The organism is Vibrio sp. T11.5, assembly GCF_027587155.1.
GTDB lineage: Bacteria > Pseudomonadota > Gammaproteobacteria > Enterobacterales > Vibrionaceae > Vibrio > Vibrio neptunius.
Genome location: NZ_JAPPTP010000010.1, coordinates 57672 through 159861 on the forward strand (window position 1 = coordinate 57672; position 102190 = coordinate 159861).

The window sequence follows — 102190 nt, forward strand, 5'->3', positions numbered from 1 at the left end:
AACCTTGAACAGCGTCAGGTGTTTGTATGTGGTCCTGATGGTTTTATGCAGAAAGCCAAAAACCTTCTGTTGAAAAAAGGGCTGCCAGAAGAGTATTACCATCAAGAAGCGTTTAGTGTTTCACGAACCACTACACAACCTTTTAAACAGGTTCAGATTAGTGTTAACGGTCAGCCTTTTGTCGGCAATAACCAGCAGCCTTTACTGGAACAGGCGGAGGATGCAGGTATTCCAATTGCACATAGCTGTCGTGCTGGTTTGTGTGGTGCATGTAGAGTGACGATTGAATCGGGAAAAGTCCACCAACCGGATGTGCCCGGATTGCAAGATCACGAAATAAATATGGGCGTTGCTCTTGCTTGCTGCTGTATTCCTGAAACAGATATTGATGTGGTGAGTTAACTTTTGAAGCTTATTGGTAAAAAGCCCCGAACCAATGGTCCGAGGCTTTTTTTAGTGTGAATACTTTGTTTAATTTATATTTAGGGTGTATTCATCAGTCTGAGCCAACTGACGTGTCGTAACTCAGTGAAATAATGATATTAAAAACAATAGGATGACGTAACTGTACGATCGGACAGGTTTTGTATTAAATTTGATAAGAAATAGTATATTAAAGCAAAAAATATACTAATAACTAATCAAACTAACTTTGATTATTTGTTACTAAAGTGGGATTGGCTACTTTCCCTTACTGGTACGGTTTAATATGCCCACCAAGCAAAGCTCGCGTTACCGCTTGGCAGCGATTGGTCGCACCGAGCTTTTTGCAAGCGTTGCTGAGGTGGAACTTTACGGTTCTCTCAGTACAGTTAACAATCCCCGCTATTTCTAATGCACTTTTTCCATCGGCTGCCCAAGTCAGACACTCTATTTCCCGATTGGTGAGTATCGTCTTGGTGCTTTCGGCTTGAGAAGCTTTAGCTAGATGACATAGATTCTGAACAATTAGAGGAACAATCAATTGAGTGAACAGCAACACATCAGTGTTGGTCGGGTAGCTTATGACGTCGGAAGTAGCGAAGCTGAGCATGCCGACTTCGCCATTCAATCCGTGAATGGGAATGCTGATACCTTGTTCTATTTTGTTGACATGTGATAACGAGTAGAATTCTTCACAATGAGTATCAATTTGCTTAGCAGATTGCCAAACGCTGGGCATAGAATTTGAAGCACCAAATTTACTGATTACGTCAACATACATTAGCCCTAGACTGAAGGCGTCTTCTCGACATGGATTGGGAAAGTTGTCTACGACAATAAATCGACCATTTTTGATATGCGGTTCAAAGGACACACCCAGCACAAAGTACTCACTGTTAACAATCGTGTTCAACCGCGCCAGCAACTCTTGCATTGAGTCAATAGAATCAATGGTTTGATAGTCATCGATCAGACGTAGAATTTCTTTCATTTATTGCCAATAACGTCGCTTTTTTCTACTTATAACAAATTACATTCTGGTTATGTAATGTTTTTATTACGTTCGAAGTGAGAGTGTGGCATTTTTGAACATTAAAGCAGCGAAAATATAATAAAAGGCGCATTTAGCGCCTTGTATCATTTTACAACCTGAAGGACGGTGTCATTATCTTTTGCGTATGACTCGATTTCTTTCGGGGGTCTTCTATCTGTGATGATGAGATCTACGTCGGCGATAGTGCCAAGCTTGACCATGGCATTGCGACCAAATTTACTATTGTCCACACCGAGAAGAACTGAACGACTGTTCTCAATTATTGCTCTTTTGACGCGAACCTCATGATAGTCGAAGTCGAGTAATGAGCCGTCATAGTCAATGCCTGAAATGCCGAGAATACCAAAATCAAGGCGGAACTGAGAAATAAAGTCTAGTGTTGCTTCACCAGTTACCCCCCCGTCTTTGCCGCGGACTTCACCACCAGCAAGAATGACTTTAAAGTCAGGTTTAGACATTAGAATTGTTGCGACGTTGATGTTGTTGGTTACGATACGCAGATTCTGGTGTTTTCCGAGCAGGGCTCGTGCAACCGCTTCTGGGGTGGTCCCAATATCAATAAACAAAGTTGCACCGTCAGGAATATGTTTCACTAGCTCTAAAGCAATTTGGCCTTTTTCCTTTTGATAGGAAATTTGTCGAGTTTGATAAGACGAGTTTTCTGAGCTGGATGCAATGGTGGCTCCGCCATGATTTCTGCGAATCTTGTTTTCATCAGCGAGCTCATTGAGATCACGTCGGATGGTCTGTGGACTTACGTCAAAGCGTTCGACTAATTCATCTGTACTAACAAAACCCTGAGTTTGCACCAGCTCGATGATTTCCTGGTGCCGCTTAATGGCTTTCACTAACAATGTCCTTGTCTGTTGGAATAGAGTAATTCTACGGTTTGCAGACGGCAAAGCAATAATTTGTGAGCGAAACTGTCTGATTTACGTTCGTTTTAAGAAAATGTTCACATCAACGAACATATACTGGCGCGTCTGGCGCGTGGTTTTGAACCCTATTTTCAGTAATGTACTGAGTTTTATCGACTCGAAGCGACAAATGGAAAGCCTCGATCTATTTCATCAGCTTGCGGCAACGTAACTTTGGTTCAGGATAGGCCTTTACAAAACCGTTCAGTATTATATTGATATTGGTTGATATCAGCCTCTAGTCCCTTGAGACCAGTAGACTACATTTGTTTAGCATTTTTTAAGCTCTGCTCTCGTTTTATTTGTGAAAGTATGACACCTGAAATCACCATAATTCCGCCCATAACATGATAGCTCGCAATATTTTCTTCCAGTAAAGTTGCTGCAAGTGTCACTGTAACCACAGGGAGTAAGTTCATAAACATTGCACTTGAATCTGCTCCTATAGCATTAATTGCTTTAACCCACATCCAAGGAGCAAGAATAGATGCTGCGATAGACGCATAAGCAATCAGAGGAATGGAATCCGAAGTGGGGGCTAAATGCTCGCTCGACAGCCAAAGTGGCACAAGCATAAGTACAGCAAATACCCCTTGTATGTAGATGAGAACCCAGTTAGACAATGGCATTCTCCAGCGCTTTATTAGAACGCAATAGGAGGCGTAGCAAATGGCGGCTACCACCATCAGGGCGTCGCCCTCAGTGACACTTTGGTGGAGGAAGAAAACCATATCTCCTTGTCCTAGCATGAAAGAGAGACCAGCAAGAGAGATAATGCCACCGATAATACTGAGCGGAGAGATACTTTTGCCAAGCAGCGGTAGGCTCATAAATACGCTAAAGAGTGGGACCAGTGAGGTGATTAATGCCATGTTGGAAGCTGTGGTGGTTACGCCCGCGTAGTACCCCAGAGATTGATTTAATACCATGCCAAGTAAAGCGAGGAAGGCAAGTTTGTTCAAGTGAGGCTTGATTACAGTCCACTGTTTGATGACTTGAGGTAAGCAGAAAGGGGTGAGTACCAACATGGCAAAAAACCAGCGAAAGAAGCTCATCGCACTGGGTTCAATTACTGAAGCGGCCATTTTATTGATGATGGCATTGCCTCCCCAGATAAAGACAGTAAAAATTGGAAGTAAGTAGACCATGTGATCTCAATCTCAAAGTGAACAGTGGTAGTGAGTTTGACAGGTCTGTATGATTGTAGATATCTCTTAAAAGACATCGAGCGCGACAGGAAGACAATGTTGAGAAAACCAGTCAGACACCTTCACCCTTCCTTATCAATTGATAAGGCACCATCAGATGTGTTTATGAATTTTGAAGCGTTCCTGTCGAACACGGAAACGAGAATGCATAGTCATCCGTGGGGCCAAGTTCAGCTCATTAGTGGTGGTATTTTGGAAATGGAGGCGGAAGGTACTCGATTTCTTGCGCCGCCGCATCTCGCTATCTGGGTGCCAGCTGGGGTTATGCACACCAGCTACAATCGTAAACCGCTATCATATTGTTCGTTGAACGTTGAACAAGATCTGACCACGAACTTTCCCGACTGTACCAGTTTGATCAAAATTACACCTATCGTTTCCTCAATCATCGATGATTTTCGTCAGAGAGGGATTAACGTTGCACAGACAGAGCCAGATAGACGCTTAGTACAGGTTTTGTTAGATCAATTGGCGACTCGAGATACTCAGCATCACTTTCTGCCATCTTCGGACAATAAGTACCTAGCAAGAATATTGGCGGAAGTAGAAGAAAACCCGATCGATAACACCAGTCTGTCTGAGTGGGCCGAGAAAGTGCATACCACCGAACGTACTCTGGCGAGACATTGTCAGTCTGAGCTAGGGATGAGTTTTACCGAGTGGAGGCTGAGAGTACGCTATTTATACTCAATGGACTTGCTGAGAAAGGGGCATTCAGTCAAAGAAGTCGCTTTGACGTTAGGCTACAATCAAGCCAGTCCATTTATCGCAATGTTTAAGAAATACTCCGGGCACACCCCGGAGCAGTACAAAAGTAAGTTGTTATAGCGTTTTGATGACGAAATCCAAACCGCCTACGATCGCTGCAACCTGAGCATCGTTGCACTCTTCATCGGTTACTTTAGGACTATCAGGGTAGACTTCGGTCGTGGTGCCGTAAGTGCAGTTGGTTACACCACCACACAGGCCAAGCTTCACCATCGGGTAGTTGATGACGCCATGCTGTACCACGGCCGAGCCGATGATTTCGCCTTTTTCATCTGCGGGAGCAATGTGAGTGACTTTTCTAACTGACTCAATCACCGCGGCCTGAAACTCAGGTTGAGGGTTTTCCGTATCACCCACGGTGTAGAAGCCATCAGGAATCATACCTTCGATATATTCAATGCCATCACGGGCAGCCAGAGCCGGCCTGAATTCGGTTTCATCTGTGTCTGTCGTTTCATGCAAATCAATGTGAACCGATACCTCTTGCCCTATTGATGCCACAAGCGCTCTTAGGTTGGCGGATTCTTCTGCAGGGCTGTTGTCATAGAAAGAGCGGTTTGGGTCAATCGCTAATGGGTTCCAGCGATTGATGGTCTCGTAACCCCATGGGCTGACACATGGAGCGACGATGATATTGAAGTGTTCAGCGTATTTTTCCATCTGAGTGTCAGCAAATTTGAGTGCACCATGAACGCCGCTGGTCTCGTAGCCATGAACGCCTCCTGTGATCAGAACAACGGGTTTTGCGCTGTTCCAATTACTGCTTTTAATGCAAAAAAGTGGGTAGCGGTGTGGATCGTAGGATAGCGCACCATATTGTTCGATATCGAACCTTGCTTGTAGGGCTAAAATCTTTGGAACCACCTCTTGATGGTATTCACGTTTGATGGTGGTTTGTTCACGCCAAGCCAGTCGCTCTGCGTCTTGCCACTTTTGACCGGGTGTTCCAATAGGGTAAGAACAGTGCATCACTTTGCCTATGTTTGTTATGGAATGTGGGCCACAGCATAAAACGCCCATTTTGGGGAAGCAATCAATATAAGTTGAACCAATATCCAGCCGATTGTTATTGACCCATTACTGACGAGAATTCTGTTTAAGTTCTTTTGAGGTGGTGTTACATTTGGTTACATGTCGTATTTCAAAGAGAAAACAAATGGCGGGTGCGAGTCTATTAACCCTGTTAGATGACATCGCTACGGTGTTGGATGATGTCGCTTTGATGTCCAAAGTAGCAGCAAAGAAAACCGCTGGTGTGCTGGGCGACGATTTAGCGCTTAATGCGCAGCAGGTATCCGGTGTGGCGGCGGAACGTGAAATCCCTATCGTATGGAGTGTTGCTAAAGGCTCTTTTCGCAACAAGTTGATTTTGGTGCCTGCGGCATTATTAATGAGTTCGCTCGCTCCGTGGTTGATCATGCCTTTGTTGTTGCTCGGTGGATTGTTCTTATGTTTTGAAGGTGCTGAAAAGCTAGTGGAGAAGTTGTTTCACTCAGGTGAAGAAACGGAAGCTGAAGAGGAGGAACCAACAGGCTCCATCGAGGATTATGAGAAGAGGAAAGTGGCTGGTGCAATTCGCACCGACTTTATCTTATCCGCTGAAATCATTGTGATTGCGCTCGGTACCGTTCAAGGTCACTCAATGTTGACGCAAATTATCGTTGTTAGCCTGATTGCGGTGTTAATGACAATCGGTGTTTATGGTCTAGTGGCTGCCATCGTTAAGTTGGATGATCTCGGTTTTTACCTCAATCGTATTTCAAAAGGTCAGGGCATCAGGGCCTCAATTGGCAAAGGTTTAATCGTGTTTGCACCAAAGTTAATGAAGTTTCTTGCGGTCGTAGGTACAGCGGCCATGTTTTTAGTCGGTGGTGGTATCGTGGTACACAATGTTCCAGCTATTCACCACTGGATTGAGCCGATTTTACTAAATCTACCCAACCTAACATTGGCGAAAGCCTTGTTTCCATCGATACTAAACGGTCTAATTGGCGTTGTCGCTGGCGTGCTGATTGTGCTGGCTTGGGGGGTTATTGGTAAGATTCGCCAACACAGCTAGTTTTTAGTCTATATCGCTCTGTTGATGAGTAATTTCTCTTAGCGCTTCAACCAAAATATCACTACTCTGAGCGCCAGAAATCAGGTGCTTGCGGTCAATAATGATAGCAGGCACCGCATTGATCCCAGCTTCTAGCCACTGTTGTTCCGTGGAGGCGACCGTCTCTTCCCAACTGCTGTCTTCCAGAACGGCCTGACAGGTTTCTCGATCGAGTCCAAATGACTGCGCTATATCGAGTAAAACCTTCTCGTCACTGACATCTTTACCATCGGTAAAATAGGCGTGGAACATGGCTATTTCGAGATCCAGCTGCAAATCCTGCGATTGTGACCACAATAGAAGCTGGTGGGCTTTACGTGTGTTGTAGATGCGCATCTCATCGGTGAAATTAAATTCAAAACCGAGTTCTTCACCTAGCGAGGCAATAGTTTGACGAGCCGATATACTTGCTTCTAGTGACGTGCCGTATTTGTCCGCTAAGTGTTCACGCAGGTTCTGGCCTTCTGGCTTCATTGCCGGGTTTAATTCGAATGGGTGCCAATGTATTTCAGCCTCAATACTGTCTGATAGCGTCATCAAAGCTTGCTCCAGTCGTTTGTATCCTATGATACACCACGGGCAAACGAGATCTGACACTATGTCTATGCGGACACTCTTCATGATTGACGCCTTTTTCTTGCTTCATATTTCATTATAGCGAGTGAAGATAATGAAATTTATAAATAGTTCAAATTCTACGCCTTAGAACTACTACACCCATTCCGCTTGTTAGGGGGGAAGAAAAAAAGTCTTAGGTTATTATAATTGTTTCAACTCTTCATCTGTGGATGAGCAGATGATCATGAAAATTGAATTTAAGGAACATGACATGACCGCTTTTAAGACAGCCAACGTCATTCTTCATGCCTTCGACTGGCCGTATGCATTAGTGGCTCAACGCGCTGATGAGATCGTTGCGGCGGGTTATAAATCTGTGCTGGTTTCCCCCCCAATGAAGTCTCTAAAACTAGCACAAGGTACAAAGTGGTGGCAGCGTTATCAGCCACAAGATTATCGCGTAATTGATAACCAGTTAGGCAACACACAAGACTTTACAAACATGGTCGACGTCCTGAATCAGCGCTCTATCTATGTGTATGCGGATATGGTGTTTAACCACATGGCGAACGAATCTCATCAACGATTAGATCTACAATATCCGGCGAAAGAGGTTATGGAGTCCTACCAAAGCGATTCTGACTACTACGAAGAGATAAAACTATTCGGCGATCTGAGCAAACCTTTATTTATTGAAGATGATTTTGTTGAAGCGTTCGGTATTGAAGATTGGCAAGACAAGTGGCAGGTGCAAAATGGTCGCATTACCGGTGGCCCAACGGATCCGGGATTGCCAACTCTGCGAGTGCATCAACGTGTCGTTGAACAACAACAACATTATCTTAAGGCGCTAAAAGAACTGGGTGTCAAAGGGTTTCGAATCGATGCGGCCAAGCACATGACACTAGATCATTTGCAGCAGGTTTGGAGTGAAGATATCTGTGAAGGTATTCATATCTTTGGCGAAATTATTACAGACGGTGGAGCTACAAAGCCCGAGTATGACATTTTTCTCGAGCCGTTTTTGGCTCAAACACGTTTGGGTGCGTATGATTTTCCTCTATTCCAGACTATGTTTGATGCATTTGAAGCTAAAGGAAGTCTCAAGAGCTTGGTTAACCCTTATTGTTTTGGCCAAGCACTGTCTGAGAATCGAGCGATTACTTTTGCGATTACACATGACATACCTAACAACGATGTGTTTGCTAATTTAGTGATGTCAGACAAAACAGAATGGCTGGCATACAGCTACATCTTGGGCAGAGATGGTGGTGTCCCGTTGGTTTATACCGATCTTGATACCAGTGGTTTGAAAGGAGTTGATGGTAAACCACGCTGGGTAGACGCTTGGAATGATGAGCGAATGACTGCCCGAATTCGTTTTTATAACTTGATGCATGGTAAAACGATGCGGTTGATCGAGGCATCTGATGATCTTTTAGTGTTCTCACGAGGGGAGCAAGGCATAGTGGTGATTAATAAATCGAAACGTTCGCAGAAAGTACAAATAGCAGTAAGTGGTGAATGGTTAGATTTGCTTTCCTGTGAGAAACATCAAGCTCAGAAGGGGACGCTAAACCTCAAAGTACCCGGAGAAGAAAGTTTGATGCTGGTGGCGGAATAAAAAAGCCCTCCCAATTGGGAGGGCGAGAGCATTTACACTTTAAACTTGTTGAGAATGGCATCCTGTTCGCGAATGTTTTCTGTTTGCGCCTGCATGGCAATATTGGCGTTCTCAGCGGCGTCTGCAACCTGAACAGATAGGTCTTTGATTTTGACGGTATTGCTGTTTATTTCTTCGGCCACTAAGCTCTGTTCTTCCGCCGCAGAAGCAATTTGAATGTTCATGTCACTGATGGCTTGGATCGCATCGCGAATGCTATTTAAGGCTGCGTTAGCCTCTTCAGCACGCAGCACCGCATTGCTGGCGGTCTCTTTACTCATGTTCATTGCCCCAGCCACTGCAGTTGCTCCTGATTGCAACTGTTCGATCATATTGCGAATTTCAGTGGTGGACTCTTGCGTTCTTTGAGCTAACGTTCGAACTTCATCTGCCACAACCGCAAACCCTCGTCCCGACTCACCAGCACGCGCTGCTTCTATCGCCGCGTTGAGTGCGAGTAGGTTAGTTTGATCTGCAATATCATTGATAACTTTCAGAATGGTTTCAATGTTCCCAGTTGCGGACTCAAGCGTTTTTACTTCTTCAACGGCTTCGTCAATACGCTGTGATAATTCCGTAATTGCGCCCGTTGTATCTCCTACAACACGTGTGCCCACTTCGGTTGCTTCATCAGCATCTTTTGCTGCCGATGCTGCTCCCTGCGCATTGTTAGCAACGTCGCCTGACGTTGTCGCCATTTCGTGCATAGCGGTCGCAAGTTGTTCCAGCTCCCTTAGCTGATCTTGCATAGCAGCAGCTGACTCTTGTAACCCCATCGAGGTCATCTCAGAGCCGCGTAGAATTTCTTCTCCAATAGCCTTGGACTGAATAATTTGTTGCTGGAGGCGACCTGTAAATGAGTTGAACCCTGCCGCCAGTGATGAAAATTCTTGATCAGTATTGGTATCGAGACGCTGAGTGAGGTCACCCTCACCAGAAGCCACATCCTGAATCGCACTATTCAGTGCGCCGAGTGGTCTCATCAGAGCAGTCATCAAGACGAGCAGAATAACGACGCTAATGATCAAGGCCACGACAGTGTAGATAATTGAGCTGTTGCGCAAGTCCGCCAATGATTGATAGGCCACTTCTTCGTCGAGAACAACGCCGATGTACCAATCTTCTCCTGGGACTTTAGAGAAGTCGAGGGTGTAATCTTTACCCTCGATAGAGACTTGTTGTGGATCTTCCTGAATACCAGCGTTACCCAAGAAGTCCTTCATTGGTTTGCCGTTAAGTTCGGTCTGAGGGTGCGCAATGGTGGTCCCATCGCCGGCGACAATGAACACGTATCCGGCATTGAAAAGCTGTACTTTGTTCACGACATCGGCAAGACCTGCAAGGCTAACGTCGTAGAATATCGCGCCAATGAACTTCCCGCTGTCGTTCACCGGAGTGGCAATCGACACGAGAATCTCCCCGGTTGCCGAGTCCGCATAAGGAGCCGTAATAATGAGCTTACCGGCATTTTTCGCATCGATGTACCAAGGGCGAGCTCGTGGGTCCCAAGTAGGGCCAGGATTCCAAGAAGGATCGTTATTAATGTTTGAACCATCTTTTTCGAAGCCCAGTCCGGCTAATAGGAAGGTTTCTTTAACTATTGGGCGAGTAATGACGGTTTCCATGGCGTCCAAAGCAAGGTTGGACTCCAACATACTGGTGGCATAGCTAGCAATGGCTTTTCGCCCATTAATCTCTGCAGCCGTTGTGTCTCTGACGCCATCGACGATTTCTGCGACACTAGAGGTGACCTGAGATTTAATTTTTGTTTGGACCGTGTAATATTGCTGTAGTGTAAGTAAAGTGACTGTGGCCAATAAAAGGAGAGAGGATGCCGCCACAATTTTATGGCTGAATTTCATATTCGCCTTCCTATTTCATCTACAAATACAGAGGATATTTATAGATTTATAGTTACGAAATCGATAATCAGCCAGTAACTGAGTGAAGTTTTCGGCTATTTACCTAGAATTGCATGCTCGATTTGTGAGTACATCGCTTCATTGTTGTCGAACAGGTCGGCAATGATCTGCTCTCGCCTCTTACCAGACTTTATTCGCTTATAGGCTTCACGAACCGTCAAAACGAGTTGTTGCTCTGCCAATAGTTTGCTGTCGGTATTCGGTGACCACTGGCTAATTAATTGGGTTAGCTTGCTCTCTTTTAACTGCGGCTTTAAGCCTGACAGCTCTGCCTGCAATACAGTCAGAATGTCTCTTTGGGCGTCATGAGTTTCCTCCATCACCTTCAGCCTATTTAACAAAGCGTTAGTCAGCTCATTAAGAGCAACGAACCCACCTTGCTTTGGCAGGGGCGTTGTGACGCGACAAGAGACTTCCACTTGCTGAACTTGAGTTTGAGGGAAAAAGGTCAATGCGCACAATACATCAAACGGAATCCAAACTGTCTGACCTGCTTCAATCGCATACTCAGACTTTCCAAGTTTCATTAGTGCTAAACCTTGTTCCACCTTGAGTAACATGTGTTTGATACTCTTTTTACGTGGAGTCATGGTTAGATACTGAAATTCACTCTTGTTATGCGAGATTGAGTAGTGCATTAAATTGCTCATATTCTTGTATGCTCAAGGGGCGCTAAGGTTAACGTTTCTTGCAGAAAAAGCCAACTTAACTCCGACTTTCTAAATAAACGGTGATTTCATTCTGGTCTGACCTTTTTGATTATGAGAGAAGTATAGCTGTTAATCCCCCCATCTCCGCGTAGAATAGGCGAGCTTTTTATCAGATGTAATAAGAAATGACTTCTAAAAACGACCCTTTTGTTGAAATTCGTCCGTACAATGACGAAGAAATTCCAGCGGCGATCGACCGCCTGATTAACGATGAAGAATTCATCAGTGCAATTCTACAACATCGATTTGCAAACCATGCAGGTTGGTTTAAAGCCTTGATGTCACCAATCGTTAAAGTCTACCTCAAGATGAAGTGGTCTAAACTGAACTCCGTTGAAGTGATTCAGATGGAAGTAAAGAAGTACCTTGAGCAGACATTGAATTCAACAACTAAGGGCGTAACGTACTCAGGTTTAGATAAGCTGGATAAGCAGACGTCTTATCTATTTGTCTCCAACCACCGTGATATCGCTATGGACCCAGCATTGGTCAACTACGGTCTACACCAGAGTGATCATAAAACAGTACGTATCGCTATTGGCGACAACCTACTGAAAAAACCTTGTGCGACTGAGTTGATGAAGCTAAACAAGAGCTTTATTGTAAAGCGCTCTGCAAAAGGCCCTCGTGAAATGATGAAGGCGCTAGGTACTTTGTCGGGCTACATCAAACATTCATTGGATACGGGGAACTCTATCTGGATTGCGCAGAAAGAAGGTCGTGCTAAAGATGGCAATGACTTTACTGATCCGGCGATCCTAAAAATGTTCCACGTTGAAGGCCGTAAGCAGAAATTAGAGTTCGCTGAGTACATAAAGTCGCTAAGAATTGTCCCTGTTGCTATCTCTTATGAGAATGATCCTTGTGACATTGCTAAAGCGCGTGAGCTTTTTGAGAAGGCGACAAGCGGTACATATGAAAAAGGCGAATTTGAAGATATTGAAAGTATTATTCAGGGAATCGTAGGCGACAAAGGCCGTGTCCATGTTGCATTTGGTGATGTGATTGGTGATGAGTTCGAGTCACCGGAAGCTCTAGCAGAAGAAATTGATCGTCAGATACATGACAACTACAAGCTGTTCCCAATTAATAAATTGGCGGCGGGTGATGAGCAAGTCGAACAGCAGGTTAAAGATGTTTTGGCAGGCAAACTGAACCAGCTTCCGGAAGGTGCTCAGTCTTATTTGGTCGCAAGCTACGCTAACCCAGTTAAAAACCAAAGTTAAAAGATCAGAAAGGACGCGATGAGCGTCCTTTTTTCTATTGGTTAAGGTGCCACCGCGCCACCAAGGTCGAGTTGAGAAGGCCACTTGGTTATTCGGTTTCCACCTAGGAATATGTTGCCTTTGACGGTCATCTTGTCTGGAAACTTAGTAATTTTTGACCCACCAATATAGAGATTTCCCTCAACTGTTAAACCCTCTGGTAACGATTCCAATGGTGTTCTAATCACACTTAAATCCCCTTTCACTCTAAAGCGAGGAGGGAGTTTGGTTAAGGGAGTATCTGTAAGGTTTACGTATCCGCCGACTTTGATTCCTGCTGGCCATCGAACAATTTGCGACGCAAGTAAGTTGGCATAGCCTCTAATATTGACGCCTTTTGCTATCTTTTTTAGCTGACTATTAGAAGCGTCTAGACTGCCTTGAATATCCACGCCTTGAGGGATCTCTTTAATGCTGGTTTTAGCAATATTGAGGTTACCTTTTACAACCAAGCCTGATGGCAGCTCTTTATAAGGTTTATTGCGCAGATCCAAGTTCCCATAATTATCTAAGTGATTGAGAATACGATAATGATCAATCGGCTCACTGAGGGCAGGTGCAGACAGCAGCACAACGAGAGAAGGCACAAGCCAGTGCTTCATAGGACAATCCAGACAATGGTTTACCCTAAGTATTAATGAGGAGTTTGGTTCGGGTCAATAAAGAGATGAAGTAGTGAACAAAAAAGCGGACTGAATGTCCGCTTTTTAATAGCTTAGCGCGCTAGGGAGCGAGTCTTTAGTTCAAAAATCAGTTTTTCCGCGCTGACTTCGAATTTGAATCGGGCTGTTAGTTCACTCGAGTCTTCTTCAATAGAAGAGATTTCATACTCCACGCCTTCGCAGACCTGTTTTGCCAAATCGATGTACTTATTCAGCTCCGCTTCGAGAAAGGCTTTACCTTGGGCAAAAATCGTCACTTCTGCAACATCGTCCCCTTCTTTGATAATAAAGCCCATTTCGCCAGCGCAACCACATGCTTCACATACGTCAGCTTGTTCTTGTTGTGTGCTCATTACGACAATCCTCTTACAAAAGTTATGGTTATTTTATCGAGTTATTTTCAAGTGATCCATTAAAATGCGAACACTTGAAAAATGAGCTCAGAACCAGATGTTATGTTATAAAATGGTTAGGTGAATGGATTAGAATTGATAAACACGTCAAATAGTGTGATGTTAGTCATGTTGTTGCGAAATATCATGTCATTATAGAGTCATGATGATGTGCAGTTAGTTGTAAGCAAGTTCGATTTATATAATTATCGTCAGCTAAATTATATAAATGAAAGATAATGCCTATTTATTTTATAAATTTCCCTGATGTGGTGATTTGTGAAAAGTTATCTTGCACGGCATCGTGTGCTCCATCTAAGACGCCGTTCGTATTATATGGTACGATGGCTTTATTAGGTTCCCCACAGGGACCCTGTGAAGCTACAGTGGATGTCTTGTAGGATATCTGATGGGCATCATTATTGACTCGTTTGAGTTAGATGGATTTACAGAGAGAAGAGCCTGAACATGCCAAAGCGTAGTAAAGAAGATACTGAAATCACGATTCAGAAGATTATGGACGCAGTAGTGGATCAACTTTTGCGTCTGGGCTATGACAAGATGTCTTACACAACCTTAAGTCAACAGACAGGTGTATCGCGAACAGGTATCAGCCACCACTTTCCAAAGAAGACTGATTTTACCGCGGCGTTAGACGGTCGAATCTTCAAGATGTTTGTCGAGCATCTAAGTTTTGACAATAGTCTGCAAGATTTTTCAGACAGCTGGGTAAAAGCGTTAGACAATGCCGAGTTCCTAGCGATTCTGCGCCTGCTATTCCACCATATCGTAACCTCTCAAAACACTCATGAGTTTGCAATGAATGGGATTGAACGCCTTTACAAAACGACTGAAGCTCAATTCGGTGTTGAAAGTGCCAAAGAGTTAGAGTGGTTAATTGGTAAATCACTGGTTCGCATGGCGAAGTAATTGATCATATCGTTGCCGTGTCAAAAAAGCCTTCCGATTGGAAGGCTTTTTGTATTTATAGCTTACGGAATTGATTGACCAGCTTACTTTGGGAGTCCAGGTTGTTGACTAACCCTTCGCATTCATCGCGTGTGTCGCTGGCTAGGATGTTGGTGGCGGAGCATACTTCACTGATAGATTGAACGCTTGAGTTCATGTCTTCGGTTACCCTTGCCATTTCTGCAATCGCTGTAGCGATTTGACCTCGCATCGACAAGACAATCAAACTGGTTCGTTACTTCTCAATCAACGTAAGTACAATTTTTGGAACTTGGGATAATTTAATAGTCTCTATCTTGGTTGCTTAGATGTCAAAAGTAGCTTACATCGAGTGACCAAATAGTGCCGTCGTGATAATCGGCTTGATATCAAATTAGGCATAAGTAGTTTTGTAAGAGTTTGGCGTTCACTTACTTGATTGCCTTGACGAGCATTACATGTACTTCAATACTTTACTAGGTTCGGAAGAGTCTGACACATGTTTCAAGCATATTGACGACTGTGAATATATGCTTGTCTGTGTTGCCTATAGAAGAACAGTTTGTTTTATATGGATAAAGTCTTTGGTGGAAATACGGTTGGTCACTCAATCAGCGTTCTTGATTTGTATGAAGCCGCAGACAACCCAGTTTTAGCGTAAAGCCGGCTTTCCTTCATACGGAAACAGGCGAAATTTCGGTCGAAGGAGCCGTATCCTTTTGGGAACTAGTGCTCATCGATGTTTTTCTTCGCACAGAGCGGATTTTCAAAAAGATTGCACCTAAGTACATGGGGTAGGGTAGGTTCTGATGAAGATTTGTTTCAGTTGAAAGCTAGTGAAGAAAAATGACTCTAGGCTTTATTGGTTGTAGTTTTGTTTAATTTGTTGGTAGTAGGTTCAGCGTCTTTTGGCAGCATTAGAGTGTCTGCTCGGCGTTCTCAAAATAGATACGTTTAATCTGTTTAGATTCATGCCTGATGATCTAACTATCTGTTACACTGAAACTATTAGTAACAAGAATAGCAGTAGGTATATGCATGGCTTTTCCTGTCCTTATTTGTGACGATTCTGCGCTTGCCCGAAAGCAAATGGCGCGTTCATTACCTGCTTCTTTGAATGCAGACATCACTTTTGCTGTTCATGGTCTAGATGCCTTGGAGCAGTTGGAACAAAACGACTTCAAGTTAATGTTCCTTGATTTGACCATGCCAGAGCTCGATGGTTTTGGGACATTGGAAGAGATAGGCACGCGCGGTATTGATATCCAAGTCGTTGTCGTATCGGGTGACATTCAACCTAAAGCGAAAGAGCGCGTGATGACGCTTGGCGCGAAAGCGTTTATCCAAAAGCCGATTGACAAAGACGCACTCAATGCGGTGTTAAAAGAATTGGTTGAAAAACCAAGTCAACCACAAATTGTCACGCCTGTTACTGTTGAACTGCCTATTCTTCGTCGCCGAGACATCTATATGGAGGTGGCCAATGTGTCTATCGGCCGAGCCGCAGATGCCTTAGCTCGCCATTTTGATGTGTTTGTCCACCTTCCTCTTCCCAATGTTAATATATTTGAAGTCAGTGAGCTGCATATGGCACTGCGTGACCTAGCAGAAAATGATCAAGTTTCAGGAGTGTGTCAGGGATTTAGTGGTGAGGGTATTGCCGGTGAGGCACTAGTATTGCTGAGTGATTCTAGTGTTTGTGATCTAAAAAAACTTATGAAGGTTCCGGCTGACAGTGAAGAGCTGGAAGAACTGGAACTTCTTATGGATGTTTCAAATATCCTTGTTGGTTCGTTTTTGAATGGTTTGGGCAAGCAAGCGGAGGTGCGTTTTTTCCAAAGTTCACCCGTGCTTTTAGGCCAGCATATTTCCATCGATTCGGTGATTCAGTCAACGACTGGCTCGTTTCAGAAAACCATGACCTTTGAGGTGAGTTACAACATTGATGGTACATCTATTCGATGTGATTTGTTGTTTATGTTTGTTGATGAGTCCCTCCCATTGCTCGACAACAAGTTGTCTTATTTGATGGAGGACTTTTAATGGTAAATCTTCCCGCAGAATTTGAGCAATTCCACTGGATGGTGGACATGGTACAAAATGTCGATCTTGGGCTAATTGTTATTGACCGAGAATATAAAGTTCAGGTTTGGAACGGGTTTATGACGCATCATAGTGGTGTGCAAGCCCATGACGCGATAGAAAAGCCGCTATTCGAGTTGTTCCCTGAAATACCAGAAGACTGGTTTAAGCTTAAGACTAAACCTGTCTATGATCTTGGGTGTCGAAGCTTTATCACGTGGCAACAGCGACCTTACTTGTTCAAATGCCGTAATGTACGTCCAGTCACGCAACAGTCGGAATTCATGTACCAAAATATTACACTCAACCCGATGAGAACTCCGACGGGTGAAATTCGTTCTTTGTTCTTGTCTATACAAGATGCGACAGCCGAAGCTTTGGTGTCACAGAATCAACATAAATAGCCTCAACTGACCTCGTTAATGAAAGCCAGAGTTGTTCTGGCTTTATTTTTAACCAAGGAGAGCCAATGTCAGTACCCATTCCCCTCTATAGTGGCGAGCAGGTGAAATCAGGTGAAGCCACTGCTGCGAAAAGTAAATCAGTCACTATGTATGAACTTATGACTCGCGCAGGCCAGTCGGTTTTTGAAGTGGTGAGAAGCCAATATTCGAACTGCGATTCACTGCTCATTGTTTGTGGTGGTGGAAATAATGGTGGAGATGGTTATGTTGTGGGAAAACTGGCGATTGAAGCTGGTATAGATGTGACCCTGTGGCAGTGTGTCGAATCGAGCAGACTAAAAGGTGACGCGCTGCAGGCATATCTGGATTTTATTTCAGTGGGCGGCCGTACTGAGCTGCCCAGCTTAGATTCTGTACTCGATTACACTTGTATTCTTGACGCTTTGTTGGGTACGGGGTTGACCGGTAATGTCAGGGCAGAGGCTTTTGCTATCATTGAGATGCTTAATCAAGCAGATGCCCCGGTTGTCTCAGTGGATATTCCTTCTGGTTTATGCAGCAATACTGGACAGGTTTTAGGCACATGTGTTCAGGCTGAACATACTGTCTCGCTTATAGGCTTGAAGCAAGGCTTGTTTACCGGACGAGCTCGCGATTACACAGGAAAAGTGCATTTCGCCGGACTAGGTGTTGACGACGTCTTTAAGCAACAGAACGTGCCGTCGTCACTACTGTTAAATAATATCGTCGATTTTGCACCCCCCATAGCTCGTTCAAGAAGTGCCCACAAAGGCTCTCATGGCAAAGCTGTTATTATCGGTGGGAATCAAGGTTTTGGAGGTGCTGCAATACTCTCGGCACTGGCTTGCCAGAGAGCGGGAGCTGGTTTAACGGCATTACTTACCCACCCGGAGAATACACAACCCGCTTTAGTATCCTGTCCCGAAGTGATGATATCTTCTTGGTTGGATAGCGAGGCGAGTGATTTTAGGTTGAACCGATGGTGTGACTGTTTTGCTATTGGTCCAGGGTTAGGAATGGACGTTAATGCTACCAAGATGTTTAAAGCTATGTCGTTTTCTACATTGCCAAAAGTGTATGATGCAGACGCACTCAACTTACTTGCCGAAAATGAAAATTATGATGCAAAGCGTATTATTACGCCTCATCCTGGTGAGGCTTCTCGACTCTTAAAGTGCTCCGTTCAAGAAATTGAGAGTGACAGGTTCAGGGCTGTGGAGACCCTTTACAAAAAGTATGGTGGCGTTGTTGTATTAAAGGGAGCAGGGACTCTCATTTTTGATGGTAAGGAAACGTATATCTGCAATGCAGGGAACCCTGGTATGGCGACAGGAGGAATGGGGGATATTCTAACGGGTATCATCGTTGGGTTATTGGTGCAAGGTGAAAGTTTGGTCAATGCTGCCGTGAGAGGTGTCATGATACATAGTCTTGCTGCTGACAGAGATGCTGAAATAAACGGTGAACGAGGACTCTGTGCACGTGATTTATTGCCTCATATTCGACATTTAGTAAATGGAAAATAGTCGGCCAGTGCTGCCCGAGATAAAAATGTTCAAAAACAACAGTGTTATCGATTCCGGAAAACGGTTGCGCGCTGATAGGGTTTGTTTGTTAAGCTATTGTTTATTAACGTTTGTTTTGATTTAAGCTTGAAAGTAGGGGAATTAGATTTGCAAGATAACAAAATGGTATCACAAATAAATTGAAAATATCAGTCTTGCGGGAAATAAATCACAGCCTATAATGCTGAAAACCGGAGCGTCTGCCAACGCTCCGGTTTTTTTGTGTCCGAAACTCGGTAAAGCGTCTGCCAACGTTTCCCGAAAACGCACGACACGTAAATTTGCTTATAGGAAAATTTATCATGCGTATCGAACAAGAACTTAAGTTAGGCTTTAAAGATGTACTATTTCGCCCGAAGCGTTCTACTCTCAAAAGTCGTTCTCAAGTTGAATTAACCCGCGATTTTACATTCAAGCATAGTGGTCGTCAATGGTCTGGCACACCCGTAATTGCAGCAAACATGGATTCAGTCGGTAGCTTTGAAATGGCTAAAGCTTTAGCAGAACATGGCGTGATGACTGCAATTCACAAGCATTATACCGTAGAGCAATGGGCTGACTTCGTGAAATCAGCGGATCAAAAAACACTAAACAACGTGTTTGTTTCTACGGGAACTTCAGATGCTGATTTCGAAAAGACAAAAGAAATCATGGCGCTATCTGAAGAACTTATCTTCATCTGTATTGATATCGCGAATGGTTACTCTGAGCACTTAGTAGAGTACATCGAGAAGGTACGTGCTGCATTCCCTAACAAAGTTATCTCTGCGGGCAATGTAGTGACTGGTGATATGTGTGAAGAGCTTATCCTAGCTGGTGCAGACATTGTGAAAGTGGGTATTGGCCCAGGTTCTGTATGTACTACTCGCGTTAAAACAGGCGTTGGTTATCCTCAACTTTCTGCAATCATCGAATGTGGTGATGCTGCCCACGGCCTAGGTGGTATGATCATCGGTGATGGTGGCTGCTCATGTGCGGGTGACGTAGCAAAAGCTTTCGGAGGCGGCGCTGATTTCGTTATGCTAGGCGGTATGCTGGCAGGCCACGAAGAGTCCGGTGGTGAGCTAATTGAGAAAGACGGAGAGACCTTCATGAAGTTCTATGGCATGTCTTCTCAGTCTGCTATGGACAAGCACTCAGGCGGTGTTGCAAAGTACCGTGCAGCTGAAGGAAAAACCGTACTATTGCCATTCCGTGGCAGTGTTCACGGCACTATCTCAGACATCCTTGGCGGTGTGCGCTCAACTTGTACCTACGTAGGCGCAGCAAAGCTTAAAGAGCTCACCAAGCGTACGACTTTCATCCGCGTACAAGAGCAAGAGAACAACGTTTTCGGTAAAGAGAAGTAATCGCACACTTCGGAAAATTCGAATAATTAAGAGCCGCATTTTGCGGCTCTTTTTTTGCCTGAAAATCGAGATATGTCTACAAAGTGTCTACACCTGAAACATTTTTTCTTTGCGTTATTTAGCAGGTTTGCATAAAACCGTAGTAATGTACCGGCCTTTTAAGCTTTTTCGACATTATGGCGGGAGTCTGTTATCCAATTTCACGGCATACTTACCAAATAAAACTGATAATTTTTATCAGGTAGTATTTTGTTTATGCGTTAATAAATATTTCTGCTAATTTATCCAGCCGATCTGCTCTTAGACAATCGACAACCTCTGCTTCTACGTCCGAAACTATTCCGCTGTGTTTAAGCTCAGTGAAGGCATCAATGTATGATTCCTCATAATCATGCCAGGCACAGCGTTCACCGAAAGATGAGGTGAACTGGTAGGTGATTAAATAATATTCGCGAGATTCTTGCCATACTTCGGTTGATTTGGTCGCCTTACGCCCCTTAGCTTGCTTTACAAATAAACGGAAAATTTCAGGGTTAAGATGGTAAAAACCGAAACATACGTCGAGGCACTCGGTGAACTCTTCTTCTGAAAACGTACTAATGTCAATCTCAGGACTTTGTAATAAGCGGAACAAATAATCAGCTGTATATGGTATGGGATCTAGATAACCCACGATATCACACACTAATTTGAAAAATACAGTGATAGACATTTTCCTAGCTTGATACAGCTGCTTGAAACCAGGTTCAACAGTACTTTCGAAAAACTCAACATCAAACTCCATGCGGTTTGCGGTCATTTCAGTTGAGTAATAGTCATAAAATGGGAAGCCAATTCCAAGCGCAATACTATTGCGACAAGCCATTTCAATATAATCGGGCTGATGGTGGTCTACTAATTCTCCCATGCAAACATCAAGCTTGATATCAGTGAGCACATCTCCCATTACTTCAGCATATTGTTTAATTTCTTTAATATCTAGCGCTGCTGTTACATCAAGATAACTATCAAATAATTCTTCACTAAGCGCAGCCACTGTTTTGGTATCTCCCGTTTTAAGTGCGCTTTTCAATGCAGTTAGGTTCCCTGAGGTATAATCATTATACCAATTGCCAAAATAGTGTTGCCTCATGATGCGGTTTCCTTGTTTAAACCTTACTATTATTGTGAGCCAGTCACATAATTGGTGGCAAGCTTATCTTATTCAAAGATATTTGACCATAACGTGGGGCGCTTTATTCGTCTTATTCTAAAAACTCGGATTATTAATTGTTCAAAACGATCAGTATGACAATTAAAATCTGGTATTTATGATGGTGAAAAGTTCAAAACTAACACAATATCCACCACTATTTTTATTATATTATTGTGGGCAATACGTGCTATCGATAAAAAATAGAATGATATGCTGCGATAACACGTTCTTCACTAGATGTTAAGTTACCGCCAATAGCTATATTGCCTATAGGGTGGGAATCTTCTTTTAATAAGGGCAGATGGGAAGATAGGCCTAATTGGTTTGTCAATTAAACCACTATCAATAAAACAAAATTTGAAAATCTTAATCACTTTACTCCTAAAGACGAAAAAGGTTGCGCTCTTATTGCTTTTCCCTATACGACGACTTAATGAACACCATATAGCCTTCTCAAGAAAAGCACTCAATTCATTCGTTTTGAGTTGAGCGCGCAAATCATCAGCACTACTTCAATATCTTGTGATTGAATTTAGAAGATCGGTGAATAAACGAATAGTCTGATAAAGTGTCTGTTCCTTTAAGTTTCTGTTTGCCAAAAGCAGCTCTTGAGCAAACATAAAAAATCCCCACTAACTTTGTTAGTGGGGGATTATCATACGATCCTAGGATCGTTCAAGTCTCAAAACCGATCAGTATTAGAGCTTAAGCTCGGCGATGTTTCTGTGCTTAAGGCGTATCGATAAAAACATGGCGAATATCTTCAGATTCATTACAGCTCAGTTTGAAGCCTTGTATCAGCTTCTATCTATTGAGCCTGACCAAGCCCATTCGTTTTCATACCAGTTAATTTGATGCCAGATAAGCAGAAAGCGCCTTTACCTTTAAGTTCTCTTTTGATGAAAGGTCTAATCTGACCCTGAAGATTTGACTCGGTAATAAGTGATACGTTAGATTAATAATCATAAATTGATTGGATTGAAGCAGATCTTTGTCGCTCTGCCTTTTACTCACTTATACTAACATTACGATAGGAACACCGACTTGATAACGTGAGTCTATCTAGGAGGTATTTATGAGTTGGATTATGGACATTTTCCGAAACTTCTTTGGTAAACAGAATACCACGAAGCGCGATTACCCAATGCTGAAAATGGTTAACCCAGATCGTGTGGTGATGGATATGAAAGCTTTCCGTAAAAGCAAAGCTGCGCAAGAACAAGCCAAGGCTGCTAGAGAAGGCTATTTGAAAGATAATAAAGTGCAGGCATGACATTGCACACAATAGGGTACACACCGGGGCTAATTCGCATTAGCCCTTTTTTATGGACGTCAGTAAATGATTAAACCATCAATACTTTTTGTGTTAATACTTTGCATTTCTGGTTATGTTTTCGCTCAGCAATGGCACAAAACACACTATCAACTAAAGCGTAGTAATGGATACCATACTTTTTTGATGTCTGCGGCTATCGGTTTGTTCTTATTCGCTGTCGGGACGATTTTGTATGCGCTAGGCATTTGGCTTGGAAAACTGACAGGCTGGCACTTCTCGGTTGGTGAGTTGGTACTGATTGGTGTATTTAGAAGTGAGTCTACCCACACTGAGTTCGCTTTATTTGATATCTCAATCATTGCTCTGATCTTAAGCTGGCTTCTCCCAAAACTCTGCTACATCAACGAAGAACGTAAGTTTTCCAAGTTCATGTTTGAGTTTTCTATGGATTCGGAAAGCCCAGAGTTCACGCAGTTATTCTTCAAGTCTCACTACCACGAGCTCCCTATTCTTTTCACCATGTCCGACCGTAAAGTATACATAGGCTATATCTACGAAATACAAACCGGTCATTTTAACGATATTTATATCGTGCCCTACTTAAGTGGATATCGAGACAGAGACACGTTAGAGCTTCACAAGATCACGCCCTATCATGCAGTGATGGAAGACATAGAGAATGAGCAGGAAGACTCCGTTGAACTAGATAAATTTACCATCGCACTTCCACTCAGAGAAATTGTTCATGCTCATTTGCATGATTTCCGATATGAAGAACGTTTTAGGGAAAAAGAAGAACATAAAGAACCTGAGATTTATCTCTAAAGAAGGAGCCTAGTGGCTCCTTTTTACCGAATCAGCGAAACTGTAGTAGCTGTCCTTTTAAGCTTTTTAAGCTGGATAAGTAGACAGCACCGAAAATCTGATAAAGTGCCTGTTCCTTTAAGTTCGCTTTGCGGCTCTTTTTTTGCCTGAAAATTGTAAAGTGGCGACAACTACAAGTGAGTGAGCGGGTTGTGGTAGCGTTGGGATGTAGCTATTCAAATCTAGCGATAAGGACCAGAAAGAAGTAAACCCAAGTATAGATACATTAGAGTAATTTGTGCCTGAAACTTTTTACTAGTACGAAGGTGTTATTTAATTTTTATTACGAGTGGTCGCATATGCTAATTCTCAAACAATAAAAAAGTGTTAGTACTATGCGATTATTATATTTTGCCATTCTTGCATCTTTTACGCTCTCGGTTCATGCCGTTGAGTTTGATCCAAACTTAAAGTCTATAGATGAAGAGCTGGAGTATGGTCCATATCCGATTATGTCCGATTCAAACTCTAAACCTTCTACAAGTAACTTTGTTGGTGCTTCACGCCCTCGTTCGGCTGCAATGACTCGTGATAGTAAGTACATAATTTTTGAGGCCAATAGAAATGAACTAGTTTCTGATGGGGTTGAAAGGGAGTGGCTTATTAAAAATACCGAGACTTACGAACTAGAAAAAATTGGCAGGCCTTCTTCTCTTGATCCAAAAGTTCACATGAATAAAGCGACAATATCGCCAAATGGGCGGTACATTGGCTTTACAATTTACTCTGGCTCTTCTGGGTGGCGCAGTTTGGTGTGGGATCGTCTAACGGATGAGATGAAAGCGGCAGAATATGACGAAAATCATCAGCCAATTGAAGCAGGAAATACAGCTAGAACGCCTTATCAGGTTAACGATAGACTAGTGATAGTTTCGGATTATTCGGGTAAATTTTCTATTACTGATCTTACAGCTAAAACAACCAGAATAATGAATATAGATATATATGGTAATGAGGCTACCAACTGGCTTAGCTATTTACGTCCCTTTAGTGATGATGGTCGCTATATCGTATATCAAACTATTAGAAATCAAATGGACGCAGAGAATATCAGCGAAGACCCATCGAATGAGGTAGCTATATACATCTATGATAGTGTCAAAGATAAACACACGAAAATATCGCACTCTAAAAAAGGAAACCATGCGTATGCAGCTGGAAACCAATATTCATATAGCATAAGTGCAGATGGCAAATACGTAATTTACACTGCACGACGTCCAAGTGATCCAGAGTACAGTCACTATGAGGAATTCACGAATTATCTAGTGGTTTATAACATTAGCTCTCAAACCTATGAATATGTAACGGATGTTAACGGAAAGCTTATTCACAATATCGCTACTCCTTCAATTTCTAATGATGCAGAAAGTATAGCGTTCACCACTAGAAATGACGATTACCTATCTGTTGGAAGTCACTCTAACTACCAGGTAGTGTATTTCGATCGCGTTAACAACAAAATGATTCAACCTAGTGTATCTCAAGTGACGGGTGCTCCCACTTCCCAGACGATTCATCCAGTTGTATACGGTAATGGGAAAGGTGTTTTTTGGACTGGATATGGTGCGCCATTGCTGGAAGGGGAATCATCTGGTATGCATTACTACATCATTGATGAGCCTGCTGAACCAATCATCCCAGAAATCTGTCTACCATACATCAACTAAACCCTCCACTTGTTTTGTTCCCGCACTGTACGGATGTGCGGGAACAAGCACTTTTAGCTGATATGTTACCAAACGTTCGGCACTGGGCTCTCACAACGTTTACCTGTAACGGCAGTGTAAAAGTCCAGTGTCTGATAAAGTGTCTGTCCCTTTAAGTTTTAAGTTTAGATAGTTGTTTTTACTGGAAGTTAGTAAGGCGCCAAATATGGCGCCTTTTTTAAAGAGATTATTATGTTAGTAGCTCTTCAAGCTAGACGTCTTCTTCAATCGCAAGCTTAATTAGCTCCCAACTTCTCACAACATCTGGTTGTATTATTTGAGTTTCAAGTAAATCAATCGCATTTTGTCTGATAGCGTCACTACACTCTGTCATTCCATCTTTAGTTTTGTTGGCTAGAGTTTTATAGTGAGTCTTATCTTCAGATAAGTAGTAGCGGAATCCCCATGGGTGGGTAGATCCTTTATTATAACGAACTTCAGCAACTTTGTTGCTAACAGCTTTGATCATGTCATTTACATTAACTGTTTGGGTGACGTATGTTATCGATTTATCAATTTGAGAAAGGACATTTTCCTTCGCGATAACATTTTCAGCAAATATGTTGTCTTTCTGATATTGAAGGATCTGACGGCAAATGAAGCAATATTGACTGGCTGCTGTAAAGTAAGCGCCTATCCACTCTTGATTATCTGAATGGTCGTCAAATATAGCTAAGGCTTCTTTACATTTAGTGACAGCATATCTTGCGTTATCGTAGTTCATTTGAGCGTAATCACCCTCTGGGTCATTAGTTTTAATTTCTTCAAAACTGGATAAGCTCGACTGTAGTAAGTTCCTCGCATTTATCAAAGGTATATCATTGACGTTTTGGTATATTTGCCTCGTCATTCTAAAGATACGAACAAAGTTTTGTTCAAGGTAATCATTTGGAGACATTCTCGTTGAAGAGTCGGCGCGCAAGAACAAGCTTTTTGCGGTTTTAGCTAAAGGAACACTGAATGAATTTAAAGCAGCGTTTGCTAAGTTCCTTGCTGCAAATTGTGCGAAAGTAGCACCTAGAAAACCAGTGACAAGGCCTTTAGCTGGAGCTACGTTTTCAGAAATTGATTTACTTGGTTCTAACACGTTAGGTTCAGTAACTGACATTATGTATTTCCTTCTTATATGAATCGTTTTTCTCGTAACGAGATGTTTTGAATTTAGAGTACTATCCTCAAGCGTTTTGCAATTAAGCTCCAAAAAACACTACCAAGGACCAGTTCCTCCTCTTCTAGTGGTATCTGCCCCATGAGTCCATGGGGCGTGTGGTATCTAAATTCGATTTAGGCGATTTTGACCGTTGGTCTAGACTCGACTTGTTCAAACGGTAATGCTTTTGTTGTTGGCATGAGCTGTAATACGCTTGAGATCTGGCAATCCCTATCTAATCCCATGTAGTCTTTGACGTTCGCGACTCGCCAAGTCATATCTCCATAAGTACGCAGATACAAGGCAGGTGAATGATAACTGTTATTTCTAATCACACTCCACTGGGTAATATCGCTGAAAAATACTTCAGGATTGTCTGATGTGTGTAGATCATTCGCCATAATACCCAAAGGTATATCGACGCGGTTGAGAAGCTTTTGCGCTATGGAGAATGCTTCATCGAAGTTGCTTGGTTGCTCGCTTAATTGCTTAATTGCATAGGTTTGTACAAATCGAGACGGCGGTGTGGGATCGGCGGGTAGCCCCTTTAATCCAGCCCCATTCACGGTTTGAAGTGGTCCTGGAACTTGGAGGTGACGTTGTAAGGACACGTCTTTGTCCGATTCTGGATTGTAGTTACGTAAATTGGAAAAATAGGAAAGATTATTGACATGCCAATGGTAATTCGGGCAGTTGGTCATAACACCCACGTAGGAGTGGTCCACAATCACTTTGTAATCATCGAATTTGTATTCGACACATTGATACCTAGATTGCGGATTGACCGTCTCGCCCTCTTTAAATGATCGATAAATATGCATATTGCCGTTGATAAACTCAATGACAGCACTGTCACTATTTGCATCATGAATCACGAAGTGCTGATCTAAAGGCATATTGTCACCCTCAGATTCCCCGGTTGAAATAGTCGAATTAAATACGTATACAGGGTGGGTAGTGAAGTAGCTCACCATGTCTTCCACAGTAGTAAACGTAGACAGGATAAAAGTTCCCAACAGACCGCTACCTAACGCAAAGGCCTCATCAGGTATGCGAGATGTCGGAATATTTTTATTAAGTATTGGCAAGTAGAGTGAGCCTACTGAAAGCCCTGATTCATTTATACCATCTGATGTAATAAGAGGGTTGTTGTATTGAGTAACGCCATTACAGTGGATGAAGCTTAATGCTCCTTTCCAGCTCGCTTTAAACTCATGCTGATAATTATGACACTCTGGTGGCTGACCATTAAAAACCCGGTCCGCTTTTCCGCTAGTCGTCAAGGTAGTAATTTGGAAATTTTGCTTAGCTCTAAACCAAACCTCGGTCTGAAGGTTTACTGCAAACTCCATGGTTCTAGCGGATAAGGTTAGGGGGAGATTGTTACAACCAAAGTTGATATTGAAATCTGTACACATAGCCATGCTCTTTATTGCGTAATTTGAATGATGTATACCCAAGACACTCTTTACATCGATAGTTAGAATTACCATGGATAAAAAGGTTTGCGCTTAAACAATGGATTTGACCCTTTGAGATAAGTGCATGTGATTAAGCTACGTATTCAATCAAAAAACGTCAGTAGCAGATTAGTATCAGTTGATAGAGTTAACAGGTTTTATTGCGTTGACGAACGATATCGACCAAAACTCTTTTCATCGCCAGTTCAAGCGACTTACCTGTATTGAGAGAAAACAACGGCTGTTTATCTCCTAAAAACAAAGCTATAGCTCTTTGCATCCGAAATTAAAACAGACCTCGCGCTTTACTCGAACTAAGGTTTTTACGAATATGATGGGGAAATATTACTTATGATACTGATTTGATACCAACGTGATACTGAACTGATCTCGACATCTGTTTATTGTGTCTACTGATTTGGAAAAAGGACTCTACTTATGGAATCAGGAGTAAAAAGCTTAAATCGCTTAGATTTGGAAGATATTATTCGCGGTGCTCATTTTTATGCGTGTGGCGGCGGTGGGGCACAGGAAAATGGCGAAGAATTGCTCAAGGAAATTGACAAGCTATTCGCGTCAAAATCTGAGGTTACAGTGCAGTATATTGATGTTAATGACGTCCAAGATACTGATATGCTTCCAGTACTCGCAGCTATGGGAGCACCACAAAAGTTTCTTCAAAAAGGATATAGATACTCTCCCGTTACGGCATTTCACGACCTAGAAAAAATCCAAAAGGTCGCCTTTTCCACATTATCACCCGTTGAAACTGGCCCGATTGCCTATGGTATGAGTTTACTGGTTGCCGCAGAGAGACAAATACCGATCATCAATGGTGACGGTGGAGGGCGAGCCTTTCCATGCTTGCAGCTATCAACGTTTGCAAACTTGGCATTGGAAAGCCCAATCTCTGTTTCACCTTGTGTACTCACATCAGAAAAGTCTTTAACAGAAGATGGTGGGGTCATCCTTATTGAATGTGAATCGAGTTCGGATGTCGATGCGATGACCAGAGGAATCATTAGCACATCGAAGAGTTTTGATGATCGTGCATCCCTTGCTTCATTTGCTATGTCAGGGGAGCAACTAAAGCAAAATAATGCCGTTGTCCCAGGTATGTTACTGAAAGCGAGAGCACTTGGTCGGCACATCAGAGAATGTATTCAAGATCAGCTGTCTTGTTTTAATGCGATAGAGGCGTTAGATGGTGCACACTGTGTGATGAAAGGCAGATTGAGCAACGTTATTACCATGACCAGCAATGGTTTTGACTGGGTCGCGCAAGAATATCAGGAAGAGGATAGCGGCAACAAATATTACGTCATTTCACAAAATGAAAATATGATTTTGTGGGTAGACGATTTAAGTACGCCAATCGCTATGGCTCCTGATTTAATTTGCTGTTTGTCTAGTGATGCTTCGCTAATGAGCAATGATGAAATTATCGATGCATGGAAGAAAGATTGCGCTGATCCTCGACTCAAAGAGATGGCGATTTTTACCGTGGATGCTGCTCCACAAATTAATCAGCCTTGGTTCCATCAGCATTTTTCCACAATATTCAAAAGATTCGGTTTCTTTGGTAGCTATCACCCACCACTAAAAAATAACTTGAGAGGTTGAAATGTCAATGAGGATGAAACTTAAGATAATTATTCCGGTAAACACAACTGAGTTTACGCAACAAATCTCAAACAGTGTGAATCGCTTTAGAAGTGATAAAGTCACCATTGATTTAGAGCATATTGATCAAGGAACTCCATTTATTCAATCTAGAATTGATCTGACTATTAATGCACCTTATGTCCTAGAGAAAGTGATTCAGGCAGAAAAAGATGGATATCATGGTGTATTTGTGACGGACATGGACATGTGTGGGGTGGAAGCAGCAAGACAAGCGGTCAAGATCCCGGTTATCGGCGGGTTCAGGCCGAGCTTTTTTACTGCCATGTTGCTGAGTCAGAAGGTTTCTATTCTAACGGTGCGCGATGTGGTTGACCTTCAGAACGAACACGTGCGAGCTTTTGGTGTTACCGAGAATCTTGCTTCTATATTGCCATTAAACAAAAACGTCAATGAATTGAAAGAACCCTCTTTAGAGGCGGAAGCAAAAATTCTTGAGGAGTTATTCGAGCTGGCTTGTCAGGCCATTGACCAAGATGGTGCCGACAGCATTATGTTTGGTTGTACCGGATTTACACATTTTTCAGCGCCGTTACATGAGTTACTGATGGCTAAATATAAACAAAATGTACCGGTAATGGATCCAAACTGTTGTGCGATAGGATATTTAATTATGTTGGTGGAAAATAACTTGTATCAAAGTGGTTTGAGTTATCCATATCAAGAAAATGATACTTTATGCTAATTTAAAAAGTAAAAATATCATTTTAAAAAAGCAGCCAATATAAGGCTGCTTTTAACGTTAAGATAGTGAGGTTAATTAATATGTATTGAATTATCTAAGCATTCTCTAATTCTTTATTATTTACATTAATTGTTATAATCTCTACAACAAGTCCATCACGGCTTTTTTTGGAATTACAGAAGATTTCTTTGCCACCATTCTGTTTACTAATAGCCAGCTGATCTTTTCGGGCAACAGCAAGAGCTTCGTTAAATAGGTCTGGGCTGTGTCCGGTTAGAAATGCGCTTAATCGAGATGTTTTGTGTTTCGTAGATTCGGTAATTTTCCATGAGTGAATCGTTTTTTGCGCCGTAAACTCGCCATTTAGTGAACTTCTATTTGCGTATACTATACCAGATGTGCTTTCTTCATCCATGTATAATACAGTGCCATCATCATCTTCAGAACCCTTCACCACATAGTAATAGCCAGTGTCTTTAGGTTGTAATGTTGTATAGCGGCAAAAAACAGTGGCGTCTTCCTCTTTGTTTGTCGCGACAAAGATTTTTCTTTGAGCGACTTCTCCTGCTTTATTTGGCTGAAGTTTTAGAAAACCGTTAATTTCCTCTGCCTGTGTATTATACTTTGGTTTGCATTCTACTTTCACTTTTACCTGATCTACCAGTCGCATATTTTCCATCATGTTTCTCCATATTACCTAGTTGACTTTGTTATTTAAAATAAACTTTGAGTGATTTTATATCCGTAATCTATATTCCACAGGATAGGCAAGTCCTGTCAGATATATATATTGAACATCTATTTCACTATTCGGACGACATAATTAAGATAAAACATACGTAAGAATGTTTCTGTATCAAACCAGCATCATGTGTTGATGACAAAGTATCACCTAGTATCAATTTTTCCATTTAGCAATGTAAATCATTCGGTTACAAAATTGTTCACCTTGAAAATATCACTTTGTTAGCTAGTATGATTTATCATACGGAGATGATGCTAGGGAGCGAAAATGGCAGACACTGTCTTGATTAATGGCAAGAGGCTGAAAGCATTAAGAGAAAAGCATGCGTTATCTCAGGAAGGGCTTGAGCATGCATGCAGTCAAAAAAAAGGATGTAGTGTTTCCATTGCCACGATAAAACGTGCTGAACTTGGTAACAAATTGAGTAAAAGAACCGTTGGGCGATTGGCCACTTTCTTCTCTGTCCCTATTGAAGAATTATTGAGTACTACACTGGCCGATTCTGAGATAGAAAAGGAGCCTTGTGTTGAAAAAATGGCTTTGGCGTTGTGGGTGCGTGCTGATTCAAAAATAATCATAAACGAAATACTAGACCATATTTCCTTGTTGTCCCCGTTGATTACTGAACGTTTTGGTAACACTTTAGTTGCCGCTGTGCCCTGTATTTATGACGGCAAGAAGTTGTATTTGACGATTCAACAAATCCTACTCAACCTTTCTCACCGTGTAACGCCCTATTTTCGAGCGATCATTTCAACTCAAGGTTTATCTCTACAGACTGACAACATTTGGTACTTTAACGAAGCGTACATTCACGAAATGTCAGAACTCGCTTTGCAGCTTGAAAGCGCGACAGTTCTGGTTTCAGATGAGTTAATCGAAGCCAGCCTTCAGTGTTTTTGTTATGCTGACCAAGCTGTTGTCGCAGGTTACAAGGCGCTGTTAAAAAGAAGTGATGCTTGTTTTGGCAAAACACAAGGTAGAACTCATGAAATTGAGTTGTTTCATTATGCCATCGATAAGGTAGAGCGCATCAACGAACATTGCCTTTTAACGCTTCAAGGCGTTCAGGGAATAGGAAAAAGTCACCTGCTGAACGTTCTCTCAGATATGGCTGACCAGCGCAGGTGGAAAACGGTCAGGGTCGATTTTCAGCTTGCTTCATCACCGAGTGAATCGCTGTTAACTGCATTACAAGAATTGCGCTCAGGCACGGCTATCGATATGAGTATGCAAGAAAGCAATGAGCACGATTCCAGCATACGAAAAGAACCAGAGCAGCGACGTCAAAGCGATAATGATCCGGTTTGTTTGCTGATGGACAATTTTCATTTAATCGATGAGCACACGCTTGCTACCTTGCTCAGATTCATAGCGATGTCTGACAATGAGACGCTACTGATCGGTGCCGCTTTTTTACCGACCCGTACAGCAAATCATCATGTTGAAGCGTTCAGTTCAGTCAGAGTGCCTATGATCAACATGACCTTGGCTCCGCTTCTGCAACAAGAAATGGAAAAGCTATCTCTTGAGGGATTTAACGTCACAACGGAGGTCATGAATTCAGTTTTAGAAAGGGCCCAAGGGAACCCTGCTCATTTTTATCAGCTTTTGACATCGTATAGCCAAAACAAAATACCCAATGAGGTTACTCTAGACCTTGAAAGCAAAGTTGATGAACTTCCCAGTGAATGGCAACGCGTGATGTCATTGATATCTTTTTGGGACGGTAACGTGACATCTGCGGACATCTATGCGGTGTCGAATCCGACCCCAGGTGTGATAGAAGCACTGCTCGAAAAGAAGCTTATCAGTCTGTCTTCAGAAAAGGGGATTCATTTGAATCATCCTTTTTGGAATGACGTTATTAAACGAAGAGCAGGCCATAGAGAGAAGCGGGCGATTAATTTAACCATTGCCGATTATCTGGCGTCTGGTGATTCCTCTCCCTGTCAAGAGACACAACGACAGCTCATCGGCTACTATACGAAGGCTGAGGAGTGGCAACAAGCTGCTCAATTGTCGCTCTCGTTCGGAAGACGATGCATAGAATCAGGGGATTATAACAGTGCCAAGCATGACCTTAATACGGCGCTGGAAAACTACCAACGCTTACCAAACCCAGAACAGTGGCTGGAATTATTGTTTGATATTTACTTGGCACAGGCAACAGTCGCTCGAACGACAAAAGGGTGGGTAAGTCATAGTACGGTAGTGGCTTATCAACGATGTATAGAATTGGCAAAAAAGCTGAGTTGTACCTTTCGGCACTGTATTTCACTCAGCGGATTATGGGTTAGGCAATTGATGGCGATGGACTTTAAGTTGTCTGAGGAGACAGCAAATGAAATGCTTTTTCTTGCTGAGCAATCAAATGATACTCGCTGTAAATCCCTTGCATATAGCTGTTTGACTAATTCGCAGTTTTGGCTTGCCAAGCATCAGGCTGCTATTTGTCATGCAAAAGCGTCATTTGATTGTTACCAAAAAAATGTAAATAAGGATTTTTATACTTCTATTGGCATTAATCCGATCGCGTTGGCGGGGTGCTTTGGCCGTTTATCCGCCACATTGTGTTGTTGTGATGAAGATATCCGATTTTTCGAGCGTTTCCAATCCAACATCAGCCTTGAGAATGAGCCGTTCAGCTATGCTATCGTGTTACAAGGAGAGATCTGGTCTGCTTATCATCTGAAGGAATTCCAGCAGGTCATCACGCTTTCTGAACAATTGTTGGCCATTGCTGCCGTCAACGACTTCCCTTTTTATACAGGCATAGCCTCTCTATTCAAGGGGTGGGCGCTATTTTTCACCGCACCATTGGACCAACAAACGTCGCTCACGCTTTTTGAGGAAGGTTATCAGCATTGGTTAGCATCGAGCGGCGACCAAATAGCGCACTCACTTTATTCATTGATGAAAGCTGAACTCTATTGTGAAGTCGGCCGTTCAGAAGAAGCACAGGACATTTTGCAAGATGGGATCGCAGTCGCTCTCGAAAAGAATGAAGCCTGTTATTTATCTCCAATGTATGCGCTTTTGGGTCGTTTAGTTGATGATGATATTGATTTGATCAAAAGGTCCCATGAAATCGCACATGAGCAAGGTGCTCGATTGTTCCTTAATCAGTAGAGTCAACGTTGAAGCCTTGCGCTATTTTGGTTAGTACGCTTTGTCAATCGCGCTTATTTTTGCTCTAAGCGAGTCTATTATTCGCAATTGAGCAGGCACCGAGTACCGCAAGGCGTTGTCTTTCGGGGTTAGGGTGTATAGCGAGGGCGTGGTTATCTTGAGTTTCTTGAATCATTTTCTATTCCATTAATCTTTGTTGTCGAATGTTTGGTTATTTATCAACTTAAGTGCACAACTGTGCCATATCAGTTTGGTATCAGTTGGTCTCTGCGCTTTACTAAAACAGGTGTGATCGGACAAATAGCTTGTTGATAAAAATAAACGGCCAACATCAGCGTGCCTGTTGAGGTTAATGTGGGAAGATGGAAATGAGCCCAAAGTGATACTGAATGTGAATGACAGTGTATCTACATTGAATGAGTCACTAACGACAACACATCAGTTGGAGAAAAAAATGAAAATGGAATCACAAGAAATTTTGGCTGCGCATTATCATATTGGTAACGGTTTATCTGGAGGAGTGAGTTTTGACATTAAGCTACTCGTAGCCAGCGAAGACAAATCAATTTTGGGTAAGGGACATATTTTTCAGGCAGTTAATCCACCGTTAAATGTGCTGACTGATCTCAATGGCAGTTTCAATTATCAATGTGAAATGCGTGATTGCCATATCATGGTGACGTTGCAGGGCTACCAGCCTTATCCAGGCATTCCTCCTGTGGGAATCGATCTTCACAACGTAACACTGAATATTCTACTCAATGATGACTGGAAATCAGGTATAGCATCGTATCAATACAAAAACAGCTCGGGCGAATGGATTGAGGTCGAAAATCAACGCGTTACTCTGCAAGTGCCGGAGCATGTACCAAGCATTGAGCAGCTTAAGGTGGAAAAAGGCGACTTTACGCCTGCGTAAACGCGACCAGTAATGACGCTGCGTTCCAAACACAGATATTCGATAGTGTCGACTATCTGTGTTTGATGTTAGAGCTTATTTCAGCAGCTAGGGAGAAAGTTATGTTATCTAAAACTGCGTTAAACCAAATACTCTCGGCAGAAAAGAGTCGTTTAGCAGGTCGTAATATTGTAGAAACATTTATTAGAAAAAATTATGAGGTGGCAAAACTTCAGGTCTCAGAGCGTATGCGCAAAGAAAATGCTCAAAAAGCCGCTAAAGAAGTCGCCACCATTCTTCTTGGTAAAATTCCTTATATTGGCTCGGCGGTAAGTACCGTTTTTGAAAAGGTTGTGCATAACAAAACATCGGGAGAAATTCTTGATGAAGCGCTCACCTTCTACAATATTGCTGACATTTATGCCAAAGATATATGTGGAGAGGTGAATGAGGGAACTTTAAAAATCTATGTTAAGGCTCAGCTCTATCTTGAATTAGCAGACGCATTGATGGAATACGTCGAGATGAAGCAAGCGTCTTTTGTTAATGGCGTAAGACTACAGTTTTTGGCAAAAGATGCAGTGGTACAGCGTGAACTTAGACGAGTTTTAACATCGAAAGGCGATATAGAGCTTGACACCTTTGCCTAGTAGTAACAGCTCAACTTTATCAGGCTCAGCGACTGATTCAGCGTACTATAGATGAAACCCATCAATCATTATTCTTTTGTCATTTTTTGATTTCAGAAGGCAAAGCGTCATTGACCTAATTATTGAACCATTATCTCATTATTATTGTAAGACTGAAATCATTTGGCATTTAAAAAGGTCTACTCGTATGTTGGTAGATTGATATGCCGAATGGAGTAATAAAGACATGTCTGAATTTTTAGTTAGAGATTTTAGTAGCCAAGGTGGGTACACAACAAAAAACACTCAGAACGGTAGGCTTCCACGTAGCCGCCACGAGTCGTATGTGCCATGGGGTCTGACGTTAGACTCTAAAGTTGTTTATGCCAAAACAGGCGAGCATGCGGGCTTCAACATGGGCAGGGGAAAATATCGACTGAAGCCTTATGATACGAACATCAGTCAGACACGCCGTGCGGAGGCGCAATCTGTGCTTGGTGTAATGGCACTGAACGTTACAGAGTATACAGAAGAAGCGGTGAATAAGGTTTCAACCGGTGTTAAGCAATATCTCCAAACCCACAAACGTAACGATTCTCAAGGTGTCACTGAAATGGTCAAAGCGCAGATTGGACACTATTTTTTCACTGGTGGAAGAATGGGTTTTGGTCGTATCAGTGAGGAAAAAGCCAAAGATATTGCCGCTTCTGTCATTTGGGAAAAACTGATTCTAGCGCTAGATAGTGGAACGCTGGAGCAGAAACTCGCCATTCACGATGCGGTTGGGCGAAAGATTTTGCCAAAACTCAAAGGGCCAGAAGAAGGCAAATATGCAGTATTGGCCAACAAAGTTCGAGAAGCTTGGTTTGATGACAGCCGCTATCGTGGCCGCCGCAAAAAAATGGGTGATGCTGCACCTGCAAGCACGGTAGGGGGCATTGTGCCGGCCTCAAGCCAGGATATCGTTGGAGCCGTTGACCAGAAGCGCAACCGTGGTGTTGATATGTTTGAGCGAGACCCAAACCGAGAAGAGCATGCAACAGCAGATAGCTTCTATGATGATGTTGATGTCCGTAACCTCTTGTTTGGCGCGGGAATCTCGGGAACAACTGGCACACTGCTTCAAGCAGCATGTGCATTTGGCGGTTTGCACACTTGGAATGCTGAACTTTGTAAACAATACATGCTGGCGATTGTTGGGTATCTAATTGGTGGCGGTATGCATAGTTTTCATGAGTCTATGGCCATTGCTCAGAAAGCCGGGATTGTAAACTATAACCCTGGGTCCTATGTTGAAGTGTTACCAACCTCATTCCTACAAAGCGTAAAGGGCAAAAATTGGGTCACTCGCTATTATGACGTCTCTGTGCTGGGGGCGATTCATTGGCGCTACAATTCAGGGCGACTGCCATCTCACATTCAACGAAGTTTAGTATCAGATTAAGCCGTTTACACTGAGTCAACGACTTACTTTTATGCAGGGGCTTGTTACCTGTCTTTCTGACAGCGTGGCGTTGATTTTATCTATGTGCTTTTTGGCCGCGCTATTTTCTTTGCTTGTCGCAAGGTGTAAAGGAATACAGCTGAAATGAATCGTGCTGATATGGAAAAGGTCGCGGTTTAGCTGAGCCTTTTCTAATGTGTAGGTCAGCACGTTCTTGTCGATTAATATGGCGTCAACGCGTTGCTTGATCAGCTTTTCAATACCTTCTTCTGCACTGCTGATCTCATACTTTTTAAAATTGGTAAGCTGTTCAAAATCGTCACTGTATCGGTAACCTCTCTGAACGCCAATGGTGAAGCCAGTTAAACTTTCACGATCACTATATTGTAGTGGGCTTTTGTGTCGACTCAGCACCACTATTTCATTCCAGTAATAAGGTTGGCTGAAATAAAGAAAGCGCTCCCTCTTTCCAGTCTTCCATGCGCCTAAAATGACATCTTTTTCCATTGTTCGCACGCTCTTCAACGCTCGATTCCAAGGCTGTAGCTTAATGTCGAGTAGTAAGTCTGATTGTTCAAAAATATCAATCAGAATCAGCTGCGCTTTTCCTGTGTCTGGCGCTTCTTGAAAGTAAGGTGGCCATACGTCTTGTGTCCCTTTTATGGTGATTAAGGAACCCTGGGCTAGAAATGGAACACAAGCCAGTAAAAACAACCTCATACCTTTCAGCCCCATGTAACGAGTAAACTGTTCTTAAAATAGTCAATAAAGCCTTGATTGACTAGTTTCAAGTTGATGCCTATTTCGCCAGTTTGACTTTTACAGAACGAAAGAATTCTTATCTTTAGTGCTCTAAATAATAAATTGAAGATTAGCAAAAGTCGTAGCCTTAGGTGAGTGACGTTTGTGCATTCATATAAAGCCTTGTACTCAAGTGTTTAAGTATTCAGGTTTGCGTTATCTACTTGATAAGTAATGGTTTAATTTCTATTTCCTTAGCGGGTTGGATGTGTTTTCTGCTTTGTGGATTGATTGGTTTTGACTAAATTGATTGATCGAGTCATTAATCAAAATTCTCTAAAATTTAGGTTTAATGTATCGGTTTTGTGAAAAATAGTTTGAGTACTAACTAATTTTCAGGCATTTTATATTTAATTGAACGTTCAATTAAAAAAGGAAATGCGGTAATGCCTAAGGTAGGGATGCCAAACATCAGGAAGCCTCAACTGGTTCAAGCCACCATGGCAGTGATTGATAAAGTCGGCTTGCATGCTGCGAGTATTTCGCTGATTAGCAAAGAAGCAGGCGTATCGACGGGTATTGTTAATCACTACTTTGGTGGCAAGCAGGGTTTGCTTCATGAAACCATGAGAGAGGTACTTCGCCAGCTTTCCACTACCGTGACTGAGCGTTTAAGTCAGCTACCAAAACATGCCCATCAACAGCGTATTAACGCCATCATTGATGGGAACTTTGTCGGCTATCAAGCGGAAAACAAAGTGGCCAAAACATGGCTAGCTTTCTGGTCCTATTCTGTTCACGAACCTGAGCTCAAACGCCTCCAACGTGTTAATGAAAAGCGACTTCTTTCCCACTTGAGCATCGAGCTAAAAGCGCTGTTTGAAAAAGAGCAGGCGGAAATCATTGCTCATGGTATCGCGGCTATGATCGACGGTATCTGGCTCCGCGGGACAATGAATCCTGATGGCATAGATGCCAACAAAGCTAGATTGATCATCAACGACTATCTGGACAAGCAACTTACTTTCTATTCTCAAAAATAACGAAAAGTCAGAACTATCAAATGGATATGAAATCACTATACATCGATGGCTGCGCATGTAACGCATCATCAGGTGAAAGCTTTATAACTTACAACCCTGCCAATGGCGAGCCGCTGGCAACTATTGGCCAGGCAAGCCCTAAAGACTTGGAGCGCGCGATCGAATCCGCCAAGCAAGGCTTTAAAATTTGGTCGGCCATGACTCCAATGGAGCGCAGCCGTATTTTGCTTAAAGCGGTTGCAATCTTGCGTGAGCGCAATGATGAACTAGCTGCTTTGGAAGTGGCTGATACAGGTAAGCCGCTTCAGGAAGCGATTGAAGTGGATATTGTTACCGGTGCCGATGTTATCGAATACTTTGCAGGTTTGGTGCCTGGAATGCAGGGTGAGCAGCAACCGCTGAGTGAGAATCAGTTTTTCTATACACGCCGCGAGCCACTCGGTATTTGTGCTGGCATCGGTGCCTGGAATTACCCAATCCAGATTGCAATGTGGAAATCTGCGCCAGCTTTGGCGGTAGGTAACGCCATGATCTTCAAACCGTCGGAAGAAACACCTCTGACCGCTTTAAAACTAGCAGAAATTTTCTCTGAAGCTGGTCTGCCAGATGGTGTGTTTAACGTCGTTCAGGGAGACCATCGTGTCGGACAAATGCTAACGGCACACCCAGAGATTGCAAAAGTCTCATTCACGGGCGAGTCGGGCACTGGCAAACTTGTGATGGCGGATAGCGCCAAAACACTGAAACAAGTCACGATGGAGCTCGGTGGCAAATCTCCAATGGTGATTTTTGACGATGCCAAGCTAGACAATGCAGTTTCTGCTGCGATGGTTGCCAACTTCTATACTCAAGGTGAAGTATGCACTCATGGCACACGTGTTTACGTTCATGAATCAATTTACGACGCGTTCGTTAGTCAATTAAAACAAAGAACTGAAAAGCTCATTGTGGGTAATCCAATGGATATGGACACTCAAATCGGTGCTCTGATCTCCAAAGAACATCTGGGTAAGGTTTTAGGTGCGATTGAAGAAGCGAAACAAAGCGGTGCGACGCTGCTGACGGGCGGTTATCAAGTCAAAGAAAATGGGTTAGAGAATGGCAACTTTGTTGTTCCGACGGTATTCACTGATTGTACCGATGACATGCCACACGTTCAAAATGAAATTTTCGGCCCCGTCATGTCTGTTCTGAAATTCTCACAGGAATCGGATGTGATTGAGCGAGCTAACGATACTTCTTATGGCCTAGCTGCCGGAGTATTTACGCAGGACCTGTCTCGCGCGCACCGAGTGATTCACCAATTGCAAGCGGGCATTTGCTGGGTTAACACTTGGGGTGACTCTCCAGCTGAAATGCCAGTAGGTGGCTATAAGCATTCTGGTATTGGCCGTGAAAACGGACCAGAAACGCTTCGCCATTACACTCAGACAAAGAGTGTCCTAATTGAACTTGGCGATTACGCCAGCCCTTACGCCTAATCAGCAACGGAGATAGGAAATGGAGCAACGCTACGATTATATTATCGTTGGTGCAGGGTCGGCGGGTTGTGTACTGGCTGACCGCTTGTCTGAAAGTGGCGAGCATCAAGTGCTTCTGCTCGAAGCTGGAGGTACGGACAAAAGCATTTTCATCCAAATGCCGACTGCACTGTCTTACCCGATGAATACAGAAAAGTATGCGTGGCAATTTGAGACCACCGCGGAACAGGGTTTGGATGGGCGCAAGCTACATTGCCCTCGAGGTAAAGTGCTGGGTGGTAGCTCTTCGATCAACGGAATGGTTTATGTCCGTGGCCATGCCTGTGATTTTGACGAGTGGGAAGAACAAGGAGCAAAAGGTTGGAACTACCAGTCTTGTTTACCTTATTTCCGACGTGCTGAATCGTGGAATGGTGGCGAAGATGAGTATCGTGGAGGAAATGGTCCGGTCGGAACCTGTAATGGTAACGACATGAAGCTTAATCCACTGTACCAAGCCTTTATTGAAGCGGGTAAAGAAGCGGGTTATCCGGAAACTAAGGATTACAACGGTTATCAGCAGGAAGGTTTTGGCCCCATGCACATGACGGTGGATAAAGGCGTCCGTGCTTCGACCTCTAACGCCTACTTAAGGCGCGCACTGAAACGTTCTAACCTGACACTAATTAAAGGTGTTGTTGCCCATAAGGTGTTACTGGATGGCAAAAAAGCGATTGGCGTAGAGTTCGAACGTTCTGGAAAAGTCGTCAAGAGTTATGCCAATAAAGATGTTGTATCGAGTGCAGGCTCAATCGGCTCGGTTCAACTGCTGCAATTGTCAGGTATTGGACCTGAATCAGTACTCAAAAACGCCGGCGTTGAAGTCATGCATGATTTGCCGGGGGTAGGTGAAAACCTTCAAGATCACCTTGAAGTATACTTCCAGTACCACTGTGAAAAACCGATTACACTCAACAGTAAACTGGGTCTTGTGAGCAAAGGGATGATCGGTGCTGAATGGATCCTGACCCGTAAAGGCTTAGGCGCGACGAACCATTTTGAGTCATGCGCATTTATCCGTTCTCGCAAAGGACTGAAGTGGCCAAATATTCAGTATCACTTCCTACCTGCCGCGATGCGCTACGATGGTCAGGCGGCGTTTGATGGTCATGGCTTTCAGGTGCATGTTGGGCCGAACAAACCACAGAGCCGCGGGCGTGTCGCTATTACCTCTGCTAATCCAAGTGACAAACCAAAAATCGAGTTTAACTACATTTCAACGGAGCAAGACCGTCAGGACTGGCGTGACTGTATTCGTCTGACTCGTGAAATCCTTTCTCAACCTGCCATGGATGTCTATCGCGGTAACGAAATACAACCGGGTGAAACCATAGTGACTGATGAGGCGATTGATGAGTGGGTGAAACAAAACGTAGAGAGTGCCTACCACCCATCATGCAGTTGCAAAATGGGGGCAGAAGATGACCCGATGTCTGTGTTAGATGAGCAATGCCGAGTCCGTGGCATCGAAGGATTGCGAGTTGTGGATTCTTCTATCTTCCCAACGATTCCAAATGGCAACCTCAACGCGCCGACTATTATGGTTGCGGAACGTGCTGCCGATTTGATATTAGGCAAGCCTCTGATTGAAGGGAAAGAGTTACCAGTATGGATTGCTCCGGACTGGGAAGAAAAACAGAGAATCAAGACACCGAAAAGAGACGTGTCGTCTATCTCGTAAAGTCAGTAAATATTACAAGGAAACTATTATGTCTATGATGACAAAAACGCTGTCGACTATCGCTCTAAGTACGATGGCCACAGCAACCTATGCCAACCAATGTGAAACCGTTCGATTTGCGGACGTCGGCTGGACTGATATTACCGCTACAACAGCAGTCACTAGCGAGCTACTTAAAGGTCTGGGCTACAAAACGAAAACTGATTTATTGTCTGTTCCCGTCACTTATTCATCTATGGCAAACGGTGATATCGATATCTTCCTTGGCAACTGGATGCCAACCATGGAGGGAGATATCGCTAAATACCGTCAAGCGGGCACAGTAGAAACAGTTCGAGCAAACCTTGAAGGGGCAAAATACACGTTAGCCGTACCTAAATATGTTTATGACGCAGGCGTCAAAAGCTTTGCTGACATAGCAAAAAATGCCGACAAATTTAAAGATCGTATTTACGGCATTGAGCCTGGCAATGATGGCAATCGCCTGATTCAGTCAATGATTGATAGTGATGCGTTTGGGCTTAAAGATTTCAGCCTCGTTGAATCTAGTGAGGCGGGTATGGTTTCGCAGGTATCACGAGCGGCTCGTCGCAACCAGTGGATTGTTTATCTCGGTTGGGCACCACACCCAATGAACAGCAATGTCGATATGGAATACCTTGATGGTGGTGATGACTTCTTCGGCCCGAACTACGGTGGTGCGAATGTCTACACCAATGTACGTTCTAACTATCTAAATGAATGTCAAAACGTAGGTCAGCTACTTCAGAATCTAGAATTTAGCCTAGAGATGGAGAATGAGTTGATGGAAGCGATCCTTAACCAAAACGTCAAACCATCAAAGGCGGCACTCAAGTGGCTGCAAGCAAACCCAGAGCAAGTGAAATCTTGGCTTAAGGGTGTGAAGACTCTTTCTGGTAGTGATGCAGCTGAAGCTGTAAACAACTACGTCAAATCAAATGCATAAAGTGACTAGGTGGGCGTTTTCGTCCACCTAACAACGTAAGGTTTTATTGTGAATTTTATTACCAACAACAAAATCCCAGTGGGTGAATGGATGGAAACCGGCGTCGACTGGCTGACAATGAATGCAGCGGGCTTTTTCGACTCTGTTTCTTATTTTCTTGAAACCATCATTCTTTTTGTTGTCGATCTTTTTAAATGGATGCCACCGGCGTTGCCTATTCTTCTTACCGCGGCTATTGCTTGGTATCTACATCGCAGCATTCCTTTAGTGCTGTTTATCATCGGTGCACTTCTAACGATCCTTAACCTTGGCTACTGGCAAGAAATGCTGGAAACCTTTGTCTTAGTGTTTGCTGCGACAACGATTTCCGTATTAATTGGCGTTCCAGTTGGCGTGATGGCAGCACATCGTCCGTGGTTGTATACCTTATTGAGGCCAATTTTGGACTTGATGCAAACCGTTCCTACTTTTGTCTACCTGATACCTACTTTGGTTTTGTTTGGTTTGGGCATCGTTCCTGGACTAATTTCAACCATCATCTTTGCGATCGCTGCCCCTATCCGCCTGACTTATCTGGGTATTACCAAAGTGCCGGAAGAACTGATTGAAGCGGGGCAGGCATTTGGTGCCAGCAAAATGAAACTGTTATTCAAGGTAGAACTACCTGCGGCGCTACCAAGCATTATGGCGGGTATTACCCAATGTATTATGTTGTCGCTTTCTATGGTGGTGATTGCGGCTCTTGTTGGGGCTGATGGTCTGGGTAAACCAGTGGTTCGCGCTTTGAATACTGTGAATATTTCTCAGGGCTTTGAAGCGGGGCTGGCGATTGTGCTGGTTGCGATCATCTTAGATCGTTTGTGTAAATCTCCAAATCAGAAGGAAGTGTAATCATGGATGCGATTAAGATTCAGAACCTTGATGTTGTATTTGGTGATCAGCCGCACAAGGCCTTAGCTCTGCTAGATGAAGGCAAAGCACGTCAGGAAATTATCGATCAAACAGGGCAAGTCGTGGGCGTTGATAATGTCACTATGAGTGTCAAAGAGGGCGAGATCTGCGTGTTAATGGGCTTATCTGGTTCTGGTAAATCAAGCCTACTTAGGGCGGTGAATGGCTTAAACTCAATCAGCCGCGGCTCGTTGCAAATCAAGGATGGCGATAATCAGGTCGAGCTCTCTTCTTGCAATGAAGAAACGTTAAGGCACCTGCGCACTCATAGAGTTTCTATGGTATTCCAGAAGTTTGCCTTAATGCCTTGGCTGACCGTACTCGACAACGTTGCGTTTGGCCTGGAAATGCAAGGTATGCCGAAAGCTGAACGACGAGCGAAAGCACGTGAGCAGTTGGAAATGGTCGAGCTTGCAGACTGGGAGCACAAATATCCGCATGAGTTATCTGGTGGTATGCAGCAACGTGTAGGTTTAGCAAGAGCTTTCGCCATGGATACCGACATTCTATTAATGGACGAGCCGTTTTCAGCTCTTGATCCATTGATTCGTGCACAATTGCAAGACGAGCTAATCCAGTTACAGAAAAAGCTCAATAAGACGATTCTGTTTGTTAGCCATGATCTCGACGAGGCACTTAAAATTGGCAACAACATTGCCATTATGGAATCGGGAAAACTGATTCAGCACGGTAAGCCAGAGCAAATTGTGCTATCTCCAGAAAATGACTATGTTAAAGACTTTGTGTCTCACACCAATCCGCTCAATGTATTAAAAGGCCGCTCTCTGATGCAACCTGCGAGTGAGTTAGTACAGGAAGACGCGAGATGGCAAATCTGTCCGACGAAAAAAGTGTGGGTTGAAGAACGTAATAATCAGTTGCATCTGGATAATAAAGCCGATCTCAAACTGGTGGATTGGCGTGATGAGGCCACTGAGCTATGCGACATCAGTCAAGAATCGGTTGTGATTGCTAGCCCAGATATCGGTATGCGAGAAGCGATCAAGTTAAAACAACGCAGTGGTCAACCGATACTATTGGTTGAAAATGATGAGTTGATTGGCGTGTTGGACGACAGCGATTTTTATGCGGGCTTGCTAGGAAAGCTCAATAATTCAAAAGCGGCTTAGCTTGGCACTAAATACTAAAAAAGTCGAACGGCGCATGATGTGTAGGCATTGAGCGCCGTGTCTTGGGGCGCTTACCGCTTGAATACCACCTCAGCGTCAACGATAGAAATGATCAGTGCGAACAAAATGATCAATCTGTTTAGGTACAAACGAAGTGTAAATCATACTGGTATGCGCGCTTTTCATTTCTATATGGTCACTCATCCCTTCAATTTTCGTTTCATCGACGGTGACCGTACCATCAGACAGTGTATTGTTACCCATCATTAGCAGTGCTCTAGCGCCCAACGCCAGTGTACCTGCAATACTGCCGAGTTTCTGAGGGAAGCGCCAAACGTCCTCATGTTCTTTTAAACCAAACTCAGCAGCATTGCCTAGCATCGCGCCCATACCAAGGTCCTGAATACGGCTAACGATAGAAGCGCCTCTTAAAGGAGAGCCTACTGCGACGACATGCGATACTTTGTGAGTATCTGGCTCTCTGGAGGCTAAGTAATGCTTTATAATCAAGCCGCCAAGGCTATGACCCACAAGAACGTTCTGCTGATGGGGTGAAAGTGCTTGGTCTATCTTAGTCAAAACCTTATTCTCATCGATCGATACACTGTTGTAGCTGATGGTCTGAGTCTCATATCCGTATGAACGCAACTTTTGACTCAATGGCTGCATCGCCAATCCATGCATGTACAGGCCATGAATAATGACTATTTTCATAGGGTACCTCAATGAAAAAATCTTAACCTTATTTTGCCAATTCTGTACTGGCTTAACCAGTGAGTAAAAGCATATTTGATAATTTGCTGACAGTAATTGACCCGTCTGGTTGATTGATATGATGATAAAGAAGTGAATCAGCTCCGAGCCTACGATAATAGCAAAGCGAGTCGCTGGCGAGTAACAAGGCAATAGACAGGTGCGGTGACTTGTAGAGTTGTTTTTGAGCGAGTGACTTAAAAAAGCAGGCTATCTAGCCTGCCTTACTCACGGATTTAAATATAGATTTTACTGCGCGAGTATAACACGGCGTCGCCAGAAACGATGACCTCGCTCTCTTCGATGTGACAATACAAGATGCCTCCACGTTTTGATGCTTGGTAAGCTTTTAGGTGGGTTTTGCCGAGTTGCTTGGACCAATAAGGGGCTAGCCCAGCATGAATTGATCCCGTCACTGGATCCTCGCAATCACCGACATCTGGCCAGAAATAACGAGATACAAAATCGTACTCTGTTCCTTGCGCGGTGACCACCAGATCAAATGGAGCGAGGGATTCCAGATGCTCTCTACGCACCTTGAGTTCCCTGATATCGTGTTCGTTCTCATAGATAGCAAAGTAGGCCTGCTGGCTTTTAAGGACTTTGTTTGGGCAGATAGAGACCGATTCATACAATGCAGGAGGAATGTCACATTCTACTGGTTCCTTGATGGGAAATGTCATCAATATTCTACCTGAAAGGTCTTTTTCCACTTTGAGCTTACCCACTTGTCGAGTCTCAAACTCGATAGTGCCACTAGTCTCAAAAAATTGATAAAGGACAAAGGATGAAGCAAGTGTAGCGTGACCGCAGAAATCAACTTCGGCTTTAGGTGAGAACCAGCGAATTTCGTATTGGTTTGCACCAGTCGGTTTAATAAACGCGGTTTCAGAAAGGTTGTTTTCTGTTGCGATATTTTGCATTGTTTCGTCGCTGAGCCAGTCGGTCAAAGGAACAACTGCTGCGGAGTTACCTTTGAAACGCTGTGTTGTAAATGCGTCACAGGTGAACATATCCAGTTCCATATCTATCTCCATACGTTGTTTGAATTTGTTTTTTTAATGGTATTCATAAAGACAATGCATTGTAACGGTGTACTGTTTCTCATTGAGAATAGATTCACACAGAATAATGCTTTTGTTGCATTTCGTTAAATGAATTAGTAGAGGAAACTTGAAATTATAGGCTGGAATTAGAGAAAGGCGTTGTGGCCCGAATGATTTCCATCGGGCCACGACGAGTGGTTTTACGCAAACCGTACCAAAGAATCTTGATTGAGTTGGTTAATGTTTTGTGCACCAGTCAGAGTCATGGCAACGCGCATTTCCTTTTCGTAGAGGTCGAGAAGGTTTTCTACACCTGCCTGTCCCTGTGCGGCAAGTGCATAAATGTAAGAACGGCCTAGCATGGCGCAATCTGCACCCAAGGCGAGCATTCTGACTACATCCAGGCCAGTGCGAATACCAGAATCAACAAAGATCTTCAGATCACCTTTTACTGCATCAGCTATGCTCGGCAATGCTTTAGCCGACGACATCACGCCATCTAACTGGCGACCGCCGTGGTTGGAAACCACAATGCCATCAGCGCCAAATTTAACGGCATCTTTTGCATCCTGCTCATCCAGAATTCCTTTGATGACCATGGGGCCATCCCAGAAGTCACGGATCCACTCTAGGTCTTGCCACGAGATGGAAGGATCAAAGTTTTCACCTAACCAGCCAATATAGTCTTCGAGCTTGGTTGGCTCACCGCGGTAGGTTGAAATGTTGCCTAGATCGTGTGGTTTCCCAAACAGGCCGACATCGAATGCCCAAGAAGGATGACGCATCGCTTGAAAGACTCTGCGCATTGCAGCATTTGGTCCGCTCATACCAGAATGCATGTCACGATAGCGCGCTCCCGGCACTGGCATATCAACCGTAAAGACAAGGGTTGTGACTCCGGCTGCTTTCGCGCGCTCAAGCACGTTTTTCATAAATCCACGGTCTTTTAACACGTAGAGCTGAAACCACATTGGTCGTGCCAGCTTTGGGGTGACTTCTTCAATAGGGCAGACAGACACGGTCGACATCGTAAATGGGATGCCCTTGTTTTCTGCGGCCATAGCGGCCTGTACTTCACCACGTCTCGCATACATGCCAGTCAGTCCGACTGGAGAGAGCGCAATTGGCAGAGCGAATTTTTCACCAAAGATTTCGGTTTCTAGATCCAAGTCAGACATATTTTTGAGCACACGTTGTTTTAACGCGATATCCGCGAGATCTTCGGTATTGCGTCTCAATGTGTGCTCGCCATAGGAACCACCATCAATATAGTGGAACAAGAACGGCGGAAGTTTCGATTTAGCCGCTTTACGGTAGTCTGTTGAAGCCGAGATGATCATAAATTCAGTCCTACATTTACATATTGGGGGCCTAAATAAGGCAAGAGCGACATCTGTAATAGATTAACAAGGCGTTAATACCCTCAGTGATTCGACACGAGTGGCTGGTCTCACAAAGTATGGGTATTAACCTAAAAAGCTTATTGCATTAGGGCATCGGTAACTTGGATACCGTAAATGGCCACTAAACCAATAAGTCCCGTCATTACAAGATAGTAGAATGTTGGGATAATGGTTTTACGCAGTGTTGCACCTTCACGACCTAGAAGGCCAACGGTTGCGGAAGCGGCAACGACGTTATGAATAGCTATCATATTGCCTGATGCTGCACCGACGGCCTGCAGAGCGACAACGACGGCACTTGAAATAGATAACGTTTGGGCTACTTCAAATTGGAACTGGCTAAACATCATGTTAGAGACGGTATTTGAGCCGGCGATGAATGCACCCAAAGCCCCCACTGTTGCGCTGAGCGCAGGGAATGCTTCACCAACCAAACCTGCAGCGAAGTTTGCGGTAGTCACAGGCATGCTGGCTAAATCAGCACCGTTAATTCCAGAGTTGATAAAGATACGCACCATAGGGATAGTAAACACAAGTACGAATCCTGCACCAATCAATGTTTTGCTCGATTCACCAAACGCTTTCGTCAATGGGGCAGTACTGCGTGCTTGAAGAAGTACTGCTAGCAAAGCGACAATCACTAAGAGTCCACCCGGTAGGTATAAAGGTTGGATAGCGGTACTGATACCAGCCTCGCCAAGAATGTTACCAAACGATAAACTCACGCCGCGCAGTATGGCCTTAAACTCAGCACTGACACGACTAGCAACTAGAACGACAGCCAGAAGCACATACGGTAGCCATGCCATAACCATGCTCATTGGCTTGTCTTTAGGGTCTGTGAGATCAATCTTCAGAGAGCCTAACCATTCTGCTGGCCATTTTTTCTCGTCTTCAAAGTCCCAAGTGGTATTGGGCACTAGGAACCCCCGTTTGGCTGCAGAGACCACAATGGTTAAACCAACCAGACCACCGATGAGTGATGGGAATTCCGCACCCAAGAACACGCCGGTTAACGCGTAAGGAATGGTGAAGGCTACTCCTGCAAAAAGAGCAAATGGAATGATATCTAGGCCCTCTGTCCAGCTTCTATTCTTACCAAAGAAGCGGGTTAACATCATCGCCATCAGTACCGGGATTAGGGTGCCAACACAGGCATGGATAAGTGCCACGCTTGAGGTAATTTGCTGAAGATAGGCGTCCCAGTTTGAGCCGTTAGTCATAAGCGCTTCAGTAATATTGTGTGTGTCTAGGCCTTTGTTCACACCGACAATAATTGGGGTTCCCACTGCACCGAAAGACACTGGCGTAGATTGAATCATCATTCCCATTAGAACCGCGGCAAGGGCTGGAAAACCAATAGCGACAAGAAGCGGAGCCGCAATGGCAGCTGGGGTACCAAAACCAGAGGCGCCCTCAATGAATGAGCCAAAACACCAAGCGATGATGATCGCCTGAACTCGACGGTCTGGCGAGATATTGGTAAATCCATTGCGGATGGTTGATATCGCACCAGTGTGTTTTAGTGTGTTGAGCAGGAAAATGGCACCGAAGACAATCCACAGTACAGAGACAGTGATGCCCAGTCCCTGAAAAATGGAGGCAAGAACTCGGGCAGTAGACATATCCCAACAGAACAGGGCAATTACTACTGTCAATCCGAAAGCAACAGGCATCGCGCGTTTCGCTGGCCAGTTGAGACCGACTAATAATATAGCCGCAACCACTATCGGCGAAAAGGCCACTAAGGCCAGTAAGGTTTCACTCATTGGTACATCCTCGTACAGGCTTTTACTTTTACAAATCAGGATTCTCTAGAATCTCTTAGATTTTATAATTGTGATATTTGTGTTAATTCGAAGTGAATTTACCCCTTTATTTTTTATTGATATAGGGAAATAATGAAAATAATTAATTCCAAAAATGACATAATGATATGCGTGCGGACGATATAATTTTATTTTCTCAGGTGGTAGAACTGGGGAGTTTTAGTAAGGTTGCAGAGATAAATAACCTTACAAATTCGGTAGTTAGCAAAAGAATAGCTCGATTAGAAGAAGCAATTGGCGTTCAATTATTATATCGCACTACGCGTAAATTGACGTTAACGGAGGCTGGTAAGGCGCTGACCCACGGCGCGAAAAATGTGAAGCAAGCCGCTCAGGAAGCGATGGATGCAGTATCGGGATTTGGTGAAAATATCAGCGGTCACATCAAAATGTCGGTGCCCTCAATTTCTGGCGACCTGATTTTGGCTGATGCAGTGGCAGAATTTTGCAACTTACATCCAGGCTTAACGGTCGATATGTCTCTCGATAATCGCTTCGTTGATCTTGTAGAAGGCGGGTATGATCTTGTGATCCGTACGGGCTACCTTGAAGATTCGAGTCTTATTGCTCGTCATATTCTTGATTCTCAATGGGTGGTTTGTGCATCACCTTCTTACATTGCGCGGAATGGAAAACCGATCCAGCCCGAAGATCTTGTTACCCACAACTGCCTGCAATACGCCTATCAAACAACAGGCGCCTCCGAGTGGGAATTTAAATCTGAGGCAGGGAACTATACGGTCAAGGTGTCCGGCTCCTTCTCGACGGATAATGCGACGGCACTAAGAAAAGCAGCAATGGGCGGGCATGGGATTGCATACGTACCACGATGTTTGGTTTATCACGACATTCGCAACGGTCAATTGGTGGATCTGTTTCCAGAATTGGTCGGCAAGCGGTTGGGAATTTACGCAGTCTATCCGTTTACTCGTCAACCGCCCAATAAAGTTAAGCTGCTAATTGAGCACATTCGGGCGCGCTACTTGGCTATTTCACATTATTTCTAACCACTTGAGCAGCTTAAGCGGCATGGCAGACAAAGTTGCTGTCTTCACTTTGTGTGTCATTGAAAAGGTAAAGAAAACTACCCTCAATATAGTAATTAATGTCTACGGACATCCCCTCTAACCTGTTTATGCTGTTCACAAATACGTCTGCGCCGCTTGGTTTATTAGCCCACATGATTTTGTCATACAACATCCTGAGCCTATTACCAGATAGGGTGTAGTGAGTGGTATAATTGACCTCGAAAGAGCGAGGTTTTTCTCCATGGATATATATTTGACCTGAGTGATATTGGGTCATCATATCACTGGAGGTAAATAGTAAAGTATGTGTCTCATCAATCTTGGAGTATTGACTAAACGAACCGCGCAAAAAATGGCTTTTTCGTTCTGAACAAATCCAACGTGTACTATTTAGAGCGCTATCAGCTTGTTGTGTCTTGAACAGTACCGAGATTGCGAGTGAAGCAATCAAGACTATTGATATTACAACAAGTTGCATTGGTTTTTCCTACTAATCGTTATACTGTTTAAAACCTCGGCGATAGAGTCCGCAGTTGCATTCAAGTGGTGATAGGTTTGGCTTTGTTTTGGATCTTTTGTAAACACAAACATTTTTGAAGCAAGTCGACTTTCATCATATAACGAGCGATAAACTCTTATGTAAACACTGATATTACACTGTTTAATGTTCTCAAAGTTGCGAGTATCTAAATTCTTTATCACTTTGCTGATATCAAAATTCTCTCCGCTGACATCACTAAAGTAGAGGCTTAGGTGACTAATCTCGAATTTAGAGTAGTTGTTTTTATTGATAAAGTTCGGCTTTTGAGAGAAATGGAATGTACTAAAGCTAGTTAGAAAAAGCACAGTAGAAATAATGACCAATAGAATCACCTTGAAGTGATTTGCGGACCTAAAAATCTCAAATAGGTTCCTCTGAGGTGAAGTGCTTTTGTTAACACTAGGCATTTCAAACACCTCTGTCTCTAGCGGATAAGTGAGAGGCTCGTAAACAGTCGGTGCGTTGGATTCTGGTAGGCACAAATAATAGCCTACCTTGCTTACTGTTTTGACTTCTATGTTTGTCGCTTTAAGTGAAATCAATACCCTTCTTAAATCCGAGATTACGTTTGTAAGCGCTTGATCGGTGACGATACGACCAGACCAACACTCTTCGTAAATCTTCTCTCGTTTGACCGGTGTTCCATTGTTTTTAATTAGCAGGTTAAAAACGCTGAATGTTAAAGGACGTAGTTCAATAGATTGACCATTTTGATTACTGAGCGTCCGTGACGAAGTGTCCAACTGTAAATTGGATATTGTAACTATGTTCATTTTTACCACTTAAGCTGTAACTCTGCGCGGTGAGCGATTCTTACCAAAAGCGGATCAGTTTATAAATTGAGCATATAAAATCAATGTTTGTATTTGTAAAATTAATCACACAAAAATATTTGCAACAAAAACAATTACATAAAAAATATGTGAATTAAATCATATTGATGGTGTGAGCAGGTATTAGGAAAATCTTTGGTCGCTATTTATTTTTATGTTTTTTGCTCGCTTACAGTAGGAGCCTCTTGTCAACACATGAAAAGAAAACCATGAAAAAACTAATTTTAGCGACAATCGTCTTCTCCTCTCTCACTTCTGCTCAAGGTGCTTTTGCCCAGGGTTTTAAAGGGTTTTATTTTGGAGCAGGTGTAGGTTCGACAAACTACTCCGATGATGGTTATACAGAAGATATGCAGAAAAGCCTGTCTGTCGTATCAGGTTATTCCTCGACGACCACAAGTTACGACGCTGATGGTCAGACCTACAAACTGATTGCTGGTTACATGTTTAATCGAATCATCGGCTTAGAAGCACAATACACTGACTATGCCCCTATTAAGGTCAATAGTTCACTTTCTGCGTTTAATCATGAACTGGATTTATCTTCATTCACGCTCAACACAAATGTCGGTTATACATTTGATAACGGTTTGAGACCATTTGTTACTGCGGGTTTGGGTAGCATTGATTTGGATGAAAGTGGTTCAGAAGCGGGTGCGACGATTCGAATTGGAGCTGGTGTCGAATATTTTGTTCCTCAGTTATCAGGTCTCTCGATTCGAGCTGCTTATGAGGTTGATAGCTTTGTGCTAGATTTTTACGGTAAGGAGTATAACCAAGCTATCGGTAGCTTTTATGCATCCGCGAGTTACAACTTTTAGACATTCAAAATAAAAAAGCCGATGCGTCCATGCATCGGCTTTGATTGGCGGCCAAACCAATATATTTCTGTTTTATGCTGCAACGATCTCTTCGTCTAAGTCGAAAGATGCATCAATAAGCATTTTAGTGTAGTCATTTTTCGGAGAGTGGAAGATGTCATCGGCGGTGCCTTCTTCCATCACTTCGCCTTTCTGCATCACGAGTACTCGATCAGAAAGTGCTTTCACTACGCTCAAGTCATGGCTGATGAACAGGAAACCAATGTTGTGCTTTTTCTGAATATCTTTAAGCAGGTCGATAACGGTCAACTGTACCGAGCGGTCGAGTGCAGACGTCGGTTCATCCAACAGAATGAATGACGGTTCTAGGATCAAAGCACGAGCAATGGCGATACGCTGACGCTGACCACCAGAGAACTCATGTGGGTAACGGTTGATTGAGTTAGGATCCAATCGCACTTCTTCCAATGCTTTACGCGCACGCTGCATGCGTTCAGCGCGGTCCATTTGAGGTTGATGCACGGTTAGACCTTCAGTAATGATGTCGCCGACGGTCATACGTGGAGATAGAGAACCATAAGGGTCTTGGAACACCATCTGAATGTCTTTCTTAAGCGCAAAGCGTTCTTTTTCACTTAGCGCTTTAACATCCTGACCTTTAAATTCAATCCCACCAGTACAAGGTAACAGGCCGATAAGTGCGCGGCCAAGCGTCGATTTTCCTGATCCTGATTCGCCGACTATACCCAAAGTTTCACCTTGCTTAAGTTCAAGGGAAATACCCTTAACCGCTTCAAAATACTCATTTTTGCTCTGAATAAAATGAGACTTTATGAGGAATTTGACGCGAATGTTATCGGCTTTAAGTAATGGCGGTGCGCCAACTTTTACCGGATCTTTACTGCCTTTCGGAATCGAGTTGATCAGCATTTTTGTGTAATCATGCTGAGGGTTTCTAAACAATGCCTGACACTGGCCTTCCTCAACCACATCGCCTTTACACATAACGATGACTCGGTCTGCAAGGTGTTTTACGACACCTAAGTCATGTGTAATGAACAAAATAGCCATGCCCATCTTAGCCTGAATCTCTTTAATTAGATTCAGCACTTCTGCTTGTACTGTTACATCAAGCGCAGTTGTTGGTTCATCGGCAATAAGAATGTCAGGTTCGTTGATCAATGCCATCGCAATCATAATACGTTGCAACTGACCGCCTGAGAATTCATGCGGATACTTAGTGTACGCCTGCTCTGGGTTCGGAAGATGAACCAGATTAAACAGCTCAAGCACTTTTTGTTTAGCCTGAGAACGCGAGACTGGACGATGACACATGATGGCTTCCGCCACCTGAATACCTACTCGCATGAACGGGTTGAGAGACGTCATTGGTTCCTGAAAAATCATACCAATGCGGTCGCCGCGAATAGACTGCATCTCTTTTTCGGCTTTATCGACCAGTTGCTCACCCTCAAAAATGATGCTGGACTGAGAGTGAACAATGGCGTTATTTGGTAGTAACTGCATCAGAGCATTGGTCGAAACGGACTTACCGCTACCGGATTCACCTACGATAGCGAGCGTTTCCCCCTGAAAGAGTTCAAAGTTAACATCCTTTACTGCGTCTACAATACCGTCGTTGGTTGTAAAGCTTACTGAAAGGTTTTTCACCTCTAGAATTGGCATCTGTGACATTTGCATTCCTTGTTTTAATTTATTTGATGCGAGCTTTCCGTTGCATTGCCATAGCTCTTCAATGCTGAAAAGTGGTGATGAGCCTTTTGAACTTGTTGAAACTCTAACATCCACTGAGCATTACGTTGAGCACTACAAAACGCGCCCATATGGCGCAAAAGATCCTCACAGTTTTTCGCAAGAATGTGGTGGGTCGCCTGAACCAACTCTGCAGATTCAATCGACATAAACTGAAGCAAAGCATAACTTTGATTGAGTAAATCGAAGGCATTTTGATGCTGACCCATCTTGTTGAGGATCTCTGATTGAGAGACAGCAGCATCTCGTAAGCCAGTCAATAAACAGCTGAATTGGCAAGGTTTGATTTGGTCGTCACTTAGCGCGCTTTGGATATGCGTCGGTAAATGATGCAGAACTTGATCGTACAAGTAGTGCGCCTCTGGCCAATGACCTTGTTCTAATAACTGTTCAGCTTTTAGGTAATGTGTCCAGCACTGTTGTAGATCCATATTCAATTACTCCACCAAAATCGTAACACGGCATATTTAAATGCAATTTATTATCTATTGCAAACAATTATCATTTAAATGATATTTGTCAGCATAATTGGTGGATATTTAGCCAGTTGAACTCTAATACTGCCTAAGTCACTAAAATATAACCAAAACTGGCCTACACTAAGTCGTTATAGAGTTGATGGAAAACAACAATAAGGAAAGAAAGATGGCAATTCAACGGCTAGAAATGAGCCAGCTGTATCATGCTGCGGAGCTGGAAATGCTACCGAGTAAGTCTACAAAAGAGCTGGCACCCATTGACGAAATCGTCGGTCAAGAACGTGCTCAAAAGGCAGTAGAGTTCGCTATGTCCATTAAGGAAAAAGGCTACAACATCTATGCTATTGGCCAGAACGGCCTTGGCAAGCGAACAATGATTTTGCGTTATCTCAATCGCCACCAGCATGATGCGAAAGCACTTTATGATTGGTGTTATGTGGCAAATTTCGAGGATATCAGGACACCTAAAGTACTGGCACTCCCCTGTGGTATTGGCAGCCAACTTAAGCAAGACATCGAAAAACTGATGTCAAAATTAGTCAATGCAATCCCTCTCGCATTCGATAATGAGCTCTACTACAGTCGAGCTGATAAGCTTAAAAACCAATTAGCGCAAAAACAAGAAGCAGAGTTAGCCGTCATCACCAAAGAAGCCAAAACCAAAGGCATCAGTCTCACGATTACGACTCAGGGTGACTACCAGTTTGTCGCTATGAATGGTGAGGAGATGCACACTGAAGAGTCTTTTGAGGAACTGACTAAAAAAGAACAAGAATATTTTGGTTCTACGATTGATGAGCTTGAAATTAAGTTGAGAGACATGGTTCGTCAGCTGACGGAGTGGGAAGAAGCGTACAGTGAAAAAATCAAGAAGCTGAACGACGACGTGACCTTGGATGTCATTACTCACTTCATCAAACAGCTGAAAAAGGACTACTCTGGCTACGCCGAAATAAAAGCTTATTTGACAGAGCTCCAGCAAGATATTGTTGAAAATGCGGATATCTTTCTTGAACAAAGCGCAGAGCAAGGAGAGGTTGCTACGGCATCTCTAGATAAGAAACTGCCTCGTCGCTATAAAGTCAACGTTCTTGTAAGCCGTAAAGGTGATGAATTCCCTATTGTCGTCGAAGAGAACCCTAACTATCACAGTTTGTTTGGTTATATTGAAACGGCCACCTTCAAAGGTACCGTATTTACCGACTTCTCATTGATTCGCCCAGGTAGCCTACATAAAGCTAATGGCGGCGTACTCATGATGGATGCTCAAAAAGTGCTTGAACAACCTTATGTCTGGGATGGGTTGAAGCGTGCGCTGCGAGCTCGAAAACTAAGCTTTACCTCGCTCGAAAAAGAAGTCACGTTAACAGGTGCGGTTTCGCTGGACCCTGAAGCTATCCCATTGGATGTAAAGATCATCCTGTTTGGTGATTACCGTACTTATCAATTGCTGCAACATTACGATCCGGAGTTTAGTGAGCTGTTCCGTGTAACGGCTGACTTCGAAGACGAAATGACCCGCAGCCCGCAGTCTGAACTGCAGTATGCGCGTTTTATTTCCAGTGTCGTCAACGACAACAACATGCTCCATTGTGATAAAAAGGCCATCGCCCGGATTATCGAGCATAGTTCTCGGCTGTCAGGTGACCAGACTAAGCTATCATTGCACTCAGCCAATATCGCAAACCTGATCCGAGAATCCAATTACGTTGCTCGTCAGGCCAATTCGAACATGATTCGTTCTAGTCATGTTGAAGAGGCTCTGGCCAATCAGGAGATGCGAGTCAGTCGTCTCAAGGACAGTGTGATGGAAGGATTTATTAACGGAACGACCTTGATTAAAACCGAAGGGGAAGCGATTGGTCAGGTCAACGCGCTATCTGTGTTGAGCACCAGTGAGTACATGTTCGGTGCACCAAACCGTATCACGGCGACGACTTGCTATGGTGGCGGTGAAGTGATCGACATTGAACGCAGCGTCGACTTAGGTGGCAGCATTCACTCCAAAGGTGTGATGATATTGACCGCTTACCTTTCTTCGGTCTTCGGTAAAACGGCGAAAGTACCATTAACCACAACCATCACTTTCGAGCAGTCCTATGGCGGCGTCGACGGTGATAGCGCAAGTATGGCCGAGTTTTGTGCGGTCGTATCAGCCTTCTCTAAACAAGCGAACCGACAAGACATCGCCATTACTGGCTCAATGAACCAATTTGGTGAAGCGCAGCCTATTGGTGGTGTTAACGAGAAAATTGAGGGTTTCTTCGATGTGTGCTCAATTAAAGGCCGTAGCGAGAACCAAGGTGTGATCATACCAAGAGCCAACATGCACAATCTTATGCTACGTCCTGACGTTGTCAAAGCGGTTGAACGAGGTGAGTTTCAAATCTGGGCGATTGACCACGTGACTGAGGCTATCGAATTATTTATGGGTAGACCTGCTGGTGAACCAAGTGATGAGGGCAGTTATCCAATCGATACGGTATTTGGCATTGCTCAAGCCAAGCTCAATGCATTGAGGAAATAACTCAAAAGGGCTTTCATCTGAAAGCCCTTTTTCATCCTATCGTTCCACCAGCTCATTACCAGAAGCGCGGTTTTTTCCGAAAGCGTCAATGTTACCTAAGGTAGTATCAGCGATGTTGCCGAGTGCTTCCTCGGTGAGGAAAGCTTGGTGCCCTGTGAAGAGAACATTGTGACAAGCGGACAATCGACGAAAGACATCATCGACAATGACGTCATTGGATTTGTCTCGGAAAAAGAGCTCTTTCTCATTTTCATAAACATCCAGTCCGAGGGCTCCAATCCGCCCAGTCTTCAATGCTTCGATGGCAGCAGCGGCATCCAGCAATCCTCCACGACTTGTGTTGATGATCATAACGCGGTCTTTCATCTGACTGAATGCTTTTTCATCCAGAAGGTGGTAGTTTTCTTCTGACATTGGGCAGTGCAGGGTGATGATGTCACTTTTTTCAAATAACTCTTGTTTTGAACAGTAACGCGCTCCCAGTTCGATGGCGATAGGGTTCTCAAATGGATCAAAGCAAAGTATGTTCATACCCAGGCCTTTAAGGATACGCATAGTCGCGATGCCAATCTTACCTGTACCAATCACGCCCACAGTCTTACCATGAAAGTTAAAGCCAACTAAACCGTCTAATGAGAAATTGGCATCTCGGGTACGCTGGTAGGCCTTATGGAAACGTCGGTTCAGGCTCATCATTAGACCAACCGTATGCTCTGCGACAGATTCTGGTGAATAAGCGGGTACACGAACCACCTGAAGGCCAAGTCGCTTGGCTGCATCTAAATCCACGCGATCAAAACCCGCGCAGCGCATTGCAATCAGTTTTACCCCTTGCTCTGCCAGTACTTCTAATACAGGTGCAGATAAATCATCATTAACAAACGCGCAAACCACCTCGCAATCGTGAGCCATTTTGGCGGTTTTTTTGGTTAACTGAAACTCATGGAAATGGAGTTCAAATCCATACTGCTTGTTTACTTTGGCGAACGACGCTTCGTCATAAGACTTAGCACTAAACACCGCGACATCTAACATGGTAGGCCTCTCTCAAAATATTACGGGAGGAAATAGAACAGCCTCTATTGAACCGTGATTCCAAGAAAAATTAAACCATAAATTTTATATGGAGTATGAAACGCATATATTGCTCAAATGTTTACAGTGACTCTTTTGTTACTAATAGTTTTGCGAGCAAAATTCGCTCAATTTTCATCTCAAGATCACTTTTTTGCTGCTAAAGTGGTATTTATAAATTAAATAGCTCTTAGCTTATTAATCATCTACTTAAATAAAGGTGAAGTTAAGGGCAAGTGGGATTTTGTTCTTTGGCTAGGAAATATGGATATGATTAAACAAAAGCTTTCTGAAGTGTCCATAGCAGCACGAGCGTGGTCTATATTAGGCTTGTTTGCTATTGGTTTATTTGTGAATACTCTCCTCAACATTGCGGAGTCCCGTGAACACATGCGCGAAAACTATGAGCGAGGTGTTTCGACTCTGGTCGAATCTGCTTCAGGTGTCGCGAAACACTACTATCAACTCTATCAGTCGGGTCAAATTTCAGAAAGTGAGGCTCAAGGCCGAGCGTTACAGACCATTTCCTCCATGCGTTTTGATGGTGACAACTATATCTTTGTCGGTGATGCTGATGGTGTGCAGTTAGCCAGTGGCGTACTGTCTTTGCTCGGCAAAAATATTCTTGGGCTGAAGGACAGTGAAGGTAAATTCTTTGTTCAGGAACTTTACCAAGTCGCTCATAATGGCGGTGGTTTTGTCGACTATAGCTGGAAGAATCCAGACAGTGAGGCATTGGATCCTAAAACTAGTTATGCGTTGATTTTCCAGCCATGGGGTTGGATGATTGGTTCGGGAATGAATATGGTTGCACTTCAAGCTGATATGCATCGTTCTGAAGTTGCGTCCGCGGGCTATGCGATCAGTATTCTTTTAGGACTTTCCATTGCCATTGGCTTTTTTATTAAAACCATCACATCTCCAATCAAGCGTACGGTTCGTGCTATGCAGACTCTTTCCAAGGGGGAGGGTGATCTGACACAAAGGTTGCCTGAAGAGGGCAGTAAAGAATTGAGGCTTTTGGCTCGCTATTTCAACCAGTTTGTGGCTTCCGTTCAGGGAATCATGCTCAGCATCAGCGATTCAGGTAGTCAGGTTTCGAGCGCAGCGAATCAACTTTCTACTTCCGTTCATCATATCGACAACAGCCTCAACCAACAACAGAGCGATGTGGATATGCTCGCGACGGCGATGACGGAGATGCTAGCAACGGTTGAAGAGGTGGCCGCTCGCACTGTGGAAGCGAATGATGCGAGTCGTTTAGCGGCACAAGAAGCCAATCACAGCCGTACGATCATTGACAGAAACGTTGAAGGTGCTAATGAGCTTGCGGCGCAAATCCAGTCTGCGAGTCAGGTTGTACAGAAGCTTGCTTCTGATGCGCGCAATGTTGACACCGTACTTGAAGTGATTCGAGGTGTCGCCGAGCAAACCAATTTACTCGCGCTGAACGCAGCCATTGAAGCAGCAAGGGCAGGTGAACAAGGGCGCGGCTTTGCGGTGGTGGCTGATGAAGTAAGAAGCCTCTCACTTCGCACCCACGAGTCTACTTTGGAGATTCAAAACATTGTTGAGAAACTGCAGATCGGCGCTGAAAATGTGGTGAAAGTCATGGATGAAGGCACAGCAAAAGCCACCAACGCATCACAGCTATCGAGCCAAGCTGGTGAGGCACTGAACAAGATTAACAAAGAAGTTCATACGATTGAGGACATGAATCAGCATATCGCCACCGCTGCGGAAGAGCAGACGGTGACGGTGAATGATATCAATCGCAATGTTGTGAGTCTGAGTGATATGGCATCGACCGTCTCTGGGGAGTCGGCACAAATGGCCAGTTCTAGTAAGGAGCTTGGGCGAGTGTCGGATGATTTGATGGCAATGATAAATCGCTTCAAGCTTGCTTAGCTTGAGACAGCAGGGTGATATGGTAGAATCGCGACACATTTTTTAATGACGACGATTTCATGCGACATCTCAAAACTGCCATTCACCCTGATATTGGTCATTTAGACGATAAAACTGTTTTCCAACGCAATGCGGCAAGAGCGATTGTCGTTGATGGTGAAGATATTCTTCTTTTGTATACCGAGCGCTATCATGATTATACCATTCCTGGCGGAGGTATTGATGAGGGTGAAGATGTGATTGCCGGTATGGTACGTGAGCTGCAGGAAGAAACCGGAGCGCAAAATATTCACAATATCAAGCCATATGGAATCTATGAAGAATTTCGCCCTTGGTACAAAGACGATGCGGATGTCATTCACATGCATTCATATTGTTACACTTGCAAAGTCGATCGTGAATTAGGTGAAACCGCTTACGAAGACTATGAAATTAACAACGGTATGAAGGCGGTCTGGATGAATATTCATCAAGCCATTGCTCACAATGAAAAAACGATGGCGGAGAGCCCAAAAAAAGGCATGAGCATTGAGCGTGAAACGTTTTTGCTACACATGATTGCTAAAGAAATGCTCTAAACCATATTGAACTCACTGCCTTAGTGGGTTTAATACTTAATTAATTGATTAAATGATTCGGGAATAATATCGGCACAAAGATAGCTCTGAGATCGTGCCCGACTGAGCCACCATTGTGGTGTGTCAGCCCTAGGGGGCTTTCCCTCCTATTCTAATTGCTGATGTTCCAAATGACCTTACCTTCGCAGTTACCTTCGGGGACAGTCACTCAAATCGTACCGTCACTCAAATCGTACCCTCAAAAGAAAGGGTACCTTTGAGGGTACCTTTGGGACAGTCACTAACGTATACCTTTGGGGACAGTCACTAAAGCGGATGTGACGCTTGAACTGCACAACAACTAGAAAAGGTTGGTTGTGTATCGTGTTTCGTCACCCACAATTATAAAGTCTTCACATACGTTTCGGCTTTCTGAGCTGGCAGCGTTCGGAGTGACTCGTCGAGTTACTTCAGAACTAGGATCAGTTCACAACTCGACATTGAAACAAGCCACTCACCAGTGACGTATGCCCATTCTTACGTGAACTCTTCGAAAGGTTTGTGTTGAACACCTATACTTATTCAAGTAATTGAATTATTAATATTAATTATTTATTTGAGAATAGCGATTTCAGCCGAGGGAATGGTAATGACAAGAATGCGCAGTGTCTTATTAGGGACAATGATTGTGAGCTTAAGCTCGATCGGTTATGCCAAAGTTATCGAAACGACTAGTTTAGTTGGTTTTGGCCAGGCGAAATACCCAAGCAACTTTACTCACTTTGATTATGTTAACCCTGACGCCCCGAAATTTGGCAAAATGACTTATGGCCGAGTCGGGACGTACGATAACTTCAACCGATTCGCTTCCAGAGGTGTCGCTGCTGCCGCAACAGGAGAGTTGTATGATACGCTCATGTTTTCTCCCAGTGATGAAATCGATGCCTACTACCCTCTGATCGCAGAGAGAGTGAGATACTCGGATGACTACACCTGGCTAGAGGTGGACATTAACCCCAAGGCACGTTTCCACGATGGCGAGTCAATCACTGCGCACGATGTCGCTTTCACGTTTGATAAATTTATGACTGAAGGTGTACCGCAGTATCGCGTTTACTATAAGGATATTAAGTCGGTCACGGCAAAAGACGATCTGACTGTTCGTATTGAAATGGCAGCGCCTAATCGCGAAAAGATGTTCAGCTTTGCCCAAACGACCCGTGTATTGCCAGAACATTTTTGGAAAGATAAGAAATTTTCAGAACCTCTTGCTACTCCTCCAGTTGGTAGTTCAGCATATAAAATTGTTGATTATAAATCTGGTCAGAGTGTGACTTATTCGTTAGTAGACGACTATTGGGCTAAAGATCTGCCAGTAAACGTCGGTCGTAATAATTTCAAGGAAGTACAATACGATTACTACCGCGATGACACTGTCATGCTGGAAGCGTTCAAAGCCGGTGAATTTGATTTTCGTCTGGAAAACTCAGCGAAGTTTTGGGCCAACTCGTACTCAGGCGTGAATTTTGATAAGGGGTATATCACCAAACAAGAAATTCCACATCAGAAGCCAGAAAACACACAAGCTTTTGTCTTTAATACACAAAGTGAAGTGTTCAAAGATGCTAGAGTCCGTGAAGCTCTGACGTATGCAATGGACTTCGAGTGGATGAACAAAAACATGTTCTATGGTCAGTACACACGCACGCGCAGTTATTTCCAGAATACCGACTACGAAGCGAAGGGCGTCCCGAGTGCTAAGGAACTAAAAGTGCTAGAGCCCTTTAAAGACGCAATCCCTCCTCGCGTATTTACTGAACAGTTCCAGCCTCCGGTTACCGATGGCTCGGGACGTATTCGTAACCAGATGCGTACTGCGTTTGAGCTGCTTAAAGAAGCGGGTTGGGAGCTGAAAAACAAAGTACTCACCAATACTAAAACGGGTCAACCGTTTAGCTTTGAACTATTGATCTATAGCCCGACCACGGAACGTATTGCGATTCCAGTACAAAAGAATATGAAGCGCATGGGTATCGATATGAAGATCCGCTCTGTTGATACCACACAGTATATTAAGCGACTTCGCGATCGCGACTTTGACATGGTTTCCTCGGCTTATTCGGCGAATCCATATCCGAGTCCAAACTTGATGATTGTCTGGAACTCCAACTACATCGATTCAACCTACAACACGGCGGGCGTCATTGATCCTGTTGTTGATAGTCTGACGATGGAAATTTCCAAAAAACAGCAAGACCCAGATGCATTGCTTTCTTTAGGGCGTGCTCTCGACCGAGTGTTGCAGTGGAACTTTTACATCATTCCACAATGGCACGTGAGTGAGTATCGTGTAGCGATGTGGGACAAATTCGAGCGTCCGGACAACATGCCGAGATATGACTTAGGTATTGATACTTGGTGGATATCAAAGGATAAAGCTGCCAAGTTACCTGAAAAACGACGTTAGCAGAGGGATAGATGGCAGCCTATATATTTCGTCGCTTATTCTTGGTGATCCCCACGCTGTGGGCGATCATCACCATCAACTTCTTCATTATTCAGATTGCACCGGGAGGACCGGTGGAACAGGCTATTGCCCAGTTAGAAGGGCATAGCTCTGGCATTATGGAACGTTTTGCTGGTGGCGGCAGTGAAGTTGACCTTGATGTAGGCAGTGACGCTAACTCGACGGGTTATAAAGGCTCACGAGGTCTCGATCCAGAAGTCGTTGAGGAGATAAAAAAGCAGTTTGGTTTTGATAAGCCTCTGCATGAGCGATACTTTGATATGCTCAAAAACTACGCCACATTTAACTTTGGCGAAAGCTTGTTCAAAGGCGGTAATGTGATTGATTTAATTGTCGAGCGCTTACCTGTCTCTATCTCATTGGGCTTGTGGAGCACGCTGATCATTTACCTGATTTCCATTCCTTTGGGTATCATGAAAGCCATCCACCATGGCTCTCGATTTGACGTTTGGTCAAGTGCTGTCGTGATTGTTGGCTATGCGATCCCTGGTTTCCTGTTCGCCATCATCTTGATCATCTTGTTTGCGAGTGGCAACTACTTGAGTTGGTTCCCGCTTCGGGGGCTGGTATCCAGCAACTTTGAGCAGCTCGTTTGGTACGAGCAAATCATCGATTATTTTTGGCATTTGACGTTACCGATACTGGCGATGGTTATTGGTGGATTCGCAACATTGAGCATGTTGACCAAGAACTCTTTTCTCGATGAGATAAACAAACAATACGTTGTAACGGCACGAGCGAAAGGTTTGGATGAAAGAAGTATTCTCTACAAACACGTGTTTCGTAATGCGATGTTGATCATCATTGCTGGTTTCCCTGCGGCGTTCATCAGCATCTTTTTCACCGGTTCTATGTTGATTGAAGTCATGTTCTCACTTGAAGGCATTGGTTTGCTCGGGTTTGAGTCAACGATCCAACGAGATTATCCAGTGGTGTTTAGTTCTTTATATATTATGACGCTGCTTGGCTTGATTCTGAGCATCATCTCTGATTTAACCTACACCTGGGTTGACCCAAGAATAGATTTTGAGGCGCGTTAATGCTGACAAAAAAAAGACGTAATCCGTTAAATGAAGCGCGCTGGCTAAGGTTTCGAGCAAACAAACGTGGTTACTGGTCACTGTGGATTTTTATGACGTTATTTTTAATCAGTTTGTTTGCTGAGCTGATCGCCAATGACAAGCCTTTGCTTGTGAAGTATCAAGGAGGTTGGTATTACCCAGTCATCACTCAATATGCGGAAACTGAGTTTGGTGGGGAGTTTGAGACGGAAGCTGATTACACCGACCCCTATGTTGTTGAGCTGATCGAAGAAGAGGGGCACATCATTTGGCCTTTGATTCGTTTTAGCTATGATACGATCAATTTCAACATCTCTAGCTCGGTGCCGTCTGCGCCCGATAGCGTCAATCTGCTTGGCACTGACGACAAAGGGCGAGATGTCTTAGCACGAATCATCTACGGATTCAGGATCTCTGTGTTGTTTGGTTTTGTGCTGACCATCATTTCCAGTGTGATTGGAGTGATTGTTGGCGCTACCCAAGGTTATTACGGTGGTTGGCTCGATTTGTTAGGTCAGCGCTTTATCGAAGTTTGGTCGGGAATGCCGACTCTTTTCTTGTTGATTATTCTGTCTAGTTTCGTTGAACCCAATTTCTGGTGGTTGCTCGGCATTATGGTTTTGTTTAGCTGGATGAGTCTAGTTGGGGTTGTCAGAGCAGAGTTTTTGCGTTGTCGAAACTTCGATTATGTTAGAGCCGCGCAGGCAATGGGCGTCAGTGATAGCCGTATTATGAGACGCCATATGTTACCCAATGCGATGGTCGCCTCTTTGACTATGATGCCTTTCATTCTTTCCGGTTCCGTAACCACCCTCACTTCTCTTGATTTTCTGGGTTTTGGTTTGCCTGCGGGTTCGCCTTCACTGGGTGAATTATTGGCTCAGGGGAAAGCGAATTTACAAGCACCATGGTTAGGTTTTTCAGCCTTCTTTGTATTGTCGCTAATGCTAACCTTGCTCGTATTTGTTGGTGAAGCGGTTCGCGACGCCTTTGACCCTCATCATCAAGGGAGATAACCATGACCAAACCAGTATTAACAATAGACGGCTTATCTGTAGGGTTTGGTCGTGGAAAAGCGATCGAGCGAGTGACCAATCAGGTGTCATTGTCGATCAACAAAGGCGAGACGCTTGCATTGGTTGGAGAGAGTGGCTCGGGTAAGTCTGTGACCGCGAATTCAGTGTTGAAATTACTTCCCAATGGTTCATCCCATTATTTGGAGGGCAGCATCCATTTTGATGGCATCGACATGCTGAGCTGCTCGGAGAGGCAATTAAGGGGAATTCGCGGTGGTAGGATCGGAATGATCTTTCAGGAACCTATGGTATCGCTTAACCCTTTGCATAAAGTGGGCAAGCAGTTAGTCGAAACACTCTCGATTCATCGTGGTGTGCGGCAAAAGCAAGCCGAAATTTTAGCTGTCGAGTGGTTGGCTAAAGTTGGCATACGTTACCCAGATGTAAAGATTAATGCCTATCCACATGAGTTATCTGGCGGTGAAAGACAGAGAGTGATGATTGCCATGGCTCTTATCAATGAGCCTGAGTTATTGATTGCAGATGAGCCAACAACCGCACTGGATGTCTCTGTGCAGGCGCAGATTTTGGACCTGCTAAAAGAGCTGCAACAAGAGTTAGGCATGGCGATGTTATTTATTACCCACGATTTAAGTATTGTTCGGCGCATCGCAGACCGTGTAGCCGTCATGCAAAATGGTGAGCTGGTAGAAGAAGCGGACTGCCAGTCACTCTTTGCCATGCCAACACACCCCTATACCCAAAAGTTAATAAACTCAGACCCTAGAGGTTTGCCCGTTCAAGTCTCCGCTGATGCCAGCAACCTGTTATCTGTCGCCAATCTTAGAGTATGGTTCCCAATAACGGGTGGCCTGTTTAAACGTGTGGTATCGCATATAAAAGCCGTGACTGACATGAAGTTTGATTTAAAGCGTGGTCATTCGATTGGTTTGGTTGGTGAAAGTGGATCTGGTAAGTCAACAACGGGAATGGCGATTCTGCGTCTTGTTCATTCCCAAGGTTCGATTTCTTATCAGCAGCATGAACTGCAAGGCTTAGATCGTAAAGAGATGCTACCGTACCGCAGTAAAATGCAAGTGGTGTTTCAGGATCCGTTTTCAGCTCTTAACCCGAGAATGTCTGTGGCCCAGGTAATCGGTGAGGGGCTGCGTGTTCATTATGATTATGATGACCCCATGGTCGACAAGATGATATGCGAAGTGATGGAGGAAGTTGACCTCGATCCTGAGACTCGCCATCGTTATCCCAATGAATTCTCAGGAGGTCAGCGCCAGCGTATCGCGATAGCTCGGGCGTTAATTTTAAAGCCTGAGTTTATTTTACTGGATGAGCCCACATCGTCATTAGATCGCACGGTTCAGGCGCAAGTCCTGGACTTACTGAAATCGCTGCAACAAAAGTATCAGCTGACCTATTTGTTTATCAGCCATGACTTGAATGTGGTCAAATCGTTATGTCACTACACCATTGTCATGCAGCAAGGCGAAATTGTTGAACAGGGAGAAACCGTGACTCTATTCCAACAGCCACAACAGAGCTACACCCAAAAACTGGTAGAACTCTCGAGTTTTTGATGAGCGGATGAAAGAGGCTGCCGTTAGACGGATATGTATTGACTTGCACTAGCGACAGAAAGAGGCTTAGAAAACCAGTAACCTTGGAGGAATGAAGCTCCCATTTCAGTGAAACGTTTCTGCATCTCGGCATTCTCAATACCTTCTACCACAATATCTACATTATGTGATTGGCACAATTGAGTGATGAAGGTTAGATATTCCATAGTGGCAGGGTTGTCGAGACATCGCCAAGCCATCAACTTGTCGACTTTAATCTGATTTAGGGGGAGGTCAAAAAAGCTATTGAGGGAACTGTAACCGGATCCGAAATCATCCAAGGAAAGTAAAAAACCATACTGACTCAAACGACTTAACTGAGATATCGCCCCTTTATTACCATCGAGAATGATGGTTTCGGTTAATTCCAAGACAATGTTTTTGGTTTCGACGCCATGCTGATCCGCGATTTGCTTGATCCGATCTGGAAACTGATGATTCAACAGTTGTAAAACGGATACGTTAACATTGACTCGAATATTGGTGCGATGAACGGATAAGTATCGCTTGATGAATTGACTCGCTTTAGAAAAGATAAGGTACCCTAGCTCAACGATCAGCCCCTTCTTCTCTGCCACTTCAATAAATTCATCCGGGTAAATTTCTCCAATTTTATCGCTTTTCCAACGAACTAACGCTTCGAAGCTGGCGACGCGATTTTTTTTAGCACAGATAATGGGTTGAAACTTTACCGATAGGGTTTGGTTATGAATCGCATTGGCCAGTTCGCGCTCGATATAGAAGTGTCGGTCAACTTTGCTTTTGGTCTCATTACTGTATACGCCAACTCGGTTACGCTTCTTTTCCCCAGCAAATTGACAGGTGCGAGCCGCGATCTTGATGATTTCCTCCGCTGCAAGTCCGATATCAAAGCTGGGGAAAATACCAATACTGATATCGGTACCATACATGTAGCTGCTACTCTGAAGGGATTCGAGATAAGTCTTGGCGATATTTTCACCGAGTTGGGTGAGTTCATTGGTTGAATATTGCCCTCTAACTAGCACGGCAAAATCATCAGAGCGTACACGATAGATATCAACGAAGTCATCCGTGAATGAATTTAACGCTGTGATAAGGTGTGACATCACGTCACGTAAAATGTGAGGACCATAAGCGCTGAGATAGGAACGAATATCGCCAATCTGGATGTAGACTAATGAATGCAAACCAGGCAGTTGGTCAACTAAACCGTCAATATCAATGTTCAGCTTCTGGCTGTTTGACAGCCCAGAGGCATTATCTCTAAATGCAGCCTGCTGAACGTAGGTTTCCATCAGTTTTCGATCTGAAATATCACGATGACAACCAATCATAAAACGATTGCCATTGATGGTTTTGGTCACTGCGGTACCTTCAACCCAAACATATTGACCGGCCTTGTTTTTTACTCGGTATTGAGTCGAAATCTTACGATTGTCTTCTTGGATGTGTGCGTCGACTGCATTTTTTAACATGGCTTTGTCCAGCGGATGAACAAGATTGAGCCACGCATCGAGATGGCACTGCCCTGAGGCTATATCATAGTTTTCATAAAACGTCGGATTGTAAAAAAAGATTCTATCATCGTCTGTCATATAGAAAAGACCATCATTAAACACGTCGAACATATGCTTAAAGTGGTTATCCATTAGCTGATCAAGTTCGGCGCCGCTCAGTGCAGCGGAGCTTGGTCTTTGTGATGTGTCACTAACAGACTGGCTACTTGAGACAGACGAAGCGTTCGATTGTGACGTTTTGTTTTTGATGTTATGTGACATGTAATTCGACGTACCTAAATCCATCACGCGGAAAGCCTTCCATAAGCTAAAGTTATGAATTTAAAAATATATTCGGTGTAACCTATAGTTTTAACATGAAATATTTGTTGAGCTCCAGCAGTGAGTCAAGTATGAGACAGTAATTTTGATCTTTTATTGATATGCGTTCATCTTTTGCACTTAAATACTCTTATTTTAGCTGAGTAATTGGTAAAAATGAGACGTTACCCCTTTGTCTTCAATGAGGCTTTGTTAAATCATCTTAAAAGGATGATTAAGCAGTCAGCATGAGAAGCAGATTATGAGATGTGAAAGAGAGAACTGTGCATAAATTCACCAAACCATTTCTTATTTAAATTACATATATATCAGTTATTTATAGGGTTTCTGCAATTGTTTGATTTTGACAGAACTCTGATAAAACTATCGTGTTAATCCGTTCCTAGTTTCTATACCCTAACCAACCATTTCTCAAGATGAAAACAGTTGAATAATGTTCGGCCAAATCCAAAACGTGAGCCAAGCGGGCGTACTGATCGCCGACGAATCTCCATTGGTCATAGCTAATCTAAAAATGCTGCTCAGAGAGTCGGGCTTTAGTGACCGTTTGATCTATACGGCCAAGAATGTCGGCTCGATTTATAAAACCCTTCGAGAGATTTCGATCGACTTGTTTATCTGCGACTATCGGTTTGGCAAAGTGCTCACAGGTAAACAAATTTTTGAAGAATGCCGCTATCATGGATTGCTTCGTCCTCAATGTGCATTTGTCATGCTCACTAGCGAGACGAATGGAGAAGTGGTGCGTTCAATTCTTGAGGTGGAGCCGGATGAGTATGTGCTTAAGCCATATTCTTTGTATGCCCTCAAGAAGCGTATTTTACGTGTGTACAGGCGCAAGCAAGTGATGTCCTCATTGTTATTGAGTGCACAACAGTGTGATGTTTCGGATCTTGAGGAAACATTCTCTAAAGCGCTGAAGTGTTACCCTGAATACGCAACTCATATTCTGCGTATTCAAGGTGATCTATACCTCAGCCAGCGACTGAAGCGACAAGCGATAGCGCACTTTCAGGCTTGCCGAACAAAGCGCAATAGTCAATGGGCAACGACTGGTCATGCAATGGCTTTAATCGAAATGGGGGAGCCAAGTCAAGCGCAGTCTGTTCTTGAGCAATGGATTGATGATACGGGTAAACAACCTTCAGTAGTGTCAGATAGTATAGCGCTGTGTTGTTTACTACGAAAAGACCAGCGGGGAGCAAAGCAAGCCCTAGCTCAAGCGCTTAAGTTTTCCAAAGGCAATGTACCTCGTATATTAGCGTATACTCGACTGTGTGAAATCGAAGATAACCTCGAGGAAGCGATGAGTGGTTTTGCACTATACCGTCAACAAATTGCCAACACTCGCTACAACACCTTATCGAGTGCAATCTATGCTTTGCGATTAAAATTGACGGTTGCAAAGGCGCAAGGATGTTCTATCTCAATATCAGCGCAGAATGAATTGCATAAACTCATGAAGGTCGACTTATCTGAAAATGAGAGACTTGCATTGACGTTGGTCGAGGTACATATTGAATTGCACGATAGCAACTATAAAGTTGCTCGAATTAAGCTGGCTGATTTGCTCAAGAACTATCATCAATTAGATTTGTCATGGCTCCATTACCTGTTGTATCTGCTCTACGAGACAGACAATTACCATTGGTTTGATCAAGTAACGAATTGGGTTCGCAATCGCGTGATAGATGAGACACCTTCACTGGAAGCATGCTCTTTGCAGCTTATGCTGGAGAATCAGATTGAACGTAGTCGAAAACGTAAGTCCACGTTAGATCGTCTTCTATGGCAAGTTGATCAATATGCATTTCAATCAACAGAGAAGGCGATCGGACTCTGCATAGAAGTATTTAAATCTAGGCGTCAATGTGTGCAGGTAGCCAATAAGTTATTGTTACTACTTAACCGAGAAATCCCCCAAAAGATTGGGCCAGAAGAGGTAAAAAAGGCGATCTTTGACTGCCAAGCCGCGATTAGCTACACATCGAGTTTAAGAAAGAGTGAGCGGCTTGATGCACTGAAGCATCTCAATCTGGCGAAGCAGAAATTCAATCGCACACTGTCGACAGTATAATTCTTGCCGTGCATCAGGATAAGTTAAATGGCAGGCCTGTCTCGCCACAAGTCAATCTTGATCTGAGACGGTTATATTCCATTTTCAAAATAGGCTTTGATAATGCTGTCAATCTCACCAGTTTCTTTCAGCTTGTTCAGTGATTGGTTGAATTTTTTGATGAAATCTTTTTTAAAGGGATAACTATCAGGGGCACGGTTGGTAAAACCAAGATAGCCTTGCTCGCTGCTGACTACTGCACCGAGTGTGAGTTGCCAGTCCTGTGGTAATAAGCCCTCATTGGTCATGCGCTTAATTTCCCATAAAATCGACAGCCTATCGTTCATGTAGCAGTCAGTTTTCTTCTCATACAGGTTGATGATATTGGGGCGATTCCCCTTGGCTTCTAAAAGAGTGATGTCTCCTGACTTAACGGCATCCCAAAATGCCTGCCCACCAAGCGCGAAGGCCTCATTGACACCCACTGTTAACCCTAGATAATCCTGGGGCCACTCAGTTAAAGCGCGTTCTTTTGTCCTCTCTGGGTGACAAAATACGACCACTTCCTCATCAAGAATAGGTTTGGAATATGGAGAAATATAACGGCGTCGATCGGAATAATAGTAGGGAGGGTAGAGTGCAAAGCCTTGACCCACTTTAAGCATCTTGAGGCCGCGCTTCCATGGGACAGGGACCAATTCTATATCGTAGTCCGGCATTTGTTCGAAGACTCGACGGAGTATGTCACTGTAGATGCCTTTGGCAACCCCATCCTCACCGTAACTGTAAGGAGGGTAGGAATCGTCTCCATACACCACAACTTTCGTTGGTGGATGATAAGCCATTGTTTGCCATGAAAATAGCAACAGAACAAGTGTCCATTTGAGCAAAGCGAGTACCCTTACGATGCGGTTTCTATGTTTAACTTTAGTTTATTTATGAGCAGATAGGCATTAGACTCAGTTTTTTTCCAAGTACCGTTGAAACAAAACATGACAGATGACTACGAAAATGAGCAAGAAATTGAGATCGAAGCAATAGGGATTGAGGTTTCATCTCAGCCAATTGAACTGTATAAGGTATTCAAAATTGCCAACCTTGTTGGCGGAGGTGGTGAAGCGAAACACATTATCTCAGAGGGTTATGTGGCTGTTAATGGAGAACTTGAAACCCGTAAACGTCGTAAAATGTACGATGGTGACTTCTTCGAATTTAACCAAGAGTATTATGTTGTTGTCTGCGATGCCCCAGTGACTGAAGAGCAAGAAGAGGCTGCTAGCCAGCCAGCACTTAGACCAGATAACAAGAGTAAGTCATCACAAAAGCGCAAAGCCCACAAAGACAAAAGCGACAAGAAGAAAGAGACCAAGAAAAACGAAATCGGGCGTTCAAATATTGATTTTCTTTAACGCTTAACCCTTCAGCGTGCTCAATTCTAGAGCACGCAAATACACCACCGATAACCACCTAACTTACAGAAAATATTATATTTTTCCTTTCCATAACAAATGTAAAAAACGTAAAGCACTGATGACATCCTCATAAACGTAAATGATAATAGCTTGCATTTGTGATTATGGAGTCCGAACAATGAAATTGTCTACCGTCGCGCTGACCGCAGGATTATTGGCATTCAACGTCAATGCTAAATTAGTGGAAATTGAACACGCACAAGGTGTTACCAAGTTAGAAACCAACCCTAAGAGGGTTGTGGTGATAGGCCTAGGCGCATTAGATACGGTGAAAGCGTTTAATGTCAAACCGGTTGCGATTTCGACTGTTAGTATGTTCCCCGATTATTTGTCCGAATACCGTGACTATGAATTCACTTCTGCGGGGAGTCTTCACGAACCCGATTTTGAAACTATTTATACGCAAAAGCCTGATCTGATCATCATAGGTACACGTGCGGCATCAAAATACAAAGAGCTGTCTGAAATTGCACCCACCATTGTTTACGCTTCAGATGCCAGTAAAGGCTACTGGGAAAGCACCCAACAGCAATGGCGTAATCTTGGTAAAGTCTTTGAAAAGCAGGATTTTGTAGAGCAAAAAATTGAGCAGTTAGATAAAGAATTCAAATCGATTCAAGCCTCGAACAGCCAAAACGGCTTAGATGCACTCACTGTGATGAGCGCTGGCGGCAATATCACCACTTTCGGTGCGCAGTCACGTTTTTCTGCCATTTACAAAGATTTCGGTTTTCAAGAGTCGGTAAAAGGGATCAAAGAGAGCCGCCATGGCGACCTAGTCTCTTACGAGTTTATTCGCGAAACTGATCCCTCAGCTCTGTTAGTAATTGATAAGGATATCCTTATTAACAAAGGTAAAGGCAGTACAGTCAAACGTGATTTCGAAAATGAGTTGGTCAAAGCCACTCAAGCCTACCAAAACAAAAAAATGGCCTACCTAGACATCAATGCTTGGTATTTATCGATTTCAGGTATGCGCGCAACAGAGCAAATGATTGAAGACGTGAAAATCGCCTCTGGTATCAACTGATCCTCTTAACAAGATTTACGCCACCTCAAGCCAAAGTGGCTTGAGGTTTTTTGCGTCGTAAGGGTTTACATTGAAAAAACTGTTATTGGTTCTAATACTCCTGAGCGGATGTTCAATTTTTGTTGGCGTTGGGCAACTGAATGTCGCTGGTTTAATCGCAGGTGATAGGGACAGTTGGCATTTGTTGCTCGCCAGTCGTATCCCTCGACTGGTCGCTGTGCTATTGGCTGGTGCAGGGCTGAGCATTGCTGGCTTGATAATGCAGCAGATCAGCCAGAACAGATTTGCTTCGCCGTCCACCTCTGGGACTATTGAATGTGCGATGCTGGGATATGTACTTAGCTTAGTGGTCTTTGGCAATGGTCAGCAATTGTGGTTGATTTTCACCGTTTCAATGTTGGGCACATTACTGTTTGTACAGTTCATTAACCGCATTCAGTTTAAGAATGCAGTGTTTGTCCCGCTTATTGGAATCATTTTTGGTAACGTGGTCGATTCGCTCGCGACATTTGTCGCCTACAAATACGATGCATTGCAAAACCTCTCGAGTTGGACAGTGGCTAACTTTGCCAACCTGCTACAGGGCGATTACGAGCTGCTTTACATTGCTGTGCCAGTGGCCATTTTCAGCTATCTGTATGCGGCAAGGATTTCGGCGGTCGGGTTAGGGAAAGATTTCGCTGTCAACCTAGGTTTGAACTATCAACAAGTGCTGATTATTGGTGTTTTGCTGGTCTCCGTGATGTCTGCTTCCGTGGTGATGATCGTAGGGATGTTACCTTTCCTTGGCTTGATTGTTCCTAACTTGGTCAGTCGATTTTATGGCGACAACCTGCGTCGCAACATTCCGCTTACTGCGATTATCGGTGCTCTGATCGTCCTTAGCTGTGACCTCGCAAGTCGATTGATTATCTTCCCCTATGAAATTCCAATTTCGACCATTATCAGTATTTTAGGCGGTAGTGTGTTCATCTACTTCATCTTAAAGGGACACAAACATGCAGGATAAGATGAAGCTGATAGGGCTAGTGGTCACTGCACTGCTGTTTTGCTTTTTGTTTATTGGAATCGGATTAAATGCCGACAACTATCAGTACTTTCTTTCTCGGCGTGTGCCGAAAGTATTGGCAATGATTGTTGCCGGTATCGCGATAGGACAGTCATCGTTGGCTTTTCAGACCATCACGCACAACCGAATTCTCACGCCGAGTATCATGGGCTTCGACTCGCTGTACATGTTTACTCAGGTACTGGTTGTGGTCATATTTGGTGGCTTGAGCAGTATCGCGATGAATGCGTATTTTAATTTCAGTGTGTCTGTTGTAGTTATGCTGGCTTTTTCCTTGTTGTTGTTCAGTTTCTACTTCAAAGGAGAAACACAGAACTTAATGGTCTTGTTGTTGCTAGGCGTGATATTAGGACAATTGTTTGGCAGCGTTTCCTCCTTCTTTATTATGTTGATGGATCCGAGTGACTTCGCGTCGGTACAAGCCAACATGTTTGCCAGTTTTAACAACATCAGCGTTGAACTTGTCTACTTGTGTACGCCGCTGCTTTTGTTAATTAGTGCACTGTTGTACCGAATGAACCGTTTGCTGGATGTCTTCTGGTTAGATAAAGATAATGCCACTAGCCTCGGGGTTGATGTGAAACGGACGACGCTGTGCGTTTTGCTATTGTCGGCCGCGCTGATCGCTATTTCGACTGCATTGGTGGGGCCGATTATGTTCTTTGGTCTTTTGGTGACTAACTTGACTCGTGAATGGTTCAATAGTTATCAACATAGAGTTTTGTTGCTGGGGGTCTCTCTACTTTCAGTTGTCGCTCTACTGAGTGGTCAGTGGATAGTAGAAAAAGTATTTGGTTTTTCGACGACACTCAGTGTGGTTATCAACTTTGTGGGCGGTATTTACTTCCTCACTATGTTGCTGCGTAACCGAATCATATAGAGGTTTTATGATTAAATTGCAGAATTTGACCAAGTGGTTTGGTCAATCAAAAGTCGTCTCTGATGCCAGTGCCGATTTTGAAAAGGGTAAGGTGACGTCAATCATTGGCCCGAATGGTGCAGGTAAAAGCACCTTACTTTCAATGGCAAGCCGACTGATCACTCAAGATGAAGGGCAAGTGTTCATCGACTGCAAATCTTTAACAGATTGGGATACCAAAGAGTTGGCGAAAAGACTGGCAGTGCTGCGCCAAGCCAACAACATTACAATGCGATTTACCGTGAGGGAAATGGTGTCATTTGGTCGATTTCCATACAGTCAGGGTAAGCTTACGGACGACGATCAACAGGTGATCGAAACATCGATATCTTATCTCGATTTGTTGGACATCCAACATAAGTATCTTGATGAGCTGAGTGGAGGTCAGCGACAACTGGCTTTTATTGCCATGGTGATGGCGCAAGATACAGATTATGTTTTTCTGGATGAACCTCTGAATAACCTCGATATCAAGCACTCATTACAAATTATGCGCAACGTTGGACGCCTCGCATATGAGATGAATAAAGCCGTCGTGGTCGTCATTCATGATATCAATTTTGCTGCGTGTTATTCGGACAATATTATCGCGCTTAAGAAGGGGAAAGTGGTGGCTCAGGGGACGGTTAATCAAGTGATTAAGTCAGACATATTAGAGAAGATTTACGAAACGCCGTTTAACATCATTGAAGTCGATGGTAAAAGGATGTGCACCTATTATTGACACCAAAGCGCTATCGACAAAACCTTGATTCGATAGCGCAGTTTTTGTCTATTAGCTCAGGCCGCCGATGTGGCCAGCTTCATCCAGATCAAGGTTCATAAAAGCTGGTTTTCCTGGTAGTCCCTGCATGGTCATGACATTACCACACAGGGCGCAAATGAACCCCGCTCCCGCACATAACTTTACTTCTCTAATAGGGACGTCAAACTGTGAGGGAGCCCCTTTTATAGAGCCGTCAGTAGAAATAGAGAGTCGCAAGCCTACTGCCAAGTGATCAAAGCCATGTTGTTTGAACTCGGCTAACGGTTGCTTGGCTTTGGTGGCGGAAAGGATGATCAGTCTGACTTAGGTTAGATAGCAAAAGAAAGCCCTGCAAAGCAGGGCATTCGTCGTTAAAACCAATCATCCTCGGGGAATAGTTTTCCCTCTGGTGCGTAGGGGTCATCATCGAAAGGTTGTGCGGCTTTGCCCCGCAAACTCTCTAATTGATGCTCAAGCATTTGTACCGTGTCGTAATCACCCTCTGAGCAAGCTACATAGATTTGTTGCTCAATAGCGCGAATGTTATCTCTAATATTCATGCCCACCTCCCGCGTTTGAAAACGCTCGGTTGAACAGTTCTACCTATTCTCAAAACGATTATAGTCAAGTAGCCCAAATTCGACAGGCTGATTTTCTTTGTACCAAGCGTGCACTTGATCGCTGAAAGGCCAGAATTTGTCTGAGCTACGACGGATTGCGAATCTATCCAATAACTTAACGTAATCGTTCTCCGAGCGAACATTGTTAATCATGTCGACGAGTTGAGAAATCTCGTTTTCATTTAAGGTCAAATACGCAGCTGGATAACTTCCGATCACTCCTCTCACTAAGGTGAAGTCATCATTTTGATAATCACGATTGGCTTCTTCATCAAACAAGCTGGAGACGTTGGTATGCGCATTATTGTGAAGTAGGGTGAACAGCTGACTGTCCCCGGAATCAGACTCAATCATTAGCATGATGATCTGAGGGAAGTAACGTAATCCATGGCCTTTAATGCCATCAATACTCTGCAACACGGCTTCATTCTCTGGTTTAAAGCCAGTTTGTTCGATCGCGTATCGATTGCTTAGAACAGAAGAAAGTTGGGTTCGTAAAATATCGTACAGTTCATGTTTGGGATCGCTGGTCTGATAAGGGACCTGAGTCGGTTGGTCAAATGGCTTCACATTGCGTTGCAAGAAGTCGCTCAACTGAGTACTTTGATTTTGGTACCAACTGGACTGTTCGATATGACGGACGTTTCTTGGTAGAAGAGCAACGAAGTTGCTTTCTCCTTCGAGTCTTAAAAAATCCATAAACATTCTCGTCATCAACTGATGACCAAAGTTGCCGTAGACATCAAACCCTGCCACCAGCAAATAGTGTATGCGTTCAATCAAAGCGTAATCCAAGACCCAAGCTGTCTTGGGAGGCGAGCCGACTAATCCCTGAACGACCGAGGCGCTATCAAAATGGCGGAAAACGGTTAAAGCGGCGTTTGGATTGGTTCCGTTACCTGACCATATAACATCGGTCGTTAAGTGCTTTCCACCTTTAAACCAGTGATTAATAAAGTCCGACTTAGCTTCAAGGTATCGAGCTTGTTGGCGGGAATAAGACATCCAGCTTGTGATAGGTAAAGTGTTACTCTCCAACTCGCCGGGGAGTTTCAAATTGTCTGCTTGCGAGCGATAGAACTCGTTCACTTCGGGAATGTCTGATTTATCAGGATCAAGGAAGAAGACCCAAAAGCGATCGTTGATAACGTTCAGTGCCAGTTGACCACGACAAACTGGCCCTTTTATGTAGGCGTTGATGGTGTTTTGTGCGTTGTCCAACATAAATTTGAAGCGAGATTTTACTGGCAGATCGATAAATGCAGTCATTGGATTTGCTGCGATTTCAGGCTCATATCCAGGGAGTTCAGCAACATCGTAAGCCGTGTCAACAAACCACTCTTGCCAATCAACCATCCGCTGACTATTGAGAGCGAAAGGCATATGAGTTTTGTCGACAATCGTCGCTTGCTCAGGAATTAGGCGGTAATAGACGCGGTCTACTTCTGGGTCATCGTAGGGTCTACGCGTTACGATTCGTTTAACGGGCTCACCTGGTGGGGTTTGAGAACGAACCAGCGTGAAAAATCGTGGCGCGGTTTCATTGAGGTCTGAGAAGTACAGATGTGACAAGAATAGGTGCTCGTATAGGTAACGCGCGGTGAGCTGCGCTTTGCGAGAACTTCTGTTGAAAAATAGCTCGTACTGGGTGACCAACGCAAGTTGCTCTGCAGAGAGAGGAATGGGAGCGCTCATGAGTGCGCCACCTTGGAGCCAGTTGATCAGTGTAGAGTACTCGTTAGACGATAGGTTAGGCATACCATAGGGCATACCCCAGTTAGGGTGATCCTGAACGTAACTATCATATTCTTCAACCGTCGGACAAATCTGTTGTCGATCAATCGAAAAATCAAACCCTTCAAGCTGAACTTGTTCTGGTTGAGGGTAGGCTTCTTTTTGCATCAACAACTTAGCCATGAGACCAGCTTCTATATTGGCAGTTGGCGTTTGAATGCGTTCATTGAGCACAGGGTGAAAGCCGATTGAACGCCATTGCTCTGTCGTTTGTGCATCTTCGAAAAGCCGAGTAGGTGTCGCTGCGGTTAGACGTGTCCCTTCATAAACCCTTTCTTTGCTGGCACCTCGGTCAATACCAGCCACTGAAGACATTTTAAGTTGGCAAGGAGCATCGTAACAGGCGTGGCAAACCACGCATCGGTTATCGATAATAGGCTTGACGTCGTTTAGGAAAAAATCACTTGATGAAGTAGCGATGTCAGCTTGTCTGTCCCTTGCTTGAGCATCGCCAAACAGTTGGTCGTAGTTGAGGCCTGCATAAGTCGCACAGCCAGCGAAGACAGTCACTAAGGAGAGAATCAAGAAAACGCGTATATTCATTTGAAAAATAACTGTATTGCCAAGGTTTGATAATTTCAGCAGACGGCGACAGAATTGGCAAATAAAACAATGTTCAAAATATGAGAAATTGTCTAAAAGTCGATAAAACACGGTGACTTAGCCGTACTTAAAGTAAATTAATTGCATAAAACGGGCGATTTTGGACTTGGTTATCACAGGCAAAGATACTGATCAGATAACGTGGGTGAACTTCAGGATTCTATTTGACTCACCTTCGCATACTACTTGAGTAATCATCGGGAGCTTTGCAGATGTTTTGCGTCGATTATGTCGCAGTAACATAGCAGACTGAAAAGGGGATATTGAGTTTTTTGAACTCGTAAATCCAACGCCACTGATTATCCTGAAGGCGATCTCCTGGACCTTTTACTTCCATCCACTCAAACTTTCCATTCTTGAACAGCACCAAATCTGGCAAGCCATTGCGATAACATTTAAGGTCTCGTAGCATGATTCGAAACAGTTGGCACAGCAAAGACCTCGGCATGTAGGTGATCGCGTATTCCAGCAACTGGGGAGTGAAGATATTCCAAACAACAAATGGGTTGCTAATACCTACTTTGTCTCGGTAGATATGCCTAAGATGTGAAAAGCCATCCTTTTCAAGGCGCGCGAATACACTGTCGATAAGAGCCTGACGTTTGAGCGCAAAGTCATGATGGTAGAGATCAAGAGGGCGATATTGATAGCGGTTTAGAAACGCCCCTTCTACTGGACTGAATATAACATCCCAAAAAGCCAAGCCAAACAAGCCGTTGAGTAAAATGTTTTCGGAGTAAAATACCTCATAGCCATTTTGCTCAAAATGCGCTTTTACCATGAGTTCAACTCGCTGTTGCGATAAATCCAATGAGAGGTGATGTTCGGTAAAGACGGGCTTTTTCACTCTTTGAATTCGTTCTCCCTTTAAACGCTGCAAACGTTGGTATAGCTTATTGCCCACCTCTAGCTCTGCAATATTATGCGGTGTATCCAATATAGATGTGACAACGTCACTCATTTCGCCAATCTTGTTTTGCTTATCAAAGATCCTTGCCCGTCTTTCTCGTGAAGGAGGTAATGACGTCTGCTCAAACCAGTGAATTGCCAAATCATACTCGTCTCGACGTTCCAAATCTCGAGCGATGTCGTTGATAAGGTGCTGACGTTTACGTTCTATGTAGTGGTGTTGTACAGGGCTGGCGAGTTGCTCAAGGTGATTAATCAGCGTGTAAACACATTGGCGATCGCCATCTTGGTAGCTTTTTTGTGTTTGCGACAGGGCGAGGAGTTTATCCAGTTGATTGCGTGACGAAAAGAATCGGCGCTCATGGCTAAGTGGATAGTGCTCAAATTGATGTAATCCCAGTTCGTCGAGTACGAATTGGCTGAGATCTTGGTGAGTATTGGCAAAAAAGAGCGTCAACAACACGTCAATCACTTGTGGCGATTCTAGCTTAATAATCAAAAAGCCCAATGCGCCATATTGAGAGAAAAAATCAGGGGCTAACGCCTTTATGATTACTTCCTTCTTGGCTTGTTTATTGGTAATAGAAAACAGCTCGATCACTTCTGGCTTTGTTAGTAGGTGAGTAGCCAGTGTAGAGTTTGATATGTCGGGGTTGAGAGCGATAAATTTCGACATCTCAAGTTCATTGAGCGATGCTTGAACATCGTCAATTTCCTCATACTTGAGTTTGTCGCTTCGAAACCATTCCCCTTTGCGTGAAAGCAGTCTGACCATCAAGCACTGAGCCTGAGTTGATAGGTGGTCGAAGTCTTCCAGCCACTGCATTTCTGCGCCAGAGAGTAAATCAGGATACATGTCGAGCGCGTGATGAATCAGCTTTAAAAAGTTACTTAGGTAGTAATTTGAGGGCAATACAATAGGTTCAGGCATGATTGATGGCGACAAAAAAAGGCTTAACCACAAGGTTAAGCCTTTCAGAGAAGTTTGCAATCGTTAAGCGTTCTTAAGCTTGGCAACCTTGGCTTCGGTAATGGGTTTAGTGATAAACGCCAGTACAATACATACCGCCATCATGATGGCTGAAACCGTATAAGCTAAGCCGTAGCCTTCGCCATTGGTCATTGAGAAACCGACTACAGCGGCGCCGATTGCACCACCAATACCCCAAGCTGTGTAAAGCACACCGTAGTTAGTGCCGTAGTTCTTAAGACCATAGAACTCCGCAGTAAGCGTTGGGAAAACCGCAAGTAAAGTGCCGTAGCCAACAGCGGCGATAGCAGTACCAATGATCAGGGTCAACTCAGTGTTAAAGGTGGCGAACAGAACCATATTTATACCCTGCAACACAAAAGCAAGCAGAAGGGTACGAACGCCACCAATCTTGTCGGCAAGCATACCGGCAGCAACACGACCGCCCGAATTAAACACGGCTAAGATAGACGCAAGATAGACAGCGTTTGGCAAGTTTGCTTGCACACTAGCAATGGTTGTGATGTTGCCGATGATCATAAGACCAACTGAGGCGGCAAAAGCATACATAATCCACAGTGAATAAAACTGAGGTGTTTTAAGCATGGATTTCCAGGTTAGATCTTCGGTTTTCTTGACCGCTTTAGGTGCCTGTCCCGCTTTTAGTCGAGGCTCTGCAGGCGTGTAACCCGTTGGTGGATTGTTAATGGTCGCCGCAAGAGGAACCGCAATCGCCAATACGCCAGCACCAAGAATCATAAAACTGGTCTGGATGCCCATGCTCTCGATCAATGCAGAAGTGACAGGTGCAAGATAAATCGCGGCAAGGCCAAAACCCGCTGCAATCAAACCGTTTACCATCCCTTTTTTCGAGGAATGGAACCATTTCATTGCTGATGGCGATAGACAAGCGTAACCGAAACCAATACCTGCACCGGTAATAACGCCAAAGGTCAGGTTCAGCATGAGTGGCGTAGTGGCAAAGCCAGAGGCAATCATGCCAAGGCCTGTTAGAGTTGTACCGAGAATTAGTATCTTACGTGGCCCCATACGATCCTGAAGGATACCTGCAACAAGAAGACAAACAGAGAAAGTGATGGTTGCAATTGCGTAAGGGGAAGATGCTTCAGCTGCGCTCCAGCCTGATTCAGTAACAAGGGCTTTGTTAAACACGCTCCAAGCATACAGGATGCCAAGACAAAGGTTGATACAGAATCCCGCCAGCAGGATACGTGTAGCTTTATCAATCTTGCTCATTTTTCTTCTCAATTTCACCTCTGATTAGAGAGGTTAGGTTAACAGTCGATTTCTTCAAATTAAGTTTGCGTTTATCAGCGCAAATCGTAATGGGCGCGAATTATAACCAATCTATATGTGATTGGAATCTCTTTTTTCGGCTAATTTAAAATTAATTTTATCTGTTAATGTTATGTATTTATTGTTGTTTTTACGTGTCTTTTTTGTGGTGTTAGGCAACAAGTGATATTTGATGTGAGCGCTTTACAGAGGAAGGAATGTAATGGATTAAACCAATCATTCAAAAGTGAATAAAAAGAGTTAACTTATATTTAACAATAAAAGTCAAAACGTTATAGTTAGTAGGTTATTTAAACAGGAGTTATTAGGATGAAACTCACGATATCAGGGAAGTTACAGCTGAGTTTTCTGTCGCTTGCAGTACTTTTTATCGTTGCCGCACTATTTATATTTCGCAGTGTTAACACTGTAGAAGAGCATACCAAATCATTGTTAGAGTCTGATCTACCGACGGTTGATACTGGTCGCTCATTACAGCAGTCACTTCAGGCGACCGTCTCTACCCTTAGGGCTTATATGCTGTTAGGGGGTGATGAGGTTATTGGTGATACCCAGCTTGAGCAACTCAATCGCGTCATCACTTCTACTGATGAAGCATTGCCCAAATTGGAAAGCTTATTGGACCAATCTTCTTATCAACAAGTCTTAGGACAATGGGAATTGGTCAAACGACTGGTCAATGAGATCTCTGAAACCAGTCACTCCGATGAGAACCTTCCTGCCCACTCCTTGTTTATTAACGAAGCCGCGCCAATTGCCGAAGTGGCGCTGGACCAGCTTCAAGGTCTTATCAATGATGAAGCCAGCAACAAAGAGGGGGGCGAGAGAAAGCGCTTATTCCGCCTATATGCAGACAGTTATACCTCGCTTGCCAATGCGCTCTCTTCGATGCGTGATTTTCTTCTTTACGGCAAACAGGAGCATCTCAGCAAGTATCAGGATTTTCTAAAATCTCACGCTAAGTATGTGACAGAAATAGATTCTAAAGTCAGCCTGATGAGCGACAGCGATCAAGGCTTATGGGATCTGTTTAAAGAGATGCAGCAACTCTATTTCCCTCTTGCCGATCAGGTTGTTGAACTAAGAAACGCGAGTAGCTGGAACCTTGTGAATGAAAAAATGGCCAAAGATCTAGTCCCTGCGGTAAGCGAACTCAATGCCAGCTTGGAAACCCTGATTCAACGTCAACAACAGCAAGCGGATCTCAGCGGGCAAGGAATTTTTAGCTCTTTAACCAGTGTAATCTCATTACTCATTGCTTCTTCAGTCATTTTTCTTTTGGCGTCACTGACGGTTTCCACTTACATGGGCAGAAATATAGGTCGGCGGATCCAAGTGGTCTCAAAGCGTGCTCAGCTTATTGCCGCTGGTGATGTATCTCAACCAGCACTCAGCGTAGAAGGCAGTGATGAGTTATCTAGTTTGACCAAGTCAATCAACAAAATGAATGTGGCATTGTTAGATATTGTGCGCGGAGTTAGCTTGAAAGCGCGCACCGTGGGTGACAGTATGACCTCATTACTTGAGGCGAATGTGAATACCTCGAACAAAGTCGATAGTCAAATGTCGACCATGACACTAGTCGGCCAGCAACTTTCTGAAGTGAGTTTGTCGGCGGATGAAACAGCAAACCAAGCTAAGCTTTCTGCGAGTAACCTACAAGAATCGAAAAGCCAAATTGAAACGGGTTCACAAGCGTTAGAGCAGAACATGCAGACGGTCACCTCCCTACATCGGACGATTGAAAGTGCAAGCCAGCAGGTCACTGAACTGAGCAAAGAAAGTGAAGCCATTGGTCGTGTCACGGAAGTGATTGAAGGCTTAGCCGAACAAACGAACTTACTTGCATTGAATGCTGCGATTGAGGCAGCAAGAGCGGGTGAATATGGCCGAGGTTTTGCTGTGGTGGCCGATGAAGTGAGACTTCTAGCGACAAGAACTACTGAATCCACAACCGAAATCAACAACATCGTTCATGCTATCCAAACCTCGACAGCGGGTGTCGTGTCTGAAATTGACAAGAGTAAAATCTTGGCTGAAGAGGGTGCAAATCACACCAAGCAAGCGCACGGAACATTGAGCGCGACGACTGAACAGATTGAAAGCCTTGACTCACAGATGAAAGAACTACTGCATTCTGCAGAGAGCCAATCTGTGGCCACTCAGGAGATTCATGGTTTGATGTCTGAAGTGACAAGTCGCGTCGAAGAAGTGGCTGATATATCCAATTCATCCTCTCAGGTTTCTCAGCAAGTTCGTCAACAGGTAGAGGCGTTGAATGAAGAGATGAGGCACTTTAGGACAGAATAAATATCAGTGCAGCATTCTCTATTGATGGAGTAGTAAATATGTGCGAGCCCCTTCAAAGTTAAATTTTCAAAATCTGCAGATGTGAGACAGATAATCTATACATAATCTCAATGCAATGAAATGTATAGCAATAGAGCTCAATCAGCCTAGGTTGTTTGAGCTCATTTTATTCTTTGAGGTTAGTTGTGTTACGTGTGTTTGCCGCATGGTGCATGTTGATTTTCTTGACAAATTTCGCCAATGGATCCGAAAAACAGACTCTGATAGTCACCAACTCCAAGGCTTGGAAGCCCTTCTCTTATATCGATGAAGACGGTAAAGCTGCAGGCATATTAGTCGACTACTGGAATGAATATGGTCTAAAGAATAACAAGAACATCGAGTTCTTGTTACTGGACTGGAATGATTCAATTCTAGCGGTTCGATCCGGCAGAGCTGATGTGCATTCTGGCTTGCTTTGGTCTGCAACCCGTGAAGCCTTCCTTGATTACAATGCGTCTATCATGCCCATTGATACACAGCTTTACATTAGCAGTCGACTGATCGGCATGGACGTCAACTCATTCTTACTCGGAAATCATCATCACCTCACTGGGGTAATAAAAGGTGCTTATGAAGAAGAGTTTACTCGCCTTCATTTCCCATCTCTTCAAATAGTGGCTTATCGCAATAATGAGGAAATGATAGAAGCTGCCTTCGCCGGTGAGATTGAGGCTTTTGTGGCGGATCTGCAAGTTGCCAACTTCTACCTCCACACCGCCGACCGACGAAATAGGTTTATAGGGATAAAGCACCTGTATTCTGGCTATTTAAGGCCAGCGGTTGCGGAAGGAAACGACGACCTAAACTTCCAACTAGCACAAGGGCTAAACCAGATTAGCAATGAAGAGAAGAAGCGTATTTTTGGCCGTTGGATGTATATCAATACTGTGTATCCTGATTATCTATGGCCATTGGCCGCAGTGGCCATATTGCTGACAGTGGTGGCTTACATCGTTAGCCTACGTTTTTCTGTTAACGCCAAAACACGCGAGCTCGCCAAAGCAAACAGGGAACTAAGGGTTCTCTCTGAGACTGACCCATTAACGGAACTGAGTAATCGCCGACATTTCGTAGAAGAATTTCAGCAAAGACTTGTCGTTCCCGAATCGCTCGCCGTTATGATTTTTGATATCGATGACTTTAAGGTTATCAATGACAACTTCGGGCATCAGGTTGGAGACAGGGTCATACAGCAGGTGGCTGAAGCAGTTAGAACCGTGATTAAGAACGAGCACCTGTTTGGGCGTATAGGAGGTGAAGAGTTTGCGTTGGTTGTTAGTGGGCATTCGTTAGGTCAAATCACCACAATTGCTCATAAAGTTTGTCATTCAGTCAGAAGTGTAGCTATTGAAGACAAGGCGATTACGGTCAGCTTAGGTTGCGCTTACTATCCCTTAACGTCATTCAACATTACACTGTCTGATGCTGATCAGTTAATGTATCGAGCGAAAGCGCTGGGCAAAGATAGAGCGGTGATCCAACAAATCACCGTGCAGGGCAACATAGAACAAAAAGTTGTCAATTGCGATTGAGTTTAGATATAGCGTCGCGTACCAATGTGCAGAACGCGTATTATCGGTTCCTTGGTGCATATTTTATGTTCAGTACGATTTAGTTCAATAGACAGCTAAGACACCATAGCGATCAAACTCGTCCCTTACGTGCGTTTTTTAGTCTATTACTTATATTATGTTATTTGTAATTAAGTGATGAGTGTGATGGGACATCAAGGGATTGCAGGCAAAAAGACGCCAGTTGCACCGTGGCGTCTTTTTGCTTTTACGTTGCTTACGACATTATTTTCAAGCTCTCCAATCATCGCTAACACAGCGGATGCAGAACAACAAACACTCAAGGTTGCTAACTCAAAAGCGTGGAAACCCTTTTCCTACATCAATAATGACGGTGAGCCAGACGGCATTCTCATTGATTTATGGCGTGAATACGGTCAAAGAAATCAAATAAAGATTGAGTTTGTTTTGATGGATTGGAATGAGTCGCTACAAGCGGTCAAGAGCAACCAAGCTGATGTGCATGCGGGTCTACTATGGTCGGAGCCACGTGATCAATTCCTCGACTTTGGCGATGCACTGATCAATATAGAAACTCAGCTCTATTATAGCCAGTCCTTGGTTGGCTCTGGCATCGATGAGCTCCTTGACGGTAAAGTGGAGCGCTACGTGGGAGTGGTGAAAGGGGGTTATGAAGAATACTACACACGTAAGGAGTTTCCGAACGCCAACCTCAAAGTCTACTCAAACAACCAAAGACTTATAAACGCAGCGTTTAAGGGAGAAATATCCGCATTTGTCGCTGACTTACAGGTTGCTAATTTCTATCTCTACTCCTCTGGCGATCCAATGAGTTTTGTACCTGTGAAGTATTTATACTCCGGTGATCTATATCCAGCCGTGGCAGAAGGTAACCTAGCCATGCTTGATAAAGTAAATCTTGGGTTTAAAAAAGTCGGTAAACCGACGCGCGAAACGATTTTACATAAATGGATGCACATCGAAACCGTGTACCCTCAATACTTCTTCGCTACTGTAGCTGGGGTCAGTGGTTTTGTTGTGCTGATGTATATCATTATGCTTAAACGAACCGTTAGATCCAGAACGAGAGCGTTAGAGCTGGCTAACGAGCAACTCACCGTACTGTCTACAACAGATGAGTTGACTGGAATAAGAAACCGTCGCAGCTTTATGGAGGCCATTCGTCAATTAGACACGAAAAGTCACTCGTTAACGGTCATGGTTTTTGATATCGATAACTTTAAATCAGTGAATGACAATTGGGGCCACGCGATAGGGGACGAAGTTATTAGAGAGGTAGCACAATGCATAGCACCGATATTAACGCCCACCATGCTATTTGGCAGAATCGGTGGTGAAGAGTTTGCACTGGTCGTGCGAGAGCTGAGTCAAGAAGCTGCGCTAGAGTTAGCACAGAATATTTGTGTCAAAGTTTCAGCTACTAAAATACAGATTGAATGTGATAGGCATATCTCAGTGAGCGTTGGGTGTGCATTTTATCCACATGGAAGTGAAAAAGTCGATTTAGCCGCTGCAGATAAACTGATGTACAAAGCCAAACAACAAGGAAAAAATAGAGCAGTAATTGAGCTTATCGATTCCTGAGCGAAGGTAATTTCAACGATTTGTCCAATCCTTGCGCACTTGAGCGCAAACTATGTAGAAATTACTTTTCTTTTCAGTCAGATGTGGCATATTGAATGGGTCTTCACGATGATGCGTGCATCGTATAATGGCTATTACCTCAGCCTTCCAAGCTGATGATGCGGGTTCGATTCCCGCTGCACGCTCCAATCCTTAGCATCATATTAAAACTCTCCACCCCGATTTAAATCCCCAGTACTTTCAAGCGCTGATCTTGCTGAATTCCTATCCCTCTTAAAAAGTAAAGTTAAAAAGGGACAGACACCCTAAGAAATGCCTTTCGAACACCAATAAACCAATTGCTTAAAGTTAAAAAGGGACAGACACCCTAAGAAATGCCTTTCGAACACCAATAAACCAATTGCTTAAAACTAAAGAACGGGACAGTGGCGAAAGAAGAAAGAAAGAAGAAAGAAAGGGACAGTCACCCTAAGAAACAGGACTAAGAAACAGGACTAAGAAACAGGACTAAGAAACAGGACTAAGAAACAGGACTAAGAAACAGGACTAAGAAACAGGACTAAGAAACAGGACTAAGAAACAGGACTAAGAAACAGGACAGACACCCCAAGAAACCCCTTTCGATTGCCAATAAACTAGTCAATTACATCAAAAAACTAGGGTTCTCGTGAAATAGAGAAAGTAGGCTTTTCTAGAAAAACTGTGTGAACTAAAGTCAGCGTATCACGAATTGGAGGACGTATGACCATCGCACGCAGCCAACAAATTAGCTTAGAAGCCACACCGTATTATCATTGTGTTTCGCGCTGTGTACGGCGCTCATTTCTTTGTGGCTATGATGCGACTACCCAAACCAACTACGAACACCGAAGAGGGTGGGTTGAAGCGCGTATAAATGCGGTCGCCAAGGTGTTTTGCATTGATGTATGCGCCTACGCGGTGATGAGTAATCATTATCATGTTGTCTTGCATATAAACCGTCGTAAAGCACAAGCGCTAACGGAACAACAGGTCATTGAACGTTGGACATCCTTTCATATCGCACCCGCAATGGTCCAAAGAAAAATACGGGGTGACAAACTAACCAAGCCAGAGCAGCACGTCTACCAAGGCATCATTGATACGTGGCGCGAACGATTGTATTCCGTTAGCTGGTTTATGCGCCTGATCAATCAGTTTGTTTCGAATGAAGCCAATAGAGAAGACAACTGCACGGGGCACTTTTGGGAAGGGCGGTTTAAAAGCCAGGCGCTGCTTGATGAGAAAGCGCTCGCTGCCGCCATGGCGTACGTAGACCTTAACCCAGTGCGAGCGGGAATCGCCGATACGCCAGAACATTCAGAACATACCTCGCTTCAGTTACGCATTAAATCGGTGCGCAACAATCAAGCCTCGCCACCAAACTTATTTCCTTTTTCCGGGTATCCACGACAAGGAAGGCCCGAAGGGTTACCCTTTAGGCTCATAGATTACCTAGAGTTGGTGGATTGGACTAGCCGTCATCTTCGTAAAGATAAGCAATGGGTGACTCCTGAATCCATTCCTCCCATACTTAGCCGACTTGGTTTCGAGAGCCACATTTGGTTTAACACGTCTTTTAACATCGAACGCGGCACCATTGTTGGAAGCGCACAGAGCGTCAATAGCGCGTTGCCAAAATTACAACGTCGACGAGTGTCAGGGTTAATTATCCCTTAGTTACCGCTAATGGTTTCCAATGAAGAAACTAAAACTAGTTTGAGGCATGAGTGATGGGAAAGGGTCAGGCGAACCCGCCCCTTTAGGGCGGGTGATTTGCGATGATCAGTTACTTTGGCTTGCTCGTTTGGATTCTTGGTAGGACTTCTTAAAAGGCTTGTAATCTGGGCCTAGACAAATCTTTGCCAACCGGATAGAACGACGCAGCCTCTGGTATCGAGATAAGAGGATAGTCCCCCCTAGTAGCACCCAACCGACAGACATAAGCAGAACCAACAATGGAACTCCAATGAGGTCAAAAACTAGCGCAAAAGACCAATACCCCCAGAAAGTTTCGATAATTAGGTAAAGAGGAGTAAGGCCTAATATTAAGGTACAGACAGGTTCATCCCAACGCATAAATGGAGCATCCCAATACTCTTTCTCAGCTGAATAGTGGTTTTCAATTAACACAAGAGCAGGGCTGCACTCCTTTTTACTTAACCAGTGACTTCCCACAAAGGCAAAATCCACTGTTTCACCCGGTTTGAGCGTGGTGTTTGGGTACAAAGAAGGCAAGCGAAAGCGCAAATTGGGGTCTTCAGGGGGAGTGTTAGCTTCACCGCTAAACCAAACCTGCTTGCCATCACACCCCGCGACAGTTCCTTGTGCCAAAGTGACGATGTGTTCTGAGCAATAGCCGCTGGGTCTACCTATTTTCAAATGAGGCCAGTGATGAGTAAGCAAACGCGGAAGGTAATATAGGCCAATAGCTAGGGGCACTAGGGCAGCAAAAAAATTAAAATTGCGATATAAGGGGTACCACAGAGAAGAAAAAAAGAGAGCGAGACCCAGCAGGAATATTATTGTGACATGATCGTTCGCTTTTTCCTCAAATGTAAGTTGGAGGGTTTCATCAGGAGTCAATGCCCGTCGGCCTTTTACCTCTATATTGAGCGCCGAGACCTCGTCACTTGGCATGGCGAAGCTCGCTTCCCACTGTAATTGATACAGCTCTGTTAGTGCTTCACCATTTAAACTCATCAGGTAGGCGGTATTGTTATCGACTAGGATTTCTGCTTGGTTGTCATCGTCAGAAACAGCCTTCTCACGTTTTAAATGTGGATGATGAGCTCTGACATAGTAAACCTCATCAGAATCTATTCTGTAGTATGTTGAACCAGCGTGTCTAAATTTGCCTTTCACTTGATAAACAGAACCAAGTCCAAAGGAACGTTTGTAAACAATATTCAGAGTTTGCTGTTCTTGGATGGTCGCCACTCTGTGTGGGGGCTTTTTAGCGAGCTTCTTCGACGTTGAGCGCCATAGAATCAAGTTCATAAAACTAGTGACAGAAACGAGAGCGATGAACCCCATAACCACAGTAATAATAAACTCGTTCATAGTAGCTCTCGCTGTTGACATTGCGCTAACGCTCGTTGTTTTGTATTCAAGTTTGCCTCTTTGTTTTGTGATTGTCAGTTTTCTGTGTAAAGCGACAGGAAAACGATATTTTTAGTATGTTTTTATCTCTGAAGAAATAAATCGATTTAAACTTTATCTATACGTCAAGATGTTCACTCACGAACAAGTGATTTGATATATCACCTCATAAATACGCGAATAAACCCTAATGCTAGAGTTCCTACTGAGAAACGATGTCTGAATTTGTAAATGCCAAATTCTAGCTATGATATCTATACTTTTCAATGATTAACTGATTGAAATATAGGGACAGACACCCTAAGAAATAAATGGAAATATAGTGTAAATATAGGGACAGACACCCTAAAGAAACTCCCAGAAATTAATCATTAATATAATCAATAAGTGACTTAATTTGAAGATGGTAAAATGGGTTAGGTACTATTTTAACTGGTCAAAACCATCAAAAGAGAGCTAATGAAAGTAGGAATGGTTAAAAGTGGTTAAAAGGACAGGCACATTAAAAATAAGCACTTTAAATGCGATTAAGCGGGGCTGAATCTATGTGAAATGCGTAGATTGCACCAAGTTTAATCGAGCTTTTCCGATTAGTTTTATCGAGCGAGATAAGTTCGCATAGGGATGGAACCTCTATATTGACCTAATTTGGGAGAGCAAAATCATGTCTAAAGATAAGACAAAAGAAAATGTCGATATTGCTGATAAATCACTAGCTCAGCAGGGAGCTTTAAACGTTGAAGATGCAGAGAATTCGTATCGCGATATGAATACGCTTTTGGAGCAGGCCAGTGGAGTTGCTCTAGCCAACTTTATAGAGACTGGTGACGCCTCTTATCTAGCTGCCTTGGATAAGATAAATGCCCAGTCAAAAGCACTAAAAGAGAACGTTATCGACCTCTATTCAAATGTAAATCAAAAACGAAAAGAGACGGAATGACAGTAGAAATAGTTAAAAGGACAGGCACTTCGAACACTTTGAAAAGAAAAAACAGAAGTTAATGGGACAGACACTTTAAAAACCCGCTTTAAAAACCCGAGACACTAACGGGACAGTCACCCTAAACTCCCTGCCCAACACTAGGTTAGTCTGGGCCCCATTGAACCCAGACAGACCTTGTTGTTCTGCGAAGGATACACCTTATACCCAATCAGTCAGAGTAGCTAAATCGTAGTTAATTGAGCTGCTGGCTTAACTGCAAGTAGGCGTTTTGAGCGTCTTGAGACTGAGATGACACCAGTTGCACCGCGACTTTTTCGGCAAATGCGCGTTTTTTCTCAAAGTCGATCGGCCGTCCATTCTTCCAAAGTTCAAAATGTAGGTGAGCACCAGTCGTTCGCCCTGTATTACCACTCATACCCACGGTTTCTCCTTGTAAGACAATGTCGCCTTTTCTTACATAACGTTTAGAGAGGTGCAGATAGCGTGTTTTCAGTCCGCCTGGGTGTTGAATCACCAAATAGTTTCCCGCAATCGGGTGGTATCGAGAGGCGATAACTTCACCGGAAGAGATACTCACCACTGGTGTGCCTACAGGTACGGCGTAATCCGTGCCAAGGTGGGGAGCCATGGTGCGAGTCACTGGGTGTAAGCGAGAATGGCTGAATTGCGAGCTGATCCTGAACTGGCGAGAGACAGGAGACAGGAGCAACTTATCTTTATAAAAGCGCTTTCCATCGGTACTAAACAATGATCCTGTTTTGGTACTGTAGACATAATACGCATGTGATTTGTCGCGATATAAGAATGCGACAAGTTGGTCGTTTTCATCAAGCTTGAAAGCAAACTGTCCAGAGCCAGAAACGGAGTTAATAAAGTCGAACTTACCTGCCGATAGGGAGGTGAGATCTTGAATCGTGTTTGGAGCAATACCTAAACCTAACGCAGTGCCATAAAAAGAGTAGCCGACATGGCTGCTAATAAACTTATCTTTTTTTATGGGGATTTTTGGTGTTCTTGTGTCGTTTTGAATAGTGTTATTGACTTTATTGGTGTGCACATTGTTGGGTTGGCTAGTCGGAACGTCACTTAGTGGAGATATTTCGACTAACAAGCATAGGCTTAATGGAATAAGCGCCAGATACCAGAAAGACAAATAGTCTCGATAAGTTTTTTGAGGGACAGACGTTGAATGCATTTTAATAGTTATTTGAGATTTTCGGCTAATGATAGGGTTTTAAACAATAAAATCCATATAAAAAATCAATGGATACTAGTCATAATTAGTCGCTTTGAAGGCTTATATATACTTTATGCCATTAACCAGCGCCGATAAATAATTAAAAGCGTTTTATTGCTAGTGAAAATGATGTTTTTCATAGTCAATATGCCACGTTGAGAAAAATAATTTAGTAAATATAATCGTTGAAAATTTAACTTGTCATTGGCATTGGCTTAAAAAATGAAACACTATAATTATCTTGCACTGAGTGCATCTCTACTACTTGTCGCTTGTGGTGGCGGCGGTGGTGATGGCGGTGGTGACAGTTCGCCACCGTCAAGAACCATTGGTTCAATTTCTGGCAATGTGTTTGATGCGCCAGTATCGAACGCGAATGTCTATATTTGGGAGTATGATAATGGCCAGCAAGGGCGCCTGATTGCTTCGACCAAAACAGACACAAGCGGTAATTATAGTGTTTCAGTGGAATCGGCTTCCCGCCCGGTATTGATTCGAGCTGAAGGCGGGTCGTATATTGATCCTGCTACAGGACAGGAAGTGTCTATCAGTCAAGAGGGCAGTATCCGGTTAGACAGTGTCGCCAATTATGTCGAAGGCTCACAGCAGTCAGTCATGGTAACGCCTCTCACTAACATGGCCGCTGGTCTAGCGAAACATAAAATTAGGGAAGGCTCAAGTGCATCGACGGCGGTGTCTCAATCCATTAGTGCGATTGAGGGTATGTACGGCTTTGACGTCAATACCACCCGACCTATTGATATTACCAATGGCCCTCAAGGTGCGTTTGCGACAGATGGCCATAAGTACGGAGCCTTGCTAACGGCCTATTCTTCCTATGCGAAGGATATGAAAATACAAAAAAATGGTTCCGAGAACGAATACTCGTCAATAAACCTTGCACGGATTCAATATAACGATATCCAGTTGGATGGTAAGTTAGATGGGCAGGGTAAAGTTGGTAACCATGAAGGGAGTTTGAACTTTGGTGCGGTTAAAGTTACCAGCGAGCTATACACCAAAGAGCTCGCTAAGCATGTAATGATCGCCGCCAATAGCCCCGAGTTGAATAAATCGAATATTCAGGCGGACGAATTTAAACCCTTTAGTGATAAAGTTAATAAAATAGGTAACGGAGATACCAGTGTCATTCCGGAACGTAAACCCTCTCCGATCGATTCTACGCCTCCAGTCGCGAGTCGACCAAAAGCAACCGAAAACGATATTATTGCGCGTACCGGCAGTATAGAAGTCAAACTTGAGGATGAAGTCGGCGTTGCGGTTCCAAAAGTGGTACTCGAGTCTTATTTGAGTGGCACCTGGAGCGAATTAGAAACCTGCCCAGTGGGTGAGATAGGTTCAAGCTACTGCGCCATCGACACCACTGAGTTTCAGCAAGGCTTAAGAAGCTCGAACGTTAAAATCAACGTCAATACTGTTTCCCTTGACGACCTCAAAATGAGCTCTGGTCAGGCGCGTCTGGTATTTTATACCGAAGACGTACTTGGCAACGAAATTAAGACCGGCTCAGAAGCTCATATCGTGAGTTTCAAATGGGATAACCAAAACCCAATCATTAAAGTGATTTCTGGTCAGACTATCCGTAGCGACAGTACTGAGACCGACTATATTTTATTTGGTACCGTCACAGAAAGTTCGCCTGGTGGAAGTGCTGTTACTGTTTCATTTAAAGGGGATACACCTGAAGAGTTAGTTTGTTCTCCAACTGCAGAAAAAACCACATGCGAGTTTTCTAATAAGTATCCTCTTTCTCAATTTTCAACGACATCAACCAAGTTTGAGATAAGAGCGACGGATGCTCAGGGCAATATTGGTGAGAAGACTCACACGGTAACGAAAGATGATCAACCGCCGAGACAGGACATCTCTTATCCAGCTACCCAGTTTAACTTTGTACTTGAAACGGCGTCGGGTGATCGTACTAGCTACCCTGATGCGTACACACGAGATACATACGATGCCACATCTGTAAACACATCAAAAAACTACCTTAAAATCGATTATCAATATGCGGCTAGCAAGATTAAGAATAATACTGATCTTAATTTCCAGTCGTTTACTACTAACTATCTAGATGTTAACAAAATCCCGTACATTAAGGTGGTGGTAGAAGACGCTCGTTCGTCAGATGGTGTCGATGTTGGCTCTCCAGCCAATAAGTTGAAGCTAGAGGTGCGTTATTTTGTCAAAAAAGATGGCAAAGGCGAATTCGAGCTCAAAAATACGACCACGGCTAATGCCTTTCTTGACCAAGACGCTGTACGTATACCACACGAAGCCATAGTAGAAGATGAGGCTCAAGAGGGAGAAGATAAGTGGATATCATCAATGACCTACTACATCCCGTTGACTAGGGATATATTAGGTGATTCATTTAGTAATGTGTCTGAGCAAGACGCGCAAAAACTTGTCATTCGCACTTCCGATGATTCAAAGAATTACTCAAGTGAAGAAACGGTGTATTTCAAAACTACCTTTGATCTTCCCACTTATACGGTAGTGACGCCCTTTGTCGGTGCGTTAGCACAGCTAGAAGGATTGAATACAGCGGATGGCGAGTTTATTGGCTTAACCACATGTCAAACATCGAGAAGATCCGAGTCCGATTCTGTATCGGCACTAGATGTTGCTACTTGTTCTTTGACAACTGACATTATCGGCTATGACTTCTTGCGAATTAGACTAGCAAGCCCTACTGCATTAAATACACACTATTTCAATTGGACTAATGACAGCAGCGACCCCGTGTCGGTTAACCTAGACGATGCCAACTTTGGGGTCTACTTTAAGCCTGATGGTTCAAGCAGTTATTATGTGACTGAGCTTTCTGCCTACCACACTGGGTTATTTGACTATCGTTGGAATAATTACCAAGGGGCGAAGGACGTAGAAGCTGCAGAATCCATTCTTGCCGAAGTCAAAAATGCATTGGCGTTAAAAACACCAGGCAGTTTTTTCGGCTTTGACCCTACCACTACCAGTTATGCAACCAACGCAATGCTGTCGAGTGGTACTCCTAGCCAGCTAAGTGTTGAGTACCAGCACCGCTTACTTGCTGAATCAATTGCAAGTTTGTCTGAAAAGGCGCTACGTTATGATTCAACAGGCTTTGCTACCGCTTTTTACGACGATCTAAGCGCAGATGGCAAGCCTGATGGTAAAGGGAAAAGCGGTAGTGGCACTAAACTTGATAATTACGAGTTGAATGCAGAAACTTATCGTACCGATTTAGCCCAAGCATACTTTGATTTACTAACGGGTAAACATACTGGTAAACCTTGGGTAACAGACAGCATCGCGCAGTTGTTTGCGGATGATATATCCAAAGCTAGGCCCATGTTAGGTACTCTGGACCTATTTGGTAAAGATGGGGTAAGTATCGACCAAGACGCGCCTAACGTGGAACTAACGGTAGCGGGTAGAACTTATACTGACAAGAATCAACAATATGTCGCGGGTCCGATTGAAGCAACATTGGTTATCTCTGACCCATCGGGCATAAAAGATGATGCATCTACTCGGTTAACTTTCGCTCCGATGTGGTACAAACGCTCAACCCCTAATGACGAAGAACCAGCCAATGACATTTCGTTCACACCACACGTGAACAATGATGAATACGTAAAACAGTTCGATTTTTCTGTAAATACCGCGTTAAGTGAGCATAAAGACAAAGTGGAATTGGCTATCCATACCAGTGCAATGGATAACCAAGGGAACGGCTATGGCTACCCAGATAATAAGCGTAAAGATTCTCTCTTCATCGATAACGAACCTCCTAAAATCTCCTTGATTCGTCCTGAGGATCCAAAAACCAAGAATCAGCTTGAAGACAGCGTATACCTTAATACCAACAACGAACTGAAGCTACAGTTTAACGTTGTGGATACTGTCAATGACCAAAAAGAAAAGCGTGTTCTGCTATTCAAAGATAGCTCGGGTAAAATTAAGAGTTATGATGCTAATAAATTTGCTATTAATGACCCTGATAGCTTTGTTATTAACCTGTGTAAGGAAGTCGTTTGCGATAATAAACCCGTCTATCCAGGTGAAGGTGATTGGGAGGTTTATGTAAAAGCGATCGATAACTTGGGCAATGAGGTAAATGAGAACTCAATATCAGCACCGAAGTTTATAGTTAAGGTTGACTCAGTACCACCTGAAGTTGAAAAAAGGACCGCAGAAAAAATGCTGGGAGGCAATACCACATTAAAACCTGCGCCTATCTGGGGCGATCATAGCCCAGGTGACAAACTTGATGTCAGCCTCCGAATAGGTAGTGGTAGTCCATTAACTTTAGGTCTTTGTATTGATGACGATACTGTGCCTTGTTTGGAAGGGACTCAACCTTACGTTGGCGTCAAGCTTATTGCCGATGCCTTTACGCATGGTCAACCCAATACCTTGTTCTATACAGCGACAGATAAGGCATACCCACCGAATACCAGTGAGAGAGGAGCAATCGAATTTCAAGTCGATAAAAAAGGGCCCGTTATCAACTTCCAAGACCCATGGTTAGTCGACTATGTCTCACAAAAGACAGGTGTATTGGGAGCTAAGTTCTCGGCGAAATTTAATAGTGTCACAGATGACTCCGGCGTAGAGAAAATCTCGCTTTATCAGAAAACAGATTCCGGTGAAACCTTCTTAAAAGATTGGACAGCAAGCGAGTGGAGCTCCAGCTTTGAGGGCACATACCCGGAAAGCAATGACGAGAACAAGATTGTTACAGACGACAGTAACCGCGCTAAGCTTTTTGTTAAAGCGACCGACATTCATGGATTTGTATCAAGTTCCAATGTGTCTAATGTGATCATTGATACGCAAGGCCCATCACTAAAATTGAATGGGCATCAAGAGAATGATTTTTATGTGCCCGGTTATGAGCTCACGATCATTGCTGAAGACTATGACGACAACGGCTCGATAAACTCAAATGGTGTAAATAAGGACAAGTTTGAGTATTGGATATTCAAGGGCGATGTTGCGCCAAATGGAGAAGGAACCAAGCCAAAGGTAGTTGAAGGCCAATATAAGATCCCACTACCGTCAAATCTCGATACAACGGGTGAAGATGCTATTACCGTAAAACTGAAGGCGCAAGATATCCGCGGCAATGTTTCCACGGTGCCATTTAAACTGCATATCAAACAGAATGCACCAGAAGGAGAAATAACTGATGTTGTGTACGCCAATAATGAACCTATTGGCGATGATAAGACCATTACTAAAGATGAAGATATCAAACTCCTTCTGAGGATTTCAGATATTAGCGGCATAAGTCAGATAACCGGCTCTTACCACTTTGGGAATGAAGAAGCCGGAACTACGACTGGTGAAGAAGCCGGAACTACGCTCAGTTTTACTTACAAAGGTGAGGATCAATGGGAATCTGTTATTCGAAGCAGCGCGCTGGCTAAAGACGGTACCTACACTGTATCTATTTACGCATACAATAACGCCAAATACTTAGATGGAGGGGATAACGCACAGCGAATACCTCTAGAAATAACACAGACGTTAAGTGTTCAAAGGCAAGGGGTAAGGCTTAAGGTTAAATCGCCGGAAGATTTCCAAAACTTTATAGCCAATGGCGAGCTAAAAGTGGATTTTGAGGTAGACAGCGCAGTCACACCAAATGAGCTCCAATGTTGGGTTCGTGAAAACTATAATTTGGACCAAGCACCAACAGATAATGTAGCGACTTCTGGGCTAATAGAAGGTGAGCTTGGGAACACCCCAAGTTGTACGGTGAAGTCTGTAAATAACTTTAAAAAGTCACCTGTGGTATTAATTGTTAAAACCAAAGGCACCAACGGAACACCGAACGTGCAAAGGTTTACGTTCAAGGAAATGGATGTCGAACCACCAACGTCTGTGCAAAAAGACTACCTATTAAAGGGTGAAAACGTTATTCCAGCGAGTCCATCTGCAAATAAAGACAAGCAATTAAGCATCCAGCTCGGATTTACTGACAACCAATCACGGGTCAATATTAATACAGATCCGCAAGACTTTAGACCACAGCTTGTTAGAATCAACAATATTGATCCAATAGAGCCTAAAGAGTGTGTACGCAATTCTGATGGTGTGACATGTCGCTATATTGAGGATTACACAACTTTCATCGATCCACGTAACTCGAAACAAATCTTTGAAATTAAGAACTTAAGTGATAATGCAGGTAATACGGCCGACGTCTCTCAGCTTTCATTACAGCTTCCAACTAAGAAGCCGGAAATTGCAATCACCAGTATAGACGATATTACGAAAACCCTTGATAATAACACCGTCATTCAGGACGATGAGATACGCATCAATCTGAAAACGAAGTTATTTGATGGCTCGAAGCTGGAAGTATTAACTGTCAAGGTAGGTGACACCACTTATTCATCTGCAGACACCAATCAAAAGGGTAACTTTAGTGCAGTAAGTGAGTGTGGAGAATTCCTATGTACGGAGTTTACCGCTGATCTGTCTGGCTCTAGCGCCCAATCCTTGCAGGTTACAGCGAGAGCGATGGATGTGTTTAACCTCAGCAGTAACGTTGAGAGGTTGACGTTTATCGTTGACAAAGAAGCCCCTAAGGTTGGTGACACTAATGTGGTAGTGTCAAAAGAGGGTAACAAAGTCAGGTTCACTTTCCCCATTACCGACAGCGGAAGCGGGTTAGCTCGAGTCACTTACACAGTGAAAGAGCTAGGCCCGAGGACTTTCATCAGAGATGAAGGGCTCAATAATGAGTCTACCTACTTTGAGGTCGAGGCATCGGAACTGGCTAACAAAAACAAGTTGACCGTAACCTTCACGGCTGAAGACAAAGTGGGCCGTACTACAACTGTGAACAATAAGGAGGTCAATATAGCGCTACCCACTGTAGCGTTATCTCTGGCGGATAATGCGCGTATAGAAGGGGGATTGCTTGTACTTGGCCGTACCAGTCAAGAAATGACACTAACAGCGAATGCTACGAGTAGTATTACTGCAAAAAGTTACAGTATCACTCTTGTGCCTGTTTCAACTGGAGAATCAATCGAACAGTCGGCGGTGTTCGGCGGCACGTCTGCGACCAGTACATTTAGCTTCAAAGACACGGATCAAGGCCAGTACATGTTGAAAGTGGCGGTAACGGACTCGATTGGTCGCACGCTTGAAAAGTTCTCTTACGCGGGGAATGAGTATGGCGTTGAAGGCATAAAGTCTGTCGTTGATACCCAAGACCCGAGCGTGAGTAACCTAAAAGCCGAGCAAACAACCTTCGCACCAAATGATAATGGCGAATACTTAGTCGAAGTGACTGCAAACGTCTTGGATACGAACTTGAATGAGGTGAATGCAGAGCTTGCGTTGAAAGCAGGTGGCGACAAAATACGGCCTAAATCTGTAGTAAAACCGACTGACGATAGTAAGCCGTACGTCTTCAGTTTCTCGGTCCCAGCGGGTGTTTATCGGGTTGCGATTAAAGCTAGTGATCTTGCCGGAAAGGTCAATCCAGCGCAAGAAATCGAGACCGAGGTTGTTGCTGCCACGACCCCAGAGGTAAAAGCAATATCAGCCGCACCGCAAGGTCCGATTGGCGGTAACAAAACGACTACGCTGAATATCAAGTTTTCTGAAAAGGTCCAAGACTTTATTCTGAGCGATATAAAACTCACCCAAGTGGGCGGAAGCGATGACGTTGGCACCCTGAGTGAATTATCTACAACAAACAACATTGATTGGACCGCAAACTACAAAGCGCCGCAAGGAGAAGATAAAACCATCACCTTTACCCTAGAAGACGATGCCTATCAAAGTGAGAAGGGAATCAAGGGTAAAGGGTCTACGTTTAATCTAGAGGTTAAAGGTGTATTGCCAACAGTAAACTCACTATCGCTCAATCCTGAATATGCAGATACAGGGGATACCATCAATGTGACAGTGGAATTTTCACAGCCGGTCTCAGAGCCTTCGGAGTCGTATCTCAATACCACAACTAAAATCAATTGGGTTGCCGCTAGCGGTGAAAGTGACCGTTGGACAGGTACGGTCAAGGTTCCAAGTGCCAATGACACAGATCTTGAAATGCCAATAGTGATCGCTGGTTTTAGTGATGCTTACAAGAATGAGGGCGTAGCCTATCAAGATAAAAAGTTGTTACTGAAACCTAAGGTAACAATCTCTAAGCCTGTAGTGAGTGCGCGCAAAGTAACGGTAAAAGGAACTACCACAAGAACAGGGACATCCGCGACGTTGAAACTAACGTTTAAAGATAAGAATGGCACCACAGTGACCCCACTCAAAGACGAAAGCACGTCGGATGGCGCTTTTGAACAAACGGTAACGTTTGATGAA

77 protein-coding genes, 1 tRNA gene and 2 pseudogenes (1 of these 80 running past the window's edge) are annotated in these 102190 nt (G+C 43.7%); 47 read left to right on the forward strand and 33 right to left on the reverse strand.

The window, feature by feature from the left end:
• Nucleotides 1-402, forward strand: partial view of a hybrid-cluster NAD(P)-dependent oxidoreductase gene (locus OH455_RS12235; RefSeq protein WP_269981590.1) — the 3' portion only. 1416 nt of this gene lie to the left of the window's left edge; only the last 402 of its 1818 coding nucleotides appear in the window; the start codon falls outside the window, past its left edge; its stop codon occupies nucleotides 400-402.
• A gap of 289 nt (nucleotides 403-691) precedes the next feature.
• Here the strand turns inward: OH455_RS12235 and OH455_RS12240 are convergent, their stop codons facing one another.
• From OH455_RS12240 to OH455_RS12250, 3 genes are all read right to left on the reverse strand, one after another.
• Nucleotides 692-1414 (reverse strand): helix-turn-helix transcriptional regulator, encoded by a 723-nt coding sequence (locus OH455_RS12240; protein ID WP_269981591.1) that lies wholly within the window; start codon nucleotides 1412-1414, stop codon nucleotides 692-694.
• Nucleotides 1415-1560: 146 nt separating this feature from the next.
• Nucleotides 1561-2325, reverse strand: coding sequence for a DeoR/GlpR family transcriptional regulator (locus OH455_RS12245; protein ID WP_206371475.1), 765 nt, complete (start codon nucleotides 2323-2325; stop codon nucleotides 1561-1563).
• Between the two features lie 329 nt (nucleotides 2326-2654).
• On the reverse strand, nucleotides 2655-3542 hold the full coding sequence (locus tag OH455_RS12250) for a DMT family transporter (protein ID WP_269981592.1): 888 nt from the start codon (nucleotides 3540-3542) through the stop codon (nucleotides 2655-2657).
• 96 nt (nucleotides 3543-3638) lie between these two features.
• Between OH455_RS12250 and OH455_RS12255 the strand changes: the two genes are divergently transcribed.
• Nucleotides 3639-4430, forward strand: coding sequence for an AraC family transcriptional regulator (locus tag OH455_RS12255; RefSeq protein WP_443088601.1), 792 nt, complete (start codon nucleotides 3639-3641; stop codon nucleotides 4428-4430).
• Here the strand turns inward: OH455_RS12255 and OH455_RS12260 are convergent.
• The gene (locus OH455_RS12260; RefSeq protein ID WP_269981593.1) at nucleotides 4425-5339 is read right to left on the reverse strand and encodes a M14 family metallopeptidase; all 915 of its coding nucleotides are present in this window, start codon (nucleotides 5337-5339) and stop codon (nucleotides 4425-4427) included. The two genes, OH455_RS12255 and OH455_RS12260, sit on opposite strands and share 6 nt — an antisense overlap.
• A 187-nt stretch (nucleotides 5340-5526) precedes the next feature.
• Here OH455_RS12260 and OH455_RS12265 point away from each other — a divergent pair, with 187 nt between their 5' ends.
• Nucleotides 5527-6429: a DUF808 domain-containing protein gene (locus OH455_RS12265; RefSeq protein ID WP_045976450.1), complete on the forward strand. Its 903-nt coding sequence runs from the start codon at nucleotides 5527-5529 to the stop codon at nucleotides 6427-6429.
• A 3-nt stretch (nucleotides 6430-6432) separates the two neighbouring features.
• Here OH455_RS12265 and OH455_RS12270 read toward each other — a convergent pair whose 3' ends face one another.
• Nucleotides 6433-7089: a DsbA family oxidoreductase gene (locus OH455_RS12270; RefSeq protein ID WP_269981594.1), complete on the reverse strand. Its 657-nt coding sequence runs from the start codon at nucleotides 7087-7089 to the stop codon at nucleotides 6433-6435.
• A 208-nt stretch (nucleotides 7090-7297) separates the two neighbouring features.
• Here OH455_RS12270 and OH455_RS12275 point away from each other — a divergent pair, with 208 nt between their 5' ends.
• Nucleotides 7298-8650 (forward strand): alpha-amylase family protein, encoded by a 1353-nt coding sequence (locus OH455_RS12275; RefSeq protein WP_443088603.1) that lies wholly within the window; start codon nucleotides 7298-7300, stop codon nucleotides 8648-8650.
• Between the two features lie 32 nt (nucleotides 8651-8682).
• Here OH455_RS12275 and OH455_RS12280 read toward each other — a convergent pair whose 3' ends face one another.
• Complete coding sequence (locus OH455_RS12280; protein WP_045976452.1) at nucleotides 8683-10551, reverse strand: methyl-accepting chemotaxis protein; 1869 nt, start codon at nucleotides 10549-10551, stop codon at nucleotides 8683-8685.
• Between the two features lie 95 nt (nucleotides 10552-10646).
• The gene (locus tag OH455_RS12285) at nucleotides 10647-11249 is read right to left on the reverse strand and encodes an AraC family transcriptional regulator (protein WP_269981596.1); all 603 of its coding nucleotides are present in this window, start codon (nucleotides 11247-11249) and stop codon (nucleotides 10647-10649) included.
• A gap of 197 nt (nucleotides 11250-11446) precedes the next feature.
• On the opposite strand from OH455_RS12285, the gene OH455_RS12290 reads away from it, so the two are divergent.
• Entirely contained in the window at nucleotides 11447-12547 is a 1101-nt protein-coding gene (locus OH455_RS12290; RefSeq protein WP_269981597.1) for a 1-acyl-sn-glycerol-3-phosphate acyltransferase, read from the forward strand.
• Between the two features lie 41 nt (nucleotides 12548-12588).
• On the opposite strand, the gene OH455_RS12295 is transcribed toward OH455_RS12290, so the two are convergent.
• Both OH455_RS12295 and OH455_RS12300 read right to left on the reverse strand, forming a co-directional pair.
• A complete protein-coding gene (locus OH455_RS12295) occupies nucleotides 12589-13188 on the reverse strand; it encodes a hypothetical protein (protein ID WP_269981598.1) in 600 nt (199 codons plus the stop codon).
• 113 nt (nucleotides 13189-13301) lie between these two features.
• Entirely contained in the window at nucleotides 13302-13601 is a 300-nt protein-coding gene (locus OH455_RS12300; protein ID WP_269981599.1) for a YfcZ/YiiS family protein, read from the reverse strand.
• A gap of 507 nt (nucleotides 13602-14108) precedes the next feature.
• Here OH455_RS12300 and OH455_RS12305 point away from each other — a divergent pair.
• Nucleotides 14109-14570, forward strand: coding sequence for a TetR/AcrR family transcriptional regulator (locus OH455_RS12305; RefSeq protein WP_269981600.1), 462 nt, complete (start codon nucleotides 14109-14111; stop codon nucleotides 14568-14570).
• Between the two features lie 55 nt (nucleotides 14571-14625).
• On the opposite strand, the pseudogene OH455_RS12310 reads toward OH455_RS12305, so the two are convergent.
• Nucleotides 14626-14811 (reverse strand): annotated as a pseudogene (locus tag OH455_RS12310) (methyl-accepting chemotaxis protein); the annotation flags it as partial.
• A gap of 815 nt (nucleotides 14812-15626) precedes the next feature.
• On the opposite strand from OH455_RS12310, the gene OH455_RS12315 reads away from it, so the two are divergent.
• From OH455_RS12315 to OH455_RS12330, 4 genes are all read left to right on the forward strand, one after another.
• Complete coding sequence (locus tag OH455_RS12315) at nucleotides 15627-16631, forward strand: response regulator (protein ID WP_045976458.1); 1005 nt, start codon at nucleotides 15627-15629, stop codon at nucleotides 16629-16631.
• On the forward strand, nucleotides 16631-17074 hold the full coding sequence (locus tag OH455_RS12320; protein ID WP_269981601.1) for a PAS domain-containing protein: 444 nt from the start codon (nucleotides 16631-16633) through the stop codon (nucleotides 17072-17074). Before OH455_RS12315 ends, OH455_RS12320 begins: the two co-directional genes overlap by 1 nt.
• 65 nt (nucleotides 17075-17139) lie before the next feature.
• A complete protein-coding gene (locus OH455_RS12325; RefSeq protein ID WP_269981602.1) occupies nucleotides 17140-18621 on the forward strand; it encodes an NAD(P)H-hydrate dehydratase in 1482 nt (493 codons plus the stop codon).
• Between the two features lie 341 nt (nucleotides 18622-18962).
• A complete protein-coding gene (locus OH455_RS12330; RefSeq protein WP_269981603.1) occupies nucleotides 18963-20009 on the forward strand; it encodes a GMP reductase in 1047 nt (348 codons plus the stop codon).
• Nucleotides 20010-20262: 253 nt separating this feature from the next.
• Here OH455_RS12330 and OH455_RS12335 read toward each other — a convergent pair whose 3' ends face one another.
• A complete protein-coding gene (locus OH455_RS12335; RefSeq protein ID WP_269981604.1) occupies nucleotides 20263-21141 on the reverse strand; it encodes a hypothetical protein in 879 nt (292 codons plus the stop codon).
• Between the two features lie 1138 nt (nucleotides 21142-22279).
• On the opposite strand from OH455_RS12335, the gene OH455_RS12340 reads away from it, so the two are divergent.
• The 3 genes from OH455_RS12340 (at nucleotide 22280) to OH455_RS12350 (ending at nucleotide 25014) form a co-directional block, all read left to right on the forward strand.
• A complete protein-coding gene (locus OH455_RS12340) occupies nucleotides 22280-22477 on the forward strand; it encodes a hypothetical protein (RefSeq protein WP_045976463.1) in 198 nt (65 codons plus the stop codon).
• Nucleotides 22478-22543: 66 nt separating this feature from the next.
• Nucleotides 22544-23305: a hypothetical protein gene (locus OH455_RS12345; protein WP_269981605.1), complete on the forward strand. Its 762-nt coding sequence runs from the start codon at nucleotides 22544-22546 to the stop codon at nucleotides 23303-23305.
• Between the two features lie 374 nt (nucleotides 23306-23679).
• Nucleotides 23680-25014: a hypothetical protein gene (locus OH455_RS12350; protein ID WP_269981606.1), complete on the forward strand. Its 1335-nt coding sequence runs from the start codon at nucleotides 23680-23682 to the stop codon at nucleotides 25012-25014.
• A 250-nt stretch (nucleotides 25015-25264) separates the two neighbouring features.
• On the opposite strand, the gene OH455_RS12355 is transcribed toward OH455_RS12350, so the two are convergent.
• On the reverse strand, nucleotides 25265-26161 hold the full coding sequence (locus OH455_RS12355; protein ID WP_269981607.1) for a hypothetical protein: 897 nt from the start codon (nucleotides 26159-26161) through the stop codon (nucleotides 25265-25267).
• 176 nt (nucleotides 26162-26337) lie between these two features.
• Nucleotides 26338-27621, reverse strand: a complete 1284-nt coding sequence (locus OH455_RS12360; protein ID WP_269981608.1) for a linear amide C-N hydrolase — start codon at nucleotides 27619-27621, stop codon at nucleotides 26338-26340.
• A gap of 480 nt (nucleotides 27622-28101) precedes the next feature.
• Between OH455_RS12360 and OH455_RS12365 the strand changes: the two genes are divergently transcribed.
• Complete coding sequence (locus OH455_RS12365; protein WP_269981609.1) at nucleotides 28102-29286, forward strand: DUF917 domain-containing protein; 1185 nt, start codon at nucleotides 28102-28104, stop codon at nucleotides 29284-29286.
• Between the two features lie 13 nt (nucleotides 29287-29299).
• A complete protein-coding gene (locus OH455_RS12370; protein WP_269981610.1) occupies nucleotides 29300-30031 on the forward strand; it encodes an aspartate/glutamate racemase family protein in 732 nt (243 codons plus the stop codon).
• Between the two features lie 94 nt (nucleotides 30032-30125).
• Here OH455_RS12370 and OH455_RS12375 read toward each other — a convergent pair whose 3' ends face one another.
• Nucleotides 30126-30713 (reverse strand): hypothetical protein, encoded by a 588-nt coding sequence (locus OH455_RS12375; protein WP_269981611.1) that lies wholly within the window; start codon nucleotides 30711-30713, stop codon nucleotides 30126-30128.
• Between the two features lie 330 nt (nucleotides 30714-31043).
• Between OH455_RS12375 and OH455_RS12380 the strand changes: the two genes are divergently transcribed.
• The 4 genes from OH455_RS12380 to OH455_RS12395 all read left to right on the forward strand — a co-directional run bounded on the left by OH455_RS12380 (nucleotide 31044) and on the right by OH455_RS12395 (nucleotide 36879).
• Complete coding sequence (locus tag OH455_RS12380; protein ID WP_269981612.1) at nucleotides 31044-33908, forward strand: XRE family transcriptional regulator; 2865 nt, start codon at nucleotides 31044-31046, stop codon at nucleotides 33906-33908.
• A gap of 454 nt (nucleotides 33909-34362) precedes the next feature.
• Nucleotides 34363-34827 carry a DUF1842 domain-containing protein gene (locus OH455_RS12385; protein WP_269981613.1) on the forward strand — a complete coding sequence of 155 codons (465 nt, stop codon included), beginning with the start codon at nucleotides 34363-34365 and terminating at the stop codon, nucleotides 34825-34827.
• A 101-nt stretch (nucleotides 34828-34928) separates the two neighbouring features.
• Entirely contained in the window at nucleotides 34929-35456 is a 528-nt protein-coding gene (locus tag OH455_RS12390; RefSeq protein ID WP_269981614.1) for a hypothetical protein, read from the forward strand.
• A gap of 226 nt (nucleotides 35457-35682) precedes the next feature.
• Entirely contained in the window at nucleotides 35683-36879 is a 1197-nt protein-coding gene (locus OH455_RS12395; protein ID WP_269981615.1) for a hypothetical protein, read from the forward strand.
• Nucleotides 36880-36894: 15 nt separating this feature from the next.
• On the opposite strand, the gene OH455_RS12400 is transcribed toward OH455_RS12395, so the two are convergent.
• Entirely contained in the window at nucleotides 36895-37599 is a 705-nt protein-coding gene (locus OH455_RS12400) for a substrate-binding periplasmic protein (protein WP_269981616.1), read from the reverse strand.
• Between the two features lie 467 nt (nucleotides 37600-38066).
• Here OH455_RS12400 and betI point away from each other — a divergent pair, with 467 nt between their 5' ends.
• The 6 genes from betI to choV are packed head-to-tail and all read left to right on the forward strand — an operon-like array spanning nucleotide 38067 to nucleotide 44912.
• Nucleotides 38067-38663 carry a transcriptional regulator BetI gene (gene betI / locus OH455_RS12405; protein WP_269981617.1) on the forward strand — a complete coding sequence of 199 codons (597 nt, stop codon included), beginning with the start codon at nucleotides 38067-38069 and terminating at the stop codon, nucleotides 38661-38663.
• Nucleotides 38664-38683: 20 nt separating this feature from the next.
• A complete protein-coding gene (gene betB / locus OH455_RS12410; RefSeq protein WP_269981618.1) occupies nucleotides 38684-40144 on the forward strand; it encodes a betaine-aldehyde dehydrogenase in 1461 nt (486 codons plus the stop codon).
• Between the two features lie 19 nt (nucleotides 40145-40163).
• Nucleotides 40164-41864, forward strand: a complete 1701-nt coding sequence (gene betA / locus OH455_RS12415) for a choline dehydrogenase (protein WP_269981619.1) — start codon at nucleotides 40164-40166, stop codon at nucleotides 41862-41864.
• A gap of 28 nt (nucleotides 41865-41892) precedes the next feature.
• Entirely contained in the window at nucleotides 41893-42831 is a 939-nt protein-coding gene (locus OH455_RS12420) for a choline ABC transporter substrate-binding protein (RefSeq protein WP_045976477.1), read from the forward strand.
• 48 nt (nucleotides 42832-42879) lie between these two features.
• Nucleotides 42880-43722, forward strand: coding sequence for a choline ABC transporter permease subunit (choW, locus tag OH455_RS12425; RefSeq protein ID WP_045976478.1), 843 nt, complete (start codon nucleotides 42880-42882; stop codon nucleotides 43720-43722).
• Nucleotides 43723-43724: 2 nt separating this feature from the next.
• Nucleotides 43725-44912 carry a choline ABC transporter ATP-binding protein gene (gene choV, locus OH455_RS12430; RefSeq protein ID WP_269981620.1) on the forward strand — a complete coding sequence of 396 codons (1188 nt, stop codon included), beginning with the start codon at nucleotides 43725-43727 and terminating at the stop codon, nucleotides 44910-44912.
• A gap of 96 nt (nucleotides 44913-45008) precedes the next feature.
• Here the strand turns inward: choV and OH455_RS12435 are convergent, their stop codons facing one another.
• The 4 genes from OH455_RS12435 to OH455_RS12450 form a co-directional block, all read right to left on the reverse strand.
• Nucleotides 45009-45626, reverse strand: a complete 618-nt coding sequence (locus OH455_RS12435; RefSeq protein WP_206369180.1) for an esterase/lipase family protein — start codon at nucleotides 45624-45626, stop codon at nucleotides 45009-45011.
• 275 nt (nucleotides 45627-45901) lie between these two features.
• Complete coding sequence (locus OH455_RS12440; RefSeq protein WP_206369179.1) at nucleotides 45902-46690, reverse strand: PhzF family phenazine biosynthesis protein; 789 nt, start codon at nucleotides 46688-46690, stop codon at nucleotides 45902-45904.
• Nucleotides 46691-46911: 221 nt separating this feature from the next.
• A complete protein-coding gene (gene lldD / locus OH455_RS12445) occupies nucleotides 46912-48051 on the reverse strand; it encodes an FMN-dependent L-lactate dehydrogenase LldD (RefSeq protein WP_269981621.1) in 1140 nt (379 codons plus the stop codon).
• Between the two features lie 140 nt (nucleotides 48052-48191).
• Nucleotides 48192-49883, reverse strand: a complete 1692-nt coding sequence (locus tag OH455_RS12450; protein ID WP_269981622.1) for an L-lactate permease — start codon at nucleotides 49881-49883, stop codon at nucleotides 48192-48194.
• Nucleotides 49884-50050: 167 nt separating this feature from the next.
• On the opposite strand from OH455_RS12450, the gene OH455_RS12455 reads away from it, so the two are divergent.
• Complete coding sequence (locus OH455_RS12455; protein WP_045976484.1) at nucleotides 50051-50950, forward strand: LysR family transcriptional regulator; 900 nt, start codon at nucleotides 50051-50053, stop codon at nucleotides 50948-50950.
• 13 nt (nucleotides 50951-50963) lie between these two features.
• Here the strand turns inward: OH455_RS12455 and OH455_RS12460 are convergent, their stop codons facing one another.
• Both OH455_RS12460 and OH455_RS23420 read right to left on the reverse strand, forming a co-directional pair.
• On the reverse strand, nucleotides 50964-51449 hold the full coding sequence (locus OH455_RS12460) for a hypothetical protein (protein WP_269981623.1): 486 nt from the start codon (nucleotides 51447-51449) through the stop codon (nucleotides 50964-50966).
• Entirely contained in the window at nucleotides 51434-52285 is an 852-nt protein-coding gene (locus tag OH455_RS23420; protein ID WP_443088602.1) for a winged helix-turn-helix domain-containing protein, read from the reverse strand. Before OH455_RS23420 ends, OH455_RS12460 begins: the two co-directional genes overlap by 16 nt.
• Nucleotides 52286-52554: 269 nt before the next feature.
• Here OH455_RS23420 and OH455_RS12465 point away from each other — a divergent pair, with 269 nt between their 5' ends.
• The gene (locus OH455_RS12465; protein WP_269981624.1) at nucleotides 52555-53166 is read left to right on the forward strand and encodes an outer membrane beta-barrel protein; all 612 of its coding nucleotides are present in this window, start codon (nucleotides 52555-52557) and stop codon (nucleotides 53164-53166) included.
• A gap of 72 nt (nucleotides 53167-53238) precedes the next feature.
• On the opposite strand, the gene OH455_RS12470 is transcribed toward OH455_RS12465, so the two are convergent.
• Nucleotides 53239-54861, reverse strand: coding sequence for an ABC transporter ATP-binding protein (locus OH455_RS12470; RefSeq protein WP_269981625.1), 1623 nt, complete (start codon nucleotides 54859-54861; stop codon nucleotides 53239-53241).
• Nucleotides 54862-54875: 14 nt separating this feature from the next.
• The gene (locus tag OH455_RS12475; protein WP_206369174.1) at nucleotides 54876-55370 is read right to left on the reverse strand and encodes a hypothetical protein; all 495 of its coding nucleotides are present in this window, start codon (nucleotides 55368-55370) and stop codon (nucleotides 54876-54878) included.
• A gap of 214 nt (nucleotides 55371-55584) precedes the next feature.
• On the opposite strand from OH455_RS12475, the gene OH455_RS12480 reads away from it, so the two are divergent.
• On the forward strand, nucleotides 55585-57945 hold the full coding sequence (locus tag OH455_RS12480; RefSeq protein WP_206369173.1) for an ATP-binding protein: 2361 nt from the start codon (nucleotides 55585-55587) through the stop codon (nucleotides 57943-57945).
• 36 nt (nucleotides 57946-57981) lie between these two features.
• Here OH455_RS12480 and OH455_RS12485 read toward each other — a convergent pair whose 3' ends face one another.
• On the reverse strand, nucleotides 57982-58980 hold the full coding sequence (locus tag OH455_RS12485; protein WP_045976488.1) for a 2-hydroxyacid dehydrogenase: 999 nt from the start codon (nucleotides 58978-58980) through the stop codon (nucleotides 57982-57984).
• Nucleotides 58981-59289: 309 nt separating this feature from the next.
• Between OH455_RS12485 and OH455_RS12490 the strand changes: the two genes are divergently transcribed.
• The 6 genes from OH455_RS12490 to OH455_RS12515 all read left to right on the forward strand — a co-directional run bounded on the left by OH455_RS12490 (nucleotide 59290) and on the right by OH455_RS12515 (nucleotide 67683).
• A complete protein-coding gene (locus tag OH455_RS12490; RefSeq protein ID WP_269981626.1) occupies nucleotides 59290-60927 on the forward strand; it encodes a methyl-accepting chemotaxis protein in 1638 nt (545 codons plus the stop codon).
• Nucleotides 60928-60986: 59 nt separating this feature from the next.
• Entirely contained in the window at nucleotides 60987-61505 is a 519-nt protein-coding gene (locus tag OH455_RS12495; protein WP_206373205.1) for an NUDIX hydrolase, read from the forward strand.
• Nucleotides 61506-62142: 637 nt separating this feature from the next.
• Nucleotides 62143-63951, forward strand: coding sequence for an extracellular solute-binding protein (locus OH455_RS12500; protein ID WP_269981644.1), 1809 nt, complete (start codon nucleotides 62143-62145; stop codon nucleotides 63949-63951).
• Nucleotides 63952-63962: 11 nt separating this feature from the next.
• Nucleotides 63963-65051 (forward strand): microcin C ABC transporter permease YejB, encoded by a 1089-nt coding sequence (locus OH455_RS12505; protein WP_045974619.1) that lies wholly within the window; start codon nucleotides 63963-63965, stop codon nucleotides 65049-65051.
• Nucleotides 65051-66088, forward strand: a complete 1038-nt coding sequence (locus tag OH455_RS12510; RefSeq protein ID WP_206369169.1) for an ABC transporter permease — start codon at nucleotides 65051-65053, stop codon at nucleotides 66086-66088. The genes OH455_RS12505 and OH455_RS12510 overlap by 1 nt, the downstream gene beginning before the upstream one ends.
• A 2-nt stretch (nucleotides 66089-66090) precedes the next feature.
• Nucleotides 66091-67683, forward strand: a complete 1593-nt coding sequence (locus tag OH455_RS12515; RefSeq protein ID WP_269981627.1) for an ABC transporter ATP-binding protein — start codon at nucleotides 66091-66093, stop codon at nucleotides 67681-67683.
• Between the two features lie 23 nt (nucleotides 67684-67706).
• On the opposite strand, the gene OH455_RS12520 is transcribed toward OH455_RS12515, so the two are convergent.
• The gene (locus tag OH455_RS12520; RefSeq protein ID WP_443088604.1) at nucleotides 67707-69482 is read right to left on the reverse strand and encodes an EAL domain-containing protein; all 1776 of its coding nucleotides are present in this window, start codon (nucleotides 69480-69482) and stop codon (nucleotides 67707-67709) included.
• Between the two features lie 493 nt (nucleotides 69483-69975).
• Between OH455_RS12520 and OH455_RS12525 the strand changes: the two genes are divergently transcribed.
• A complete protein-coding gene (locus OH455_RS12525; protein WP_269981628.1) occupies nucleotides 69976-71619 on the forward strand; it encodes a response regulator in 1644 nt (547 codons plus the stop codon).
• A 71-nt stretch (nucleotides 71620-71690) separates the two neighbouring features.
• Here the strand turns inward: OH455_RS12525 and OH455_RS12530 are convergent, their stop codons facing one another.
• A complete protein-coding gene (locus OH455_RS12530; RefSeq protein WP_269981629.1) occupies nucleotides 71691-72443 on the reverse strand; it encodes a substrate-binding periplasmic protein in 753 nt (250 codons plus the stop codon).
• Nucleotides 72444-72590: 147 nt separating this feature from the next.
• Between OH455_RS12530 and OH455_RS12535 the strand changes: the two genes are divergently transcribed.
• From OH455_RS12535 to vctC, 5 genes are all read left to right on the forward strand, one after another.
• Nucleotides 72591-73007: an RNA-binding S4 domain-containing protein gene (locus OH455_RS12535; RefSeq protein WP_269981630.1), complete on the forward strand. Its 417-nt coding sequence runs from the start codon at nucleotides 72591-72593 to the stop codon at nucleotides 73005-73007.
• Nucleotides 73008-73188: 181 nt separating this feature from the next.
• Nucleotides 73189-74100 (forward strand): siderophore ABC transporter substrate-binding protein, encoded by a 912-nt coding sequence (locus OH455_RS12540; protein ID WP_269981631.1) that lies wholly within the window; start codon nucleotides 73189-73191, stop codon nucleotides 74098-74100.
• Nucleotides 74101-74170: 70 nt separating this feature from the next.
• The gene (vctD, locus tag OH455_RS12545; protein ID WP_045974612.1) at nucleotides 74171-75109 is read left to right on the forward strand and encodes an iron chelate uptake ABC transporter permease subunit VctD; all 939 of its coding nucleotides are present in this window, start codon (nucleotides 74171-74173) and stop codon (nucleotides 75107-75109) included.
• Nucleotides 75099-76049: an iron chelate uptake ABC transporter permease subunit VctG gene (vctG, locus tag OH455_RS12550; RefSeq protein WP_269981632.1), complete on the forward strand. Its 951-nt coding sequence runs from the start codon at nucleotides 75099-75101 to the stop codon at nucleotides 76047-76049. Before vctD ends, vctG begins: the two co-directional genes overlap by 11 nt.
• 7 nt (nucleotides 76050-76056) lie before the next feature.
• The gene (gene vctC / locus OH455_RS12555) at nucleotides 76057-76812 is read left to right on the forward strand and encodes an iron chelate ABC transporter ATP-binding protein VctC (protein WP_269981633.1); all 756 of its coding nucleotides are present in this window, start codon (nucleotides 76057-76059) and stop codon (nucleotides 76810-76812) included.
• Nucleotides 76813-76863: 51 nt separating this feature from the next.
• Here the strand turns inward: vctC and OH455_RS12560 are convergent.
• From OH455_RS12560 to OH455_RS12580, 5 genes and pseudogenes are all read right to left on the reverse strand, one after another.
• Nucleotides 76864-77130: pseudogene (locus OH455_RS12560) on the reverse strand (formate--tetrahydrofolate ligase); the annotation flags it as partial.
• A gap of 74 nt (nucleotides 77131-77204) precedes the next feature.
• Nucleotides 77205-77393 (reverse strand): hypothetical protein, encoded by a 189-nt coding sequence (locus OH455_RS12565; RefSeq protein WP_045974609.1) that lies wholly within the window; start codon nucleotides 77391-77393, stop codon nucleotides 77205-77207.
• A gap of 39 nt (nucleotides 77394-77432) precedes the next feature.
• On the reverse strand, nucleotides 77433-79790 hold the full coding sequence (locus tag OH455_RS12570; RefSeq protein WP_269981634.1) for a fatty acid cis/trans isomerase: 2358 nt from the start codon (nucleotides 79788-79790) through the stop codon (nucleotides 77433-77435).
• Nucleotides 79791-80076: 286 nt separating this feature from the next.
• Entirely contained in the window at nucleotides 80077-81690 is a 1614-nt protein-coding gene (locus tag OH455_RS12575) for a VRR-NUC domain-containing protein (RefSeq protein ID WP_269981635.1), read from the reverse strand.
• Nucleotides 81691-81753: 63 nt separating this feature from the next.
• Nucleotides 81754-82986, reverse strand: a complete 1233-nt coding sequence (locus tag OH455_RS12580; RefSeq protein ID WP_206369157.1) for an L-lactate MFS transporter — start codon at nucleotides 82984-82986, stop codon at nucleotides 81754-81756.
• Between the two features lie 369 nt (nucleotides 82987-83355).
• On the opposite strand from OH455_RS12580, the gene OH455_RS12585 reads away from it, so the two are divergent.
• The 5 genes from OH455_RS12585 to OH455_RS12605 all read left to right on the forward strand — a co-directional run bounded on the left by OH455_RS12585 (nucleotide 83356) and on the right by OH455_RS12605 (nucleotide 90233).
• A complete protein-coding gene (locus OH455_RS12585) occupies nucleotides 83356-85356 on the forward strand; it encodes a HAMP domain-containing methyl-accepting chemotaxis protein (RefSeq protein WP_269981636.1) in 2001 nt (666 codons plus the stop codon).
• Nucleotides 85357-85541: 185 nt separating this feature from the next.
• A complete protein-coding gene (locus tag OH455_RS12590; protein WP_269981637.1) occupies nucleotides 85542-86930 on the forward strand; it encodes a transporter substrate-binding domain-containing diguanylate cyclase in 1389 nt (462 codons plus the stop codon).
• Between the two features lie 186 nt (nucleotides 86931-87116).
• Nucleotides 87117-88535: a transporter substrate-binding domain-containing diguanylate cyclase gene (locus tag OH455_RS12595; RefSeq protein ID WP_269981646.1), complete on the forward strand. Its 1419-nt coding sequence runs from the start codon at nucleotides 87117-87119 to the stop codon at nucleotides 88533-88535.
• A 113-nt stretch (nucleotides 88536-88648) separates the two neighbouring features.
• Nucleotides 88649-88723, forward strand: a tRNA-Gly gene (locus OH455_RS12600).
• Nucleotides 88724-89276: 553 nt separating this feature from the next.
• Nucleotides 89277-90233, forward strand: coding sequence for a transposase (locus OH455_RS12605; RefSeq protein ID WP_269981638.1), 957 nt, complete (start codon nucleotides 89277-89279; stop codon nucleotides 90231-90233).
• Between the two features lie 105 nt (nucleotides 90234-90338).
• Here the strand turns inward: OH455_RS12605 and OH455_RS12610 are convergent, their stop codons facing one another.
• On the reverse strand, nucleotides 90339-91616 hold the full coding sequence (locus tag OH455_RS12610) for a hypothetical protein (protein ID WP_269981639.1): 1278 nt from the start codon (nucleotides 91614-91616) through the stop codon (nucleotides 90339-90341).
• Nucleotides 91617-92319: 703 nt separating this feature from the next.
• Between OH455_RS12610 and OH455_RS12615 the strand changes: the two genes are divergently transcribed.
• Complete coding sequence (locus OH455_RS12615) at nucleotides 92320-92595, forward strand: hypothetical protein (RefSeq protein WP_269981640.1); 276 nt, start codon at nucleotides 92320-92322, stop codon at nucleotides 92593-92595.
• Between the two features lie 235 nt (nucleotides 92596-92830).
• On the opposite strand, the gene OH455_RS12620 is transcribed toward OH455_RS12615, so the two are convergent.
• Entirely contained in the window at nucleotides 92831-93793 is a 963-nt protein-coding gene (locus OH455_RS12620; RefSeq protein ID WP_269981641.1) for a M23 family metallopeptidase, read from the reverse strand.
• A 264-nt stretch (nucleotides 93794-94057) separates the two neighbouring features.
• Between OH455_RS12620 and OH455_RS12625 the strand changes: the two genes are divergently transcribed.
• Nucleotides 94058-102190, forward strand: an 8133-nt coding sequence (locus tag OH455_RS12625) for an Ig-like domain-containing protein (protein WP_269981642.1), incomplete at its 3' end; no start/stop codon positions are given.

Coding starts and splice junctions, on each gene's coding strand:
- OH455_RS12240 (WP_269981591.1), bottom strand. CDS start 1,414: ATGAAAGAAATTCTACGTCTGATCGATGACTATCAAACCATTGATTCT.
- OH455_RS12250 (WP_269981592.1), bottom strand. CDS start 3,542: ATGGTCTACTTACTTCCAATTTTTACTGTCTTTATCTGGGGAGGCAAT.
- OH455_RS12255 (WP_443088601.1), top strand. CDS start 3,639: ATGTTGAGAAAACCAGTCAGACACCTTCACCCTTCCTTATCAATTGAT.
- OH455_RS12260 (WP_269981593.1), bottom strand. CDS start 5,339: ATGCACTGTTCTTACCCTATTGGAACACCCGGTCAAAAGTGGCAAGAC.
- OH455_RS12265 (WP_045976450.1), top strand. CDS start 5,527: ATGGCGGGTGCGAGTCTATTAACCCTGTTAGATGACATCGCTACGGTG.
- OH455_RS12270 (WP_269981594.1), bottom strand. CDS start 7,089: ATGAAGAGTGTCCGCATAGACATAGTGTCAGATCTCGTTTGCCCGTGG.
- OH455_RS12275 (WP_443088603.1), top strand. CDS start 7,298: ATGACCGCTTTTAAGACAGCCAACGTCATTCTTCATGCCTTCGACTGG.
- OH455_RS12280 (WP_045976452.1), bottom strand. CDS start 10,551: ATGAAATTCAGCCATAAAATTGTGGCGGCATCCTCTCTCCTTTTATTG.
- OH455_RS12285 (WP_269981596.1), bottom strand. CDS start 11,249: ATGCACTACTCAATCTCGCATAACAAGAGTGAATTTCAGTATCTAACC.
- OH455_RS12290 (WP_269981597.1), top strand. CDS start 11,447: ATGACTTCTAAAAACGACCCTTTTGTTGAAATTCGTCCGTACAATGAC.
- OH455_RS12295 (WP_269981598.1), bottom strand. CDS start 13,188: ATGAAGCACTGGCTTGTGCCTTCTCTCGTTGTGCTGCTGTCTGCACCT.
- OH455_RS12300 (WP_269981599.1), bottom strand. CDS start 13,601: ATGAGCACACAACAAGAACAAGCTGACGTATGTGAAGCATGTGGTTGC.
- OH455_RS12305 (WP_269981600.1), top strand. CDS start 14,109: ATGCCAAAGCGTAGTAAAGAAGATACTGAAATCACGATTCAGAAGATT.
- OH455_RS12315 (WP_045976458.1), top strand. CDS start 15,627: ATGGCTTTTCCTGTCCTTATTTGTGACGATTCTGCGCTTGCCCGAAAG.
- OH455_RS12320 (WP_269981601.1), top strand. CDS start 16,631: ATGGTAAATCTTCCCGCAGAATTTGAGCAATTCCACTGGATGGTGGAC.
- OH455_RS12325 (WP_269981602.1), top strand. CDS start 17,140: ATGTCAGTACCCATTCCCCTCTATAGTGGCGAGCAGGTGAAATCAGGT.
- OH455_RS12330 (WP_269981603.1), top strand. CDS start 18,963: ATGCGTATCGAACAAGAACTTAAGTTAGGCTTTAAAGATGTACTATTT.
- OH455_RS12335 (WP_269981604.1), bottom strand. CDS start 21,141: ATGAGGCAACACTATTTTGGCAATTGGTATAATGATTATACCTCAGGG.
- OH455_RS12340 (WP_045976463.1), top strand. CDS start 22,280: ATGAGTTGGATTATGGACATTTTCCGAAACTTCTTTGGTAAACAGAAT.
- OH455_RS12345 (WP_269981605.1), top strand. CDS start 22,544: ATGATTAAACCATCAATACTTTTTGTGTTAATACTTTGCATTTCTGGT.
- OH455_RS12350 (WP_269981606.1), top strand. CDS start 23,680: ATGCGATTATTATATTTTGCCATTCTTGCATCTTTTACGCTCTCGGTT.
- OH455_RS12355 (WP_269981607.1), bottom strand. CDS start 26,161: ATGTCAGTTACTGAACCTAACGTGTTAGAACCAAGTAAATCAATTTCT.
- OH455_RS12360 (WP_269981608.1), bottom strand. CDS start 27,621: ATGTGTACAGATTTCAATATCAACTTTGGTTGTAACAATCTCCCCCTA.
- OH455_RS12365 (WP_269981609.1), top strand. CDS start 28,102: ATGGAATCAGGAGTAAAAAGCTTAAATCGCTTAGATTTGGAAGATATT.
- OH455_RS12370 (WP_269981610.1), top strand. CDS start 29,300: ATGAAACTTAAGATAATTATTCCGGTAAACACAACTGAGTTTACGCAA.
- OH455_RS12375 (WP_269981611.1), bottom strand. CDS start 30,713: ATGATGGAAAATATGCGACTGGTAGATCAGGTAAAAGTGAAAGTAGAA.
- OH455_RS12380 (WP_269981612.1), top strand. CDS start 31,044: ATGGCAGACACTGTCTTGATTAATGGCAAGAGGCTGAAAGCATTAAGA.
- OH455_RS12385 (WP_269981613.1), top strand. CDS start 34,363: ATGAAAATGGAATCACAAGAAATTTTGGCTGCGCATTATCATATTGGT.
- OH455_RS12390 (WP_269981614.1), top strand. CDS start 34,929: ATGTTATCTAAAACTGCGTTAAACCAAATACTCTCGGCAGAAAAGAGT.
- OH455_RS12395 (WP_269981615.1), top strand. CDS start 35,683: ATGTCTGAATTTTTAGTTAGAGATTTTAGTAGCCAAGGTGGGTACACA.
- OH455_RS12400 (WP_269981616.1), bottom strand. CDS start 37,599: ATGAGGTTGTTTTTACTGGCTTGTGTTCCATTTCTAGCCCAGGGTTCC.
- betI (WP_269981617.1), top strand. CDS start 38,067: ATGCCTAAGGTAGGGATGCCAAACATCAGGAAGCCTCAACTGGTTCAA.
- betB (WP_269981618.1), top strand. CDS start 38,684: ATGGATATGAAATCACTATACATCGATGGCTGCGCATGTAACGCATCA.
- betA (WP_269981619.1), top strand. CDS start 40,164: ATGGAGCAACGCTACGATTATATTATCGTTGGTGCAGGGTCGGCGGGT.
- OH455_RS12420 (WP_045976477.1), top strand. CDS start 41,893: ATGTCTATGATGACAAAAACGCTGTCGACTATCGCTCTAAGTACGATG.
- choV (WP_269981620.1), top strand. CDS start 43,725: ATGGATGCGATTAAGATTCAGAACCTTGATGTTGTATTTGGTGATCAG.
- OH455_RS12435 (WP_206369180.1), bottom strand. CDS start 45,626: ATGAAAATAGTCATTATTCATGGCCTGTACATGCATGGATTGGCGATG.
- OH455_RS12440 (WP_206369179.1), bottom strand. CDS start 46,690: ATGGAACTGGATATGTTCACCTGTGACGCATTTACAACACAGCGTTTC.
- lldD (WP_269981621.1), bottom strand. CDS start 48,051: ATGATCATCTCGGCTTCAACAGACTACCGTAAAGCGGCTAAATCGAAA.
- OH455_RS12450 (WP_269981622.1), bottom strand. CDS start 49,883: ATGAGTGAAACCTTACTGGCCTTAGTGGCCTTTTCGCCGATAGTGGTT.
- OH455_RS12455 (WP_045976484.1), top strand. CDS start 50,051: ATGCGTGCGGACGATATAATTTTATTTTCTCAGGTGGTAGAACTGGGG.
- OH455_RS12460 (WP_269981623.1), bottom strand. CDS start 51,449: ATGCAACTTGTTGTAATATCAATAGTCTTGATTGCTTCACTCGCAATC.
- OH455_RS23420 (WP_443088602.1), bottom strand. CDS start 52,285: ATGAACATAGTTACAATATCCAATTTACAGTTGGACACTTCGTCACGG.
- OH455_RS12465 (WP_269981624.1), top strand. CDS start 52,555: ATGAAAAAACTAATTTTAGCGACAATCGTCTTCTCCTCTCTCACTTCT.
- OH455_RS12470 (WP_269981625.1), bottom strand. CDS start 54,861: ATGTCACAGATGCCAATTCTAGAGGTGAAAAACCTTTCAGTAAGCTTT.
- OH455_RS12475 (WP_206369174.1), bottom strand. CDS start 55,370: ATGGATCTACAACAGTGCTGGACACATTACCTAAAAGCTGAACAGTTA.
- OH455_RS12480 (WP_206369173.1), top strand. CDS start 55,585: ATGGCAATTCAACGGCTAGAAATGAGCCAGCTGTATCATGCTGCGGAG.
- OH455_RS12485 (WP_045976488.1), bottom strand. CDS start 58,980: ATGTTAGATGTCGCGGTGTTTAGTGCTAAGTCTTATGACGAAGCGTCG.
- OH455_RS12490 (WP_269981626.1), top strand. CDS start 59,290: ATGATTAAACAAAAGCTTTCTGAAGTGTCCATAGCAGCACGAGCGTGG.
- OH455_RS12495 (WP_206373205.1), top strand. CDS start 60,987: ATGCGACATCTCAAAACTGCCATTCACCCTGATATTGGTCATTTAGAC.
- OH455_RS12500 (WP_269981644.1), top strand. CDS start 62,143: ATGCGCAGTGTCTTATTAGGGACAATGATTGTGAGCTTAAGCTCGATC.
- OH455_RS12505 (WP_045974619.1), top strand. CDS start 63,963: ATGGCAGCCTATATATTTCGTCGCTTATTCTTGGTGATCCCCACGCTG.
- OH455_RS12510 (WP_206369169.1), top strand. CDS start 65,051: ATGCTGACAAAAAAAAGACGTAATCCGTTAAATGAAGCGCGCTGGCTA.
- OH455_RS12515 (WP_269981627.1), top strand. CDS start 66,091: ATGACCAAACCAGTATTAACAATAGACGGCTTATCTGTAGGGTTTGGT.
- OH455_RS12520 (WP_443088604.1), bottom strand. CDS start 69,482: ATGTCACATAACATCAAAAACAAAACGTCACAATCGAACGCTTCGTCT.
- OH455_RS12525 (WP_269981628.1), top strand. CDS start 69,976: ATGTTCGGCCAAATCCAAAACGTGAGCCAAGCGGGCGTACTGATCGCC.
- OH455_RS12530 (WP_269981629.1), bottom strand. CDS start 72,443: ATGGCTTATCATCCACCAACGAAAGTTGTGGTGTATGGAGACGATTCC.
- OH455_RS12535 (WP_269981630.1), top strand. CDS start 72,591: ATGACAGATGACTACGAAAATGAGCAAGAAATTGAGATCGAAGCAATA.
- OH455_RS12540 (WP_269981631.1), top strand. CDS start 73,189: ATGAAATTGTCTACCGTCGCGCTGACCGCAGGATTATTGGCATTCAAC.
- vctG (WP_269981632.1), top strand. CDS start 75,099: ATGCAGGATAAGATGAAGCTGATAGGGCTAGTGGTCACTGCACTGCTG.
- vctC (WP_269981633.1), top strand. CDS start 76,057: ATGATTAAATTGCAGAATTTGACCAAGTGGTTTGGTCAATCAAAAGTC.
- OH455_RS12565 (WP_045974609.1), bottom strand. CDS start 77,393: ATGAATATTAGAGATAACATTCGCGCTATTGAGCAACAAATCTATGTA.
- OH455_RS12570 (WP_269981634.1), bottom strand. CDS start 79,790: ATGAATATACGCGTTTTCTTGATTCTCTCCTTAGTGACTGTCTTCGCT.
- OH455_RS12575 (WP_269981635.1), bottom strand. CDS start 81,690: ATGCCTGAACCTATTGTATTGCCCTCAAATTACTACCTAAGTAACTTT.
- OH455_RS12580 (WP_206369157.1), bottom strand. CDS start 82,986: ATGAGCAAGATTGATAAAGCTACACGTATCCTGCTGGCGGGATTCTGT.
- OH455_RS12585 (WP_269981636.1), top strand. CDS start 83,356: ATGAAACTCACGATATCAGGGAAGTTACAGCTGAGTTTTCTGTCGCTT.
- OH455_RS12595 (WP_269981646.1), top strand. CDS start 87,117: ATGGGACATCAAGGGATTGCAGGCAAAAAGACGCCAGTTGCACCGTGG.
- OH455_RS12605 (WP_269981638.1), top strand. CDS start 89,277: ATGACCATCGCACGCAGCCAACAAATTAGCTTAGAAGCCACACCGTAT.
- OH455_RS12610 (WP_269981639.1), bottom strand. CDS start 91,616: ATGAACGAGTTTATTATTACTGTGGTTATGGGGTTCATCGCTCTCGTT.
- OH455_RS12615 (WP_269981640.1), top strand. CDS start 92,320: ATGTCTAAAGATAAGACAAAAGAAAATGTCGATATTGCTGATAAATCA.
- OH455_RS12620 (WP_269981641.1), bottom strand. CDS start 93,793: ATGCATTCAACGTCTGTCCCTCAAAAAACTTATCGAGACTATTTGTCT.